This is a genomic window from Paenibacillus sp. XP01, from assembly GCF_057364885.1.
On the sequence record NZ_CP139481.1, the window covers coordinates 202672 to 318014 of the forward strand.

General features: G+C 51.9%; 93 protein-coding genes, 1 other RNA gene, 1 pseudogene and 1 riboswitch (1 of these 96 running past the window's edge). Of the genes and pseudogenes, 76 read left to right on the top strand and 19 right to left on the bottom strand.

Annotation, left to right across the window (positions count from 1 at the left end):
- The first annotated feature begins 12 nt into the window (after positions 1 to 12).
- The 16 genes and pseudogenes from SNR34_RS00965 (at position 13) to SNR34_RS01040 (ending at position 13943) form a co-directional block, all read left to right on the top strand.
- Positions 13 to 963: a DUF3800 domain-containing protein gene (locus SNR34_RS00965; protein ID WP_486180952.1), complete on the top strand. Its 951-nt coding sequence runs from the start codon at positions 13 to 15 to the stop codon at positions 961 to 963.
- A gap of 637 nt (positions 964 to 1600) precedes the next feature.
- Positions 1601 to 2206 (top strand): annotated as a pseudogene (locus SNR34_RS00970) (RelA/SpoT domain-containing protein); the annotation flags it as partial.
- A 372-nt stretch (positions 2207 to 2578) separates the two neighbouring features.
- Positions 2579 to 2874, top strand: a transfer-messenger RNA (tmRNA) gene (gene ssrA, locus SNR34_RS00975).
- Positions 2875 to 3161: 287 nt separating this feature from the next.
- Positions 3162 to 4067, top strand: coding sequence for an ABC transporter ATP-binding protein (locus SNR34_RS00980; RefSeq protein WP_486180953.1), 906 nt, complete (start codon positions 3162 to 3164; stop codon positions 4065 to 4067).
- A 26-nt stretch (positions 4068 to 4093) separates the two neighbouring features.
- Positions 4094 to 4837: an ABC transporter permease gene (locus SNR34_RS00985; RefSeq protein ID WP_236420368.1), complete on the top strand. Its 744-nt coding sequence runs from the start codon at positions 4094 to 4096 to the stop codon at positions 4835 to 4837.
- Positions 4838 to 6010 (top strand): sensor histidine kinase, encoded by a 1173-nt coding sequence (locus SNR34_RS00990; protein WP_339275544.1) that lies wholly within the window; start codon positions 4838 to 4840, stop codon positions 6008 to 6010.
- Entirely contained in the window at positions 6011 to 6616 is a 606-nt protein-coding gene (locus tag SNR34_RS00995; protein WP_343262107.1) for a response regulator transcription factor, read from the top strand.
- A 400-nt stretch (positions 6617 to 7016) separates the two neighbouring features.
- Positions 7017 to 7217, top strand: a complete 201-nt coding sequence (locus SNR34_RS01000) for a cold-shock protein (protein WP_236420365.1) — start codon at positions 7017 to 7019, stop codon at positions 7215 to 7217.
- A gap of 79 nt (positions 7218 to 7296) precedes the next feature.
- A complete protein-coding gene (locus SNR34_RS01005; RefSeq protein WP_236420364.1) occupies positions 7297 to 7509 on the top strand; it encodes a cold-shock protein in 213 nt (70 codons plus the stop codon).
- A 192-nt stretch (positions 7510 to 7701) separates the two neighbouring features.
- Positions 7702 to 7899, top strand: a complete 198-nt coding sequence (locus tag SNR34_RS01010; RefSeq protein WP_236420363.1) for an MDR/zinc-dependent alcohol dehydrogenase-like family protein — start codon at positions 7702 to 7704, stop codon at positions 7897 to 7899.
- Positions 7892 to 8467, top strand: a complete 576-nt coding sequence (locus tag SNR34_RS01015) for an ATPase (RefSeq protein ID WP_486180954.1) — start codon at positions 7892 to 7894, stop codon at positions 8465 to 8467. The genes SNR34_RS01010 and SNR34_RS01015 overlap by 8 nt, the downstream gene beginning before the upstream one ends.
- Positions 8468 to 9249: 782 nt before the next feature.
- A complete protein-coding gene (locus SNR34_RS01020; protein ID WP_486180955.1) occupies positions 9250 to 9978 on the top strand; it encodes a YheC/YheD family protein in 729 nt (242 codons plus the stop codon).
- A gap of 42 nt (positions 9979 to 10020) precedes the next feature.
- On the top strand, positions 10021 to 10920 hold the full coding sequence (aepX, locus tag SNR34_RS01025; RefSeq protein ID WP_236420360.1) for a phosphoenolpyruvate mutase: 900 nt from the start codon (positions 10021 to 10023) through the stop codon (positions 10918 to 10920).
- The gene (aepY, locus tag SNR34_RS01030; RefSeq protein ID WP_486180956.1) at positions 10917 to 12080 is read left to right on the top strand and encodes a phosphonopyruvate decarboxylase; all 1164 of its coding nucleotides are present in this window, start codon (positions 10917 to 10919) and stop codon (positions 12078 to 12080) included. Before aepX ends, aepY begins: the two co-directional genes overlap by 4 nt.
- Positions 12077 to 13177, top strand: coding sequence for a 2-aminoethylphosphonate aminotransferase (locus SNR34_RS01035; RefSeq protein WP_486180957.1), 1101 nt, complete (start codon positions 12077 to 12079; stop codon positions 13175 to 13177). The genes aepY and SNR34_RS01035 overlap by 4 nt, the downstream gene beginning before the upstream one ends.
- A gap of 25 nt (positions 13178 to 13202) precedes the next feature.
- Complete coding sequence (locus tag SNR34_RS01040; RefSeq protein ID WP_236420357.1) at positions 13203 to 13943, top strand: YheC/YheD family protein; 741 nt, start codon at positions 13203 to 13205, stop codon at positions 13941 to 13943.
- A 320-nt stretch (positions 13944 to 14263) separates the two neighbouring features.
- Here SNR34_RS01040 and SNR34_RS01045 read toward each other — a convergent pair whose 3' ends face one another.
- The 3 genes from SNR34_RS01045 to SNR34_RS01055 form a co-directional block, all read right to left on the bottom strand.
- Complete coding sequence (locus SNR34_RS01045; protein WP_486180958.1) at positions 14264 to 14830, bottom strand: hypothetical protein; 567 nt, start codon at positions 14828 to 14830, stop codon at positions 14264 to 14266.
- 423 nt (positions 14831 to 15253) lie between these two features.
- Positions 15254 to 15436 (bottom strand): IS3 family transposase, encoded by a 183-nt coding sequence (locus SNR34_RS01050; RefSeq protein ID WP_486180959.1) that lies wholly within the window; start codon positions 15434 to 15436, stop codon positions 15254 to 15256.
- 231 nt (positions 15437 to 15667) lie between these two features.
- Complete coding sequence (locus SNR34_RS01055) at positions 15668 to 16438, bottom strand: hypothetical protein (RefSeq protein ID WP_486180960.1); 771 nt, start codon at positions 16436 to 16438, stop codon at positions 15668 to 15670.
- A 203-nt stretch (positions 16439 to 16641) separates the two neighbouring features.
- On the opposite strand from SNR34_RS01055, the gene SNR34_RS01060 reads away from it, so the two are divergent.
- From SNR34_RS01060 to SNR34_RS01075, 4 genes are all read left to right on the top strand, one after another.
- A complete protein-coding gene (locus SNR34_RS01060; RefSeq protein ID WP_486180961.1) occupies positions 16642 to 16869 on the top strand; it encodes a hypothetical protein in 228 nt (75 codons plus the stop codon).
- 119 nt (positions 16870 to 16988) lie between these two features.
- The gene (locus SNR34_RS01065; RefSeq protein WP_486180962.1) at positions 16989 to 17615 is read left to right on the top strand and encodes a polysaccharide deacetylase family protein; all 627 of its coding nucleotides are present in this window, start codon (positions 16989 to 16991) and stop codon (positions 17613 to 17615) included.
- A 139-nt stretch (positions 17616 to 17754) separates the two neighbouring features.
- Positions 17755 to 19011 carry a mechanosensitive ion channel family protein gene (locus tag SNR34_RS01070; RefSeq protein WP_486180963.1) on the top strand — a complete coding sequence of 419 codons (1257 nt, stop codon included), beginning with the start codon at positions 17755 to 17757 and terminating at the stop codon, positions 19009 to 19011.
- Positions 19012 to 19224: 213 nt separating this feature from the next.
- Positions 19225 to 20079 (top strand): aldo/keto reductase, encoded by an 855-nt coding sequence (locus SNR34_RS01075; RefSeq protein WP_486180964.1) that lies wholly within the window; start codon positions 19225 to 19227, stop codon positions 20077 to 20079.
- Between the two features lie 124 nt (positions 20080 to 20203).
- Here the strand turns inward: SNR34_RS01075 and pdxA are convergent, their stop codons facing one another.
- From pdxA to SNR34_RS01095, 4 genes are all read right to left on the bottom strand, one after another.
- A complete protein-coding gene (pdxA, locus tag SNR34_RS01080) occupies positions 20204 to 21205 on the bottom strand; it encodes a 4-hydroxythreonine-4-phosphate dehydrogenase PdxA (protein ID WP_339275562.1) in 1002 nt (333 codons plus the stop codon).
- Complete coding sequence (locus tag SNR34_RS01085; protein WP_486180965.1) at positions 21202 to 22497, bottom strand: four-carbon acid sugar kinase family protein; 1296 nt, start codon at positions 22495 to 22497, stop codon at positions 21202 to 21204. Before SNR34_RS01085 ends, pdxA begins: the two co-directional genes overlap by 4 nt.
- Positions 22498 to 22560: 63 nt before the next feature.
- Positions 22561 to 23550 carry a 2-keto-3-deoxygluconate permease gene (locus SNR34_RS01090; RefSeq protein WP_236420349.1) on the bottom strand — a complete coding sequence of 330 codons (990 nt, stop codon included), beginning with the start codon at positions 23548 to 23550 and terminating at the stop codon, positions 22561 to 22563.
- A 163-nt stretch (positions 23551 to 23713) separates the two neighbouring features.
- Positions 23714 to 25396: a PrpR N-terminal domain-containing protein gene (locus tag SNR34_RS01095; protein ID WP_339275566.1), complete on the bottom strand. Its 1683-nt coding sequence runs from the start codon at positions 25394 to 25396 to the stop codon at positions 23714 to 23716.
- 515 nt (positions 25397 to 25911) lie between these two features.
- On the opposite strand from SNR34_RS01095, the gene SNR34_RS01100 reads away from it, so the two are divergent.
- Together SNR34_RS01100 and SNR34_RS01105 are read left to right on the top strand one after the other, a co-directional pair.
- Complete coding sequence (locus SNR34_RS01100) at positions 25912 to 28020, top strand: RICIN domain-containing protein (protein WP_486180966.1); 2109 nt, start codon at positions 25912 to 25914, stop codon at positions 28018 to 28020.
- A 136-nt stretch (positions 28021 to 28156) separates the two neighbouring features.
- Entirely contained in the window at positions 28157 to 28375 is a 219-nt protein-coding gene (locus SNR34_RS01105) for a hypothetical protein (protein ID WP_236420346.1), read from the top strand.
- 152 nt (positions 28376 to 28527) lie between these two features.
- On the opposite strand, the gene SNR34_RS01110 is transcribed toward SNR34_RS01105, so the two are convergent.
- On the bottom strand, positions 28528 to 30288 hold the full coding sequence (locus SNR34_RS01110; protein ID WP_236420345.1) for a methyl-accepting chemotaxis protein: 1761 nt from the start codon (positions 30286 to 30288) through the stop codon (positions 28528 to 28530).
- A gap of 274 nt (positions 30289 to 30562) precedes the next feature.
- Between SNR34_RS01110 and SNR34_RS01115 the strand changes: the two genes are divergently transcribed.
- From SNR34_RS01115 to SNR34_RS01145, 7 genes are all read left to right on the top strand, one after another.
- The gene (locus SNR34_RS01115; RefSeq protein ID WP_236420344.1) at positions 30563 to 31261 is read left to right on the top strand and encodes a PspA/IM30 family protein; all 699 of its coding nucleotides are present in this window, start codon (positions 30563 to 30565) and stop codon (positions 31259 to 31261) included.
- 72 nt (positions 31262 to 31333) lie between these two features.
- Positions 31334 to 32365: a TFIIB-type zinc ribbon-containing protein gene (locus tag SNR34_RS01120; protein ID WP_486182377.1), complete on the top strand. Its 1032-nt coding sequence runs from the start codon at positions 31334 to 31336 to the stop codon at positions 32363 to 32365.
- Positions 32362 to 33249: a TPM domain-containing protein gene (locus SNR34_RS01125; protein ID WP_486180967.1), complete on the top strand. Its 888-nt coding sequence runs from the start codon at positions 32362 to 32364 to the stop codon at positions 33247 to 33249. The genes SNR34_RS01120 and SNR34_RS01125 overlap by 4 nt, the downstream gene beginning before the upstream one ends.
- Positions 33250 to 33291: 42 nt before the next feature.
- Positions 33292 to 34302 carry an SPFH domain-containing protein gene (locus tag SNR34_RS01130; RefSeq protein WP_486180968.1) on the top strand — a complete coding sequence of 337 codons (1011 nt, stop codon included), beginning with the start codon at positions 33292 to 33294 and terminating at the stop codon, positions 34300 to 34302.
- Between the two features lie 234 nt (positions 34303 to 34536).
- On the top strand, positions 34537 to 34773 hold the full coding sequence (locus SNR34_RS01135) for a DUF896 domain-containing protein (RefSeq protein ID WP_438286885.1): 237 nt from the start codon (positions 34537 to 34539) through the stop codon (positions 34771 to 34773).
- Between the two features lie 94 nt (positions 34774 to 34867).
- The gene (locus SNR34_RS01140; RefSeq protein ID WP_236420341.1) at positions 34868 to 35833 is read left to right on the top strand and encodes a ring-cleaving dioxygenase; all 966 of its coding nucleotides are present in this window, start codon (positions 34868 to 34870) and stop codon (positions 35831 to 35833) included.
- Positions 35834 to 35868: 35 nt separating this feature from the next.
- The gene (locus SNR34_RS01145) at positions 35869 to 36957 is read left to right on the top strand and encodes a low temperature requirement protein A (RefSeq protein WP_339275574.1); all 1089 of its coding nucleotides are present in this window, start codon (positions 35869 to 35871) and stop codon (positions 36955 to 36957) included.
- Positions 36958 to 37144: 187 nt separating this feature from the next.
- Here SNR34_RS01145 and SNR34_RS01150 read toward each other — a convergent pair whose 3' ends face one another.
- Positions 37145 to 37819 (bottom strand): class D sortase, encoded by a 675-nt coding sequence (locus SNR34_RS01150; protein WP_236420339.1) that lies wholly within the window; start codon positions 37817 to 37819, stop codon positions 37145 to 37147.
- Between the two features lie 86 nt (positions 37820 to 37905).
- The gene (locus SNR34_RS01155) at positions 37906 to 39087 is read right to left on the bottom strand and encodes a response regulator (protein WP_236420338.1); all 1182 of its coding nucleotides are present in this window, start codon (positions 39085 to 39087) and stop codon (positions 37906 to 37908) included.
- Between the two features lie 529 nt (positions 39088 to 39616).
- Between SNR34_RS01155 and SNR34_RS01160 the strand changes: the two genes are divergently transcribed.
- Together SNR34_RS01160 and SNR34_RS01165 are read left to right on the top strand one after the other, a co-directional pair.
- On the top strand, positions 39617 to 42403 hold the full coding sequence (locus SNR34_RS01160; protein ID WP_486180969.1) for a glycoside hydrolase family 3 C-terminal domain-containing protein: 2787 nt from the start codon (positions 39617 to 39619) through the stop codon (positions 42401 to 42403).
- A 106-nt stretch (positions 42404 to 42509) separates the two neighbouring features.
- Positions 42510 to 42701, top strand: a complete 192-nt coding sequence (locus SNR34_RS01165) for a hypothetical protein (RefSeq protein ID WP_236420336.1) — start codon at positions 42510 to 42512, stop codon at positions 42699 to 42701.
- A gap of 163 nt (positions 42702 to 42864) precedes the next feature.
- Here the strand turns inward: SNR34_RS01165 and SNR34_RS01170 are convergent, their stop codons facing one another.
- The gene (locus SNR34_RS01170; protein ID WP_236420335.1) at positions 42865 to 43770 is read right to left on the bottom strand and encodes an AraC family transcriptional regulator; all 906 of its coding nucleotides are present in this window, start codon (positions 43768 to 43770) and stop codon (positions 42865 to 42867) included.
- A gap of 231 nt (positions 43771 to 44001) precedes the next feature.
- Between SNR34_RS01170 and SNR34_RS01175 the strand changes: the two genes are divergently transcribed.
- From SNR34_RS01175 to SNR34_RS01250, 16 genes are all read left to right on the top strand, one after another.
- A complete protein-coding gene (locus SNR34_RS01175) occupies positions 44002 to 45468 on the top strand; it encodes an alpha-L-fucosidase (RefSeq protein ID WP_486180970.1) in 1467 nt (488 codons plus the stop codon).
- Positions 45465 to 47228 (top strand): beta-galactosidase, encoded by a 1764-nt coding sequence (locus tag SNR34_RS01180; protein ID WP_486180971.1) that lies wholly within the window; start codon positions 45465 to 45467, stop codon positions 47226 to 47228. Before SNR34_RS01175 ends, SNR34_RS01180 begins: the two co-directional genes overlap by 4 nt.
- Positions 47229 to 47340: 112 nt before the next feature.
- The gene (locus SNR34_RS01185; RefSeq protein WP_486182378.1) at positions 47341 to 48207 is read left to right on the top strand and encodes a sugar phosphate isomerase/epimerase family protein; all 867 of its coding nucleotides are present in this window, start codon (positions 47341 to 47343) and stop codon (positions 48205 to 48207) included.
- Between the two features lie 478 nt (positions 48208 to 48685).
- Positions 48686 to 49744: a Gfo/Idh/MocA family protein gene (locus SNR34_RS01190; protein ID WP_486180972.1), complete on the top strand. Its 1059-nt coding sequence runs from the start codon at positions 48686 to 48688 to the stop codon at positions 49742 to 49744.
- Positions 49745 to 49961: 217 nt separating this feature from the next.
- Positions 49962 to 51377 carry an alpha-L-fucosidase gene (locus SNR34_RS01195; protein ID WP_236420331.1) on the top strand — a complete coding sequence of 472 codons (1416 nt, stop codon included), beginning with the start codon at positions 49962 to 49964 and terminating at the stop codon, positions 51375 to 51377.
- Positions 51378 to 51736: 359 nt separating this feature from the next.
- On the top strand, positions 51737 to 52717 hold the full coding sequence (locus tag SNR34_RS01200; RefSeq protein ID WP_339275589.1) for an ABC transporter permease: 981 nt from the start codon (positions 51737 to 51739) through the stop codon (positions 52715 to 52717).
- 15 nt (positions 52718 to 52732) lie between these two features.
- Positions 52733 to 53641, top strand: a complete 909-nt coding sequence (locus SNR34_RS01205) for a carbohydrate ABC transporter permease (RefSeq protein WP_236420328.1) — start codon at positions 52733 to 52735, stop codon at positions 53639 to 53641.
- Between the two features lie 171 nt (positions 53642 to 53812).
- Positions 53813 to 55450 (top strand): type 2 periplasmic-binding domain-containing protein, encoded by a 1638-nt coding sequence (locus SNR34_RS01210; protein WP_486180973.1) that lies wholly within the window; start codon positions 53813 to 53815, stop codon positions 55448 to 55450.
- A gap of 196 nt (positions 55451 to 55646) precedes the next feature.
- A complete protein-coding gene (locus SNR34_RS01215) occupies positions 55647 to 57866 on the top strand; it encodes a helix-turn-helix domain-containing protein (protein WP_339275594.1) in 2220 nt (739 codons plus the stop codon).
- Between the two features lie 325 nt (positions 57867 to 58191).
- Positions 58192 to 60513: a glycoside hydrolase family 3 N-terminal domain-containing protein gene (locus SNR34_RS01220; RefSeq protein WP_339275595.1), complete on the top strand. Its 2322-nt coding sequence runs from the start codon at positions 58192 to 58194 to the stop codon at positions 60511 to 60513.
- Positions 60510 to 63710, top strand: a complete 3201-nt coding sequence (locus tag SNR34_RS01225; RefSeq protein ID WP_486180974.1) for an alpha-mannosidase — start codon at positions 60510 to 60512, stop codon at positions 63708 to 63710. The genes SNR34_RS01220 and SNR34_RS01225 overlap by 4 nt, the downstream gene beginning before the upstream one ends.
- 222 nt (positions 63711 to 63932) lie before the next feature.
- Positions 63933 to 64817, top strand: a complete 885-nt coding sequence (locus tag SNR34_RS01230; protein ID WP_339275598.1) for a sugar phosphate isomerase/epimerase family protein — start codon at positions 63933 to 63935, stop codon at positions 64815 to 64817.
- A gap of 4 nt (positions 64818 to 64821) precedes the next feature.
- Positions 64822 to 65694 (top strand): sugar phosphate isomerase/epimerase family protein, encoded by an 873-nt coding sequence (locus tag SNR34_RS01235; protein ID WP_236420322.1) that lies wholly within the window; start codon positions 64822 to 64824, stop codon positions 65692 to 65694.
- A gap of 253 nt (positions 65695 to 65947) precedes the next feature.
- Complete coding sequence (locus tag SNR34_RS01240) at positions 65948 to 66721, top strand: HipA domain-containing protein (protein ID WP_343262082.1); 774 nt, start codon at positions 65948 to 65950, stop codon at positions 66719 to 66721.
- Positions 66722 to 66732: 11 nt separating this feature from the next.
- Positions 66733 to 67209: a hypothetical protein gene (locus tag SNR34_RS01245; protein WP_486180975.1), complete on the top strand. Its 477-nt coding sequence runs from the start codon at positions 66733 to 66735 to the stop codon at positions 67207 to 67209.
- A 334-nt stretch (positions 67210 to 67543) separates the two neighbouring features.
- Positions 67544 to 67972: a VOC family protein gene (locus tag SNR34_RS01250; RefSeq protein WP_236420321.1), complete on the top strand. Its 429-nt coding sequence runs from the start codon at positions 67544 to 67546 to the stop codon at positions 67970 to 67972.
- 162 nt (positions 67973 to 68134) lie between these two features.
- Here SNR34_RS01250 and SNR34_RS01255 read toward each other — a convergent pair whose 3' ends face one another.
- A complete protein-coding gene (locus tag SNR34_RS01255; protein WP_486180976.1) occupies positions 68135 to 69007 on the bottom strand; it encodes a hypothetical protein in 873 nt (290 codons plus the stop codon).
- Between the two features lie 209 nt (positions 69008 to 69216).
- On the opposite strand from SNR34_RS01255, the gene ytxJ reads away from it, so the two are divergent.
- The 9 genes from ytxJ (at position 69217) to SNR34_RS01300 (ending at position 79478) form a co-directional block, all read left to right on the top strand.
- The gene (gene ytxJ, locus SNR34_RS01260) at positions 69217 to 69753 is read left to right on the top strand and encodes a bacillithiol system redox-active protein YtxJ (protein WP_236420319.1); all 537 of its coding nucleotides are present in this window, start codon (positions 69217 to 69219) and stop codon (positions 69751 to 69753) included.
- Positions 69750 to 70025: a hypothetical protein gene (locus tag SNR34_RS01265; protein ID WP_343262078.1), complete on the top strand. Its 276-nt coding sequence runs from the start codon at positions 69750 to 69752 to the stop codon at positions 70023 to 70025. The genes ytxJ and SNR34_RS01265 overlap by 4 nt, the downstream gene beginning before the upstream one ends.
- Positions 70026 to 70048: 23 nt before the next feature.
- Positions 70049 to 70126, top strand: coding sequence for a potassium-transporting ATPase subunit F (locus SNR34_RS01270; protein WP_356724286.1), 78 nt, complete (start codon positions 70049 to 70051; stop codon positions 70124 to 70126).
- A gap of 40 nt (positions 70127 to 70166) precedes the next feature.
- Entirely contained in the window at positions 70167 to 71849 is a 1683-nt protein-coding gene (gene kdpA, locus SNR34_RS01275) for a potassium-transporting ATPase subunit KdpA (protein ID WP_486180977.1), read from the top strand.
- Positions 71850 to 72048: 199 nt separating this feature from the next.
- A complete protein-coding gene (gene kdpB, locus SNR34_RS01280; RefSeq protein ID WP_486182379.1) occupies positions 72049 to 74070 on the top strand; it encodes a potassium-transporting ATPase subunit KdpB in 2022 nt (673 codons plus the stop codon).
- A gap of 42 nt (positions 74071 to 74112) precedes the next feature.
- Positions 74113 to 74673 carry a potassium-transporting ATPase subunit KdpC gene (gene kdpC, locus SNR34_RS01285; protein WP_339275604.1) on the top strand — a complete coding sequence of 187 codons (561 nt, stop codon included), beginning with the start codon at positions 74113 to 74115 and terminating at the stop codon, positions 74671 to 74673.
- Positions 74674 to 74864: 191 nt separating this feature from the next.
- A complete protein-coding gene (locus tag SNR34_RS01290; RefSeq protein WP_486180978.1) occupies positions 74865 to 77177 on the top strand; it encodes a histidine kinase in 2313 nt (770 codons plus the stop codon).
- Positions 77164 to 78783 (top strand): ATP-binding protein, encoded by a 1620-nt coding sequence (locus SNR34_RS01295; protein WP_486180979.1) that lies wholly within the window; start codon positions 77164 to 77166, stop codon positions 78781 to 78783. The genes SNR34_RS01290 and SNR34_RS01295 overlap by 14 nt, the downstream gene beginning before the upstream one ends.
- On the top strand, positions 78780 to 79478 hold the full coding sequence (locus SNR34_RS01300; RefSeq protein ID WP_486180980.1) for a response regulator: 699 nt from the start codon (positions 78780 to 78782) through the stop codon (positions 79476 to 79478). Before SNR34_RS01295 ends, SNR34_RS01300 begins: the two co-directional genes overlap by 4 nt.
- 81 nt (positions 79479 to 79559) lie before the next feature.
- On the opposite strand, the gene melA is transcribed toward SNR34_RS01300, so the two are convergent.
- A complete protein-coding gene (gene melA, locus SNR34_RS01305; protein WP_236420312.1) occupies positions 79560 to 80861 on the bottom strand; it encodes an alpha-glucosidase/alpha-galactosidase in 1302 nt (433 codons plus the stop codon).
- Between the two features lie 222 nt (positions 80862 to 81083).
- On the opposite strand from melA, the gene SNR34_RS01310 reads away from it, so the two are divergent.
- The 6 genes from SNR34_RS01310 (at position 81084) to SNR34_RS01335 (ending at position 87345) form a co-directional block, all read left to right on the top strand.
- Complete coding sequence (locus SNR34_RS01310; RefSeq protein WP_486180981.1) at positions 81084 to 81932, top strand: AraC family ligand binding domain-containing protein; 849 nt, start codon at positions 81084 to 81086, stop codon at positions 81930 to 81932.
- Positions 81933 to 82003: 71 nt separating this feature from the next.
- Positions 82004 to 82194, top strand: a riboswitch (cobalamin riboswitch).
- 135 nt (positions 82195 to 82329) lie between these two features.
- Positions 82330 to 83298 carry a nickel ABC transporter permease gene (gene nikB, locus SNR34_RS01315; RefSeq protein ID WP_486180982.1) on the top strand — a complete coding sequence of 323 codons (969 nt, stop codon included), beginning with the start codon at positions 82330 to 82332 and terminating at the stop codon, positions 83296 to 83298.
- Positions 83295 to 84131, top strand: a complete 837-nt coding sequence (nikC, locus tag SNR34_RS01320) for a nickel transporter permease (protein ID WP_236420309.1) — start codon at positions 83295 to 83297, stop codon at positions 84129 to 84131. Before nikB ends, nikC begins: the two co-directional genes overlap by 4 nt.
- A gap of 15 nt (positions 84132 to 84146) precedes the next feature.
- Complete coding sequence (locus SNR34_RS01325; protein ID WP_486180983.1) at positions 84147 to 85739, top strand: ABC transporter substrate-binding protein; 1593 nt, start codon at positions 84147 to 84149, stop codon at positions 85737 to 85739.
- Positions 85736 to 86527, top strand: a complete 792-nt coding sequence (locus SNR34_RS01330; protein WP_486180984.1) for an ABC transporter ATP-binding protein — start codon at positions 85736 to 85738, stop codon at positions 86525 to 86527. Before SNR34_RS01325 ends, SNR34_RS01330 begins: the two co-directional genes overlap by 4 nt.
- Positions 86524 to 87345, top strand: a complete 822-nt coding sequence (locus SNR34_RS01335) for an ABC transporter ATP-binding protein (RefSeq protein WP_343262070.1) — start codon at positions 86524 to 86526, stop codon at positions 87343 to 87345. The genes SNR34_RS01330 and SNR34_RS01335 overlap by 4 nt, the downstream gene beginning before the upstream one ends.
- A gap of 122 nt (positions 87346 to 87467) precedes the next feature.
- On the opposite strand, the gene SNR34_RS01340 is transcribed toward SNR34_RS01335, so the two are convergent.
- The 3 genes from SNR34_RS01340 to udk all read right to left on the bottom strand — a co-directional run bounded on the left by SNR34_RS01340 (position 87468) and on the right by udk (position 90285).
- Positions 87468 to 88616, bottom strand: a complete 1149-nt coding sequence (locus SNR34_RS01340; protein WP_486180985.1) for a DUF4179 domain-containing protein — start codon at positions 88614 to 88616, stop codon at positions 87468 to 87470.
- A complete protein-coding gene (locus SNR34_RS01345; RefSeq protein WP_486182380.1) occupies positions 88600 to 89184 on the bottom strand; it encodes a sigma-70 family RNA polymerase sigma factor in 585 nt (194 codons plus the stop codon). Before SNR34_RS01345 ends, SNR34_RS01340 begins: the two co-directional genes overlap by 17 nt.
- 468 nt (positions 89185 to 89652) lie before the next feature.
- Positions 89653 to 90285: a uridine kinase gene (gene udk, locus SNR34_RS01350; RefSeq protein WP_236420303.1), complete on the bottom strand. Its 633-nt coding sequence runs from the start codon at positions 90283 to 90285 to the stop codon at positions 89653 to 89655.
- A 361-nt stretch (positions 90286 to 90646) separates the two neighbouring features.
- On the opposite strand from udk, the gene SNR34_RS01355 reads away from it, so the two are divergent.
- From SNR34_RS01355 to SNR34_RS01375, 5 genes are all read left to right on the top strand, one after another.
- Positions 90647 to 91495 carry a PRD domain-containing protein gene (locus SNR34_RS01355; RefSeq protein WP_339275621.1) on the top strand — a complete coding sequence of 283 codons (849 nt, stop codon included), beginning with the start codon at positions 90647 to 90649 and terminating at the stop codon, positions 91493 to 91495.
- Between the two features lie 119 nt (positions 91496 to 91614).
- Positions 91615 to 93537 (top strand): beta-glucoside-specific PTS transporter subunit IIABC, encoded by a 1923-nt coding sequence (locus SNR34_RS01360; RefSeq protein WP_486180986.1) that lies wholly within the window; start codon positions 91615 to 91617, stop codon positions 93535 to 93537.
- A gap of 93 nt (positions 93538 to 93630) precedes the next feature.
- Positions 93631 to 95088: a glycoside hydrolase family 1 protein gene (locus SNR34_RS01365; RefSeq protein ID WP_486180987.1), complete on the top strand. Its 1458-nt coding sequence runs from the start codon at positions 93631 to 93633 to the stop codon at positions 95086 to 95088.
- 5 nt (positions 95089 to 95093) lie between these two features.
- Complete coding sequence (locus SNR34_RS01370) at positions 95094 to 96044, top strand: 2-keto-3-deoxygluconate permease (protein ID WP_486180988.1); 951 nt, start codon at positions 95094 to 95096, stop codon at positions 96042 to 96044.
- A gap of 243 nt (positions 96045 to 96287) precedes the next feature.
- Positions 96288 to 96758 (top strand): hypothetical protein, encoded by a 471-nt coding sequence (locus SNR34_RS01375; protein ID WP_236420298.1) that lies wholly within the window; start codon positions 96288 to 96290, stop codon positions 96756 to 96758.
- Between the two features lie 69 nt (positions 96759 to 96827).
- On the opposite strand, the gene SNR34_RS01380 is transcribed toward SNR34_RS01375, so the two are convergent.
- Together SNR34_RS01380 and SNR34_RS01385 are read right to left on the bottom strand one after the other, a co-directional pair.
- The gene (locus SNR34_RS01380; protein WP_486182381.1) at positions 96828 to 99839 is read right to left on the bottom strand and encodes a DEAD/DEAH box helicase; all 3012 of its coding nucleotides are present in this window, start codon (positions 99837 to 99839) and stop codon (positions 96828 to 96830) included.
- 5 nt (positions 99840 to 99844) lie between these two features.
- The gene (locus tag SNR34_RS01385) at positions 99845 to 101608 is read right to left on the bottom strand and encodes an SWIM zinc finger family protein (protein ID WP_486180989.1); all 1764 of its coding nucleotides are present in this window, start codon (positions 101606 to 101608) and stop codon (positions 99845 to 99847) included.
- Between the two features lie 140 nt (positions 101609 to 101748).
- Here SNR34_RS01385 and SNR34_RS01390 point away from each other — a divergent pair, with 140 nt between their 5' ends.
- Positions 101749 to 102567, top strand: coding sequence for an endonuclease/exonuclease/phosphatase family protein (locus tag SNR34_RS01390; protein WP_343262062.1), 819 nt, complete (start codon positions 101749 to 101751; stop codon positions 102565 to 102567).
- A 137-nt stretch (positions 102568 to 102704) separates the two neighbouring features.
- Here SNR34_RS01390 and SNR34_RS01395 read toward each other — a convergent pair whose 3' ends face one another.
- Complete coding sequence (locus SNR34_RS01395; RefSeq protein ID WP_236420295.1) at positions 102705 to 103532, bottom strand: methyl-accepting chemotaxis protein; 828 nt, start codon at positions 103530 to 103532, stop codon at positions 102705 to 102707.
- A gap of 478 nt (positions 103533 to 104010) precedes the next feature.
- On the opposite strand from SNR34_RS01395, the gene SNR34_RS01400 reads away from it, so the two are divergent.
- The 8 genes from SNR34_RS01400 to iolD all read left to right on the top strand — a co-directional run.
- Positions 104011 to 106305 (top strand): glycoside hydrolase family 88/105 protein, encoded by a 2295-nt coding sequence (locus SNR34_RS01400; RefSeq protein WP_486180990.1) that lies wholly within the window; start codon positions 104011 to 104013, stop codon positions 106303 to 106305.
- 219 nt (positions 106306 to 106524) lie between these two features.
- A complete protein-coding gene (locus tag SNR34_RS01405; protein ID WP_486180991.1) occupies positions 106525 to 107859 on the top strand; it encodes an ABC transporter substrate-binding protein in 1335 nt (444 codons plus the stop codon).
- A 43-nt stretch (positions 107860 to 107902) separates the two neighbouring features.
- Complete coding sequence (locus SNR34_RS01410; protein ID WP_236420292.1) at positions 107903 to 108853, top strand: carbohydrate ABC transporter permease; 951 nt, start codon at positions 107903 to 107905, stop codon at positions 108851 to 108853.
- Positions 108850 to 109698: a carbohydrate ABC transporter permease gene (locus SNR34_RS01415; RefSeq protein WP_236420291.1), complete on the top strand. Its 849-nt coding sequence runs from the start codon at positions 108850 to 108852 to the stop codon at positions 109696 to 109698. The genes SNR34_RS01410 and SNR34_RS01415 overlap by 4 nt, the downstream gene beginning before the upstream one ends.
- Before the next feature lie 27 nt (positions 109699 to 109725).
- A complete protein-coding gene (locus tag SNR34_RS01420) occupies positions 109726 to 111582 on the top strand; it encodes a sensor histidine kinase (protein WP_486180992.1) in 1857 nt (618 codons plus the stop codon).
- A complete protein-coding gene (locus tag SNR34_RS01425) occupies positions 111579 to 113186 on the top strand; it encodes a response regulator (protein WP_236420289.1) in 1608 nt (535 codons plus the stop codon). Before SNR34_RS01420 ends, SNR34_RS01425 begins: the two co-directional genes overlap by 4 nt.
- A gap of 57 nt (positions 113187 to 113243) precedes the next feature.
- Entirely contained in the window at positions 113244 to 113792 is a 549-nt protein-coding gene (locus SNR34_RS01430) for a GNAT family N-acetyltransferase (RefSeq protein WP_486180993.1), read from the top strand.
- A gap of 188 nt (positions 113793 to 113980) precedes the next feature.
- Positions 113981 to 115343 carry the 5' portion of a 3D-(3,5/4)-trihydroxycyclohexane-1,2-dione acylhydrolase (decyclizing) gene (gene iolD / locus SNR34_RS01435; RefSeq protein ID WP_486180994.1) on the top strand. It continues 503 nt past the right edge of the window, so 1363 of the gene's 1866 nt are visible here — the first part of the coding sequence; it begins with the start codon at positions 113981 to 113983; its stop codon lies beyond the right edge, outside the window.

Genomic DNA, 115343 nt, shown 5'->3' on the forward strand with positions numbered 1-115343 from the left:
AGGATGTGTGCGATGATCTATAATATCTACTTCGATGAAGCGAATAAAATTGATCAGCCCGGAAAAGAAAATTCATATTACGGTGCTTATGGTGGCAGCGAGCAGACAATGACGGACATAACGCAGACGATACAACGTATGTTTGAGGAAATGGAAACCAAGAGCGAATTGCATTTTAGGGAGTATAATCATGATCAATATTTGAGGAAATACTTTAAAGTTCTTCACTACATCATCAATCAGGATGTGAATATCAATATTTTAATTGTCGATAATACAGAAGCTTGTAGCATTGCTCAACAACTAAACCTTACGATGATGGAGCTTCGAAATCTTTTCTATATTAAAATTCCTGAGAGATTGTTCTATGGAGTGACACGTCACTTGAACGGTCAGGTAGACGTGAAAATTAAAATCGACCGAAACGATGAGTACGATTCATTACGACTTCATTCCAAAATTAAAGAGCAGATGAACGCTCACTCCGTATATCGGAGCAAAAGGTATAAGATTGCATCTGTTGAATCGGAGGAGTCTCATGAATCTATTCCCCTACAAATTATTGATACGTTTATGGGGATTGTAGTTTTTCTGATGGAAGAAAGCTACATAGGAGATTCAAATACAACGCTAATCAAGAGTGATCTGATATATCGCTTCTTGTCTGAGGGCAGTAATGTAGAGCGGTTTATAAAACAGATCAAATTGTATTCATGGAACGGTAATGAGCATCTGTCAGAACTGTCTATGGGAGATTACGTATCTCAATTTATGGTGTACAAGGCTCGCTACGATGTTTCAGAAATAGCCAAGCTTCAGGCGATCATGTTGAAGAATCCTGATCTACCAGCAAAGGAGTATCGTAAGCTAATGGAGTATCCTAATACATTGGTACGCATGTTTTTGGGATACAAGGACGAAGTTGAGGGAAGAGGTAGGAATTTTTCGCTCATCGATAGATAACAGGTCTGGGTTAACTTGGTGTTATTTCCGTCGATATTAATTCATTATACCTGAGTACCTGATGGAAATATTGTAAAAAGGGTGATTTCAGCGATCTTTTAGTGTTGTGTTGCGATAGTAAACATCAGCTTCTAAGGGTTCTATTCTATATATTCTGAAAGTAGTAATTTTGTAACGGAAGAAAATTATTAATATTCGGATACCCGACCCTGCGGCAAAGATGTTAAAAAATAGCGAAAAGGACGCCCGCATCCCTCTACAAATTCAGCCTAAATCAACATATCTGAACCATTCCGCCAGCTTATATTTTATGTAATCATCGGGATGTGGCTCATATTTTGGTGTTCTGTCGGTGGATGTTCCGACTTCTTTAAGCGAAAAACTGTAGCATCAAATTAGTACCTCTCTCCCTCAGTTTTGTATGAGAAGCACATCGTAACTGAATTGTAGTTTATATTGAATAGGAAGTAGCCTGCAATTCTTTTGACAGTGCGTTCACGTTATGGGAATATAGGTTTATCATATTCCAGTATCATGAAGAAGTTGTTAGGTTGTCGGCTGAACTTCGTATCAGTATTCGAGATGAAATCGCTCATGATGGTCAATTGGTTTGTTTACAGTAGAGAGGGGAAGAATTGTGGAAAGTACAATTAATGATAAGTCAGCATTTTTAATTAAATACAATATTAGTGAAAGTAAATTTGAGGAAAGTGGTATTAGTTGGGCAGAATTACAAGCGATATATTCAGACTACTTAAATTTTATTCCCGAGTTAGAGCCGGTTGCAGAGTACGTTGCATCAATTCTCAGAAAAGAAGAACATGTACACTCAGTAAGGCAAAGAATTAAAGATCCAGAACATTTGATCGCGAAGATTATAAGGAAAAAACTGAGCAATCCAGAATTGGAGTATACGACTTTAGATTATAAGAATAAAATCACTGATTTAATTGGTATAAGAGCACTACATTTATTTAAAGGACATTGGAAATTCATTGATGATTTCGTAAACGATAAGTGGGAGCTTCATGAAACTCCAAAAGCAAATGTTAGAGATGGCGACGATCCAGAATTACTGGAACAGTTTAAAGAAAAATCTTATCAAATCGTTAACCACAAATATGGTTATAGATCTTTGCATTATATTTTAAAAACCAGACCAAACAAAACAGAAGTGATGGTTGAATTACAAGTAAGGACAATATTTGAAGAAGGTTGGAGCGAGATTGACCATTTAATAAGATATCCTCATAACATGGATGATGAAATTTTAAGTTATTATTTAGTAATGTTTAATCGACTTGCAGGGAATGCTGATGAAATGGGTTCATTTGTACTTTATCTAAAAAACGCTCTGCAAAAAATGGAAGAAATACATGCAAAAGAACTTGCGGATAAAGACGAGGCTATAAATAAATTAGAAAAAAAGATAGGCTCATTAAAGATCGATCAAAAAGAAAAAGATGCTTTGAAAGAAACTATAGAGAATTTAAAGAAACAAATACATCAAGATAAGCCTACAAGTACTTTTTTTAGAATTGAAGGAGGTATGAGTCGGTGGCTTGAAAACAAAGATAAATGGGCACCTAGCATAGGTGTAGCGGTTGATCCCTTTCGTTTGAATGATTCTCTTCCACAATATACAGGTGTGCTTAGTAAATTTCTCGAGCATAATAATCAAAAGGGAAGCTGATAACCTGTATCGCCCATGTACCGGGATGAGGGCTCAACTTTAGTGGGATACGCTGTCACATCTCCGCCTGGGGTGTGCTGAAGAAGACAATCAGGCTGACCTTTGACGAAGCCGGTTACGGGGCGTCGGCTTAGGTGACATCAAAACTGTGACTACACCCGTAGAAGCTTATGTGGCGTTATCTTCGGACAGGGGTTCGACTCCCCTCGCCTCCATACAAAAAAACCACAATCGCATGCGATTGTGGTTTTTTGCTGTGTTCGATTAAAAGTGTAAAATCCTTAGCTATAAGTTTGCAAAGCAAGACACTTCGCTCAAAGAGTGTCAAATGCACGTTTTGCTGAAGAAGGACCTTTAGAGGTCCTTCTTTTTTGCTATCGCTCTTTATTTTCTGACATTTGTCATAACCGGCTTGTGACAACCCACACTAATTGAATCTCGCGCTTTTTCAATATAATGAGGACATCAGGTAACGAAAGAAAAAATTAGCGGAGGTCAGGACAAAATGACAAAAGCCATTGAATGTATAAATCTAGTAAAGAAATTCGGCGATTACTGCGCTGTTGATCATATGAATCTGTCGTTTGAGAAAGGTCAAATAACAGCATTGCTCGGACCGAATGGGGCGGGTAAGACAACAACCATTTCTATGATCCTCGGAATGATCAAGCCAACATCAGGAGAAGTCAGGGTCTTGGGGGTTCCGTCTGGAGCAAAGGAATTACGGCAGCGCGTCGGAGCGCTTATGCAGGATGTTAAAGCAGCAGATGGACTTACGGTGAAAGAAGTGCTTCAATTGTTCCGCAGTTATTATCGTAATCCGATGTCGCTCGAGCGATTGTTAGATATTTCGGGTCTCCACGCGGATCAGAAACGACGCGCATCCTCGCTGTCTGGAGGACAACGCCGTAGATTAGCTTTCGCCCAAAGCTTGGCGGGAAATCCAGAGCTTCTCCTGCTTGATGAACCAACCGTCGGAATGGATATCGAGGCTCGTGGCCGCTTTTGGGACACTATCCAAGCGCTGGCAAGTGACGGACGTACGGTGCTCTTAACTACACATCATTTAGATGAAGCGGATGCTGTCGCAGATCACATCGCAGTCATCGCCAGTGGACAGGTTGTTGCGGAAGGGACTCCAGCACGTTTAAAGGCTCAAACAGCACTTAGAACCGTTTCATTTCGAGCGGCGAACGCGCCAGCTGAGCAGGAATGGCTCACATTACCTGGTGTAGAAAAGGCAGAATGCAACGGCGAGCGAATTCGTCTGTATGCTCAAGAGACCGATGTATTGTTACTTAAACTGATGCAGTCTGAATGGGGAATTTCCGATATTGATATACAATCGGCCAGCTTAGAAGATACATTCCGAAGTCTTACAGGCTCAAATAAACAAGCGATTATACGATAAAAAAACATTTTTAGGAGGAGACAGCTATGTTACATATGTTTGTTGCCCAGACCAAAGCAGAAAGTTTGCGAATTATCCGCAGTCCATTTTTCTTACTTTTCTCCATTGCGATGCCGCTTGCTTTCTACTTTTTATTTGCGAGTATGAATGGGGTAGATAAATCGATTCAATCGACAACTTGGGGCGTCTTTTCATTAATGTCAATGACTGCATTCAGTTTGATTGGTACAGCCGTATCTCAATTCGGTATCCGTCTATCGTTCGAGCATCAAGACGGGTGGGTACGCCTGTTGAAGCTGACTCCACTATCTCCTGCAGTCTGGATTGGGAGCAAAATTGTATCGCAAATGGCAGTTCACTTGATCGTTATTGTGGTTATATTTTTATCTGCTGGCCTTGTTCATGATATACAATTGACAGCCGGGCAATGGATTTTATGCGGATTATGGTTATGGATTGGAAGCATATCTTTTCTGGCGCTTGGTGCATTGTTAGGAACGCTTAAAAATGCGAATACCTCCGTTGCCATCGGAAATGTATTACAGATGGGACTTGCCATTGTGGGAGGGCTTTGGATGCCGCTTAGTACTTTGCCAAGTTGGATGGGCTCGGTCGGGGAATGGCTTCCATCTCACCGTTACGCCAATGGGGCATGGAATATGATCGCCGGGAAAAATCCAGCAAGTATTGATTTCATAATCTTGACAGGATGCGGTCTCTTCTTTATGCTACTATCAATCTATATATATAATCGACGGGATGCGGTCTAATTGAATAGAGAAAAGTGGCGTCTCTTTCCAAAATCGGAAGGGGTCGCTCCTTATATTTTGTTAACAAATTTAATGATACCCATGTACTTTTTACTTTATGAGCCATCAAGTATACAGTGGCTTGGCTTTGTTCTGTTAGGCATATTCGTTCTATCGTTTCGACAATCCTACTTTTATACAAAGTGGGCCACGCCAATATTGATCGTTCAGGTAGGAATACTTCTAATTTTAGCAGGTGTATTTCACCCTATGTATACGTTTATAGGTTTTATGATAGCTGCTCCGCTGAGCAAACAAAAGCTGCCGATATTACTCTCCATAACGATCATTTTCACTGTGGCTATGGGATTTATCGCTGTTCCTTACTTGGAACGGATGGGCAGCCTAGTATGGATAGGGCTGGTGCCTATGTTTGGCATCTGTATTCTGCCGTATATTATTCGAACTTCGACTCGCTTTCAACAGAAGTCTGCGCGGCTGCGGGCAGAAACGGCTGAACGAATGGCACAGCAGGAGGAGCGCCAGCGGATCGCGCGTGAATTACATGATACGTTGGGACATACGCTGTCATTAATTGCACTAAAAGGGGAGGTCGTTGAGAAATTGGTCAATCGTAACCCCGAGAGAGCGATCGAAGAGGCTCGTGAAATACGAGAAACGGCACGCGCAGCCTTGAAACAAATGCGTGAATTGGTTACGGAGATGAAAGTTACTTACTTCGCTGATGAATATAAGCATGCTGTATCGTTATGTTCAGCTGCAGGCATACCGCTTTTATTTCAATATCAATCGATTTCAGATCCCAGACCTTCTAATGTAGGGACGGAGGACGCTTTAGTAAACAGTCAGCTTCCTTTAACACCCTTGCAGGAGACGATTTTGGCGATGTGTTTTCGCGAGACGATTACAAATGTGGTTCGACATAGCCGAGCAACAAGTTGCAACGTTCTTCTCGACATTCAGGAAGGGGAGGTTCGTGTATCTGTACGTGATGACGGTATTGGGGCAGATACGGAACAATTCTATACTAGCAGTAATGGCCTCGCCGGATTACGGCAACGGTTGGTTATGATCGACGGACGTATGTCGCTGTCTTCGTCCCCAGGCAAGGGGACGGAAGTCACCTTACATATACCTAGGGTAATACGAAATGAAAAGGTAGGTAGAGCTTAGATGATTCGTATTGTTTTGGCAGAAGATCAAAAGTTATTAAGGGGAGCGCTGGCAACGTTACTCTCGTTAGAAGATGATATTGAAGTAGTCGGTCAAGCTGAAAATGGGGAAGAAGTGATGTCCATGATCCAGCAATATGAACCAGATGTAGCTGTTCTGGATATTGAGATGCCACTGAAAACCGGGTTAGATATTGCGGAATTGATTCAAAAAAATAAGTCCGCTTGTCGTGTCATCATCTTGACGACATTCGCGCGTCCCGGATATTTCCAGCGGGCGATGCAGGCAGGAGTTTATGGATATCTACTTAAAGATACGGGCAGCGATGAACTGGCTGATGCGATTCGTCGGGTCCATGATGGGAAACGTGTCATCAATTCGGAATTATCCCTCGCGGTATGGGATGATCCATGTCCATTATCACCCAGGGAGCGTGAAGTCATGAAGTTGGCAGCCCAAGGCTTAGTTCTTCAAGATATTGGAGCACAGCTGTTTCTATCCTATGGAACGGTACGGAACTACATGTCCGACGCGATTGGGAAGCTCGGGGCAAATACACGGATCGAGGCAATAGATATCGCGCGCAGCAAGGGATGGCTGGATTGAGGAGAACTCCGAGGTATGGAGGTAAGCGGATCGCCCCACTCAAGGGATGATGTTGCCAGCCCATAGAGAGCTTTAGAAGCTCTCCTTTTTTAGGACCGCAACTTAGCATACCGTAACCTAATCCATACACTCCGGCGAATTGTGGTTTTACATAGCCGCGGTTCGCCTCCATATGTAGTCAGTGTCGTACTGCAAGATAGGTGAGGAGCAATTAAACGAAAGCAAAGACAAAACAAACTTGTAAATCAGCTCCAGTTGTGTTAGAGTTAGTTCATTGGAATTTCGACCTAAGATCACATATTGTAGAGGGTTAGATTTTGATTATGTAGCCTTGTACAATATGTGATTTTTTTTTGAATTCGAAGATCATGTAAAAATAAAAATATGGAGGTAATGGATCATGGCACAAGGAACAGTAAAGTGGTTTAATGCAGACAAAGGCTTTGGTTTTATCGAGGTTGAAGGCGGAGACGACGTATTTGTACACTTCAGTGCAATTGTTAGTGACGGCTTCAAATCTTTGGATGAAGGTCAAAGAGTTGAATTTAGTGTAGTACAAGGCAATCGAGGCCCACAGGCCGAGAATGTTGTTAAACTGTAAAGCTGTAGTAGAAGGTCCCGGCACTTAGTGTTGGGACTTTTTTTTCGCCATTATTCCAGAAGAGAAAGAGGGATGCTGTTTGTACTATTCAAGGAAAAGACTGATGATTGATCTTCCAGAGGAAATGACAACGATATGGTCATGCACCAATGAAAAGTGCAACGGATGGATGAGGGATAACTTTGTCTTTTCGATTCAACCCGTTTGTGGCCAGTGTAATTCCTTCATGGAGAAGAGTGAGAAAATGCTGTCTATTTTAGCTAATACAAGTCCTAATCAGACGAAGCACTAATAGTGAGGACCAGTGACATCAAAAATGTCACACTACTACACACACGTAGAAGCCTATGTTGCGTTATCTTCGGACAGGGGTTCGACTCCCCTCGCTTCCATATGTAGTAAGTCAAAGAGCCATCGACCAGTCATCTGGTTGGTGGCTCTTTATGATATAATAAGCGTAATTATAAAGATGGAGGGATTCAAGATGCTTTCAAATCGAGAACAGCTCCAAGAAATTCTTAAAAAAGCTAACCAACATGCACGCAAGCAAGCCAAAGAATCAGGTGCATCAATATATTATATAAAAAATAATAAACGTATACGAGAAGATGCAGAAGGTAATAAATTCGAGATCGTTTTTGATGCAACCGGCAACCGGCGGGAGTTAGAGTATAATGAATGATACCCGACCCATTATGACGGTTTTTGCAGGTACCAATGGGGCTGGCAAAAGCACAATTAGCTTGCAGATGAGAGAATGGCTAGGTGAGCTAGTTGACCCAGACCAGATTGCACGAGAATTAAACCCTGATGATCCAAGAGGTGCCGATTTGTCAGCAGGACGGGAAGCAGTAAAAAGAATTCGTTCCCTTATCAAGGGAAGACACCCCTTTGCTATTGAAACGACATTATCAGGTAAATTTGTTTTGAAGCATATGCAAATTGCCAAAGATGCCGGATATAAGATTGTCATGTATTATATCGGCCTCCAAGATGTCCAAATGCATATAGATCGTGTGGCTTCTCGTGTCGAGCAAGGTGGACATTGGATTGCTGAAGAGGATATTCGTTTTCGATATGGTCAGTCGTTACAAAATCTTAAACCTGCTTTAGCCATCGCAGAACAGGTTACCATCATCGATAATACATACGAGCCTTCGATTGTTGCTGAAATCATAAATGGTAATTTGCTTTATTGTGTGGAGTCAATACCTGATTGGTCCAGAACTGTGCTTGTAAGGTACAGATGATTAATTAGTTGCCAGTAAAACTGTGACTACACGTAGAACCGTTCGCAGTGGATAAGTAACCCTTCAAAAACATCGCCATCTACTGTTTCCACTCGAACAAGTGCATTAGCATGGCTTTTACATATGTTTGCTATATGATCGTGAAAGGATTTTAAGTTATGCATAGTAGTTGGATCCATTCGAAACAGTGTTTGTTCTTGTTGTCCCTGCAGTTGTAAGCTCATGGTTTTGATCTCCAGCTTAGATTCATTCATTTCTCCATTGTATGCAGAAGCCTATAGGGAGTGACGAATCTGTGTATGAGATTTTCTGGGGAAAAATGCAGGAGATCATGGAGAATGCACATCCAGCGTATTGTCGATCAGCCAAACACAATAACTCGCAGTTCGTTGCAGGCACCTAAACGGTGGACCTGCTCTTTTTATGCCCAAAATCGCAAAAAGGAGCGAGGAATTCCATGAAATCAACTATTTATGTACATGTATCTTCAGATCGGTAAGCATAGAAAGAACGGTCCTTCCCAACTTGGAAGCTTCCTGGCATCTGTCGAAGTAAGACTGTATGGTCGCTTGAACGCTTTGCTGAACGATTCGGAAGTTTCGTAACCTGATTCGAGCAAATTTGTATGTATGGAAAATTCATACGGAATGGAGTTCCGGTGATAGCGATCACCTCTGCGAACACCCATTTAATTTTTTCCCCCACTGGTATTCGTCTATACAGCAGTGAAGTTTGATGAATATGCTCTTGTATCTGAAACCCAAGGGAAGAGGTGAATATCAATGGCAATTGGGAAAATGAAGAAGTACAGGGAAATGTTAAGGAATCCTGTCTTGCGTCCACATTTGCCTGAAACTCATCGGATGACGAAATCAAGGACCTTAAGGATGCTGAAAACCCATTCATCCCTCTTTATAAAACCTAATCACGGGAGCGGCGGTAGCGGAATCATCCGAGTCAAGAGACTAAGAAGGGGATTTGAGGTACGGTGCGGCTCAAGTCGGAAAATGGTTCGACGTTCCTCAGTCCTCAAAGCGATTCATTCTTACCGGAAATCAAAGCATCGGTATTTGGTGCAGAAAGGCCTGCGATTAGCGAAGTATCATGGGGTGATCTTTGATATCCGTGTATACCTGCAGAAGCCGAAGAATCATTGGATGATTGCGGGTATGGCCGCCCGTGTTGCCGCACCTCATAAGTTTGTGACCAATTATCAAAAAGGGGGGCATGCCAAATCTCTGCGAAGGGTCCTCTTTAGTATTTTCAAGCATAACCATGCCAAAGTGAATGCCTATGAGCGCAAAATAAAAAAACTATCCATTTCCATCGCCAGAACAGTGAATAAGTGGCATTCCATTCATGAACTAGGGGTTGATCTTGCCATAGACAAGAAAGGCCGGATTTGGATCATTGAAGCTAATTCGCATCCGGGTCATATGCTGTTTACTCAGCTCTCCGATCGCACAATGATCAGGACGATTATGGCAAACAAACGATCCATCGGAATATAAGCTCCATATTGATGATTGCAATGGGAAGGGGAAAAGTTTCAAATGAAAAAAACAAAGGAGCTTAGAAACCTGATCAACTCCGATAAGCTGGGGTTTATTATGGAGGCTCATAATGGCCTGTCTGCCAAAATTGTTGAGGAGGCAGGTTTTAAAGGGATTTGGGCCAGCGGTTTATCGATCTCTGCGGCGATGGGAGTAAGGGATAATAACGAAGCCTCCTGGACTCAGGTGCTGGATGTTCTGGAATTCATGAGCGACGCAACGTCCATTCCGATTCTAATGGATGGGGATACAGGATACGGCAACTTCAATAATGCAAGACGCCTGGTCAAAAAGCTGGAGCAGCGGGATATTGCAGGGGTATGTATTGAAGATAAGCAATTTCCGAAAATGAACTCTTTCATAAACGGCCAATTGCAGCCAATGGCCGATATCGATGAATTTTGCGGCAAAATCAAGGCGATGAAAGATACGCAAATGGACGATGATTTTTTGGTTGTAGCCAGAGTAGAGGCATTTATTACGGGCAGAGGGCTTGACGAGGCGCTGCGGCGGGCTGAAGCATACCGGAAGGCAGGTGCCGATGCGGTGCTCATCCACAGCAAACGGCCGGATATTATGGAGATTGAGGCGTTCATGAAGGAATGGGCGGGAAGATTACCCGTAGTCATCGTGCCTACGAAGTATTACTTGACTCCAACCGACAAGTTTCGGGAACTGGGGATTAGCCTTGTCATTTGGGCCAACCATAATTTGAGATCATCCATCAAAGTCATGAAACAAGTATCCCGCAAAATTTATCAGGAAGAGAGCCTTGCCCATATCGAAAAAGATGTTGCAACACTGGACGAAGTATTCGGGCTTCAAGGGGCAGAGGAACTGCAAGCCGCGGAACAAAAATATCTCCCGGCGCCGAACTCCGGCTCGAATGAGGGAATATGATGGACACGAGAATTTTTGGAGAAGAGCTCCGTAATTTAGGATTTACCTTTTTCAGCGGTGTACCCTGCTCCTACCTGAAAAATTTAATCAATTATGCCATCAACGAAACCGATTACGTTGCAGCGGCCAATGAAGGGGATGCGGTTGCCATCGCATCCGCTGCTTCTTTAGGAGGGCAGAAATCCGTTGTACTTATGCAAAACTCAGGGTTAACCAACGCTGTTTCGCCGCTATCTTCCCTGATCCACCCCTTTCGAATTCCACTGCTTGGGTTTGTCAGCCTTCGCGGAGAGCCGGGTGTTCCCGACGAGCCTCAACATGAACTTATGGGCAGGATCACGACACAGCTGCTGGAATTGATGGAGGTGGAGTGGCAGTATCTCTCCAAAGATTTGGAGGAGGCCCGGAAGCAGCTGATTCACGCCAATGAGCAAATTGCCCGGAATCGACCGTTCTTCTTTGTAGTCAAGAAAGGGACCTTTGACGCTGAGCCTTTGAAAAAGCTACAAAACGCCACTCATTCCAACCAGATCATACGTCATGCCCATAAAGACAATCAGATGCCGGCACGATATGAGGCATTAGCCGTAATCAATGCGGTGAAAGACAGGGACACGGTACAGCTTGCTACCACAGGCAAGACAGGACGGGAATTATATGAAATTGAAGATGCAGGCAACAATCTGTATATGGTGGGCTCTATGGGGTGTATCGGTTCTTTTGGACTTGGGCTCGCCCTGAGTCAGCCTGGCAAAAATATCGTCGTGATTGACGGAGACGGTTCTTTATTGATGCGTATGGGAAGCTTGGCGACAAATGGGTACTACAACCCGAGCAATATGATTCATATTCTTCTCGATAATAACGCTCACGAATCGACAGGCGGACAGAGCACGGTATCCCATAATGTTGATTTCGTAAACATTGCTGCTTCCTGCGGTTATACGAAGTCGATCCATGTCCACAACCTCGAAGAACTGAAAGCTTGTTTGCAACAATGGAAAGAGTCTAAAGGACTTACTTTCCTGTATTTAAAAATATCCAAGCAGTCCAAGGCGCAGCTCGCTCGCCCGAGCATAAAGCCTCACGAAGTAAGAGAACGCCTACAGCGATTTATCCAGAACGATTCCGTAAAGATCAAGGAAGTGGATGGCTCATGAGTTCTGCCGTAAAGAGAAACATTTTGCTGACCCCCGGTCCGGCAACGACTACAGAAAGTGTGAAATGGTCACAGGTCGTTCCGGACATATGCCCTCGCGAGGCTGAATTTGGCGAGGTGATGGAGCATATTTCCACAGAGCTCACCCGCTTGGTTGCGGATCCGGACCATTATCAAACCGTATTGTTTGGCGGGTCGGGCACGGCAGCCGTTGAATCCATGATCAGCTCCGTCCCGGATAACGAAGCCATGATCATTGTCAATAATGGCGCTTATGGGAAACGGATGTGCGAGATCGCCAAGGTCTATGGAATCGATTATTTAGAATTCAGGAGTTCCTTTGATGATGCTATTAATATAGATGCATTAGAGGAGTGCATCCGCTCCTCCGACCGCATGATTTCTCATCTCGCTGTAGTCCATCATGAGACCACAACCGGCCTTCTGAACAAGGTGAAGGATATTGGCTTGTTATGCCAAAAGTATCATATCAACATGATGGTGGACGCGATGAGCTCATTTGCTGCGATCCCGATTCAAATGAAAGAAATGAACATTTCGTTTCTCGCATCAAGTTCCAATAAGAATTTGCAGGGAATGCCCGGCGTTTCGTTCGTGATTGCAGAAAAAAGCAAATTGGATCATTTGAAAGGCAGGAAACCACGAAATTATTATTTGAATTTGTACGCCCAATATCAATATTTCGCTGAAAATGCGCAAATGCGGTTTACACCGCCGGTACAGACTTTGTACGCGCTCAGGCAAGCCATTCAGGAATTAAAGCAGGAAGGCGTGGCACAGCGTTACGATCGATACAAGGAATCCTGGAAAACCTTAATCACTGGTCTGACCAGGCTGGGATTAACCTATCTCGTTCCAGAAGAGCATCATTCCAAGATCATAACCTCCATTCATGAACCTTATGCAGGTTATGATTTTCAATCCATGCATGATTGTTTCTACAGCAAAGGCATTATGATTTATCCCGGCAAACTAGATGAACTGAAGACGTTCCGGATTGCCAATATTGGGGATATTACGTCCAAGGATATCGAGGTGTTTTTGGAATTGCTTGAAAATTATTTAGGCAGCATTTAAGTGAACATGAGAAAGGCGGAGTCCCATGGGATCGGTGACAAAAAATAAATGGTTGAAATATTTGCTTTTGAAGAAGTATGGCCCCCTTGCTCCTTACGTACCCACAACGAAAAGGATGAGCCGACATTCCTTCTGGGCTCTTCTGCGAAAATACCGGCATGTCATTGTTAAACCGGTATGGGGGAGTCGCGGTCGGGGAGTCATTCAAGTCTCGTATTTGGGTAATGACAAGTTTGCCATACACTACGAGAACGTGAGAAAAGTGATTCGAGGAAAAAAGAATATCTATCGTTATATCCGAAAAAAAATAGGGTCTGCCGATTACATGGTTCAACGTAGAATTACTCGCCCGACCATCAACAAACGTCCCTTTGATATGAGAGTCATCGTTCAACGGAAACACCACTCATCCCGATGGGTAGTTACGGGAAAGGTGATCAAGGTTGCGGGCAAAGGTTATATTGTGTCCAATAATACCCGGAGTAAGGGGAAATTGCTTAGGTTTAGGTCGGGTATTCGGAGGTCATCCATTAGGCGTTTGTCTGTCTCCGGTTTGGAATCCAAAATCGATGGAGTTTCAATTCTTTCCGCTAGGAGATTAGGAGCCTTTTTTCCCGGGCACCGTATTTATGGCCTCGACATTGCAACAGATCAGCGAGGGCATGTATCCATTATTGAAGCCAACCTTTATCCGGCCATGTCACATTTCCGTAAGCTAAAGGATAGAAGGGTGTATCGGCGAATACTCTCATATAAGAGAGGTTGATATACAGCCAATGCGTTAGGATTGGAAGTCGCAGAAGGTACTGAGCTAAGCCGAGAATTTGTATGTTAAAGCAAAGAAAAAGGAGAACTGTCATTGCAGTCCTCCTTTTTTACGATTCATTTCTTTTTGGTAGGCATTTTTATTACAAAGAATAAGAGCGATAAGAAGAAAAGGGCTTGTGAAACGTTGACAAATATTCTAATTCCTTCGCCGATTTCTTTTATTCCGAATAATATATCAACTATGGATACCAAACCTGTAGTGATAAGTATGATCAGTGCGAGTATATACACGTTTAGTCCCCCTTGAAGATCAATGTTTTACAGCAGGAAGAATACAATAGCTCTTGCTGCTGCATCACTTAACCATGCCGGAAGTCCAACGGATTGTAAAGCATTGGAGAGGCCATCTTCCGCAGTTCCTGTGAAATCTACCATAATATCTAAAGCTTGCATAAGTACCTGGTAGCTTAGATAATATTTCAACGTTGTTTTCGCGCCGTCTGTTAGCAAAGGAATTTTATCTACGTACTCTTTTATTTGTGCATCCCATGCACGAGAACCAACATTTTTCAGCTTTTTGATCAGTTCCTGTGCAACTTCTTTGGCCAGCTTGGTTTTCCACCCTTGGGTAGTAACATCGCCTGCAGTTGATTTTATGCCAAGCTCAGCTCCAATCGTTCTAAAAAGAGCATCATAATCTACTTGTCTCAGTTCAAGTTCAATTCTTACATCTTGGTTGATTGGACCAGATGGCAATTCGATTTGTGTTTCCGAATTAATAGAATTACCATTCGCAACATGAGCGCTAGCAAAAGCCGGTAGAGAGAATGAGGACAACAAGAGTGCAGATAATGATACGATTCCCAGTTGCTTAACCTTTTTCATAGAATAAGACCTCTTTTCATTATAATTTGGTTGTTACAGGAATATAATAACATTTGGAGTTTTATTTGTATATATATGTAAAAAACGCACTGTAATTAGTGTAATAGTAACATTCGATTGTTGAGCGATTTATGAACGGATGTTGATGGGTTCGTTGGACTTTCTATTTGTATTGTGGAAATCGAGCAAAGGGGAACTCCTGATAGCTACGCTCCTCGGTTGTTTTGCTGTTTTGAAAATCAATCAAATGGAGGAATCAACATGCAAAGGCCATCAATAGGCCGTATTGTCCACTATACCAACACCGAAGGTACAATCTTCACGGCAGTCGTTGTTCATGTTAATCCAGACACTGGTGGATAGTTAACCTGGCTGTGTGGAATGAATTCGACAAACAGTGAAGCGACCACAAACCTGTATTCCTCAGGCGACCGGTCTTCTAATTCGTTTGTTGTTGTAGTAACGAATGTGTTCATCGATCATGGATTCAGCCGCTTCTAGTGTCTGAGGCTTCTCCCAATAGACCTTCTCCGTTTTAGGATGCGAGAAGAAACCCCGTACCTTGAAAAAAGTACAGGGTTTCTCGACAATCCGACCACCCGTCACCCGTTAGACCGGTGACGGGTGGTCGGATTGTTAAAGAATATAAGCTTCCAAAAGATTCTAAATTGCAACTTTCGATGTATAAAATAGGTTTTATTTACATAATTTATCTTTTTAGGGATGTAGTGATACTATAATTAGCGGATTACATATTTACAATTTTTGTATTGCTGGCCAGCATACACGCATGACAAAAAACAAACGAAGAGACCTTAGCGATCTCTCCGCTCTTGTTTAATCGTATAATTCACCGAAACCAGCATATGTAACTACTTTATCATCAACTTCGTTTACAGTGAATCTCATAAAGGCATCTTTTTTTGTCTTACCATGTATGGTAAGCTGCTTTCCTTTATCTTTATTTTGCCCCCATGCATCTGTGTAGCCCCATTGCCATGTATTGTTTCTGATTTCGTGTCTTACCGTGTTATCAATTCCTAAACCATTATCATTCCATTGCCGATAGTTTATTACAGCTTCACTATCTGTTGTGTTAATATCAAATGAACATATTGAATCAAAACTTCTTCCATCTACACGACCTGAAAAATTCCAAGTACATCTTGTGGCTTGAATAGTAATAGTATCAGAATTATTTGGTGGCACTATTGAATTCTCTAAAAACTCGTCATTATCTGGAGCCTTCTGAATTTCTAAAATATCATCATTGATGGTGTGAGGGCTTTCTATTACTCCCCTCATTTCCCCTTCGATATTATCGACCACAAACGGAGCTTCTGATATTGCCCCATTCTTAAAATATATTTTAACTGAGAATTTAGTTGCCTCATTCTTTATTTTTTCACTGTCCGTTATCTCATAATCAGTAATCCCCTCCCTATCAGAGGATAAAGATCTTTGATACAACTCCTTTTTATCATCCAAATTAGAAAATCTATAATCATGAGTAAGTTCCATCATTCTATCTAAATTCTTGTCTTTAACGGCATTTAAATAATCCTCTAAGTAATATTTTTGATCTGAATGAGTATTTTGTGTCTGCATATAATTTTAAGTACAAAATGGAGGGCGATGCCTCTTGCCCCCATTGGTAGTATCGGTGACGGACACCATGCGTTTAAATACAAAAAAACCAACTCTGCTAACGAAGCGGAGAAGACTACACTCATCGGTATTATTCTTATATAATCATGATATTATGTATATGGATGGAAGTCAGTGGCACGTTATCATTTTGGTTATTTGGAATGCGTACAATGAGCTATAATATTTACTTCGATGAAGCGAATAAAATTGATCAGCCGGAAAAAAAGAATTCATATTACGGTGCGTATGGGGGCATCGAACAGGCAATGACAGACCTAACGCAGACGGTTCAACGCTTATATGAAGAGCTGAATACCAAGAGCGGGCTGCATTTCAGGGAATACAATCATGACCAGCACTTGAAGAAATACTTCAAGGTTTCTCTTTAGCGTAATAGCGTGTCTGGAACTTTGCTTGTAGTTGTTTGCCTAGTACAATCCTTTATTATTCTCCACATGGAAAAGCGAAAGAGCGTTAGCAGGACGTATAAGAGAGGAGACACTCATAAATGGGGAAATTATCGTTGGTAGAACGGGTTAATGTGCAGGAAAAGGTAGTCGCCTTTACATTTGACGATGGACCGCACCCGGTATATACGCATCAGTTGCTTGAGATCTTCCGCGGTGCGGACGGACGGGCGACCTTTTTTATGATCGGTCAGGAAATGGAAGCGCATCCAGGGGTTGCGGCGGCTGTGCACCGTGAAGGGCACGAGATCGCCAACCACACCTATTCGCATCCCGATCTGACCAAACTGACGCTGGAGACAGCCAGAGAGGAGCTATTGCGGACAGAGGAGCTCATCCGAGAGGTCACGGGGGAAACGGCACGGATCTTCAGGCCGCCTTATTTCGGGGTGAATGATGACATTCTGTCCCTGGCTGCGGAGCGCGGATACCAGACGATCGGCGCGGTCAATGGCGGGGCAAAGGATTGGGAGAATCCTGGCGTCGATTATATTGTCGAGCACACAAGGCCAACCGTCAGGCCGGGCAGCATCTTGATCTTCCATGACGGATACGGGGAGCGCACCCAGACGGTGGAGGCTGTGCGTGTGCTGGTCGAGGAACTGGCCGCAGAGGGGTATCGCTTGGTCACGGTCAGCGAACTGCTGGATATAGCGGATTGTACGTAAAGCGTCTAACAAGCGAATGGACACCATCTTAGGTGTCCGTTTTTGTATTTGCGAATATCGTCCATGGCATTTACTCGCAAACTTTGCCCGGCACCGCTCTCAGATGATAAGCTGATACAAACTGCATTAGGAGGAGACAATGGACTTTATCAGAAATCAACTAGACGGATTTGGCATCAGCGAACCTGCCATTGGATATCTCTCGAATATGATCATGGTCGTTTTTATCGCCGTGGTCTCGGTATTGGCTAATTTTATCGCAAAAAGAATCGTGCTGCGGACAATCCTTCATATCGTCAATAACCATCGATTCAAATGGGGCCATATCATTGTGGAGAAAAAGCTGTTCCACAAGCTGTCGCATCTCGTACCGGCCATTATTATTTATTATTCTGCTTATGTCTTTCCATCCTATCAGGTCCTGATTGAAAAGGCTGCAATGACGTACATGATTGTGGTGACGATCACTGTATTTAATGCGCTGCTCAATGTGTTTGATGACATATATCGTTCCTATGAAGTATCCAAGATCAGGCCGATCAAAGGATATATCCAGGTTGCCAAGATTATTCTTTTCATCATCGGAGGCATTATCGTCATTTCGAGCCTGATCGGTCAGAATCCATTAATCATTCTCAGCGGGCTTGGCGCGTTATCGGCCGTATTGATGCTGGTCTTTAAAGACTCCATCCTAGGCCTTGTGGCTGGCGTTCAGCTATCGTCGAATGATATGGTGCGTGTGGGCGACTGGATTGAGATGCCGAAATATAATGCGGACGGCGACGTAATCGATATTACCCTAAACACGGTAAAGGTGATGAATTTCGATAAAACGATTACGATGATTCCGAGCTACGCTTTGATTTCGGATTCGTTCAGGAATTGGAGAGGCATGCAGGTATCCGGCGGACGAAGGATTAAGCGAAGCTTTTATATCGATATCAGCAGCATCCGTTTTTGCACCGAGGAAATGATCAGCGAATTTCAGAAGATCCACTACCTTACGGATTATATAACGACAAAATTAAATGAGATCCAAGCGTACAACCTTGAACATGAAATCAATACGGAAAGCAATGTGAACGGCAGGCAACTTACGAATGTGGGCGTATTCAGAGAGTACATCCATCAGTATCTTCGGAATCATCCCAAAATCAATCAGAACATGACGATGATCGTCAGACAGTTGGCGCCGGGAGACACGGGACTGCCGCTTGAAGTATACGCATTTAGCAATGATACCAACTGGGGAGTATATGAATCGATTCAAGCCGATATCTTTGACCATATTTTCGCCGTTGCGCCGACGTTCGGGCTGCGTGCGTTCCAAAACCCAACGGGGCACGATATTGCGCAGCTTAAGGACAGCAGGGAATTTTCACGAGGGTACTCATAAATTCATTCAATTCATACATCGCATATGGCGTGGACTGTTGAACGAAGCGATAAGCCGTTGACCAACTTTTGGTTGATGGCTTTTTTTCGATAAAAGTACTCCGGAATCGCTTCTGTCCCATGCCGAATTGATTCACTCCCGCGTACAGGGGTAGAATAGACAAGTAGGCAAGTAAATTTTTCCATTATCCCCCCAGCAAAGGAGAGATTTCAGATGAACCATCGCATTCCGGAGCATACGTTGAATGATGGCTTAAAGGTGCCCGCAATCGGGCTTGGTACCTACAGCCTGAAAGGGGAAGCCGGCGTCAAATCAATCGCGGGCGCAATAGATGCGGGTTATCGCCTGATCGATACGGCGTATAACTACGAGAATGAGGGAACGGTCGGCAAGGCCATCCGGCAGAGTTCCGTATCCAGGGAAGAGCTCATCATTTGCTCCAAGCTGCCAGGACGTTACCATAGCCATGATAAAGCCATCATGGCTGTAGAGGAATCGCTGTATCGAGCAGGGCTCGATTACTACGATCTGTATTTGATCCACTGGCCGAATCCCAAACAAGATCTGTACGTGGAGGCATGGCAGGCCCTGATTGAGGCCAAAAACCGTGGTTATATCCGCTCGATCGGGGTTAGCAATTTCCTGCCTGAGCATAATGATCGCCTGGTGAAGGAAACCGGCGTGGCACCGAGCTTGAACCAAATCGAGCTCCATCCGTTCTTTAACCAGGGCGATCAGCGGCAAAAGGATGCCGAGTACGGCATCATTGCGGAATCCTGGAGCCCGCTCGGACGCGGCAACGATATCGTACAGGACATTGTGAACGATGAAAAGATCCTCCAGATTGCAGAAACGTATGGCAAAACGGGGACGCAGGTCATTTTGCGCTGGCATACCCAGCTCGGTGCCATTCCGATTCCGAAAGCAAGTTCTCTCCAGCATCAGAAAGAGAACATCGATATTTTCGATTTTGAGCTGACCGCGGAAGAGATGGGAGTCATCTCTTCGTTCAGCCGTGAGGACGGACGGTTGTGGGGACAAGACCCGAGCGAATACGAAGAGTTTTAAATGACATATGGTCGTGAGGATCACCGAGAACGAGGCGGCAAAATACGAGCATGAACCAAAAGCAGCGATTCTCCATCCCAAAGAGAATCGCTGCTTTATTTATGCTTCTAGCAACAAAAGCTTATTAAGCCTGCGTTTTCGGTGCCAGCTCAATCGCCGAACGGATGGCGGCCAGCATGCTTTTGTCGTCGGCAATGTTTTTGCCGGCGATGTCGAAGGCCGTGCCGTGGTCAACCGATGTGCGGATGATGCCGCCTTTGAGGCCAACCGTGATGTTCACGCCTTCCTCGATGCCCATGACTTTGATCGGAGCGTGTCCCTGGTCATGGTAGCAGGCAACGACGATGTCGAAATCGCCGCGGCCCGCACGGAAAAAGAGCGTATCGGCAGGCAGAGGGCCGACGACGTTGATGCCTTCTTGCTGCGCGCGCTCGATGCCTGGCTGCAGCTTCTCTTCTTCTTCGCCGTTGCCGAACAGGCCGTTTTCGCCTGCATGCGGATTAATGCCGCATACCGCAACGCGGGGGTTGTCGAAGCCGGCTTTTTTCAGTGTATCGTGAGCCAGTTTGACGACAGTGTATGTTCTTTCCGGATTGATGCTTTGGATCGCTTCAATCAGTCCCATGTGGGTGGTCAGGTGAATGACGCGTAGATTAGGCGTCGTCAGCATCATGGAGAAATCCTTCGTATCGGTCAGGTCGGCCAAAATTTCAGTGTGCCCCGGGTAGAGATGGCCGCCTTTGTGCAGAGCGGCTTTGTTTAATGGCGCTGTGCAAATGGAGTTAATCTGCTGTTTTTTGGCCAGGTCAACGGCTTTGGCCAGGAACTGGAAGGCGGCATCTCCGGCAATGCCAGATTCTTTTCCGTACTCGAGATCGGCAGGAACGAGGTCGAGGTCGATAACGTCCACGGTGCCGAATTCGTATTTGGCGTCAGCCGGGTCTTGAATCGCATGGATATTCAGGTTCGAGCCGATAATAGGCAGCACGCGTGCCAAAATTTTGGCGTCACCGATAACAAGCGGTTTGCAATTGTCGTAAATCTCCTGATGGCCCAGTGCTTTCATAATGATCTCGGGTCCGATGCCGGCGGCATCGCCCATAGTTATTCCAATAATCGGTTTCATGCTGGAACGCCTCCTTTTAATTTTTGAATGGCATGAATGAACACGTCCGGTTTGCCGAATCCACCTGCTTTGGTGATCACATGCAGGTTGTCGATGCCGATGAATTTGGAGATCGGCACGCCGATTTCGAGCTCGTCCAACAATTCGAATCCGCTAATGTTCCATTTGATGCAAATCTGCTTAGCCGTATCTCCGCCGGTCATCGATACCCCTTTGAACCAGCCCTCTTCCAGCAGCTTGGCGCACACTTCGCCAATGGCCCGCACGATTTCGTTGCTGACCTCCGTGTGGTCGAGACCATTTGCTTCTCCAGTGGCGCGAGCCAATTCGATATCTACCGGCTCTGCGGTAGAGTAGATCACGACGTCTTTGCCTTCCAGCGCTTTCGCTTTGACTTCCTCGTACACGCGGTCAATTTCCACCGTCCGATCTTCGGCTCCCCCCACTGCTTTGAAAGAATGGAACGGGATCGATGTGACGTCCGTTTGTTCCAGCAGCAGCTTGAGTTGTGCGCGTGAGTTTTTGTTCACGCTGCCGACGACGGTAAGAATCGGTCCGCCATTTTCCGGGATGGTCAGCTCGGAGGAGTTGGCCCCCAGATCGTAATGATCGGGAAGGTAATTGGCAATCCCTGCCGATCCTGCCCAAGCAAACGTGTAGTCCAGCTCGCTGGTAATGCTCAGAATTTGTTCCAAATGGTTCTCTTCCGTCGAATCTACGAGCACATAAGGAATGCCCTGCTCCTTGAAGCCTCGCAATTGCTCCTGAATGCGATCTTTTCCTGCCGCAAGGTCGTTGATCGTAATTTCACCGATCTCATACTTCGTTTGCTGTTTCAGCAGATCCGGAAGATAGGAGAGGGTCACCGGCGTTTTCGGATCGTTCGCAATTTCGGTTTCCGCCAGCGGAATACCGTTCAAATAATGTGTGCCGTTCAGGATCGTGCGGTTGTTTTTGGGATAACCCGGAGCGATCATCATGAAATCAGGTTTCACGACGTCGTAGACGGCATCGATCTCGATGCCGATATTTCCGCGCATGGTCGAGTCCATTTTTTTGAAAATGGACTCATATCCGCTTCGCTTCAGCAGCTGGGCTGCGCCAGCGACGCGTTCATAAGCTTTCTCCGCCGCGATGGAACGACTGTCGGTATCAAAGACGACGGCATCGTACTTGGTGATGTGATCCTCGTCCATGTCAAATAATACGCTTGTTTTCAAACCATGACGGGCCAGCTGTACACCGCTGTCATTGGCACCGGTCAAATCGTCAGCAATAATGGCTAATTTCATGCGGCTATCGCCTCCCTGTAAGCTAAATGAATACGAAGTTGCATCAAAATGATGAAGCTCGGTTTATGAAGTCGTTTTCGGTTGATTGTATTTCGCCACGCCGCCTGATTTCTCCAGCCGTTTGGACAGGAAGCCGATGAAGATCGGCAGCAGGATGGCCGTGGTCACTACGCTTGCGGCAATCTGTACAGTAGCGATTTCGGCGATTGGAGCAAAGGATGCGTTTGCAGCTACGATCGCGGCAGGCGTACCTACTGCGTTACCGGCAGTGGAACCTTCCGAAGCGCCAACGATCGGGTTCCATCCAATCGCTTTGAAGAGCAGAAATCCAATCCCGCCCGTAAGCAATACGGTCAGCACGCCAAGCAGAATACCGCTCAGTCCGCCTTGAATGATGGCCGAGAAGTTGATGCCCATACCGAGCGAAAAGGCAAAGAACGGAACCAGCTTGTCGCTGCCTTTATGCAGCCATTCCGCCAGATTGCGGTCCAGGTTGCCAAGAATGACACCTACGATCAACGGCAAAAGTACCGCCACGAAAGACATCGGGGAGAACATGCCGTTGGCAAAGCCCATGGCACCGAAGATGGAGAGTGCAACCATCGTCAGGAACGGGCCGTCGCTCAATGCAAGAAAAGGATAAGCGGCTTTGTCGTCTTCCTTGCCGTACTGGCCGGCCAAGGCAATGTACAGACCGCCGTTGGAGTTCGTCATTGCAGCAATGATGGCAAGTGGCGCAAGGCCAAGAAACAATCCGTTCGAATCAGCGAAGAAAATGGCGATCAAACCTATTATCGCACCAATCCCCCACTTGAACGCAAGCAGCGTGAGACCTTTACCTACAGAAGAACCTGCCGTTTTGAACGTGATTTGCGTTCCGGCGATCAACAGGAACAATGCGATCAGCGTGCTTGAACTATTCACGAACAGCGCTTCGGTGAATCCGCCGATGCGGAGTGCGTTTGGAGCAAACGTATTGATGCATGCGCCGATGAGCAAGGGAACAACCATCATGCCGCCAGGGATACGATCTAATGTCGCTTTGATTTTCATAAGTGATAGCTCCTTAGTAATCGTTTTATAAAAGCGTTTGCAGGGACTATCTTATCTCATGGTGTTTATTTTGGCAACACATAATTACTGTAAATTTAAATACTTCATCGATAATGTTTAAAAATGCAACACTATAGCGTAAAAAAAGGGCGAAAACTTAAAGTCACTCTTTAAGTTTTCGCCATAAGGTGGCTCGGTTGATACCCAAGCGTTCGGCTGCTTTGGATTGATTGTTGTTTTCCTCGCGCAGCACATATTCGATGATTTCTTTTTCGATTTCTTTCAGCGTGCCATCCAATCGGATCGTATTCGAGACCGGACGTTGACGAAGCAGCCGGGATAATGTTTCGGTCGAAATGACGAAATCCCGTTCGTTCAGCGCCGCCTGTTTGACGAGATGTTTCAATTCGCTCACCGTCATTTGTGCCGATTGTTCCCGAATGAAGCGCAGCGCGTCTTCTTTGATTTTTACGGCATTCGTTCCATATTGCTGATGATAACGGCTCAAGAACTGCTGGATTAGAGCCGGCAAGTCCTCCTGCCTGTCGGCCAGGCTTGGCATGATAATCGTATTCAGTTTCATATGGAGGGGCCAGTGATCGTCCAGCGCTTGCTCGCTCAGAATAAACACGCCGATTTTCATGTCCAGGCAGGTCTCGACAAAAGAGAGCAATTCCTGATCCTGAATTCGGTGTTCCACATGGTTAATTTCAACGTTGCGCACTTTCGCTAGCGGAATATTGTGCAAATGGCCGGGAGGAAGCTGCGACATGTCTATCTGCAGGAGCAATCCGCCGTCCGAGTACATTTGATGGAGATGTTTGATCAGGAATGACTTGCCGGAATCCGGCTCGCCAAGCAGATGTATCGCTTCATGCTTTTCATGGAGCGCCTTGGTGTTCTTCAGGACGGCCTGCATGGCCGGCGATTCGGCCACGATCGGTTCGATCGAAGCCTCGGTATATGACTTGATACCGAATTGTGCAAATGAATAAGGATTTCCTTTTTCCATGTAATATATCTTATAGTTTTGGTTATCCAGGGTCGTTTCATGCGCCGTGACTGTCAGTTGGTAGTCGTCCACCATAAAAACGTTTTGTACTTTCGATTGGTGGAACTCCAGGTTGGTGTTAATGATATGAATCTGGTTTTCGGTGAGCGGATTGCGCTCAAAGTCGGCAAGACTCTCGAAGATCACCTTATTATGATCGTTCAAAATGAGCAGGTTCGGATGTTCCTGTGTTGCCAAATTGTTCAGGATCACGGAAGCCGTTTGATTTTGGCTCAGATAACGGTATACGAGCTGTGCGTCTTCCAACGCCCGCATAATCGATTCTTTGCCGGACTGGATCAGGAAACCTTCCAATCCATAGGTCTTTGCCGTATTGACGGTGATGACGTCGCCGACAATCTGTCGGTAACCGGATGCCTTCAGCTCCAGCAGCAGCGGAGCCACTTCCTCGGAGCTGTTGATCGTATACACTTTCAAAGGCAGGTCCATCAGATCAATGATTGCCTGCGCGCCGGACGTGATGTTGGAAAAACCGACAATGGCGGTAAGGCCGTTGAATTGGCTGGCCAATGTCAAGGAACGAATCATGTCGTATCCCGACAGCTGCACGTCAATGACGGGGATGGACACGGCATGTTTGATCAATTTGGCCGTTCCTCCGCGGCTGATGATGATCTGCGCTCCGTTTTTTTCCGCTTCGACGGCGTGTTCCACGCCTTTGGCCAAGTCGCCCACGTTCAGCTTGACGGCCAATTGGGGGAATTGGGGAATGCAATCTTGTATGATAGGAATCATCGCTTCGTAAGGAGCGACAATGTGAACTCGTGTACGCATAGTGATCCTGCCTTTTAATCAATATCGCCATTCATCAAGAGGATCGGTGATCCCAATGAATGAGCGCTTCCCTTATTATAGCCAACTTACAAGAGGAAGGCACCTATGTGTATATTGACGATGAGCTGGCTCGTGTGAACGCGACGGAGATTTGAACGGAGAAATAGAAAGAGGGAACACAATTAATTCACATTTTCACTAATCTATTAATAAATATATATATTTTGCAATGTGACAAAAAATGCCTTACTTCGACAAGGAGGACCCTTTAATATGAGGTTTAGTGTAGGGTTTGGAGCACCAAGTCGCTATACTTAATTCCAGAGAAGGGGGATGTTAATGTATATATTCACAAATTAGTGAAAACGCATTCTTTTTGAAGTGAATGGAATTGGGGCATTCGGAATGATTGGCTTTTTTTATTTTGTAAGCGCTTCACATAAGAGTGACTCGTTAAATTACGGAGATATCGATTCGTAATATATCATCCAAAATGAAGGGAGATTGGCCCGATCATGCAGCATATTCATAAACGATGGAACAAGCTGGGTTCGATGTTGTTGGTTTTCGTGCTATTGGCCGTTACTTTGGGAAGCGGGAACGCGTTGGGCGCCGCAAGCTCGTCGACCACTTCGAACACAACCCGGGTTTCCGTGCACGACCCGTCGATCTATTACGATTCAGCTACGAACAAATACTATATTTACGGTTCGCATCTGGCTCAGGCCAGCAGCACGGATCTTAGGAACTGGTCGTATGAAGGAACACAGGGATACGCCAACAGCACCCTGTACGCACCGTCCACGTTTGAAGGGTATTACTACCTCAAAAATAAAAACAGCGGCTTGTACCTGGACGTGGCCGACGGCTCGGCCGCGGACGGAACAAGCCTTCGTCAATGGTCCTATAACGGTTCCGATGCGCAGAAATTCAGAATCATGCATTACGGGAACGGGGACTACTACCTGCTTACGGCCAATTCGGCCTACAAAAGCGCTATTGACGTCAATGGCGGATCGGCTACGGATGGTGCTCCGATTGAGCAGTGGGCATATTGGGGCGGTGCGATGCAGCTGTTCCGGATTCAGCAAAATGCGGACGGCACGGTCGCATTCCTGACCAAGGCATCCGGGTATACCGGGGCGTTGGATGTGGCTGGCGGCAGCACGACTGCCGGAGCAAGCATACAGCAATGGAACTACTGGGGAGGAGATATGCAGAAATGGGAGCTGGTCAAAGCAGGCGGCACCGGCAATGCGTCCCGCAGCGCCGGGGCGGCGCTGACGTCCGCTCTGGCGGTATCGTATGCTTGGGCCGGATATAACGATCAGGACAGCTCCGGCGGCCATGCGGTATGGGCACCGGCTTCGCCGATCTACAATGCTTCCTATACGTGGGCAGACGGTTCCAAGGGCGCCTACATGTTGTATTACTCCACGTCTTCGACCTATATTCGCTCAGCCATCGGTTTTGGCGTATCCAAGTCCGTAAAGGGGCCATACGAGTACATTGATACCATCATTTACTCGGGCTTCACCAGCGGAAGCAATCCAATAACGACCACGTCATCCCTCGGCTCCAAAACGGTAAACACGTGGTACCAGAATACCAACATTCCCGAGCTGATCGACAAAGGCACGCTTTCCGGCACGCGGAGCGGCTGGTTCCTGGGCAATGGCGGTTACAACAATACGTTATTCCCGAATGCCATCGATCCTACATTGACTTACGATAGTTCCGGAAAACTGTGGATGAGTTATGGATCTTGGTCAGGGGGAATTTACATTCTTCAGATCAATCCGGATACAGGGCAGCCGATCTATCCGGGATCGGATAGCGGCAATACGGACCGTTATTTCGGGAAACGCATTGCGGGCGGTTACGGCAAAACCGGAGAAGCGCCGTACATCATTTATGACAAGGATGCAGGCTACTACTACCTTTATGTGACGTACGGCGGTTTGGCCAATGAAGGCGGGTATCATATTCGCGTGTATCGTTCCACAACGATCGACGGAACATATACCGATGCTGCCGGCAATCAGGCAGTCTATGCATCCGCTTCCGTCGATCAGTCGACCCGGGGAGTGAAGCTCTTCGGCAACTATGCGTTGGCCGGCATACCGCTCGGGTACAAATCGGGCGGGCATAATTCCGCATTCGTCGATACGGATGGTGCGAGGTACTTGATTTACCATACCCGCTTCAATAATGGGACCGAGTACCATGAGGTTCGGGCGCATCAGCAATTTTTGAACGCCGACAAATGGCCGGTGACGGCCGTATACGAATTTTTGGGCAGCAGCATCTCTTCCACCGGATATAGCGCGAGCGACATGACGGGAACGTACCAATTCGTCAATATGGGGCTGGATGCTTCCATTAGCGGCGTGGGCATGCTTCCGACCCGAAGCGTGACGCTGAACGCCAACGGGACGATTACCGGCGACGTGACAGGCACATGGTCGAACACCGCCGGTACGTATTACTGCACCATGGTCATTAACGGGGTGACGTATAAAGGCGTATTCTTCAAACAAAAAAATGAGCTGTCCAGCCATAACGAAGTGATGACATTCTCACTGATCGGTTCCAACAACCAATCCATCTTTGGTTCCAAATAGGATCATCTGCGATCGGCGATGCCAGTTCCCTTTGGATTAGGCGTGTGATATTGATCACGGAAACAGTGCCTGCCGTTTTCCAAAATAACCATAGTGAAGTGATGCTGTGTTTAGGGAAAAGGAGGCACGATCATAGATGGCAGGAAGCCGCGAAATGGTTCAACCTGATTACATTATCGAACAAGTCGTCGACCGGTTCCCGTGCAGGGCACTGTGGAGCGAAGGCCGCCCTTGTCTGGAGTATCAACGGGAAGGCGATCTGGTGCAGATTGCGGAATATGTTCGAGAGCACTTTGGAGTCGAGCTGCTGGACGTCTTTTTCACCGCCGTGGAGAGTCTTCCGCTTGAACCGTGATGAACTGATGACTACATGCAACAGGAGCCCAAATAATCAACACAAACGCAATAGAAAAACTCACGAGACAGATGGCCGCAAGGCCTGGCATCTCGTGAGTTTTTTAATCCTGCCTTCATGCGCAGGTGATGCGGTCGGGAAGACAGGATGTCCTATGCCTGCAATTTGAAGCGGCTGATCAGCTCGCCCATCCGGATGACGCTGGCCTTGACCTGTTCGGACTGGTCGGATACGTCGCCGGATTGTTCTGTTGCCGATACCATCTGTTCGGCAATATGCTGCGTGGACACGGCCGATTGTTCGCTGGCTGCGGCAATTTCCTGAATGGAGCGAACCATCGTTTCAATGGATTCATTCGTCTCCTGTATGATGTGGAACAAACTTGCCGATGCATTTTTGTTCTGGTTTGCATGCTGTGCGTACTGTTCTGCCGTTTCTTGAAGCAGCATCGCATTTTCATTGACTTGTTCGGACACCCAGGCGAGCAGTTCCCGAACATGGGAGGACAAGTTGGTAACGGAATCGACGACCTCAACGGTCACCTGCTGGATTTGATCGGCAGCCTGGCGGGAGCCGTCCGCAAGCTTGCGGATCTCATCGGCCACGACCGCAAAACCTCTGCCGGCGTCTCCGGCTCGTGCGGCTTCAATCGAAGCGTTGAGGGCCAGCAAATTGGTTTGTGCCGAGATGTTCAGGATGGACTGGGAGAGCAGGCTGATTTGATCCACCGCCTGCGCACGCACTAAAGCATTGCTCAACCGGGTCTCGGTTTGTTGATACACTTGTTCCGCGGCCTTGCCGGATTCCTCTGCACGGGCTACCAACTGATGAGCTTGTTCAATGCTTTCTTCGGCTTGGACCACGCTCTCCTGGGCTTTGCTGCCGATAAAATGGGCCGATTCACGGATGTTATCCGCCGATGAGTTCATCGTTTCCGTATACGCGGACGTCTCCTGCATCGTGGCTGACAGCTGCTCTACGGTAGCGGAGACGTCCAGCACGCTTTTGTTCAGCTCCTGCATGCTGGCATTGGTGTTTTCGCTCATCGCATGAATGGAGCGGGATTCTTCCGCTACGCCCGTAATGATATTCACCGTGCTTGCCGTCATTTGGTCAATGGAGCGGGCGATGACGCTGATCTCGTTTTTCCCCTGTAATAGCTCGGGATTCAATGTCGCATACATGCGCCCTGCCGTGATTTCCTGGCAATACTGGGTGATGCCTTTCATTCGGCGGTGAAGGTTGCGAACGGTGATCCAGGTCGCGCCGACCATAAGAACCAGAAGAATGACTTGAAGGAAGCCGAGTATGCTGGCATGGTTTTGTATGTTGGTTTCGGTTTGTTCGAACAGGGCGGCCGATTGTGCTTCATTGTACTCGGCCAGAGCGGTTAACGATTCAACGATCGCGGTGCTGTTCGAGTTGATGCGATTGCGTTCCTCCTGGTCGTAGGTGCCGGTATTTTTCTTGGCCTCCATAATCTTTTCGATATCTGCATAGTATGTATCCAGCTTTTGCTTCAAGTCGCCGTACATGCCCTGTTCTTGCTCGTTAAGATGTTGTGAGGAATAGCTGTTCAAGCCTTCGGACACGAGCCCTTTTCCTTTTTGAACCTGTTGATATTGCTTGTCCGTGTATTCCGATTTATCAAGCACCTTGGTATAGTTGGCACGCATGTTGTAGAAGTCGGCTTTGATGCCGAGAATGATGGCTTGATGCTGGAACCGGTCCTTGTATAACGTTTCCTGACCGTCCTGCGCGTCTTTCATGCCGTCCATGCCGACGAGAAATACGACGAACAAGGCGATCACGTTGAAACTGACCATCAAAATGAAGGTTGTCGTCAGCTTCAGGCGGTTTAGCCAAGCGAACCTGCCTGAAGAAGATGGTTCCGAATCGGATTTGCGAAACATATAGAATCCCCCTTGTTGTATCGATCCGTGCCGTGATTGGGCCGGATGTAATGCTATCCTGCTCAAGCATCGTGCACTTGCCACGAATCGTGATATCTATATGGATATATCGGAATATGGGACATTATGGAACAGGTAGAAAGTGGATGATTTTTAAATAAATGATTTAATATTGAAAGTTGTTATATGTTTGAATCGTCATAGAAAAATGAAACCTCTGATGTAAATTCATGTATTATAGTAAAAATGGTTACTTACTGTAGGAGGTACGGACATGGGCGTGTGGACGAGATTCAGGGATGTCATGAAGGCAAATGTAAACCATCTGCTGGAACGGGCGGATGATCCGGAGAAGGTTGTGGATGCATGCATGCGAAGCATGAACAGCGATCTGGGCCAGGTTAAGGCAGAAACTGCAGGCGTATTGGCTGAAGAGAGCCGGGCGAAGCGGGCGGTGGATGAGTGCGCAGCAGAAATCCGGAAACTCCAGCGGTATGCCGAAAAATCGGTTCAGGACGGCGATGAGGACAGGGCAAGAGGATTTCTGGAGAAGAAAGTAAAGCTGGCGGGTAAAATGAGCGAGCTTCAGGCGGCCCATGAACGGGCGTCGGCCAAAGCGAAAATGATGAAACACATGCAGGATAAGCTGGTATCCGATCTGAATCGGCTTGAATCCAGGCATGCGGAGCTCAAGGGAAAAATGGCCGATGCTCGGGCGCAGCAGCAGGCAAATGAACGGAATGCCGCGCTGCGGAGTGCGGATGCTGCCTTTAAAGCGATGGAGGAAAAGGCAAATCAGGCGCTAAATGAAGCAACGGCGCTTGCCGAGTTGCGTGCAGAAGCACAAGGCGACGATTTGGATGAATTGATTGCGCAGCTGGAGCGCGAGATGAATGCTGAGCCACGCGGTGGAAACGAGGCACTCACAACCGAGGAGGAGCTCCGGGCCCTGCAAGAACAGCAAAGGAAGTAATCGGCAGCTTTGCGTAACTTGACTTGTATGGAAGGAGCAAACGACCGATATTACAGACATGGGGGTGGGCAAATGCCTGTCATTGAATATAAATGCCCCAATTGCGGCAGCGGCATGATGTTTGACAGCGTTACAGGAGCATTGTCCTGTCCGAGCTGCGGACGGAAGGACGACATTGAGCAGCTTCCAGACCCTTTGAAGCGGCAGGTCTTCGAGGCAGGAGAGGTGAAGGAGTACCATTGCACCAGCTGTGGAGCCGTTATCGTAACCGAACCGGAGACAAGCGCCACGACATGCAGCTTCTGCGGATCGGCGGTGGTGCTGGCGGACCGATTGAGCGGGGAGTTGGCGCCTGCCAAGGTCATTCCGTTTTCGATTGGAAAGGAAGAGGCGAAGCGAGCGTTTAAAAAATGGTGCAAAAACGGCCTGTTGACACCAAGCGGTTTCATGACGGCGAATCGGGTAAAAGAAATGAGCGGAATCTATGTGCCGTTCTGGATGTACGAACTCAACAATGTTGCTGACGTAAGTGGTCACGCCACCAAAGTAAGGATGTATACCCAGGGACAATATCGATACACGGAAACGGATCACTACGAGATCTATCGGAAGGTGCGTGCCAATTTCGTCAATCTGCCGGTGGATGCTTCGGCGAAGATGGACGATGCGTTGATGGATAAGCTGGAGCCGTTTCCCTATAAGGAGCTGAAGGCTTTCAAGACGGCATATCTCGCCGGTTATACCGCCGAGAAGTACAGCTACGATGATGAAGAGCTGCTTCCGCGAGCCAAATCCAAGGTACGTCCATACATTGAATCTTATATATCTTCAACCATTACGGGGTATACGACGAGGACGCTGGGCAGCATGTCCGTGCAGACGAAGGTGGAGCATTCGGATTACATATTGTTGCCGGTATGGATGGTTTCCTATGACTATAACCATAAGGAATACAAGTTTGCCATGAACGGTCATACGGGCAAAGTCGTTGGCAAGCCGCCCATCAGTAAATGGAAGGTGACAGGCTGGTTTGCGGGGATCACGGGCATTTCTTTCCTTGCATTGAAAGCGGCGATTTGGTTGCTGGGAGGAGGTTTGTCATGAAAGCGGGGGCAGGGCTGATTTTATTAGTGTTTCTTTCCGTCATTGGCTTCGGATCGCTTGTATTGATTCCGGTATCGGCAGCTGCGGTCACGGGTGGGAAAACCTTGATTTACGATGAAGCTTCGTTGCTAAGCTCAAGGGAGCGAGAGGAACTGAACGAACTAGCAAACGAGCTTGGGACAGAAAGGCAAACCGATATTATCGTTTATACTACACTCAATGAAAGCAATGAAGATGTTCAGCAAATCACAGAGGATTTTTACGATGAGCAGGCTCCCGGATACAGCAAAAAGCACGGGAATGCCGTCATTATGACGCTGGATATGTTGAATCGCGACATTTATATTGCCGGATTTTACAAAGCGGAGACTTATCTGAACGACTCCAGGCTGGATCGGATTCGCGACCAGATTACGCCATCCTTGTCCAGCGGGGACTACAAAACAGCTTTTGAAACATATATCAGGTCATCCTACGATTACTTGGGGGTGGCTCCTGAGACGGATTCGGGTACATCCGGGTCTTCAGGTTACAACGGAGCAGGTTCCTCGAACAATCATTATAGCTATGGGGGGGCAAGTGGTTCGTCAAAAGTGGACCATCTGCTGGCCAACACCTGGGTGCAGCTAGGTATTGCGGCGCTGATCGGTGCAGTTTCTGTTGGCGTTATGGCATATCGTTCCGGTGGACGGGTCACGGTGAATGCGCATACGTACCAGGATTTTAATTCCTCGGCCTTGCTGGACCGGGAGGACCGGTACATTCGGACCAGCGTTACCAAGGAACGCATACCGGACAACAACAATAACAACAATTCTGGCGGAGGCGGCGGGGGTACGACCAGTGGCGGGCACTCTCACAGCGGCAGCCGGGGATCTTTTTAGGATGATGGCGGCTTATTGATTTCAGGAAAGGAAGGGATAAGGATGGGTTTTTTCAGGAACCAATTTGCAAACGTGGTGGAATGGGAAGAATTCAGGGATGACATGATTTTTTGGAAATGGAGCAACCGGGAAATCAAAAAAGGCAGCAAGCTGGTGATCCGTTCGGGGCAGGATGCCATTTTCCTCAACAACGGCAAAATCGAAGGCATATTCGAGGATGAAGGTTCGTTCAGTATCGAATCGGACATCATTCCGTTTCTGTCTACATTAAAAGGATTCAAATTCGGCTTCAACAGCGGCATGCGGGTTGAGGTGCTGTTCGTCAACACCAAAGAGTTCACCGTACGGTGGGGCACGCAGAGCCCGATTCTGATCCCGACGCCGCAGCTTCCCGGTGGCATGCCGATCCGAGCGAACGGCACGTTTAATTTCAAAGCGAGCGACTATGTCACACTGATCGATAAAATTGCGGGCATTAAACAGAGCTATCTCGTCGAGGACGTCAAAATCCGCATGACCGCCGTATTGGATCAATTGCTTATGAAGTGGATCAGCCGGGAAGGCAAGGACATGTTCAACCTGCAGGCCAATGCCGCCGAAATTGCGCGTGGAATCCGCGAGGATCTGGACATGGAAATGATGGACATCGGCATTGGCATTACCGGTTTCCAAGTTATGAGCTTTAATTATCCGCAAGAAATCCAGGACATGATTACGAAAACGGCCTCCCACGAAATGATCGGTAACCTCCAGAAGTACCAGCAGGTCAGCATGACGGACGGCATCGCTTCGGGCAAGGTGAAGGGTGGGGGAGCAGCTTCGGACATGGCAAGCATGATGATGGGCATGAACATGGCGAACGAAATGCTCAAGAACATGAATCAGGGCAATGCAGGTCAACATCAGAACCCGAACCAGCAGCAAGAAGCCGGTCAGTCCAATGCGCAGGGAGGAAGCGCCCCTTCTTCCAATGCACCGAATTTTTGTCCGAATTGCGGAACCAAAAACGAAGGCTCCAAATTTTGTCCGAACTGTGGTCATAAACTGGGGTAACACGAATGTCTCCCGCCGGGGAGGCGGTATAAGCTGGCGGACGGGTGAACTTGCACCCGGTGGCCGGCTTTTTTTGTCCCCCTGTAGTTGTACGGCAAGGCATTACCCGCCGGGTGGAAAACAATGATTTATTTTTAGTTGAAAAGTGTTGACAAAGTGAACGAGATATATTATCTTTAAATCAAGATATTTAATATAAAATAAAACAAACACCACAATAAAGGAGAGATCAAGATGATTATTCCAATGCTGGACAGAATCAACGAGTTGTCGAGACAGGCGAAAGAGAATGGTTTGACGGAAATGGAGAAAATGGAGCAGGCCCGCCTGCGCCGGGAATATCTTCAGGTCTTCCGCGGCTCGGTCAACGACATTCTGCTGAACGCAACCATCTATGATCCGAATGGCGATGACGTCACTCCTGACAAACTGAAAGCGAGACAGGAAGAAATCGCGAAAGACAAAGAATAAATTTTTTTACTCATATATCTTAAAATAAAGATTATATAATTCAAAATAAATAAACAAAACAAATAAAAATGGTATACACTTAGGAGGAATTACAATGACTATTCAAACGACAGGCATCCACCACATTACCGCATTCGCTGGAGACCCACAGGCTAACGTTGACTTCTATGCCGGGGTTCTCGGACTGAGACTGGTGAAAAGAACCGTTAACTTTGACGCACCAGACGTGTACCATCTGTATTTCGGGGATGAACACGGCAGTCCAGGCACCATCATCACGTTCTTCCCGTCAGCTGGTGCACGTCGCGGCCAGATTGGCGGCGGCCAAGTCGGCGTAACGACGTATGCCATTCCGGTCGGTGCGCTCGATTTCTGGCAAGAGCGTTTGGAGGGTTTCGGTCTTAACGTGACGAGAACAACCCGCTTCTCCGAAACATTCCTACAATTCGAGGACACCGAGGGGCTGCGTTTGGAACTCGTTGAACGTGAGGAAGGAGCAAACAGCACTTGGACGCAAGGAAGCATCCCGGCTGATAAAGCGATCAAAGGATTCGGCGGCGCCGTGTTGTTCAGCGTCAATCCGTTGAGAACGATGGATGCGCTGGTACGCATTCTGGGCTTCGTCAAAGTGGATGAGAACGCAGAGTATGCCCGCTTCCGCTCCATCGGTGACCTGGGCAACGTGATCGATGTGCCTGTAGAGCGTATTCCGCTTGGAACGGGCGGGGCAGGTACGGTGCACCACATTGCATGGCGTGCCAAAGATTTCGAGGAGCATGATCAATGGAGGGATGCCGTGTATCAATACGGATACCAGCCTACACCGATCCGGGATCGTCAATACTTCAATGCCATCTACTTCCGTGAAGCGGGCGGAATCTTGTTCGAAATCGCGACGGATCCTCCGGGCTTTGCAAGAGACGAACCCGCCGAGACCATGGGAGAAAAATTGATGCTGCCGGATTGGTTCGAACCGCACCGCGATCAGATCGAGGCGAATCTGCAGCCGATTGAAGTACGGGTATTGGAACCTGCGGGCACGACTTTGGAGCAAGGCTAATTAACATTTATTTTGCTTAAGAGAAAGGGAAGAGGATGATGGAAAAAAAGGTAACCTGGCTGGAGCTGTTCTATGATCTGCTCTTTGTCGCAGCCGTGTCCAAGGCAGGCCATGTCCTGCTCCACGCCGAGCATGGCATTATCCCCTATGATTATCTGCTGAAATTTGTGTTGATTTTCATTCCTGTCTGGTGGGCCTGGGTCGGCCAGACGATGTTTATCAACCGCTATGGACAGGATATTCTCGCACATCGCGTGTTCCTTATCCTGCAGCTCCTGTCCGTGTTGGTCATGACGGCGAGCCTATCGGTTGATTTTGACCAGTATTATCTTCCCTTTTTCATCGGCTACATCGGTTCAAGAGCCTTCACGGCGATCCAGTATTTCTTGCTCCATGGGTCCAAAAGCGACCATCACCTCAATGCGGCGCGTTTCTTGGGCCTAAGCTTCCTGATCGGCATTGCGATCTCGTCGTTCTCCCTGTTCTTCGATTCTTGGGTTCGATACCTCATCCTGTACGCCGGCATTGCGGTCGATATCATTCTTCCGCTGATCGGCCGCAGACGCTTGGTGAAAGTGCCGATCCATACGCACCATTTGATGGAACGCTTTGCCTTGTTCACCATCATCTTGCTTGGGGAATCCGTCGTTAGCATGATTGCAGTGCTGCAGCTGGACCGCTGGAACCTGGAGTCGATCCTGTTCATTGCCTTTACGGCAGTATTCGTGATCGCGATGTGGTGGCAGTACTTCGATAATGTGGAGAAAAACGTGAGCAAAGAAATTCGCACCTCCGGGCAGGCGATGATTTACGGCCACCTGTTCATCTATATCTCGATGAGCATGATCGCAGCCTCGATCCAGCTGCTGTACTTGAACAAACTGAACTACGGCTTCATGCTTGCCTTTGCATTCGGTTCGTTGCTGCTGTACTTCGCTTCCACCGCGCTGGTGTTCCACCAGTACAAACACGCACATCTGCGCATGCGCCCACTGCAATTGGCGATACTGCTTGCAATCGTGGGAGTCAGCATCGTCGTGGATCTTGTCTACCATGTGCCTAATTATGTCGTGATGGGGGAGAATATGATTTTCTTCCTGGCTTATGCGAAGCTGACGACTTGATTTGAAGTAATCTAGAGTTTTGAGAAAAGCTGCGAACATTGTTCGCGGCTTTTCTTTAATTTTTTCGCAGCATCGTTGGGATTTTCCATTGTAAACGGGTGATTGAATAGCGCCAAAAAACTCCCGCCGGAACGGGAGCCTCTTTTTCAGCAAGAACATATGGAAACCAACGGATAAGAATCGATATCTACGTATGGGAAGCGGAAGATGGAGTTGCAACCGCTCTGACAATCAGACGGTGAGTCGGGTTAATGAGCGGATCACAAGTGATCAATGTAAGCACTTGGCCCAGTTTGGGATCTTCCAACACCGATAAATCGGTAGGCTCAACGACGGTGATTCGGTCAACCTTGTAGTTGATCGTTGTTCCGCCAGCCAGGGTGACCTGAATATCGTCGCCGATCTCAAGCTCTCCGAGCCGATTGAACAGACGGCCTTTTTTGTGCGCGCGATGGGCTGCGATGGCAGCGTTCCCTTCAGACCCAATCGGGGAGGTCTCTACCAGATGAGTCGCCGCGACCTTCATGTTTTGCACGGTGGCATCCTCCAGGATCGGCAGGCGGACGTCGATTTTGTCGATGGAAATCAGACCGATTGCGTCTTGGGTCGAGTCCAATAGCTGATTCGCTTCCGACCCCGAGAGATTTGCTTCCTCTGCCCCTTCAGTAAAGGAGGAGTTCAGTTTGGACAGCCCGCTTTGCAGGTTTTGCGGAGAAGCGGCAGTCTTTTTAGGGGCTGCGAGCTCCTGTTCCAGCCGACTCATGACCCTTGCCTGCTGCCAGTCGTTCCATTTTTCCTGCAAATATGGAAAGCTAATCACCAATGCTCCAACCAATATGAACAGCATGGAGAGTTTTTTCATGGAATTGCAATGCTCCTTTGATTCAAGAATGACGATTCATTCTTTAGTGTAAGGAATGAACATCTACAAAAACTCAACAATGCAATTTATGCCTGCTTTAGAGAGCGCTTCTGGGGTTCGATGCCGGCCTGCTCGACAGACCATTCCTCAAAAGTAGCGGGCAGCGTAATGCCAAGTTCTTCCCAGTACAAGTCTTTCATTTCCTGATAATGAGCCGTCGCTGCATCATGCTCGCCCAGATCCACATAGAGTCCGATGAGTCCCAGATGCGTTTTTTCACTATAAGGGTGAACGCCGAGGATTCGTTTATACTCATTGATCGCCTCGTGAACCTTGCCTGCCTGGATGTAGAACTGGACGAGATTCATGGAGTGATGGAGCCAGAGCAGCCGCAGCCGCTGACGTTCTCCTTCTGCCCAGTGGTAATCATGGTCTGCCAGATAGTCGTTGACATACAGCTGGTTCAGCTGGTAGTGCTCTTCGTAGTTTTCTTCCGTGATTTCGCCCAAATTGCGGATTCCCTGTTCGAATCGATCCACGTCAATGATTACTTGCAGCGTATGAAGCGTATACCCTTCGCCGCCGCTTGCATTTACAATTTCCACAGGCATGCCCGCTTGTTCAAGACATTTGCGGATATGGTATATGGTAGTGTACAGATAAGTCGATGCTTTTTTGAAATCCTGGTCGGGCCAAAACTCCTGAATGAGCAGGTCCTTGCTGACAAACTGGTTGCGATTATGCAGCAAGTAGGCGAACAGCTCCTGAGCTTTGGTTGTGCGCCAGCGAAATTGGGCCTGACCCGCTTCGCGGTTCGGTCCGTTTGGGACGTAGGCTGGACGCAGCGTCTTGAAACAGCAGATCATCTGGCCTGCAGGCTCATTGGGCAGCGATTTCGTCAGCGTCATACGTTCCATCACACGTTTCATCGATTTGGCCAGGCGCTCGGCTTGAACCGGTTTGAGCACGTAATCGAGGGCATTCATTTCAAAAGCATCAATCGCATAACGGTCATAGCCGGTTACGAAAACAATATCGGATTGCGGGCTCGCCGCTTGCATCATCTCCGCTGCTTGCATCCCGTTCACCTCCGGCATGACGATATCCAGGAAAATCACGTCAGGTTTGTGTATTTTCGCCTGTTCGATGGCTTGTAGCGGATTGGTGCAGCTGTCCACGATTTCGACATCGGGCAAAATGTTTAAAAGTTGTTTGGTCAGAACTAAAATAGCAAGTTTCTCGTCGTCCACCAACAATGCTCTGATCATGAGATATACAACCTTCTTCCCCAACATTATAAAAATAAGTATATATACGTTCCAGTGAAGCCGTAAAATTCCCGTAATGAGAGGAAAAGCCCATTTTAACAAGGACCATTTCCCTTGAACGCGCATCGAATGATGCCTTTTTTATGTATGGGCCGCGGCCCCCATAAATAATGACTCGCTTTCGTGCTAGGTGTGATGCTGCACCAAACAAAGAAATCATGCAAATCAAAACAGACTACTAAACCTAACCATCATATCAAACATTGAAACATCTCCATAGTAAATCGGTTTTTTTCTCAAGTTTCTTAATATAATCTCGTGTTTTGAATAGCCATGCAAGTCCTAATTGTCAGCCGGAGAACGTCCGATTTATGAACAATATTAATGAAGTTTCTAAGAAAAACGTTTTCGTATTTATTTTCCGCCATGGAATCTGGTAATATGAGACTAGATACAGGTGAATTACTCGGCTTCAGTCAACGAGATCGAGATTCATGGGTATGGAGATGATAATCAGGAGGGGAAACGGGTGAGCACAAATCAGATTGGTGTTCCTTTGGAAGGGTTTGCAGAATTTAGCCGGACGGTTGCTGCCGAAGGGGCCGTTTTGCTTAGAAATAACGGAGATTCACTTCCTATTCGAAAATCCGAAAACGTTTCAGTTTTTGGCCGAATTCAAGTGAATTATTATCGCAGCGGAACAGGTTCCGGCGGTAGTGTGCATGTCGCCTATACGACCAACTTGTTGGATGGGCTGCGCAGCAAAAAACAGATCAGCGTCAATGAGGAACTCGCGGCCGTTTACGAAAAATGGATTGAGCAGAATCCGTTCGATGATGGTGGCAAAGTCTGGGCGGCAGAGCCGTGGAACCAGAAGGAAATGCCGCTGACGGATGAATTGGTGGCTCAGGCAAGAGCGAAGTCGGATAAAGCAATCATCGTCATCGGCCGTACGGCGGGAGAAGACCAGGATAACGCTGACGCGCCGGGAAGCTATCAATTGACGGAAGACGAGAAATCGATGCTGAAGCTGGTTACCAACCACTTTGAACAAACGATCGTAGTCCTGAACGTATCCAATATCATCGACATGAGCTGGCTGGATGACAAGAGTTACGTCAACCCGATTCAAAGCGTGATTTACTCGTGGCACGGTGGCATGGAAGGCGGAAACGCGATTGCGGACGTTCTGGTCGGCGAAGTGACGCCAAGCGGTAAACTGACGGATACGATTGCTTATTCGATCCATGACTACCCTTCGACCAGCAATTACGGAAATGAATTCAAGAACTTGTACCAGGAAGATATTTATGTAGGGTACCGATATTTCGAAACGTTTCGACCGGAAAAGGTCCAGTTTGAATTCGGGTACGGCCTCTCTTACACCACATTTGCAGTAGAGACCGAAGAAGCCCAAGTCGTAGCCAAGAACGACAAAACTTGCATTGAGATCAAAGCTGCGGTAACCAACACGGGCTCTGTCCATGCTGGCAAAGAAGTTGTACAGGTGTACTACGAAGCTCCTCAGGGCAAATTGGGACAGCCTGTCAAAGCGTTGGTTGCCTTTGGCAAAACAAGCTTGCTGCAGCCGGGAGAATCGCAGACGCTGACGATCAGCTTCCCGGTAGATTCCATGGCTTCTTACGATGACGCCGGGGTGACCGGACATGCCTCCGCTTATGTAATGGAAGAAGGAACATACCGTTTGCATGTCGGAACCAGCGTCAAACAAACGGAACATGTGAAGGTCGATGGGCAGGAAGGCTACGTCGTGGAGTCCGTACGGGTTGTCGAGCAGCTTGAAGAAGCGATGGCACCCGTCGAGTCGTTCACACGCATGAAACCGGGAGCGCGCAAGGAAGACGGGTCATATGAGCTGACCTATGTGGAGGCTCCGAAACGCAAGGTAGACATGGCTCAGCGGATCGAACAGCGTCTGCCGGCGACATTGGAGCAGACCGGGGACCAAGGGTACAAGCTTCAGGATGTGAAGGATGGCAAAGTGAGCCTGGAAACCTTCGTCGCCCAATTGAGCGATCAGGATCTTGCAACCTTGATCCGCGGTGAAGGCATGAGTAGTCCGCTCGTTACGTCGGGAACGGCCTCGGCATTCGGCGGCGTGAGCGATAGCTTGTTCAAGCTTGGGATCCCGGTGGCTTGTACAGCCGACGGCCCGTCCGGCATCCGCATGGACAGCGGCGAGAAGGCCACGCAGGTGTCCATCGGAACACTGCTGGCAGCCACATGGAATACACAGCTGGTGGAAGAATTGTACGTGATGGAAGGTCAGGAGCTGCTCCGAAACCAGATCGACACGCTGCTCGGCCCTGGCCTCAACATTCGCCGCAGCCCGCTGAACGGCCGCAACTTCGAATATTTCTCGGAAGATCCGCTCATTTCGGGACAATTCGCGGCGGCTTGTACGCGTGGCATTATGAAGGGCGGATCGAACGCCACGCTGAAACACTTTGCCTGCAACAACCAGGAGAAACACCGCAGCAAAGTGGATGCCGTCGTATCCGAGCGTGCGCTCCGCGAGATTTACTTGAAAGGCTTCGAAATTGCCGTCAAGGAAGGCGGAGCCAACTCCGTGATGACGTCTTACAATCCGGTTAACGGACACTGGGCAGCTTCGAACTACGATCTGAACACAACCATTTTGCGTGGAGAATGGGGCTTTGAGGGTATTGTCATGACCGACTGGTGGGCGATCATGAATGATGTCGTTCAAGGCGGAGCAGCCGACCGTAAATACACCAACTGGATGATCCGCGCCCAGAACGATCTGTACATGGTTGTGCCGAACTATGGCGCGGAGATCAACGGATGGGACGACAACACGCTGGAGTCGTTGGAGAACGGCACGTTGACGCGTGGTGAGCTTCAGCGCTCGGCCAAAAACATTTTGACGTTTATTCTGAACGCCCCGGTCATCTCCAGAAAACTGGAATTGAACGAGACGGTTGCCGCGTTCAAAGCTGATTCAGCCCTGTCTGCGGAAGGTGCGCAGGCATTGGCGAACGATCCTCAAGTGAAGCCGGCAGTAGGCGAGCCTGTGCGCATGCACGTGAACCAGGCCGGCGAATACCGGATCATCGTGCAAATCATGTCACCGGAACCGGAGCTGGCCCAAAGCGCCTGCAACGTGCTGCTGGGCGGCCAATTGATGACGACCATCCAGACGAACGGAACGGAAGGCAAATGGATCCGGCAGCGCCTGGTGAAAGTGCAGCTGGAGGAAGGCGTGTACGAATTGACGCTGGACTTCACCAAGCCAGGTTTGCAGATCGATTGGATTGAATTTAAACTGGTTTAAAGCAGCTTGTCGCCTGTGACGCGAAACATGATCATATAAATGCTGCTATGGAGGAATCCGTGAGAGGGCTGAACGCTGAACAAACTGTTCCGGGAGGTCGCGAAACGTGAGAAGGTACAATTTCTGGAGTCCGATCCTGTTGATTGCGGTGGCGCTGATTACGAGAAGCCTGGTGACCAACTTGGCCCTGCTCTTTGGCCTGTCGCATGAGGCAGCCAGCAATCTCGCCATGATTGCCATGATCATCGCTGCACTTATTATGTATACCCGCATGACGAAGGCACGGCGCAAAAAATAATAAAACAGTTCACACAAAGGCCCCTGCATTTTAGCAAAGGCCTGCCATTCAGACACCCTTGAGGTGTCTTTTTTTCGTTATTTCTAGGAGGGGGCATCCCCGTCGACGCCTCCTGCGGCGAATGCAGGGAGAGACTTTCATTCCTTTCTTCCGTACAATTTCCTCAGGCCCGAGGCCGCGGGCGAAACTGGTTGGGCGATAATCCCGTGCCCCGCCTGAACTGCCTGGAGAAATGACTGACGGAATGATAGCCGAGCTCATCGGCGATGTCCTCGACCGTTTTGCTTGTGCTTACCAGCATTTGCTTGGCTCGGTTGAGTTTGGTTTCAGTGAGGTACTGGCGTGGTGATATGCCGTATATTTCTTTGAACACTTTGGTGAATTGGCTGCGGCTCAGATTCAGTTCGTCCGCTGCCTGGCTTATGGAGCCGTCGCCCGAGATGAGGTGCTGCAGCTTCTCTTCAATGAGATGGGCCGTGTCGGCTTTATGAATGGTCGAATGCAGCGGTTCGGCGGCCATCGACTCCTCTTCTACCTTCACGGCCAGTCGGAGAATTTCCTGAATAATGAGCAGAATGTAGGCCTGGAGCGCGATTTTCTGGACAGGGTTCAGCGTCAGGCGTCGTTCCGTCTCCGCGGCGGGCATCTCGCCTGCAGACGCCAAACTGGGCTGCATCTCCCGTTCGATGTGTGCGACGTATTCCGTCAACCCAGCCATTTCCGCCATGGAGGCGGGAAGAAGATGGTATTCGCGTTGGCTCAGCGTCTTGCGTATGGAGTAATCGTCCATATCGAAGTGTATGTCGAAGAAACGAAAGCAATCCTCGCTTTCGGCCATATTCTCCATTTCGTGCCGGGTACCCGAACGAATGAACAGCCAATCTCCGGGCCGAAGCCGGATCTCGAGATGCTGCAGCTTCAGCCTAGCTGTTCCGGCCTGGCAATACATGATTTCATACAAATGATGGTGATGTCTGGGATATCGCCAACCGGGCGGTTTGGCGCCGAAATGGCAGCCCGTAATGTGCAGCGTGTTGGTCATATTCGGAAAAATCACGTCAGTGTACATTTCGTCGCCCCCAACGGTCATGTTGCCAAGATTATATCACTCGGATGTAGGCTGTAAAAGATGAACTTGACGCTTGGCGCATGTCGCAGAAAAGGTAGTCCGCTGAGGATGAAATGGCACAAAAGGTCAAAAAGCCGGACGTTTTGTGAATGGTGGTTGGCAATCTCGGCTTTTATGATAGATACAAGGGGTTAGCCCACCATTGCGGTACGGAAAAGGAGGAGGGCATGCATGGTACATTCGGGAACACCTGCGAGCGATTGGATCAAAGCGGCGGCACGGATCGTTCCATCCGAACGGCAGCTGGCTTGGCAGGAGATGGAATTCTACGCGTTCATACATTTTACGGTAAACACGTTCACGGATCGCGAATGGGGAACGGGAGACGAGGATCCGGCGTTATTTGCTCCCACGGAACTGGATGCGCGCCAGTGGGTGCGAGCGTGCAAGTCGGCCGGCATGACCGGGCTGATCCTGACCTGCAAGCACCATGACGGATTCTGCTTATGGCCAAGCAAGCACACGGATCATACCGTGTCCGCGAGCCCGTGGCGCGAAGGGAGAGGCGACCTCGTTCGCGAGGTCGCGGAGGCGTGCCGCGAAGGCGGGCTGCGTTTCGGCATATACCTTTCCCCATGGGATCGGCATGAGCCTTCATACGGTGATTCGGCGCGTTACAACGCGTTTTTCCTGAACCAGCTGCGTGAACTGTTGACCGGTTACGGCGAGCTGTTCTGCGTATGGTTTGACGGTGCTTGCGGGGAAGGACCAAACGGCAAACGGCAGGAATACGACTGGCCAGCGTACTACGCGCTTATTCGCGAGCTTCAACCGGGGGCGGTCATTTCGGTTTGCGGTCCGGACGTGCGCTGGTGCGGCAATGAAGCCGGATATGTGCGTTCTTCGGAATGGAGCGTCGTCCCTGCACATATGCAGGATAATGAGAAGATTCAGGCGGAATCGCAGCAGGTGGATGACGGACAATTCGCCAGCCGCATCGGCACGCAGGATGACGATCTTGGCAGCCGGGAGGTGATCCGGCGTCATTCGCGGTTAATCTGGTATCCGGCCGAAGTGAACACGTCGATCCGTCCCGGCTGGTTCTATCATGCCAGCGAGGATGACCAGGTCAAGTCGCTGGAGGAATTGCTTGCCGTCTATTATGGGGCGGTTGGCGGCAATGCCACCTTTTTGCTGAACCTGCCGCCTGACAAGCGGGGGTTGATCCATGAACGCGATCTGGAGCGGTTGAACGAGCTGGGCAATCATCTGAGGGAGACGTTCAGGGACAATCTGGCGTTACAAGCACGTGCCGAAGCATCGGAAGCCCGGGGTGAGAAGCATACACCCGCCATGGTGCTGGACGGCGACAAGCAGACATACTGGTCCCCTCGCGAGGGCACGGAGCAGGCATGGTTGCAGCTGGAACTGCCGGGAAGGGCGATCTTTGACCGAATCGTGCTGATGGAACATATCCGATCCGGCCAGCGGATCGAACGATTCAGACTGGACGCGCGTACTTGCGATGGATCATGGCAGGAGATCTACTGCGGAACCGTGGTGGGTTACAAACGAATTTGCTGTTTTGATCCAGTTGAGGCTGACGCTGTTCGTCTGACTATAGAGCAATCCCGGTGGTGCCCGACATTATCCGGGTTTGGCATATATAGAAGCACCGCGAAGGAGGCGAGGGCATGACGGTCCTGCAGATTGAAAACGGGCAATTCCTCTGGGAGGATCGCCCCTTCCGGATCATTTCCGGCGCGATCCATTATTTCCGGGTGGTCCCCGAATATTGGGAGGATCGCCTGCTGAAGCTGAAGGCTTGCGGTTTCAACACGGTCGAAACGTATGTGCCGTGGAACCTGCATGAGCCGGAACCTGGCAAGTTTCGTTTCGATGGGCTGGCCGATGTCGAGCGCTTTGTCCGGTTGGCCGGCAGCATGGGGCTGCACGTCATCGTTCGGCCCAGCCCGTATATTTGTGCGGAATGGGAATTCGGCGGTTTGCCCGCCTGGCTGCTCGCGGAAGAGGGCATGCCGCTGCGATGCGCGGACAGCCGGTTCCTAGAGAGAGTGGACCGGTATTATGATATGCTGCTGCCCAAGTTGAAGCCGCTGCTCAGCACGCAAGGCGGACCAATCATTGCGCTGCAGATCGAGAACGAATACGGCAGCTACGGGAACGATGCCCGCTATTTGTCCCATTTGCGGGACAGCATGCTGAGGCATGGGATGGACGTGCCGCTGTTCACCTCGGACGGACCGACGGATGCCATGCTGCAGGCAGGTTCGGTACCGGGCCAACTGGCAACGGTTAATTTCGGTTCGGGCAGCGAAGGCGCATTCTCCAAGCTGCGTGTATATCAGCCGGACCAACCGCTGATGTGTATGGAATTTTGGAACGGCTGGTTCGATCATTGGGGTGAGCGGCACCATGTCAGGGATGCGGCGGATGTGGCGCAGGTTCTGGATGCCATGCTGTCTGCCGGAGCTTCGGTGAATGTCTACATGTTCCATGGCGGCACGAATTTTGGGTTTTATAATGGAGCCAACTGCCAGGAGAAAGAACGGTACGAACCGACCGTCACCAGCTACGATTACGATTCGCCGCTGAGCGAATCGGGGGAACCGACCGCCAAATTCTATGCGGTAAGAGAGGTCATCGGGCGGCATATCGAGCTCGGAGAGCTGGAGCTTCCCGAACCGGTCGGCACGATGGCGTACGGGAAGGTGGAACTGCCGGAACAGGCGCCGCTGTTTACGCAGCTGGATGCGCTTTCGTCAGCGGTGCGGCGCAATTGCCCGGAGCCGATGGAGAAGCTGGGCCAGGATGTTGGCTTTATTTTGTACCGTACACGGATCACTGGCCCAAGGGAGGAGCAGGAGCTGTTGGTGCAGGAGGTGCGGGACAGGGCGCTCATTTTTGTGAACGGGACATACCGGGGAGTATTGGAACGGGGCAATGCCGAATTGTCGGTTTCCTTTGCCGTGCCGGAGGAAGGTGCCGACATCGCCATTCTGGTGGAAAACATGGGACGCATCAATTACGGGCCGTATCTGAAGGACCCTAAAGGCATCACGGAAGGCGTGCGGCATGGGTTTCAATTTTTGTACGATTGGACGATCCATTGCCTGCCGTTGTCCGAACTGTCCGGATTGCAATTCGAACGGGTTGAGAGCGCCGAGGGACCGTGTTTTTATCGGGGGCAGTTTGACGTGAATGAAGCCAAGGATACGTTTTTGCGGCTGGATGGTTGGACGAAGGGGGCTGCGTTTATCAACGGATTTAATCTGGGGCGTTACTGGAACAAAGGGCCGCAGCAGACGTTGTACGTGCCAGCTCCCTTGCTTCGTCCGGGTGGGAACGAACTGATCGTGTTTGAGCTTCACGCTCCGGCGGAGAGGGCCGTCACCTTTGTGGATCGGGCGGTGCTGGACGTGGAAAATGGAAAATAGAATACCGCGCGATTATCGGCAATTGTGCGATGGAATGAAACACGGTATACGTTGGATATAAGCAAATAAGTGAGTGGTTCAACTACACGAAACGGGAGAGAGGATGGGAAGAATGAAAGTTGGCCTTAGCACCTATAGTTTGCAGCAAGCGTTAAATCGCGGGGACATGACGGTTCTGGATGCCATTCGTTTCATCGCCGAGCAAGGGGGCGAGCATGTGGAGATCGTTCCGATGGGTTACAGCCTCGTGGGTCAGCCGGAATTGATTGGCCAGATTCGAGATACGGCCGCCGAAGTCGGGGTCGACATTTCCAACTATGCCATCGGGGCGAATTTCGTTGCTTTGGAGAGCGAAGAGGCATTGGAGCAGGAAATTCGGAATGTGATGAATCATGTGGACATTGCCGCCGCGCTCGGCGTGACGCGAATGCGCCATGACGTGGCTTTCCGCCCTGCGCATGAAGGAACGGTGGCGCAATTCGAGACCGATCTTCCGATCATTGTGCAGGCGTGCCGGCGTATTGCGGATTATGCGGCAGAGCGCGGCATTACGACGAGCCTGGAGAACCACGGCTATTACGTGCAATCGAGCGAACGCGTTCGCCGGGTGCTGCATGAAACGGCGCGGGACAACTTTAAGACAACGCTCGACGTTGGCAACTTCCTGTGCGTGGATGAAGATCCGATCAGTGCGGTGAAAAACAACATCCCGTATGCTTCGATGGTTCACGCGAAGGATTTTTACTTGAGGCCGGAATCCCGGAATCCGGGGGAAGGCTGGTTTCAAACCGCCCATGGCAATTATTTGCGCGGTGCGATCGTAGGTCATGGCGACATCGATATGTACGGTGTGTTCCGCGTATTGAAACAGTCCGGGTATGACGGATATATCTCGGTCGAGTTTGAAGGCATGGAGGATTGCCGCACCGCCTCGCGCATTGCCATGGATAACGTGCGCAGGCTGTGGGAGGAAGCTTAGGGGCCTGATGGAGGTTAGACGGCCGGAAGAGCTTTAGTGTAACTCGGTAGGGAAAGCAGCCACAGATGCATGGGCAAAGCTTAGTGTCTGGGCAAATGCCCAGATAATGACCGGAAGGAATAGTTCAAGAATGATGCTCTGTGTAAGGCGCTCCGAGGAAAAGTAGTTGAAGAGGCCGGCACCTGAAGAGTTCTAACGAACATTAAACACCTTATACTGTCTGATTAGCTTCCTTTTAAATTCTAACGAACCTCAGCAGCGCTATTTGGATGTAAACACAAGTAATATGCCCGAATCTGGTGGAATAACGTGCCTGAGGTTCGTTACGAGCACCGACAACCTGGATTTCCGATAAATAAGGTGTCTGAGGTTCGTCAGCGGGTAGCCGTGCGTTGCCATTATGCACTTCATCCCAAATGAAAAATCGAAAGCGATACCAACACCAACACCAATACCACAATCATGGAGGGGAAAACCCATGTCCAAACTGAAAGTTGCCGTCATCGGCGCAGGTTCAATCTCCGACTGCCATTTGCAGGCATATGCCGACAATCCTGACGTTGAAATCTATGCCATATGCGATCTTAACGAAGAGCGTGCCCGAGAGATGGCGAAAAAATACGACGCTTCCCGCGTGTTTACCGATTATCGCGACCTGCTCGCTATGCCGGAAATCGATTCCGTGAGCATCTGTACCTGGAACAACTCGCATGCCGAGATCAGCATCGCCGCGCTGGATGCGGGCAAAAACGTGCTGTGCGAAAAGCCGCTCTGCCAGAGCGTGGAAGAGGCACTCGCGGTCGAGCAGGCCGTCAAACGCAGCGGCAAGCTGCTGCAGGTCGGCTTTGTCCGCCGCTATAGCGACAACGCCCAGATTTTGAAGCAGTTCATCGAAGCGGGCGAGCTTGGCGACATTTATTATGCCAAGGCTTCCTGCCTGCGGCGGCTGGGCAATCCGGGCGGATGGTTTTCCGACCGGGAACGCTCGGGCGGGGGTCCGCTGATCGATATCGGGGTACATATCATCGACATCTGTTGGTACCTGATGGGCAAGCCGAAGGTGAAGTCCGTTTCTGCCAACGTTTCGAACATTTTGGGCAATCGGGCGCATATTCGCAACCTGTCGTTCTACAAGGCGGCTGATTACGATGCCTCCAAAAATAACGTGGAGGACATGGCCAATGCGATGATTCGCTTTGAGAACGGGGCAAGCCTGCTGATTGACGTCAGCTTCACCCTGCATGCCAAATCGGACGAAATGTCGATCAAGCTCTACGGCGACAAGGGCGGAGCCGAGCTGGAGCCGGAGATTATGGTCATTGGCGAGAAGTTCAACACCATTTTGAACATGACGCCCCAGGTCGATTCCAAGTCCTTTGATTTCATGGGTTCCTTCCGCAACGAAATCAATCATTTCATCGATAGCACGCGAGGCCGCAAGGAAACGCTCAGTCCGGTCGAGGACGGCGTCGAGATCATGAAGATTTTGTGCGGCATTTATGAGTCGGCGCGCCAGGGGCGCGAGATCGAATTGTAAAAGAAGGCCGAGTCACGCGCATATAGCCATGCTATCGAGTAAGGTAACACGGTAAAACAAGATTACGCGAGCTTGATTGAACCATCGTTGACCGACATACCGCCGCTCCATCATCGAGCGACGAATATAATACGGGGATCCAACCGAACTATCGCACGCCACCATTGCTGCGCTATAGTTGGACCCTCGGATCATGCCGAACGAGGAGATGAACGCCATGAGCGAAACGCAGGATACCGTATTGGAGCAGGAAGAACAGGTGGTCGAGGCGGGAGTGCACAATTTCAGCAAGGAGGACGAGTGGGTCAAGCCTGAAGACCCGCTGCTCTTGGAGCGCTTGGAGTGGTTCAAAGACCAGAAGCTGGGATTCATGATGCACTGGGGCCCTTACTCGCAGCTTGGATTGGTCGAATCGTGGGCGCTGAGCGATGAGGATGGCGACTGGTCGCGCAACGACGTGGACTGGACGGACGACATGGAGCAGTTCAAGCGGGAGTATTTCGATCTGAACAAAACGTTCAACCCCATTCGTTTTCAGCCCGATGAATGGGCGCAATTGGCGGCAGACAACGGCTTCAAATACCTGCTGTTCACCACCAAGCACCATGACGGCTTCTGCATGTGGGACACGCATACGACCGATTACCGCATTACCGGCCCGGATACGCCGTTCCATCGTCATAAATACGCGGACATCTGCCGCGTGCTGTTTGATGCGTTTCGTGCCCGCGGGCTCGGCATTTCGGCGTACTTCTCCAAAGCGGACTGGCATACCCCTTATTACTGGGCACCGGGAATGGAACGGGGGCGCCATATGTGGCGCGGCCCTTCCTACGATCCGAAGCAGTACCCGTGGCTATGGGAAAAGTTCGTGGAATTCACGCATGAGCAGATCATGGAGCTGCTGACCAAGTATGGACGGATTGAATGCTTGTGGCTGGATGCCGGTTGGGTCCGTCCCGGACGGCACGGTCAGGATATACGCCTGGGCGAAGTGGTCGAGCGGGCCAGACGGAGCACGCAGCCATGGCTGCTGGCAGCGGATCGTACCGTGGGGGGGCCTTACGAAAACATCGTGACGCCGGAGCAGACGATCCCCGACCGACCCATGAACATTCCGTGGGAAAGCTGCATTACGGTGGGGCATTCGTTCGCCTTTGGCTTCGATGACCAGTACAAGTCGCCAAGGCAATTGGTTCACCTTTTGCTTGAAGTGGTGTCCAAAGGAGGCAATCTGGCGCTCAACATCGGTCCGCAGCCGGATGGGCGACTGCCCAAAGGCGCTGTGAGAAGCATTCAGGGCCTTGGCGAATGGCTTGGCGTTCACGGCGAAGGCGTATACGGCACCCGAATCTGCGAGCCTTTTTATACGGGAGAGTGGGCGTTTACCCGCAAGGAGAACGTGGCGTATGCTTTCCGTTTATACCAAAAAGACGAAGTCCCGGAGCAACCAGGCGGTCGGCTAATCATCCCTTACCAAGGCGAGGTCAAGCAGATCGAAATGATTGGCATCGACGGAGCACTGGCATATCAGCGTACGCATGATGGATTTGCCGTGGAGCTTCCACGAACGGAAAGCACAGATGAAGGAGTGCCGATTACCTATACCTTCCGTTTGATCGGAGCGGAGTAATTTTAACGAGTTGCCCGATGACTAACTTTTACTATTTCACCCGAAAAATCCCTGAAGACCACGACGGTTTTTGGGGATTTTTTGGTGCATGCTTTTTTTCGCAGATTCACGGAACGTGGAGGAAAAAGTGCCGTTTTTCCTTGATGGTACAAGGGGTTTTCGAATTTGGAGAGGTGGGAGAAAAGTGTGAATTGATCGTTGAGGGTGCAACAGAGTACGATCAAATTCAAGAAAGCGCTACCTGACATGATTGTTCACATCATTAATGTCCAGACAAGAGATGTCGCAAAATTAGAGGCTGTTTGAGGGATGTAAATGTAATGTATCATTACAATTGAAGTATAGAAGGAGTGACGCGAATGAGTCGAGCTACGGAAACCCTACCCACCAAGCTGGAACTACAGCAACGCAGAAACGACGCTGAGCCGAAACGGCAGCATCCGTTTATCAAAAGCCTCAAAAAGCATTGGGAGCTCTACCTGCTGGTGCTGCCTCCGGTACTGTACCTGCTGATCTTCAAATACATTCCCATGGTGGGCGTGCAGATCGCTTTCAAGGATTTTAGCGTGGTCAAGGGCATTTGGGACAGTCCATGGGTTGGGCTGAAACACTTTGAGGCGTTCTTCGAGTCCCCCAACTTCTGGCTGCTTATTAAAAATACGATCGGCATCAGCTTCTACTCTCTCCTTGCCGGTTTCCCGATTCCGATCTTGCTGGCGCTGGCGCTAAACGAAATCCGGACGGGCTTCTTCAAAAAGTCGGTACAAATGGTAACCTATGCTCCGCATTTCATCTCGACCGTTGTCATGGTATCGATCATCATTCTGATGCTCTCGCCGCATGTGGGCGTGGTGGACCGACTATTCTCATTCCTCGGTTTTCCGATGACCAACTTCATGGGCATCCCTGAATATTTCAAATCAATCTATGTCTGGTCCGGCGTGTGGCAGGGCATGGGGTACTCCTCCATCATCTACATCGCGGCGCTGGCGTCAGTCGATCCTTCGCTGTATGAAGCGGCCCGAATGGACGGGGCGTCGAGACTGCGAAAAATATGGCATATCGACATTCCCGCATTGGTGCCGGTCACGGTCATCATGCTGATTCTGAGCCTGGGCAGCATTATGGGCGTAGGCTTCGAAAAAATATTTCTGATGCAGAATCCGCTCAATACGAGCGCTTCGGAGGTCATTTCGACTTACGTGTACAAGGTGGGGCTCATCGGAGCCAACTTCAGCTTTTCCTCGGCAGTGGGATTGTTCAACTCGATCATCAACCTGATCCTGCTGGTCGTCGTCAACGCGATCTCGCGCAAAGTATCCCAAAACAGCCTATGGTAAAGGAGGACGGTGCATATGCTCAACCTGTTTAATCGCAACCGGATCAAGGACCCGCTCGGAGACCGTGTGTTCATGTTTTTCAACTACCTGTTCCTGACGCTGGTGCTGCTCATCGTGTTCTACCCGCTGCTTTACATTATCAGCTCCTCCTTCAGTTCCTCCCGGGCCGTGACGTCAGGCCAGGTGTGGCTGTTCCCGGTCGATTTCAACATCAAAGCATACATTTCGATCTTCAAAAGCCAGCAGCTGATGCTCGGCTTCTGGAACACGATCATCTATACCGTGGTCGGTACGCTGATCAACGTCACGCTTACCGTCATGCTGGCCTATCCGTTATCGCGCAAATCGTTCTATGGCCGCGGCATTCTCATCATTTTCATGATGATCACGATGTTTTTTGATGGGGGACTCATTCCGACGTATCTGTTGATGAAAGATCTCCATCTGCTGGATACGCGCTGGGCGATGTGGCTGCCGGGAGCGCTCGCGGTGTTCCAGGTCATCGTGGCACGGACGTTCTTCCAGTCTTCGATTCCGGAGGAATTGGCCGAAGCGGCAGAAATGGACGGCTGCCGGGACATCCGCTATCTCATCAGCGTGGTGCTTCCTTTATCAAAGCCGATTCTGGCCGTCATGACCCTGATGTACGCGGTCGGGCACTGGAACGCTTACTTCGATGCATTGATCTACCTGCGCTCGGAAAATCTGTTCCCGCTGCAATACGTGCTGCGCAATTTGCTGATTCTGAACGCCGCCGATCCTGCCATGCTTGCCGGAACAAGCCAGCAATTGCGCGATCAGGGCTTTGAGCAGGTGCTGAAATACGCGCTGATCGTTGTCGCGAGCGTGCCGATCCTCATCATGTACCCGTTCGTGCAGAAGCATTTCGTCAAAGGGGTCATGATCGGGTCCCTGAAAGGATAACGGACGAAGCGATTCTTTCGTTCGCGCATCTTGAAGGGAGGTGAGGGAGCGCTCCGGCATCCGGATTCGCGTTTAGAGAAGCGAGCAGCCGAATGGAACCCGGAAACCCAAATGAACATGGAAGACGTGAAGGGGCATAACTATCGTTCTCATTCAAAAGGAGGAGTCAGGTTGAAAAAATCATGGTTGTCGATGTTGTTTCTGATCATAGCTTCGGTGACGCTGCTGTCGGCGTGCGGTTCATCGGACGGGGCGGACACGGGGAGCGGGGATAGCGGCGAGAGCGGCGGGCCCGTGACGATGACGTTCTTCGCTCCGCAGGGCAAAGCGCCAATGGAGGAGAACGAGTTCACCCGGTTTATCGAGAACAAGTTCAACGTGAAGCTGAAATGGGACCTGGCACCGACGGACGCGCTTCAAGACCGCAGGCAGCTGCTTCTGGCAAGCGGAGACTATCCCGAAGTTTTCCTGCACGGCAAGTTCACGACGTCCGACCTTCAGAACTACGGCAAGCAAGGGGTATTCATTCCGCTGAACGACCTCATTCAGCAATACGGACCGAACTTGACCAAAATCATGGAAGAGAAGCCGTATTTCAAGGAAGCCATCACGGCACCGGACGGCAATATCTATGCACTGCCCATTTTCAATGAATGCTACCACTGTACGTATGCGCAAAAGTATTGGATCAATACCGAATGGCTGGATAACCTCGGACTGGAGATGCCAACCACGACGGATGAATTGTACACCGTGCTGAAGGCGTTCAAGGAGAAGGACCCGAACGGCAACGGCAAAGCGGATGAGATTCCGCTGACAGGTGCCCCAAACAAATATGTATGGAACGGCAATATCGATGCCTACTTGATGAACAGTTTCATATATAACGACAATGATAAGTATTTGATTCTGGAAAATGGAAAAGTCGACTTTGCCGCCAACAAAGAAGGCTGGAAAAAGGGACTGGAGTACATGAACAAGCTGTATTCCGAAGGTTTGATCGATCCGGCGGCGTTCACGCAGAACGATCAGGCAATCGGACAGCTCGGCAATAAGGAAGGCGATGAAACGGTCGGCTCGGTCACGACGGCGCTGCTCAGTTACCTGGTGAATACGTACGACAAAACGATTACGCGCCATCAGCACTGGGATATCGTGCCTCCGCTGAAAGGGCCGGATGGCGTGCAGACGACTGGAGCAACGCAGAGCGTAGGCGAATTCGAATTCGCCATCACGAACAAAGCGACGGAAGCCCAACAGATTGCGGCCATTCAGATCGTCGATTACATGTTCAGCGAAGAGGGTGCTCTCTATGCAGAGTACGGTCCAACGGAAGGAAAGGGATGGAAGAAGGCCGAGGCGGACGAAAAAAACATCAATGGCGAACCTGCCAAGTATAGTTACTACAACCTGCCTGAACGCGATCCGAATATCGTCGTGAACGAGAGCTGGTCGCAAATCGGTGCTCACGATTTGTCCAATACGTTCCGCAACCTGTTCGCTGAAGGGCAGAACCCGCTTGAAGCCGAAGGTTACGGCACGCGCCTTGCCCAGGCTACCAATGTGTATGCGCCGTACGCCCCGAAAGAGGTCTATCCTGCCAATGTCTTCATCCGTCCCGAGGATACGGAAACGGCCGCTCAGCTGACCACAGCCATCAAGGATTACGTGCAAACCAACATGGCCCAGTTCATTATCGGCAGCAAGAGCATCGACAAGGAGTGGGACGCGTACGTGAAAGGATTTGACGGGCTGGGTCTGAGTCAGTACCTGGAGATCTACCAGCGCGCGATCGAGAAAAACCAATAATCCAGACGGATCTATAAAAGAGGCTGTCCCGGTCCGATGAATCGCGACCGGGACGGTCTTCTCCTATACTCCTTGCATTGGGGCTCATGTGAGTTGAATTTGAATGAAGGTTTCATAAGCGGAGGGGATATTTGCCGCTCCAGGCAAGGGCGGGTGATGTATTTCATTCATATATCAGTGGCGGGGGGTTCCGGAGATGAGGAGCAATTGGTTCAGACGTTTGCTGTTGTCGTATTTGCCCGTGTTTTTTATCGTGACCACCATTTTGTTTTTTATCTTTTTCCAGGTGTTCAATGAACAGAATCGGAGGGAAGCCCTCAAAGCCAATGAATTTCTGGCCTCGCAGGTGACCCAATACCTGGACAATTCGCTGCGGTCGATCGATTTCAAGGTATTGCGCGAAATGTTGACCAACAGCACCCTCAAAAATTATTACGCCGGCTACGGCGGCGGGGATGTCTATGCGGACATTCAGGCGATGGAGGCCATTGACGAGCTGAAAATCGAATACCCGCTAATCGATTCCATCTATCTCGTTCGAAATACGGACGATACGGTGTTTAGCAATGGAAAGCGGGTTGCGGTCGCCGATTTTCCCGATGCCGGTTTTATCCGGGACAGCCGCGAAGCGGACATTCAAAAATGGGTCGGTGCCAGAGCGTTCAAGGCGTTTCCGTCCCAGGCGGCCAAACAGGTCGTCACCTTGATCCGGGGAGCCAGCAATGGTGCCGGACTCATCGTGGTCAATGTGGACTTGGCCACCCTGCGCAAATCGATCATGCAGATGTATGATCCGGAGTTCACGTTCGTTCATATCTATAACAACCAGGGAGGCAATCTGTGGGATGGAGCAATGGGTGAGCGATCTGCCGTCAAAGCAGCATCCGGCGAAGTATTCTCGGAGTTTACGTCCAGCTACAGCGGATGGAAGGTCCAAACCGGGCTGAATAACGGCAAAATCGTCAAATTTGCCCTGAAGTTTTACGATATCTGGTTTGTGTTTGCGCTGGCCGTGGTGTTGACCGGCGTGATCTGGGTGATTTACGTCACCCGTAGAAATTACAAGCCGCTTCAGCAGATCGTTACGCTGATCGAGACGGTGGCCTCGCAGAAGCAGCCTGCGCCGGGGGTCAACCAGGCGAAGGAAAACGAATTCCGTTTCATCCATGCCACGCTGGAGCGCATGATCGAGCAATCCAGGCATTATCAGGAGGAACATGAGGAGAACCTCATTTTGCATAAAAAGTACCTGTTCCAGGAGCTGCTCGAAGGCACTTCCGAATTTTCCGCAGAGGAATTGGCCGCAGGCATGCGCAGGTTCAACCTGCCCGAGCCGGGAACGCGGTGGTCCGTCATGGCGGTGGAGATTGACCGCTATGCCCGCTTTACTGCCGAGTACCATCTTCAGGATCAGTCGCTCCTGAAGTTCGTCCTGTCGAGCATGCTGCAGGAGAACGCCCGCAAGGAAGGCATGGAAGTATGGGCAGAGTGGATTGCGGGGCATAGGCTGTACGCCATTGCATGGCTGCCGGAAGGGGTGCTGCTGGAGGATGCGGAACAGCGGCTTCTCTCAGGGTACATGGAGCAGGTGGGCCAATATCTGAACTTTACGGTCACGATCGGCGTCGGGCGGGTGGCTGTTGATCTGCGCGGCTTGCGCGCCTCCTTCAAGGAGGCGGTCCGTACACTCGATTACAAAGCTGTGCTTGGTCTTAACCGGATTATCCCTTGTTCGGACGTTCCGGACTCGACCAACGACGTCTACGAGTTCCTGAAAACCATCTCTTCGCTGGTGCAGGCCATGCGGCTGTCCGATGGCGATTGGGAGAAGCATTTCGATCGGTTGTTCGAGCAGATCCGCGCTTCGGTTCTGTCCAGGCAGGAGATCATGAACACGGTCCAGCTGCTGTTCCAGCACTACAACCGGGAATTCGCTGAGCTTCCCCGCGAGTACCATGAGCTTTGGGCCGAAGTGTTCGGAGGTCTGCTGCCGCGGCTGGAGGAATGGGAGACGGAGGAGGATTTGCGCCTGCTGTGCCTGGAAGGATTCCGGGAGCTTGCACGGCGGATGAACGAGCTGCGCTGTTCCAAGAAACACGGGACGAACATTTTGGAGATTCGAAAGTATATCGAGGAGAATTATAGCAATCCGGACCTTTCTCTGAATTATTTGAGCGATCTGTTCGATATCAATCCGAAGTACCTGAGCAAGCTTTTCAAAGACGAAATCGGGGAGAAGTTCGTCGACCTGCTGATCAGCCAGCGGATCGAGAAGGCCAAACAGCTGATGCAGGAAACCGACAAAGCTATTCAGGAAATCAGCGAGGAAGTAGGGTATACCAACTACAACTCCTTTAACCGGGCATTCAAAAACGTGGTCGGCATGGCGCCGAGCGATTACCGTAAAGCTATTTGATAAGACGGTGCATCTCGTGAACAGTTTAACGAATCTCAGACACCTTATATCGTCGAAATCGGCCGATCTGTCGCTCTAACGAACATGAGACACGTTAATTTCGCCTTAAATGCTGCATCGACCCTCGATTTTCAGCAAATAACGCTGCTGAGATTCGTTAGAGCTGAGAAGGCTGCTGTTTATTAGAAGTAACGTGTATACGATTCGTTAGAAACTGAGGAACCCTTTTGAATTGTTCATTTGACGTTTGGCAGGGAATGAAAAGTTGGCGCCGATGCGCTCGTACTTCTCGCATACTATTTTGATGTACAAAAGGAGAACGCACATGGACTACAGAGATGCTTCACGTCCGGTACCCGAGCGGGTGCAGGATCTGCTCGGGCGCATGACGACCGAGGAGAAGATTGGGCAGTTGATCCAGCCGATGGGCTGGAAAGCGTACGCCAAAGAGGCGGACGGCACCGTGCAGGTGACGGAAGCATTCAAGCAGGACGTGGCGGATGGAGGAGTCGGGTCGCTCTATGGCGCGCTTCGTGCCGATCCGTGGACCGAGGTGACGCTGGAGACCGGACTTTCGCCGCGCCAGGGTGCGGAGGCGATGAACGAGATTCAGCGATACGCGATTGAGCATTCCCGGCTCGGCATTCCCGTTCTCTTCGGCGAAGAATGCTCGCATGGTCACATGGCGATCTGCGCAACCGTGTTTCCCGTACCCTTGCTGGTCGGGAGTACATGGAATCCTGCGCTGTATCGGCAAATGAGCGAAGCCATCGCACTGGAGACGCGCAGCCAGGGAGGGGCGGTGACTTATTCGCCGGTGCTTGACGTGGTACGTGATCCACGCTGGGGCCGTACCGAGGAGTGCTTTGCCGAGGATCCTTACCTTATTGGGGAGCTGGCTGTGGCTGCCGTCGAAGGTTTGCAGGGCGAGCGTTTGGATTCTCCGCATACCATTGCGGCGACGCTGAAGCATTTCGCGGCCTACGGCAGTTCGGAAGGCGGGCGCAACGCGGCACCCGTACATATGGGCATGCGGGAGCTGCATGAGATCGACCTGCTTCCGTTCAAAAAAGCGGTGGAAGCAGGCGCCTGCTCCGTCATGACGGCGTACAACGAAATCGACGGCGTGCCTTGCACATCAAGCACATATCTGCTGAATGACGTTTTGCGCGAGCAATGGGGATTCGAGGGTGTGGTTATCACGGACTTTGGCGCGATCCAGATGCTGGTGCACGGCCACAACACGGCGGAGAATGGCGAACAGGCCGCAGCTCAGGCGCTGAGGGCGGGTGTGGACATGGAAATGTCGGGATATATGTTCCGTAAGCATCTGAAACAAGCGTTGGAGCAGGGATTTATGGCTGAGCACGATCTGGATCAGGCGGTGAGCCGCGTGCTGGAGCTGAAGTTCAGATTGGGACTGTTCGAGCAGCCGTTCGTCGATCCCGCCTTTGCGGAACGGGTCATCGGCTGCGAAGCGCACAAGGAGCTGGCTCGGCAGGTGGCCCGGGAAGGCATAGTATTGCTGAAAAACGAAAACGGCACGCTTCCCCTCGCTAAAAAAGGGTATACACTTGCCGTCATCGGTCCGAATGCCAACCACGTTTATAATCAACTCGGCGATTACACCTCGCCTCAGCCGAAGGGAAAGGTCGTTACCGTACTGGAGGGCATTCGCGCCAACCTGGCGTCGCTCGGGGAAGATGCGGCCGAGGTGCTTTACGCGCCGGGCTGCCGCATCAAGGGCGAATCGCGCGAAGGGTTCGCTCAAGCGCTTGACGCTGCGGAGCAGGCCGATGCCATCGTGATGGTCATGGGCGGCTCCAGCGCCCGGGACTTCGGCGAAGGCACGATTGATTTGAGAACGGGGGCCTCTGTCGTTACAGACGACCCTTGGAACGACATGGAGTGCGGCGAGGGCATCGACCGCTCTTCGCTCAGTCTGACGGGCGTTCAGCTGGAGCTGGTGCAAGAGGTACATAAGCTCGGCAAACCCGTCATTGTGGTGTACATCAACGGTCGGCCGATCGCAGAGCCGTGGATCGACGAGCACGCGCATGCGATTCTGGAAGCATGGTATCCCGGACAGGAGGGCGGAAATGCCATCGCGGACATTTTATTCGGGGATGCCAACCCCTCCGGCAGGCTCAGCGTGTCCGTTCCGAAGCATGTCGGCCAGCTTCCGGTGGTGTACCATGCCAGACGAACCCGTGGCAAACGGTACTTGGAGATGGAACTTGCACCGCAATATCCGTTCGGTTTCGGGCTCAGCTACACCACGTTTGACTACGCTAATATCCGGGTGACGCCCGAAGTGATCGGACCGGACGAGGAAGCAGAGCTTCATGTAGACGTGACGAACAGCGGCACCGTTGCCGGAATGGAGGTCGTTCAGCTCTATGTCACGGACGTTACCGCCTCCGTTACGCGACCTGAACTGGCGCTGGGGGGATTCACCAAGATTGAGCTTGAACCTGGACAGACACGGACTGTTACACTCAAGGTCGGCTTTGAGCAGCTCTCGCTCGTGGACTCGCAGCTGCGCCGCATCGTGGAACCGGGTGAGTTCAGGTTGAAGGCAGGCCGTCATTCGCAGGATGGAATCGAGTGCACGCTGCGTGTACGGAACAAGGGGGGAGAAGCATGATCCGCATTCATCGTTTCATTCAGGATATGGAGCAGAGCCGCTGGCTTGATTGCATTGAGCTGCCACAGTGGCAGGTGCAGAGGACCAAATACGTTGTTCCAGCCGAATATGAAGACGAGCAAGAGGCGGCTGCCTTGGAGGACATTACGGCGCTGCAAGGCGTTCATGGCACGACGTATCGACTGGGCACTACATTGGATATTCCGCCGGAGTGGGAGGATGGCGCGATTGGCTTAGTTTTTGAAACCCGAGGCGAAGGATTGCTGCGAGTGAACGGCCAGCCGTATCACGGCTTGGACCGGAACCATGGCTTTGTGCCATTGCCAAGAAGCCGGACCGGCATGAATCCGCTGCTTGAGGTGGAGCTTTACGATCCGATTCCGGAGCCCCACGATCCCTTAAACCGGCAAGCCACGATCAACCCGCCGATCCGCGGCATCCGCGCAGCGCTCGTACACGTCAATCGCCCGCTGCAGAGCTTGATGTACAGCGTAAAAGTGCTCGCCGAATCGCTGCGCGAATTGCCGGAAGCCGACCTGAAGAGGGGCCGCTTGATCCAGGCCGTGCATCGGATTATGGATGAGATGTACGACAATCCGGAACGCTGGAGCGACGCAGGCTGGGTCGGCGAGTTCGAGCATACGCTCGCTCTTGCCGTACAGGAGGTGGACCCGGAGCCAGCCCGTTCCGGATTCATGCATCTGATCGGGCAATCGCATATCGACGTCGCTTGGCTGTGGCCGGTACGCGAAACGGTGCGCAAAACCAGCCGCACCTTCTCGACGATGTGCGCCCTGATGGACGAGTATCCGGACTTCGTCTACTCCCAGAGCCAGCCGCAGCTCTATGCCTTTGCGAAAGAGCATTATCCTGAGCTGTACGAACGCGTCAAGGCCCGGATTGCCGAGGGGCGATGGGAGCTTGTCGGCGGCATGTGGGTCGAGCCGGACCTGAACATTCCGAGCGGTGAATCGCTGGTGCGCCAGATGTTGTACGGACAGCGATTCTACGAGGCCGAGTTCGGCAAGCGGTCGAAGATCGAGTGGCTGCCCGATACGTTCGGATATTGTGCGTCCCTGCCGCAGCTGCTGAAGCAGGCAGGCATTTCCTACTTCATGACGACCAAGCTGAATTGGAATGACACGAATGTTTTTCCGCATGACTTGTTCGAGTGGGTAGGGATTGACGGTACGTCTGTGCTCTCCTACTTGAACCACGGCGTGAATGAGCATACGCGCCCGAAAGATGTGGCGGAGCATTGGCAGTCCTACAGGCAGAAGGGAGTTCATCCCGAGCAGTTGCTCCTATACGGGCATGGCGACGGCGGCGGCGGGGTCACGAGCGAAATGGTGGAGATGGCTGAAAAAGCCGCCTTTATGGTGGGTCAACCTGTCAGCAGGTTCAGCACGGCCGCTTCATTCTTCGAAGGCATAACAGAGCGGCAGCCGGAATTGCCGCAGTGGCATGGCGATCTTTATTTGGAGCTGCACCGCGGAACGTACACGACGCATGCACGGAACAAACGCAGCAACCGCAAAGCGGAGGTGTTGTACCGGGAAGCGGAAGTGTGGGGCCAACTCGCGGGTCTCTCGAGCGCTGCCACATCAATGGCCATCCCAAAAGAGCGCGTCTCGAGCGCTGCCGTTCACGGAGCAGACCCGGCACAGTTGAAAAGCAAGCTGGATGAAGGATGGAAGCTGATCATGCTGAACCAGTTCCATGACATTATTCCGGGAACATCGATTCCCGAGGTTTATGTGACATCGGCGCAAGAATACGCTCAGGTCTTTGAACTGGGAACGTCGGCCTTGACGGGCGCACTGGATAATATTGCAGGGCAAATCGCCACCGATGGTGCAGAGGGACAGCCGTATATTATTTTCAACAGCATGGGCTGGGAACGAAATGAAGTGATTGAAATCACGCTGGATTCATCGATTCCGGAAATGGCTGCCTATGATCAGGAGGGGCATCGTCTTGAAGGCGAGCTTGTTCGGAGCGAAGGCGTGCATAAGCTGATGATTCACGTGACTGGCATCCCGGCATTTGGATATACAACGTTGTGGCTGCGCCAAGCCGACCGATCTGTAGCATCCGGTGAATCGGACCGTGTGGTCGGTTCGGATCATGCCGGCGATACCGGCAATTCCGTCCCTTCGCGTTGGGAAACGGACGAATATGTGCTCGAATTCAACGAGGCGGGCGAGATTACCCGCTGGTATGATAAATCGCTGCAGCGCGAGTGGCTGAAGCCCGGTGAGTTGGCGAACGAGCTGCAGCTGTTCCATGACAGGCCCACGTATTGGGATGCATGGGACATCGATCCCCGGTTCGAGTCGCAGCGCGCCGATCGGGCACGTTTGATCTCCAGCGAGGTCGTTCGACAGGGCGGCGTGCAGGATGTGCTGCGCTTCCGATGGGAGCTGGGCGCATCCAAGATCGAGCAGGATATCGTGCTGTGCCGCCATCAGCGCCGCGTCGATTTCAGGACGCGTGTGCAGTGGGCGGAGAGTCATAAGCTGCTGAAGGTAGCTTTTCCCGTAGATTTGGTAGCGACCCGGGCGACCTACGAAATTCCGTTTGGCGCGTTGGAGCGGTCAAGTCATGCCAATACAAGCTGGGAACAGGCGCAATTCGAGGTATGCGGCCATCGCTGGGCAGACCTTTCCGAAGGCAATGGCGGGGTCAGCCTGCTGAATGATTGCAAATACGGCTATGACATTAAAAAGCAGACGCTCCGGTTGTCGCTGCTGCGGGCTCCGAAATGGCCTGACGAACATGCCGATCAAGGGGAGCATGAGTTCACCTACTCCTTGCTGCCACATGCGGGAGATTGGCGTGAGGCGGGCGTGGTGCGCCGCGCCATGGAACTGAACCATCCGGTGCACGTGGTCGCTGCGGAGCAGCATGCAGGTATAATGCCCGGCGTATACGCGTATTTCCGCTTTGACAGCAAACACGTCATTCTGGATACGGTCAAAGCGGCCGAGGACGGCTTGGGAACGATTTTGCGTTTCTATGAATCTTCCGGTGGCAGGGAAACCGTGGAGCTGCGCTTGCCCCAAACATCGATAAGAGCGTGTACAGTCAATCTGCTGGAGGATGAGGGCGAAGAACTCTTTTGTCAGGACGGAGTGCTTCGACTGGCATTCAAGCCGTATGAGGTGAGGTCAGTGAAACTGATGCCAATGCACTAAGCGAAGGGAGCGTTTTTTGGCCGAACATGACATATTCTTTTCGTGAAGGCAGCAGGTAAGCAGCCGGAAAACGACGGGAAAAGTTTATGATGGAAAGCGGGCGTATCGGCAGGAAAAACAGGCAGCTATGGCAAAAGGTAAGCTTGTAAGCCGCACAGCAGCAACACGTCATGAAGAGGGCAGTACCAATCTGGGAAGCGAACATAACAGGGAGGGTAACGCATGAAATTAACCAACAACATCGGCGTCATCGTGGATAGCTTTGGCGTAGGCGTACGCGAGGGACTGGTCAAAGCCAAGTCGGCCGGAGCGGAGGGCGTGCAGATTTATGCGGTCAAAGGCGAGATGGACCCGGCGAACCTCACGCCGGCAGCCCGCAAGGAACTGAAGGATTACATCGCATCCCTCGGGCTGGAGATTTCGGCATTGGTCGGCGATTTGGGCGGGCACGGTTTTCAGGTGAAGGAAGACAATGCATGGAAAGTCGAAAAATCGAAGCGCATCGTCGATCTGGCCCTGGATCTGGGGACCAACATCGTGACCACGCACATCGGCATCGTTCCCCATGATCCGGCATCGGAAGTCTATCATACGCTTCACGCCGCTTGCGAAGAATTGGGGCAATATGCCAAAAGCGTAGGGGCCTATTTCGCCATCGAGACCGGGCCGGAGACGGCAGCCGATTTGAAGGGATTTCTGGACACCCTCTCGACCAACGGCGTATCCGTCAATTTCGACCCGGCCAACATGGTCATGGTCACAGGAGATGATCCGGTCCAAGGAGTGCATCTGTTGAAGGATTACATTGTGCATACGCATGTAAAGGATGGCGTTCGCCTGAAGGAAGTTGATCCGAGGGATGTTTACGGAGCCGTTGGTTATGCGCCGATGGACCATGACAAAATCGCGGAAATGGTATCATCGGGCGTCTTTTTCCGCGAGGTTCCGCTAGGTGAGGGAAGCGTTGATTTTACCGCTTATTTTGCAGCCCTTCAGGACATCGGGTACACCGGTTACCTGACCATCGAGCGCGAGGTCGGCGACCAGCCGGAGCAGGATATTCGCAAAGCGGTGGAGTTTATCCGAAAATACAGAGGAGAGGCGTAAGCATATGAAAATCGGCCTGAGTACCTACAGCCTGCTGAACGAGTTGAACGCAGGGAGCATGACGGTGCTGGACGTGATCGACTGGATTGCCGCAAATGGCGGCGAACACATGGAGATGGTTCCATACGGTTATACCGTGGAGGACAATCCGGAACTGGCTGACGCTATTCGGGAGCGTGCGGCTGCCGCAGGCATTGAGCTGTCCAATTATTCGATGCCCGCCAATTTCGTGCAGGAGACGGAGGAAGCCTTCGAGGAAGAGGTTGCCCGGGTGAAGCGTCACGTCGACGTGGTTCATCGGATGGGCGTGAAGCATATGCGGCACGACGTCACAGCGTTCAAGCTGCCGAAAGAGCACATGACGATTGCCTGGTTCGACCAGCATTTGCCGCTCATGGTGAAGGGCAGCCAGTTGATTGCCGATTATGCTGCAGGCTTCGGCATTACAACGACGATCGAAAACCATGGTTTCAGCGTGCAGGCGAGCGACCGGGTGCAGCGGGTGCTGCATGCCGTGGATCGGCCCAATTTCAAAACGACGCTGGACGTCGGCAACTTCCTGTGCGTGGACGAGGACCCGATTGTTGGAGTCATGAATAATCTTCCGTATGCTTCCCTCGTTCATTTCAAAGATTTCTATGTGCGTCCGTTCGACGAAAATCCGGGCGAAGGCGAATGGTTCACCACATCCCATGGCAATTACATGCGCGGGGCGATCGTGGGACAAGGCGATCTTCCCATCCGCAAAATCGTCAAACTGATCAAGGACTCCGGCTATGACGGAGCCGTTACCGTGGAATTCGAAGGCATGGAGGAGTGCAAAGCCGCGTCCAAAATCGCCATGGACAATTTGCGCCGGTTCTGGAACGAGGCGTGATATACAAATAATATGTATTAAATTGCAATATCGGTGAATTATACAAAAGGACTGCGGTTGCGCAGTTCCTTTTTGTTATTCTGATTGTATAATCAAAATTTCAAATAATGTTTGGTTATCGTCCGAATTAATCAATAATGTAATATAATAAAATGAAGCAAAGGTAGCATTTGTTCATAAATTCACACTAATTAACAATGAATTTTTCGCACCCGATTTCATATTTGCCTGTAACAGGAGGCGGTGTACCATTTTGGATTTTTCCAATTGGCAAGAAACAGGGGAAGCCGTAACAGGCGTAACCAAAAAGCTCTGGCTTACGGATGGTTCTCAAAAAGGTTTATTTAAATTTGGTGAAGAGTGGACTGAAGTAATCGCCAAGGATATCGCGCAATTGCTTGGCATACCTTGTATGGATTGTGAGTATGGGACCTACCATGGCGCTAAGGGAGTTATGTGCTATGATTTGGGCGGTATCGTCGAGTTTGGAGACACGATGACTGTTATGACCAATGCTCTATTTGATACAACGTATTCCATAGATAGCATAGAACAACGTATTAATAGTGGTTTTATATTAGGCAATGCTCGGTTTGATATCATAAAAATGTTTATATTTGATTATGTCATCGGTAATCGTGACAGACATTTCGGTAATTTCGCAATTCACACTTCAACGGGAGAACTCTCTCCTCTCTATGATAATGCTGCATCATTGTGTTACGGAATAAGCGCTGCTCGAGCAAAGGCTTTTTTGACTGATTTGAACAGTCTGCATAATTACGCTTTCGATTTAATGTCTCAAGCCCGAATACCAGTAGAACGCGCTAAGTTATTGGAATTGGTATATTATCTAAAGGATCGTTATCCATTGGTATGGGAAAATGTGATACCTGTATTCCTGTCATTACAGATGAGCGATGTGGAAAAAGTGGTAAATCGTTTTAAAGGCATCGTTGATGATGATATATTAAGATGTATTATTTACTGTGTTGGTTGGAGACTTGAAATGCTGAAAATGGTTTAGGAGGTTGTGAAATGACTCAAAAGTTCTACGTAGTCAAGATGGAACAAAATCCTGTTCTATTATCAACGATCTCTTATGATGGAGAGACCTACCACTATAAGCCATACAACTTATCTACTTGTAAGTATCCACGCCTTACAAAAGAGGTTAAATCTAAGACCCCACCTCATTTGTTAGAACGAAGAACATATTCAAGTGGTAGACCGGATATCAAAGAATTATTGAATAAAATGGGTTTGGATAAGTATGATTTATGGAAAATGGTAGAGATTAGTGAAGGCAGAGTGGCTACAGATAATGTGCTGTTTCTCACAGAAAAAGGTCTTGGAAAGTATAAGATCAACCGTAACTCACGTGGTTTTCCTTTTTCTGAAATTAAAATAAAGAAGCCGAAAATGGTGAGAACAAGTCTTGATAAGAACTATAAGCGTTATCGATCTCAGAATGCTCGCATTGTAAAACGAGCTGCCCTGTCGAAGGAAGGATAACAAGCTGGAACTGGAGAGTGCAAAGCCGCGTCCAAAATCGCCATGGACAATTTGCGCCGGTTCTGGAACGAGGCTTAGAATACCGTTGTAACAGGTTATGATCCTATACAATGCATGCACTTAGCCGTGCATCCTTTATCAGAACTGCTTCGCTTAACCGCGCGGGCAGTTCTTTTCGTTTTTGACGCGGAGCATAAACGTTAGGAATTTGGAACATCCTACCTTGTGGCCGACTCGAATTTCACTGCTTGTCAGGTGGACAAGCCTTGGTATATACTCTTGACGCAAGTGAATTGAGCCATATAATCCGTGAGTTTAAAGGAGCTGGAAACGAATGTCGATCAGTCTGAATGTGTACCTTGTAACCAATGGAACCGGACGCGAAGCAGTGGAACTGTATAAAGAAGCATTTGGTGCCGAAGTGCTGGATTTGAAAACATTTGGCGATATGCCGCCAAATCCCGAGCATCCGATTCCCGATGAGGCGAAGGACTGGGTCATGCATGCATCCTTGCAGATCGGCAGCTCCCTGCTCATGATTTCTGATACCCTTCCTGGCATGGAGCATACCGTGGGCAACCACATCACGGTCACCGTAAATACGGATACGGCCGAGGAAGCCCGCCGCATTTTCGACAAACTGAAAGAAGGCGGAACGGTCACCATGCCGGTACAGGAAACGTTCTGGAGCCCGGCCTACGGCCAGGTTACGGACAAGTTCGGCGTGGGATTCCAGATCAGCGCAAAGCCTGTCCAAGCTTAATTCGGTCTTTAATGTCCCCGCTGCTGCTGGGCAGGGAAACAGTGAGGAAACAAACAAGCCTCCAAAGCAGCGCCCTGATAGGCGCTGTTTTCGGAGGCTTGTTTGTCTTGTATGAATGTACGTCGATAGACGTATTATTTCCCATGTTGGCTGCTTTCGACCCTACTGTTTCTGAATTTTGGACGGATTGTTGATCTTGTAGGGCACGGGGTGTTTAGCCAGTTTCTTTTTGATGATTTTGGCGTCAAACGTCAGCGTATCACCGACTTCAAGGTCCAGCTTTTTGATCGTGGCGCTGTGGCTGGACCAGGCCTCGCCCACTTCGAGCATATCCGGTTCCAGAATCGCGACGGCTTCATAGATGATGACTTCGTCGTCATTGTCGGCAAAATGGTTCGGCACCGTCGTAAATTCCTTCACGACCGCGGTCATTTTGACCTTGCCTTCCGGCAAATCGAGTTTGGCTGCCTTGGCTTTGCTCGCGGTTTTGGCCTTAGGTTTGTCCTCCGATGCGGATGCCGATTGGGGAGACACGTATTCTTCGACCAGCCCGTCCGGATCGCCTGGCAGACTGGCCGTGGATGCGATGGCTCTGTCAGTGGCGGAGGGCTGTTCTTCCGTGGCGGAAGAATTGTTGTCTGCCAAATCAGACGATTCTGCGTCCGAAACAAGTCCGTCATCGGATGAGGATTCGACGGAGCTTGTCTCGCTGCCGTCCATCACGCCTGGCGTGCCCGCTTTTTTGTCCGGCGCTGCAGCGAGCGTGCCTTTAAAGCCCGAGGCCTGCATTTCCTTGAGATAAGCGGGATGAATGCAGTGTTTCTGGTCGTTGTCCAGCTGAATGACTGCGGCCATGTGATCCACGAAACCAACGATGGTGCAAGGGACGTTCAGACCATTCCCTTTATAATAAAATGTTTTGAGCTTAGTCGCCTTGTCCGACAGCAGCCCCCATTCTTGGCACTTTTCGATGCGTTCTTCATCCGTGTGCAGCGGGGTATAAAAATCCGGCTCAATCATGAATGCATATGTCATCAAGAAAATCTCCTTTTCCCGTTCATTTCTATCCCTTTTCAGCGTATCCAAATTACAAATAGTGTAACACAAAAACAGGGGGTGAGATGAGTAATTACCCCCGTTTTTCATAGGCCTATGATATAATTTCTGGAAAGAGGACGAATGAATGCGGAGGATGCCTTCTAAGAGATCGGCGCTCCGATAACGTTGGGGGAAGGATGATCTTTGTGGATAAACAGGTGAACCATCAGGCGTTATGGCTCAGCATAGGTGTTGCCATCGGGGCCTGTATTGGCGTCGTCACAGATCAGATCGCGCTCGGCGTCGCCTTTGGGGCAGCGCTCGGCATATTCGTTGGTTCAATCGTGAGCAAGCGTGCTCTTGCCGATTCGGAGCGTCTGCTCAGCGGGCAGATTGCGGAGATATATAAAACAGACGATTGGGAGGAGGCACTCCGCCGTTCAGATGACCACCCTGTGCTCATCCTTAAGCATAGTACAACTTGTCCCGTCAGCGCGCGTGCATATCGGGAATTTGCCGCTTTTGTCAGCGCGAATGCCGCCAATCCGGTACAGAATATGGAGTATCGGATGGTGGATGTGATCGAAAGTCGTCCTTTGTCCCGCCGGATCGCTGAAGAAACGGAGATTCGCCATGAATCGCCGCAGGTATTGCTGCTCAGCGAGGGCAAGGTTCTCCATCACGCTTCCCATTCGAAGATCACCAAGAAGAAGCTGTTGCAGTGGGCGCAAGAACCGTTTTGAGCAACGAAAAATCGACCTTAAACATGAACCTGTTCGTTATTCAGCTGGGTTGCAGCTGGAGTGAAGGGTTCTTTTTTTGCATTTTTACGCTTTTTTTACGCGCTGCCGGTCCAATCTTTACCCCATTTTTACACGGTTCCGTATTAAAATTTCAATGCGAGCAGGAGAAAAAGGAGGAAATCCGGATGGTGAACGACGTCACGATGATTGCGTTGACGGTGCTGATGTTTGCACTGTTTTGGGGATTTATGAATTTTTGTGAGAAGGCATAGGGGAAGAAAGGGAGGGACCGGATATGGTCGTTGTAGGTTCGATCGCGCTGGCACTGATGGTGTATCTGGGCTATGTGCTGGCGAAGCCGGAGAAGTTCTGATGGCAGGTGTTGCAAGTGCGAATTGGGGAGGACATATGGAATGAGTACAGGTTGGTTGCAAGTGGCAGTCACGCTGCTGATCATCATCCTGCTGGTGAAACCAATGGGGAGTTACCTGGTAAAGGTGTTTGGCGGGCAAAGGACATGGCTTGACCGGATCTTTGGCGGTCCGGAGCGTTTGTTATACAAGGCGATGGGGGTACGGGAAGATGAAACGATGGGGTGGAAAAAATACCTGTCGGCAGTGCTCCTTTCCAATATGGTTATGCTGATCCTGATGTTTCTGGTGTTGCGGCTGCAAAAGTGGCTGCCGCTCAATCCGGACGGGATCGACAACATGCCTGCGGCACAGGCGTTTAACACGGCAGTTTCTTTTATGACCAACACCAACTGGCAGTCGTATACGGGCGAAAATGCTCTATCGTATCTGTCGCAAATGTTGGCCGTGACGTTTCCGATGTTCACGTCAGCTGCAACCGGCTTTGCCGTGGCGATTGCGTTCATACGCGGCTTGGTAGGCCGCAAGAATGAACTGGGAAACTTTTATGTGGACATGGTGCGTGCCATTACGAGAGTGTTTTTGCCGCTGAGCGTGCTCGTTGCGCTGTTTCTCGTATTTCAGGGTGTACCGCAGACGTTGGCCGGAGCTGTCCGTGCAGCGACGCTGGACGGGGGCGAACAGACGATTACGCGGGGACTGGTGGCTTCACTGGAATCCATCAAACACCTGGGTACGAACGGGGGAGGATGGTTCGGAACCAATGCGGCTCACCCGTTCGAGACGCCGACAGCTTTGGCCAATCTGGTGCACATCGTCTGTATGATGCTGCTGCCAACGGCACTGGTGTACGCTTTCGGCATCATGGCCAACAACAAGAAGCAAGGATGGGCTTTATTCGCCGCGATGAGCGCACTGTTTCTTGTTATGCTGACGACGGTATTCGTATCCGAATATCGCGGCGTGCCTGCACTTGAGGCAGCGGGCATCCAAGGAAACATGGAGGGCAAGGAAGTGCGGCTCGGCATTTCCGAATCGGCGCTGTTCACCGCAGTTACGACGGCGGCGACGACGGGCTCAGTCAACAATATGCACGAATCGTTGACACCGCTTGGAGGCATGGTCCCCATGGCCCAGATGATGCTGAACAACGTGTTCGGCGGCAAAGGCGTAGGGCTTCTAAACGGTCTGCTGTATGTGATCTTGGCCGTGTTCATCTGCGGTTTGATGGTTGGCCGGACGCCCGAATTTCTCGGCAAAAAGATTGAAGCGAAGGAAATCAAGCTGGCATCCATTGCATTGCTGATTCATCCGCTGATCATTCTGGCTCCTACGGCGCTGGCTTTCCTGAGCCCTGACGCCATGGCGTCCATTTCCAACGGTGGGATGCATGGAATCAGCGAGGTGTTGTACGCATTTGCTTCGGGAGCGGCCAATAACGGTTCCGCGTTTGCCGGGCTGAATGCGAATACGGACTTTTATAATATCGGCATCGGCGTAGTGATGCTGCTGGGAAGATACGTTTCCATGATTGCGCTGCTTGCCATTGCCGGATCGCTTGCCACCAAACGGATTGTTCCGATAACAACGGGTACACTGCGCACAAATACACCGATGTTTGCCGGCGTTCTGGTGGTCGTCATTGTGGTCATTGGAGCCTTGACGTTTTTCCCGGCATTGGCGCTGGGGCCGATCGCAGAGCATTTGGCTATGTCGGTCGGATAGCGTTCGCCTGTTTTAATAACATGACGTTGCGCGAGGGACAACGAAATGAAATAGGAAGTTATAACCTGCGAAGATAGTGAATCCATGAAAGAGGGAGCGCACAATGGAAGGAATGAACAACGAGCTGCTTGCGGCAGGTGCCGTGAGAGGAGAGAACGGCCATCTTCAGCCCGGGAACACCGGGAAGCCGGGACGGTTAATGAACAAGGAAATTATGCTACGGGCAATGATTGATGCATTCCGGAAACTGAATCCGGTGGCGATGATCAAAAACCCGGTCATGTTCATCGTCGAAGTAGGCACCTTGATTACGTTGCTATTATGCATCAAGCCCGATTTGTTTGCTGCAGCGGCCGAGGGAGGGCGGGCGTACAACATGGCGGTATTTCTGATCCTGCTGTTTACGCTGTTGTTCGCCAACTTCGCCGAAGCTCTCGCCGAGGGCAGGGGCAAGGCGCAGGCAGATACGCTGCGCAAAACGAAGTCCGATACAACGGCCAGACTGGTGCAGAAAGACGGCACGACGCTTCAGGTTTCCTCGACCCAGTTGAAAAAAGGCGATGTCGTCCGCGTAGAAACAGGCGAAATGATTCCGACCGACGGCGAGATTATTGAAGGGCTCGCGTCGATCGACGAATCGGCGATCACGGGGGAATCCGCACCTGTTATTAAGGAAGCAGGCGGTGATTTCTCTTCGGTCACGGGCGGCACGAGAGTAGCCTCGGACTACATCGTTATGCGGGTGCAGACCGATCCAGGCGAGTCTTTCCTCGACCGCATGATCTCGCTGGTGGAAGGTGCGCAGCGCCAGAAGACGCCGAATGAGATCGCGTTGACTACCCTGCTTGCGGTGCTGACGATGATTTTCCTGATCGTCATTATGACGATGTTTCCGATGGCCGATTATCTGGGCATCCATCTTGACGTAGCGACGCTGATCGCACTGCTGGTCTGCTTGATTCCAACGACGATTGGCGGGCTGCTCTCGGCCATCGGCATTGCGGGTATGGACCGCGTCACCCAGTACAACGTGCTTGCCATGTCAGGGAAAGCGGTGGAAGCCGCAGGAGACATCGATACGCTGATTCTGGACAAAACGGGAACGATCACCTATGGCAACCGGATGGCATCCGAATTCGTGCCCGTACAGGGCGTAACCGTGCAAGAGATGACCCGAGCGGCGCTGCGGGCTTCCGTGCGGGACGAGACACCGGAGGGGCGCTCTGTGGTTGAGTTGGCGGGCCGCCAGGGCGAACAGTGGAACGAGGCCGAGTATGCTGCGGCCGAAAGCGTAGAGTTCACCGCAGAGACGCGTATGTCGGGGCTCAACATGGCTAATGGACAGCAAATTCGCAAAGGAGCAGTCGATGCTATTAAACGCCATGTCGCGGCTCACGGCGGACGGGTGCCTGGCGATCTGGACGATATCGCAAGCCGGATTGCCAAAGCAGGCGGCACGCCGCTTGCCGTGGCCATCAATGACCGGATTTACGGTGTCATCTATTTGAAAGATACAGTGAAGCCGGGACTTAAGGAGAAGTTCGAGGAAATGCGCTCCATGGGCATCAAAACGATCATGTGCACGGGGGATAACCCGCTGACGGCTGCTACGATTGCGCTGGAAGCCGGTGTTGACGATTTTATCGCCGAAGCGAAACCGGAGGACAAAATCCGTGCCATTCAAAAGGAGCAGCAGGAAGGCAAGCTCGTCGCCATGACAGGAGACGGAACCAACGACGCCCCTGCTCTCGCTCAAGCGGATGTGGGCCTGGCGATGAATTCGGGGACGATGGCGGCGAAGGAAGCTGCCAACATGATCGACCTCGACTCCGATCCGACAAAGCTGTTGTCCGTCGTATCCATCGGGAAGCAGCTGCTGATCACCCGGGGGGCGCTGACCACGTTCTCGATTTCGAATGATATTGCCAAGTATTTCGCCATCATTCCGGCGATGTTCATTGCCGCTATGCCTCAGTTGCAGGCGCTGAACATTATGAACCTGGCTTCGCCGCAGTCGGCAATCCTGTCGGCGCTCATATTTAACGCCGTCATTATTCCGCTGCTCATTCCAATCGCCATGCGCGGCGTGAAATATCGCGCCATGTCGGCCGACCGGCTGCTTGGCCGCAACCTTTTGCTCTATGGCATCGGTGGCGTCATCGTACCGTTCATCGGCATCAAGCTGATCGACCTGGTGTTGTCGGGACTGAATTTTGTATAAGAGTAGAGCTGGAACCATTACACGTTTGGGATGTGAAACACGATGAAAATGACAGTGATCGCCCTTCGACTGTCTTTAGTTTTAATGTTGTTATGCGGTGTCATTTACCCACTTGCAACAACAGCCGTTGCACAGCTGCTATTTCCGGCTCAGGCGAACGGCAGCCTGATTACGCAGCAGGGTAAGGTGATCGGTTCCTCGTTGCTGGCACAGAAAGTGGCCTCGCCGGGTTTGTTCCAGCCAAGGGCATCCGGTGCCGGATACGACGCTGCCGCTTCAGCTGGCTCCAACCGGGCTGTTGCATCAGAGGAGTATGCGGACGAGATGATGACCAAGATTGCGGAGATCAAGCAAGAAAATCCGGCACTCCAAACGGTTCCCGCCGATCTGGTGACCGGTTCAGGTTCAGGACTTGACCCCGATCTTTCTCCGGAAGCGGCCAAAGCCCAAATCCCCCGGATCAGCCAAGCTACCGGACTGGACGAACAGCGGCTGAATCAACTGGTGAACGCGCAAATTCGAGGACGGCAGTGGGGTCTGTTCGGTGAGCCGAGGGTCAACGTGACCGAATTGAACCTGGCCCTCTTGGCGGAGATGAAATAATCTGGAATTGAAACGGATTGGAATAGAGCCGCCACAGTCTCTGAACGGGCTGGATATACATGCCTTCTCCTGGCGCGAGCCGGTGGGAGGCTTCTCCGTTTTTTGGCCAAATTGCGTCACAGACTTGAAGGGTGGGGGTGAGCCTATTGGACGAAAGCTTCAAGCGCCGATCTCCGGAGGATATTCTAAGGATGATCCACAAGTTACAGCAGGGCACGTTGAAAATTTACATCGGTCCGGTGAGCGGCTCGGGGAAGACGTATCATATGCTCAGGGAAGGCAACATGCTTCGCGAACAGGGAGTGGATGTCGTCATTTGTGCCGTTTCGACGATGCAGCGCCCAGAGACGGAGGAGCAGCTGGGGGCGCTGGAACGCATCCCGAGCATTCACTGGCTGCGTGAACGGGACGGTGCAGTGATGAAAGATCTCCATTTGGAAGCTTTGCTGGAGCGCAATCCTGAAGTGGTGCTCGTGGACGGACTCGCTCATCGCAATCGGCGCGGTGCTCGCCACGCCACGCGGCTGGAGGACATCCGCTGGCTGCTGCAGCATAACATCAGCGTGATTACGACAGTCAATGTATATGAGCTGGAGGGATATACCAAGCTCGCCCGCCAATTGACGGGGGTGTCCGTGGAACATACGGTGCCAGACGACACGCTGGAACTGGCCGATGAGGTGAAGCTGATCGACGTGACGCCAGAGGCGATATTAAACAGGCTTGCCGAAGGGCATCTGAGGGGCCATGAGAACCATGCTGTATTTCACCACGGCAACTTGGGCATTTTGCGTGAATTAGCGCTGCGTCTTATGGCCGAAGAGGTGAACGAATCGCTGCGCGAACATCAGGAGGAGACGGGTACCCCTGTCATGACAGGCAGCATGGAGCGCATTTTGGTATCCAGCCAGTATCACTGGAACGGTTCCATCTATATCCGACGGGGGCAGCAGATTGCCAAGCGGTTGAACGGAGAGTTGTACGCCGTCACATTTCGCATGGGGAAGCAGCCGCTCACCAAGGAGGCCGCGGCCTTTCGGCGGAACATGGTCAAGCTGGTGGAAAAGTTCGGAGGCCGGTTCGAGGAACTGCGCGCTCTGCATCGGAGGCATATTCCGTCCGTGCTGGCGCGTTATGCGACAGGGCATCGCATCACCCGGATCGTGATGGGTCACTCGCGCCAGAGCCGCATGCAGGAGCTCTGGCAGGGATCGTTCGTGAACTCATTGCTGCGCAAGGTGCAAGGCGTCGATCTGTTCCTTCTGGCCGATACTGCCCGAAGGGATGGCGAGCGCGTGCTTCCTGCCCGGCTGGCTGATGCGGATGCCCGAACGTATCGCAGATTGACCGATACGGAAATGAAGGCACAGATCGGGCAAATCCGTCGCGGCAAGTTTAAGGTGTATATCGGGGCCGCTCCCGGCGTAGGCAAAACCTACATGATGCTGCGGGAAGGCAATGACCTGCTGCGCAAAGGCATCGACGTACGCATCGGTCTGCTGGAGACGCATGGCCGGGCGGAGACGTTGGGGCAGATCGGCCAGCTTCCGCTCATACCACGTTTAAAGCTCAAATATCAAGGTGCCGAGCTGGAAGAAATGGACACGGCCGCAATCCTCCGCCTGTGCCCGGAAGTGGTGCTCGTGGATGAACTGGCGCATACCAACGTGCCTGGCAGCCGGAACAAAAAGCGGTACGAGGACGTGATCCGGCTATTAAACGCAGGTATCTCTGTCATTACGACCGTCAACGTGCAGCATCTGGAAAGCCTGAACGATGCGGTGGAGCATATCACAGGCATCCGGGTGCGGGAGACGGTGCCTGATCGGATCATGCAAATGGCCGATGAGGTACAGCTGATCGACGTTGCGCCCGAGGCCTTGCGGCAGCGCATGCGGGAAGGTAAAATCTATGCAGCAGCCAAGGTGGAACAGGCGCTGAATCATTTTTTTCGCGTGGGCAACCTGATTGCCCTGCGGGAATTGGCTTTGCGCGAGCTGGCCGACGACGTAGACGAACGGCTGGAGTCGGCAGGACGGGGAAATGCCCTGCGGGGCCCTTGGCGGCGGCAGGAAGTCGTTTTTGTATGCGTTAGCGTCGGCGCGCATGCCGAATTGCTGATTCGGCGCGGATTTCGTACGGCATATCGGTTAAAGGCCGCCTGGCACGTACATCATGTACAGGTAGGCCGTACGGCGAAAGAACAGGCGGGCCGGCTTGAAGCGTTGGAGCAGCTGACAGTCAGGCTGGGAGGCCGGTTTCATGTGCATTCGGCAGACCGTCTGCGGGATGTGCCGATGATATTGGCGAACAAGGCTGCCGAGGCCAAGGCGACGCAGCTGGTCGTTGGGCAGGCCCGGCTCGGTTGGCATTTCAACCGGTATCAGGGGACCGGATCGCTGGTTAGCCGGCTTATCCGGTTGTCCAGACACATGGATGTGCTCATTGTGGCCGATTACGATCATGAAGCGGGTGAGGTGTCGGCGAATCGTGCAGGAACATAATAGGGATCACCAGCATGAAGCACGGCTGGAAAAACAAAAGCTGCCCCATATATGGGGCAGCGTGTCGGCATATGCGTGGGTAACGATCGCCATCGCGTTGCTGACCGCGTTGATCGACTGGATCGGGTTAAGCCGGGATATGGTCAACGCCGCGCTAGTCTACCTGTTTCCCGTATTGGTCAGCGCGGTCTATTGGGGACTTGGACCGGCAATATATGCGGCCAGCCTGGGCGCGGCTGCATTCGACCTGTTTTTTATCCCGCCTTATTTCAGCTTCAAGGTGGATGATTTAAGATACATTCTTTCCTTTGCCGTATATTTGGCGGTTGCCATACTTACGGCTACCCTGTCGGGCAAGCTCCGGCAGCAGTTGGAGACCGTAAGACAGCGTGAAGCGACCACCAGTCTTCTCTATGGCTTGAGCCGTCAGATTACTGCCATATCGGATATGGAAACATTGCTATCTAGCATCGCTCGGCAGGTGTCGCAGATGCTGAACGCCCCGGCGGCACTCTATCTTCCTGATGCGGAAGGGGAATTGCAGGCGTCGTCTTCGCCTGCAAGACCTGGAGAACCTGAATGGGGAACCAGTGAATCGGAGCTGGCCATCGCCAGATGGGTGCATGTTCACGGGCAGATGGCTGGCAGGGGATCTTCGAGCTTGCGGGAAGCCTCCGGAACCTATGTGCCGCTGCGCACGGAAGAACAGGTACATGGCGTGCTTGCGGTGAACATGGAACTGCCCGATCCCGGCAGTTTGCCGGAAAGACGCCGTTTGCTGGAAGCCTGTGCTGATCTGGCAGCAAGCGCGATTGCCCGAGTGAAGCTGGCGGAGGAAGCGCGTTTGGCCCAGATGACGGCCGAGTCGGAGCGCATTCGCACCGCCCTGCTCGATTCGGTGTCGCATGAGCTGCGTACGCCGCTCGCGGCCATTATGGGATCATCCACTGGCCTGCTGGAAAATGAGGAGCTTTTTACTGCCGAAGATCGGCGCGAACTGACGGCCAACATTCGGGATGCGGCGATGCGCATGAACCGGCTGGTGACGAACCTGCTCGAGATGGTCAAGCTGGAAAGCGGCATGCTTCAGCTCAGGCGTAACATGTGCGACGTGGGCGATATGTTAAGCGTAGTGTTGGCGCAGGTGCAGCAGTATAAGCAGCAGCGGATAATCCGATTGGAGCTGCCCGATCAGCCGCCATTCGTTTCCGGCGATGAAGTTTTGCTGGAACAGATGCTGGTCAACGTACTCAGCAATGCGATCAAATACTCGCCGAATCCCAGCGAGATCGTCATCTCGGTCGCGATGGATGCCGGGGAGGGTTGCCTGGTCATTACCGTGGCCGATCAAGGTCCAGGCATTCCGAAAGCGGAACGCGAGCGGGTGTTCGAGAAATTTTACCGTTCGGATTCCACGAAGCACGTCACCGGAAGCGGGCTAGGGCTGGCTATTTGCAGAGGCATCGTCGAGGTGCATGGCGGCACGATTGCGGCGGAAGCCAATCCGGACGGCGGCACGCGCATGGTCATCCGTTTGCCGCTGGATGAGGCAGACACGGGATTTCTCGGGACGGGAAAAGAAGAGGGACAGGAGGAATGCACATGACGGCATCGCAAGGTGCACGCATCTTGGTCGTGGATGACGAACCGCAAATTCGTAAACTGTTAAAGGTGACGCTTCAAGCGCATCAATTCGAAATCCATGAATGCATGGATGGGGAAGAAGCCGTCGCTCAAGCCGGAATCATGCATCCCGACTTGGTTGTGCTTGATCTAGGCTTGCCTGGCATGTCTGGAATGGATGTGCTGAAGCGGATTCGTGAGTGGTCGCAGGTTCCGATCATCGTGCTGACGGCCAAGGACCGGGAGGAAGATAAAATCGCCGCATTGGATGGCGGTGCCGACGATTACGTGACAAAACCCTTCGGCATGGGCGAACTGGTCGCCCGCATCCGGGTTGGGCTTCGCCATGCAGCCAAATCGGCCGACGAACCCGTATTGCGCTGCGGCGCTTTGACCATTGACCTTGCCCAAAGGCAGGTGGAGTTGGAGGGCATGCCCATCAAGCTGACCCCGACCGAGTACGACATGCTGAAGGTGCTTGCCTCCAATGCAGGCAAAATCGTGACCCAGCGCCAATTGCTGCAGCAGGTGTGGGGCAGTCATCACAACGAATCGGACAGCCATTATTTACGGGTATATATAGGACATTTGCGCAAAAAATTAAACGAAGATCCTGCTCAGCCGCGATTCATCCAGACTGAACCAGGCATCGGATATCGATTTTTAATGCAAGACTAATGCCACTGGCAATAAAAAAGAACAAACGCCATTCCCGTACGATCCGAGAATGGCGTTTATCGCGTTACCACTATTGTAATGTTAAGACGTAAATTTCGGCAGCCAATCGCCATGGGCTTCGATCAGCTCGTCGCACAGGGAAACGATGTCGTCGATGGAAAGCTCGGCCGACGTATGCGGATCAAGCATCGCTGCATGGTAGATGTGATCCTTTTTGCCTGTGATGGCAGCTTCGATGGTGAGCAGTTGGGTGTTGATGTTGGTGCGGTTCAGCGCAGCCAGCTGCGGTGGCAGGTCGCCGATGTACGTCGGAGTGATGCCCGATCCGTCGACTAGACACGGTACCTCGACACAGGCTTCGCGCGGCAGGTTGGTGATGAGTCCGGTGTTCATGACATTGCCGCCGATTTTATAAGGACGGTTCGTCTCCATGGCCTCCATGATATGGGAGGCGTACTCCCGGCTGCGGGTATGCTCGATGTTTTCGCTGGCGAACAGCTTCTCGCGCATTTCTTTCCAGCCTTCGATCTGATTGACGCAGCGGCGCGGATATTCGTCCAGCGGAATGTTGAAGCGCTCGATCAGTTCGGGGTAATTCTTTTTGATGAAATACGGATGATACTCGGCATTGTGTTCGGAAGATTCAGTCACATAATAGCCGAAGCGATGCATCAACTCGAAGCGCACCATGTCGTCGTGCTTCTCCTGTTGTTTGATGCGGGCAAGGCGTTTGATTTCCGGATACAGATCCTGTCCGTCCCGCGTGACTTCAAGCAGCCAGGCCATATGGTTGATGCCCGCAATTTTGGCGACAACACCGGTCTGATCGATCCCGAGGGCGTCGAAGAGATGCGGTACGCACACTTGCACGCTGTGGCAGAGGCCGACCGTTTTCACGCCGCCATGCACGCTCATGACGTTGGTCAGCACCGCCATCGGATTCGTGTAGTTCAGGAACCAGGCATCCGGGCAGACTTCCTGGATATCCCGGGCGAAATCCAGCATGACCGGAATGGTCCGCAAGTTGCGGAAAATGCCGCCGATGCCGAGCGTATCCGCAATCGTCTGGCGCAGGCCGTATTTTTTCGGAATTTCGAAGTCGGTGATCGTGCACGGATCGTATCCGCCCACCTGGATGGCATTAATGACGTATTTGGCTCCGCGCAGCGCTTCCTTGCGATCGGAATAGGTTTGCACCTTGCAGCCGCTGCCAAGCGAACGTGCCATGCTGACCAGCAGCCGTTCGGAATCGCGCAGCCGCTCGGCATCGATATCGAACAGTGCCAGTTCAAAATCTTGCAGCGCTTCGGTCATCATGACGTCGCCGAGGACGTTTTTTACAAACACGGTGCTTCCCGCACCGAGAAACGTAATTTTGTTCATTTCAGGCTCAGCCTCCCTGGTGGATTGGTGTACCTCCACTATAGGGCGATTTGGCACGTTTCACTATGGCGCAACCTCACGTAAACATGGCATAATCCCATTTTTGCATTCGTTTACATTGCGATATGGCCCGGTTTGCCTGTTATAATTTTGATAAAACTTGAAGAAGTGAGTCGTGGGTGCAAACGTTGGCGGCTCTCCAAACAGAAGGAAGGGACAGACGTGAGCAGAATCGAAATGAATGTGGTGCCGATGGATTGGACGCAGATGGAATTGGTCATGCTTTTTTTCGGGTGGGAGGACTGTGAGCCTCTGCATTACTGGGGGCCGGGTGTGCGTGACAGCTACATTATTCATTACGTTCACAAGGGACGCGGCAAGGTGCTGATGAACGATCGGCAGCATATGTTAACCAAGGGACAAGGTTTTCTCATTCTCCCCGACACGATCGTGCATTATGAAGCCGACGAGGCGGACCCATGGACGTATTCGTGGTTTGGCTTCAAAGGCGTGCAGGCCAAAGCGTTCATGCAGCGCGCGCAGTTGAATTCCGATCATCCGGTGTTTCGGGCAAGGAACGAGGCGGCGCTGGACGGATTGTATCAGGAAATGGTTCAGGTGTCCGGCCGCTCGGGCGCGGACGTGTTTACTCAAAGCTTGTTGTATCGCCTCATAGCCGAGCTGATTGCTTCTTCACCGGAAGAGGAGGGCAAGCGGCAGCCTTCTTCTACCAAAGAAGAGTACATACGGCAGGCGGTGAGATACATGGAGAACCGATATAGCCAAAAAACGAGCGTTCTCGACATCGCGCAAGCCGTAGGACTGGATCGCACGTACCTGTCGGGGCTGTTTAAGGAAAAGTACGGCAAGCCGCTGCAATCTTTTTTTCTGGAATACCGGATGAATCGCGCCGCCGAGCTGCTGCAGAGTCCGATGCTGTCCATTAGCGAGGTGGCACATTCGGTGGGATATACGGACCCGCTATTGTTCTCCAAAATGTTCAAAAAGGTCACCGGCATGTCTCCGAAGGGAGCCAGAACCAAGTCCACTGAAACGAGTGATACACGATAGAATAAGTCCCTTAAATTTGAAGAAAAAGCTATGATCTTGCCTACCTGCCAGTTATACTGGAACACATACCAATCGAATAGATGGAACTGGGTGCTGTACCCGATCGGGTACAAGCTTAATAGGGAAGCCGGTGAAATGCCGGCGCGGTCCCGCCACTGTAACAGGGGAATCAGGCAGCGATAAGCCACTGGCCATAGCCGGGAAGGCGCTGCAACGATGTTGATCCTGAAGCCAGGAGACCTGCCCGGTTTGACAACACAGCAACAGCCTACGGGAGATAGGAAGGTGTTTTGAATTAGCGCGATTTTTGTATGGGAATCGGTTTATTTGAGGCGTCCTTATCCGGGAATATACGGGAGAGGGATGCCTTTTTTGCATGGCAGAGATCGGGTTTGCTGTGAATCGAAGCAGAGAGGACGGCTGGCTTTTGGGCAAATACATCGGTAAAAGAATACTTCAGCTGGCAGCCGTTCTGTTCGGCATCACCTTCCTGACCTTTCTCCTGACCTACCTGTCGCCGGGAGACCCGGCCAGGCTGATGCTCATGGCTACGGGCGTGACGCCATCCGAGGAGCTGGTTGAGCAGGTGCGGGCAGAATTGGGACTGGACAAGCCCTTTTGGGTGAGGTACGGCCTATGGCTTGGACAAGTCGGGACAGGAGATTTCGGTACGTCGTACAAATACGGCCGGCCCGTGTTCGACGTGCTGATGTCACGTTTGCCGGCCACGCTGCGTTTGACAGGCGGTGCCATGCTTCTTGTGGTCGTTGTTTCGTTTCCGCTCGGCATCCTGTCGGCCATCCATAGAAATAAAGTGCTGGATCTCATCATTCGCCTGTTCTCCTTCGCAGGGTTGTCCATGCCAAGCTTCTGGCTGGGCATGCTGCTTATGCTCTGGTTCGGCGTGCATCTGAAGCTGTTTCCCGTCACGGGCAGCTCGGGTCTGCATAGTCTCGTATTGCCTGCATTAACGCTGGCACTGCCTTTGATCGCTCAGTACAGCAGGCAAATCCGCGCCGTCATTCTGGAGGAACATTCCCAGAACTACGTAGACGGAGCCAGAGCCAGAGGCATGAAGGAAGGAACAATCATGATCCGGCATATTCTTCCGAACGCGATGCTTCCAGTCATCACGCTAATGGGCATGTCTACCGGGGCTCTGCTCGGCGGGGCCGCAATCATAGAGAGCTTGTTCGTGTGGCCGGGCGTGGGCCAGATGGCGGTGGAAGCGATCTTTTCACGGGATTATCCGCTCATTCAGGGTTATGTGATCTGGATGGCTACGATGTATGTCGTGTTGAATCTGTTGGTCGATGTATGGACCCATCTGCGAGACCCGCGGATCCGATTGGATGTGGATGTATGATGAGGACATTCCGGCTTACGTTGTCGCAGCATCGTTGGTTCGCCGTGGTGCTCGCGTTGACGGCGTGTTGGATCGTGCTCGCCATGATCGCCCCCCTGTTTGCGCCGCATGATCCGCTGGCCACCAACTTTGGCATGGTGCTGCAACCCGCCAGCCCCGAGTATCCGCTCGGGACCGACCAATTGGGACGATGCATTCTGTCCCGTATCCTGTATGGGGCACGCACGTCGCTGCTGCTGACCTTCATGATGATCGGCATCGTGTTCGGGATCGGCGTAGGCATCGGCATCATTGCCGGTTATGCGCGCGGCATCGTGGATTCGCTGTTGATGCGGCTGGCCGATACGATGATGGCTTTTCCCGGAATCATTTTCGCCATCGCCGTCGTCGGCATGTTGGGTCCGGGTCTGCTTCATACGGTCATCGCGCTGTCGGTGGTCTGGTGGGCCAAATATGCGCGCATGGCGAGAAGTTTGGTCATATCGCTGCGACAAAAGGAATATGTCGCCGCCGCCGCTTTCAGCGGGGCGCGTCGTACCCGAATCGTTTGGGGCACCGTTCTGCCGAACATGCTGTCACCGTTAATCGTGATGGCCATGATGGATGTGGGCGGCATGATGCTCTCCATATCCGGCTTGTCCTTCCTGGGGCTTGGAGCGCAGCCGCCGGAACCGGAGTGGGGAGCCATGCTGAACGAAGGCCGGAGATACCTGCAGACGGCCCCATGGCTATTGCTGTATCCGGGCCTGGCGATATTTTGTACGGTCATGATTTTTAATTTGTTGGGCGACAGCCTCAGGGATGTGCTGGACCCTCGAAAAAACGCAGCTTGACTGGAGGATATAGAAGTGAAAACAACCCGTTTAAAAGCAGTACTGCTTACGTTCGCGTCATTTTTTATTGTATTTGCCCTCACGGCATGCGGAAGTACCAATTCATCCAGCAGGACTGGTACCGGTGGGAAAGAAACAAGCTCGGCAACGAGTGCATCCGCTGTGCCGTCGCATTTGAACGTGGCTCTGTTCTGGCTCGGCACCAATCTGGACCCGGCGGTGGAATGGAACGGCTGGACGCTGACACGTGCGGCGATCGGCGAGACGTTGGTCCAGTTTGACGAGAACATGCAGCTTGTGCCCAAAATCGCCGAATCGTGGGAACAAGTCGATGACACCACATGGAAGTTTCAGATTCGCGATGGCGTTACGTTCCATAATGGCAACAAAGTCACGGCAGATGCTGTGAAAAAATCGATTGAGCGTGCCTTGGAGCTGAACGAAAGAGGGCTGTCCACACTGCCGATCGAATCCATGAAGGCGGAAGGGCAAGATTTGACGATCCAAACGACGGAACCTTACGCTTCCCTGCTCGGAAACATTGCGGAACCGCTGTTTGTCATCGTGGACACCAGCGCAGATACATCAAGATTCGAGAGCCAGCCGGTTGCAACGGGTCCGTTCATGGTAACCTCGTATACCCCGGATCAAGAAATTCAGGTGAAAAAGTATGACGGGTATTGGGACGGTGCTCCCGAAACGGATACGATCACGTTCAAATACATTAAGGATGACAGCACGCGAGCACTGGCCTTGCAGTCGGGCGAAATCGACGTGGCGAGCAACGTTGGGCGCAGCAGCCTTCCTTTGTTCCAGGACAAGGGCCAGTATGCCATCGACGAAATTCCAAGCTTGCGCACGCAGTTTGTCTGGTTCAATACAACGCATAAGCTGCTTGAGAATGCCAACGTTCGCCGTGCCATCTCGTATGGCATCGACCGCGAAATGTATGCCGGTACGCTGATCGGCGGCCAGGCGGCAAAAGGACCGTTTACTTCCGCGCTCCCGTTCGGATACGACAAACTCAAAGGGTACGACTATGAACCGGAACAGGCCAAGCAGCTGCTGGACGAAGCGGGATTCAAGGACACGGATGGCGACGGCATTCGGGAGAAAGACGGCCATAAGCTGACGCTTCAGATGATCCTCAACTCTGCGTACGAGTCGGATGCGACCGTTGCGGCTGCGATGCAGTCCCAGCTCAAGGAGATCGGAGTAAACCTGGAGCTGGCCTCTTACGAGGATTTGACCGACCATCAGAGGAGCGGTAACTATGACCTGGCGCTGACCAGCATTAATACGGGCATTACGGGCGACCCTCAGTACATCCTCGATTTCTATTTCAAAACGGGGGCGGAATGGAACGTTGGCGGATACAGCAATCCGAAGCTGGACGAAATCATCGACCGCCTGCATTCCGAGTTCGACGTCGAAAAAAGATATGAACTGGCCGCAGAGGCGCAGCAAATCATTCTGGACGATGCCGCTTATATGTTCATTACGTATACGCCGATCAACATTGTCAGCAAAAATACCGTTCAGGGTGCAACCATGTATCCGATCGACTTTTATTTGCTGGATCGCAACATCAAGGTTGATCAGCAATGACTCCTTTGCTGCGGGTAAGTGATTTGTCTGTGGCTTACGGGAAGGAACAAGCTGCGTTGAAGCACCTTTCATTCGAAATGCATGCCGGCGAAGTGCTGGGCATCGTCGGCGAGAGCGGCAGCGGGAAATCGACGCTGCTGCGGGCTCTGCTCGGCATGCTGCCCAGCAGAGGGACATATGCGGGAGGCGACATCTTGTTTCAGGGCCAATCCGTGATGGGCCTTGCCCCAAAAGACTGGAGCAGGATTCGCGGCAAAAGGATCGCCATGGTATTTCAGGACAGCGGGTCCCACCTGAATCCGATCCGCAAAATTGGCAGCCAATACGAGGAAGCGATCCGCACGCATATAAAAGTAACGCGCAAATCGGCCCAGCGTATGGCCGTGGATACGTTGTCCGGCATGGGACTGGCTGACCCTGAGCGCGTCATGAAGTCTTATCCAAACCAACTTAGCGGGGGCATGAAGCAACGGGTGGCCATTGCCATGGCCTTGACGATGGAGCCGGAGCTGCTGCTTGCGGACGAACCGACCAGCGCGCTCGACGTATCGACTCAAGCCGAGGTGATGAAGCGGCTGCGCGAACTCAGCGACCATAGAGGAACCGGTGTCATCCTGGTTACCCATAACATTGCCGTTGCAGCGCACATGGCCGACCGAATCGGTGTCATGCAGAGCGGAGAGATGGTTGAATACGGGCGGACCGCCGACATCATCACGTCGCCGCAGGCTCCGTACACCCGCAAACTGCTGAACGCCGTGCCCGAATTGGAGGAACATAGAGGATGAGTGGTCATGAAGCGCCTATTTTGGAACTTACGGAACTGAACAAATGCTACGCAGCGCCTGGACATGGTTCCGTGCAGGCACTATGCAACGTTAATCTGCAATTATATCCGGGCGAATGTCTGGGGATCGTAGGCGAAAGCGGCAGCGGAAAAAGCACGTTGGCCAGGTGTATCACACATTTGGAGAAAGTGACGTCCGGACAAATGTTTTATCGGGGGAAGGATATAACGCAGCTCAAAGGAGAACCATTGCGACAGCTGTATAAACAGGTTCAGATGGTCTTTCAGGAACCTTCGTCCATCTTCAATCCGCGGACGAGCATCGGCAAATTCGTGCGGGAGCCTCTCCTGAATTACAAAATGATGCGCCGTTCCGAGGCGGAAACGGCCGTGCTGCGCCTGCTTGAGCGCGTCGGTTTGCCCGCTGAAGCAGCGGATAAGTATCCGCATGAGCTAAGCGGGGGCGAGCAGCAGCGGGCGGTCATAGCCCGGGCGATCGGCGTGCAGCCGGACATCATTCTGTTCGATGAAGCTACTTCCGCTTTGGACGCCCCGATCCAGCAGCAAATGTTGGACCTGCTCGTCCAGCTCCGCCGGGAAACCGGCGTATCCTGCATGTTCATTTCGCATGACCTTGCCGTAGTGCAGAAAGTAAGCGACAGGGTTGCGGTAATGAACAAGGGCGAGATCGTGGAAGTGTTGGAGAGCGCTAAGTTAACCACGGCTGCACGGCATCCGTATACCCGTAGTCTGATGGCATCCGTTTTGTCCGTCAGGAAAATCAGGAATGAAATAAGGGGAAACAAAGAAGTCATATAAAAAACCAAGACTTCCCGAGTGATGTTCTGCCCGGGGAGTCTTGGTTTTTGTTTTGCCGGTTATAACCCGTTTCATCTGTTTCAGGAGGTTAATCTGCAGGCGATGGCTGCTTTGAGGCCAAATTAGTGCTGGCTCGCAGGTGTGGGGAGCTGGATGGTCATCTCCATGCCCTCGATGAATTGGCGTTCTTTCACTTTTTCGTTGAAGTCATCTTCAATGATGAACGGCCGTACGACGAGGTAACGGGTACCCCCGGGAGTTGTGCCATACAAGCGATCGCTGTCCAGCCGGTTATCGGTATACAACCCTTCGCCGCTCAAGGCGGGAAGCTGTCGCCCCTGATCGTCAAATAGGGCAATGCCTACCTTCCTGAGTTTTTCCTCTTCCTTAAGAGTCAAGCTCTTCTTGCCATTCACCAGAATGGACGTGGAGATACGGGTCGTAATCGGCGTGATGTGGATGTTCGATACGGAAGCGGTAAACTGATCGTTGGAGGCGTGGGCCGCATCCGGCTTGAAATCGACAATGTCTTCCGTTGACTTGGTGAAAGGAACGTCCAGTTTGAATTCATGGTCGATACCCTCCAAGGAAATCGAGACTTCTGCGTTAAAGTGGTCGGGCAGAGAGGCACCCTGGCCTGCTTTTTCGAACACATTTTCGAAGACGAGTACGTCAGGCTCAGTCTCTCCTGCAGAGGAGTAGAACAAACCGCCTGTTTGTTGGTAGCCATCGACTTCAAAAAAGACATTGCTGATCCCGCTGTTTAAAGGAATGATATCTTCGCCGGTATCGTACTTCCCATCCTTGAGATTGGGAGCGTTGACCCGTACCAAAAAGGCTGCGCGCGTTCCGTCATACACCGTTTCGAAGACATCCAGCTTGACATCCTGATAAGAAACGGTGCTGTTTGTTTGGGATACCAGCCCGTCTTTTCCAGCTTGTTGCAGTCCGATATCTGCCTGAATGGTGCTGAACAGGCTGCCGACCAAAGGGATTTTTTTGATCGAGTCGGCCATGGCCGGCGATACAAAACCTGAAGCAAATACGGTAACGGCAGCTAAACTGCTGGCCATGGCAATGAACCCTGCGCGGCGCAGCCGGGGGCGTTTCCGGGCACGCGGCTGCGTCTCAATCTCCGGTTGAGTATGTGCATGCGCTGCCGGCAATGAAGCAAGGGTCTCATCGATGCGGCTGCGGACGAGCTCCGATATTTCCGGTTTATTCTCGCCTGTCTCACGCAGTAATTGTTCAATATTAGATGGTTTCAACATTTAATTTTCCCTCCCGAAACAATTTGAATTTACGGTACAACTCATTTCTGGCACGCTGCAGGCGCATTTTAACCGCGCTTTCGGAAATGTTCAGCGTATCCGCGATCTGCTTGGTGGTAAGGTCTTCAAAGTAATGAAGCACAACGACGATCCGCTTTTGTTCATCGAGCCGGTCAACGGCTTCTCTCAAATCGACATGATCGTAATCATGGCCGTGATCGGGATTCTCGGGAACTTCTGCATACGATATGGATCGTGATCGACGGGACAATAGGGTGTTGCATTCGTTGATGAGGATGCGGAAGATCCATGTTTTGAAATATTTCGGCTCCCGAAGCGTATGCATGGCCTTGTAAGCCTTCAGTATCGTTTCCTGGACCGCGTCGGCGACATCCTCTTCTTGGCGAAGCATGCTTTTGGCGGTGTTGTACAATGAATGTTCCATATGTCTGATAAGGCTGACGAACGCCTCTCGATTTCCTTGGATGGCTTGTGGAACAAGTTGGGCCCAATCCACAGCGATCACTCCTTTCTTGATGAGCGTGCTATATAAACCGCACGAATCCATCACACAAGGCCACTGCGAGTGCAGTACCATCTTCCGATCGCTGTTATCCCCGGATTTTTTGACTCCCCTTTTTCAAAGGGAAAATTCGGTGAACAGCCTATGCTTCCGAAGCAGCTTTCTTTCAGAAAGCTCTTAGACCGCTCCGCTTCTTCAGATTGGTTCTGCCTCTCCGTTAACGTGTGTATGTTTTTTTGCGATTTATATATTTTTTTATCGTTGATACATTAGTTAGACCTGCGTGAGGCATGACACGGTCACAATTATTTTGGTGTACATGAAATATGGACGCTAATTCAGGGGCGAAACCCTGATGGGAACACAGATTGGAGAGTGGCATGGAGGTAAGGAAAGACACCGCTAGAGCAGCGTGAAGGAGAGGTATACACAAAAAAACGGATACGCAAAGTGCGTACCCGGTAAATCTTTGGACAAGTATAGTTGGATGGATCCATTCGATCCGGCCAGTCCTTATGCCATATTCCAATTTTCGCCGTTCAGGTATTTCTCGGTGAGAATGGACAGCATCTGAATGCCGACTTCGTTGTGCCCGCCTTCGGGAATGATGATGTCCGCATACTTTTTGGATGGCTCGATAAATGCGTCATGCATCGGTTTGACCGTTTCGAGGTACTGTTTGTACACCGATTGGATCGTGCGCCCGCGTTCCTCGATGTCTCGGAGCACTCTGCGCAAAATCCGCACATCGGAATCGGTATCGACGAATACTTTGATATCCATCAGGCTGCGAAGCTGCTCGTCGATCAACACATGCAGACCTTCCACGATGACGATGTGGTTGGGCTCCAGCTCTACCGTTTCATCGGCGGAGCGATTGTCCAAGGTGAAGTCGTACACCGGCGCGTAAGCCGTCTGTCCGTTTTTCAAAAGGGTAAGATGTTCGATCAACAGATCATTGTCAAAAGCGAAGGGATGATCGTAATTGGTCAATCTGCGCTGCTCGGGCGTGAGGTGGGACTGGTCTTTGTAATAATTGTCCTGGGAGATAAACGTAACTTTGCCTGACCCCAGACGTTGAATGACGGAGCGGGCCACCGTCGTTTTGCCGGAACCGGTCCCTCCGGCGATACCTATAATAAGCATGGTCGTTCCATTAACCTCCTAAAAGTGGCTGCTTTGTCGTTTTGTATATGGAATTGAAGGCCGACTGATTCATAGCCTCTCAGTGAATGCACAATTCTTTTATTGTATCACAATGCAGTGCATTTTTCATCTGAACGGAGGGCGCCAGATTTGGGGAATTGCTCGCCCGAGAGTAAACCGACTAGTGCCGGGGCACCATATTCCTGATAATGGATGGTTGACAATTCGGCGCTTCGGACTATAATAAGGGTATATTCCTAACACGGACTGTTACTGGGCGAACCAGGCATGACCGAATTCGATTGCATAATCTGTAATCGCTTTCGGTCATTTTTTATTTTTTGCAGGGGGGTGAGCGTGCATGAAGGTGATCAAGAAAGTGAACAACAACGTGGCGATTGCCATTAATGACAAAAACGAAGAAGTGTTTGTGGTTGGCAAGGGAGTAGGTTTTCTGAAGACGCCATATGAGTTGACCGAAACAGATATGGTAGAGAAAATTTTCGTAGCTCCCAAAAACATCCGCATGTACGATTTGTTGAACAGCATTCCGATCGAGGATATTTACCTCGCGGAGGAAGTCATTAAGCTGGGCAGCGACATTTTGGGCAAAACGTTCAATCCCAATCTGCTGCTCACCCTGTCTGACCATATCAGTTTCGCCCTGGTTCGTACCCGTGAAGGCGTCTCCATCAAAAATCCGCTGGAATGGGAAGTGCGCACCCTGTACCCGGATGAGACCCGTGTAGGAGAAGCAGCAGTCCGATTGATTGAAGAAAAATCGGGGGTCAAGCTCCCGGCAGCCGAAACCACCTTGATCGCTTTGCATTTCGTGAATGCCCAGGTAGGTTCGGGCGAAATGAGCGATACGACCAAAATCATGACCGTGACCGGCGAGATTTTGTCCATCATCAAATACGCACTGAAAATCGACTTTCAGGAGGAGTCCATTCATTTCATGCGTTTTGCCACCCATATTCGCTACTTCATCATGCGGCAGATGAGCGGCAAGTCGCTGAAAGATGAGAATGAATCCTTGTACGAGATGGTGAAGGAGAAATTTCCGCGTGAACTGCAGTGCGTGGAGAAGATTGCGGCGTTTCTGCACAACAATTACGGCTGGACCTGTACCAATGACGAGAAATTGTATCTCATTCTTCATATCCAAAGGCTGATCTCCAATGACCAGCCCAATCCATTCGACAACTGAATGTAACCATATGGACTGTTACTGATTCGATCAGGCATGACCAAGCATAGGGGAATGACGATTCCCTGGCTTGGTCATTTTTTTTGAAATCTTCTACTACTTTGTTAAGGAGAATGGTCATGAACAACAAGGAATTGGCCCAAAACGTGCTGGAACTCGTCGGCGGCGAGCGTAACATTTCCTCTTTGACGCATTGCGCCACGCGGCTCAGATTTGTATTGAAAGAAGACGGAAAGGCAGACCTGAAGGCGCTGGACAGCCTGGAAGGCGTACTGAAAGCGCAAAATGCCGGAGGGCAGGTTCAGGTGGTCGTGGGGAACAAGGTTGACGCCGTTTACGGCGAGATTCGCAATCTTACCTCCGGCAACCTGCAAACGGAAGAAGGAGAAGCGGCACCGAAAAAGAAACAAAATCCGATCAATGCGGTGCTCGAAACGATCGCGGGCATTTTTACGCCCGTGCTTCCGGCCTTGGTCGGCTGCGGTATGATCAAGTGCGTGGCCACCGTTATGGCGGCCCTTGGATGGTTGGAGGGCTCCGGCTTCCTGTCGATCATCAACATGATCGGCGATTTGATCTTCTATTTCCTGCCTTTCTTCCTGGCCGTAAGTGCGGCCCACAAATTCAAAACCAATCCGTATCTGGCCGTGGCGCTTGCCGCAGGCCTGATGCACCCGGTCATTCTTGATGCGGCGGCCAAAATTGCCGATACCGGTGTGAAAACCATTGATTTTCTCGGTATGCCGATCCTGCTCATGAAATACTCTTCGTCTGTCATTCCCATTATTCTAGGCGTATGGATCATGAGTTACGTGTACCCGGTCGTCGACAAGGTCATTCCGAAGTTTTTGCGCGTTCTGCTGACGCCGATGATTGTGTTGTTCATCATGATTCCACTCGAATTGATCGTGCTTGGGCCGATCGGTTCTTATATCGGTACCTGGTTGACGGATGGCATCAACTATTTGTACGCAACGGCTGGCGTGCTCGCTGGCGCGATTCTCGGGTTCTTTAAACCAATCATGGTTATGTTCGGCATGCATTATGCGATTATGCCGATTCAGATTCAACAGGTGGCAAGCGTGGGTTCTACCGTTTTGCTGCCGGCAGCGCTCGCAGGGAATCTTGCCCAAGCGGGTGCCGCATTCGCCGTGTTTGTGCTTACGAAAAACAAAACGATGAAATCAGCATCGGGCTCTGCCGGGTTTACCGCCTTGTTCGGCATTACCGAACCGGCGATCTACGGGGTCAATCTCCGTTATAAACGACCGTTCTTTGCAGGTTGCGCTGCAGCGGGAATCGTGAGCGGTTTCTACAGTATTGTGCATGCCAGTGCTAACGCGATTGCCCTGCCAGGTGTGCTGGCATTGGGGACGTACACGGCCGACAGTTACGTTTATGTCGTCATCGGCTCTATTGCGGCCGTTGTTCTTGGTTTCGTGTTTACGCTGCTGGCAGGCATCAAGGAAGATGCAGACGGGAAGACCGCTGCACGCAAAGAAAAAAATGCAGCTTCCGCGACAACGAGCGCGGTGGCGAACGAATCGCTTGCGGATTCTTCCGTCTCCGCAGCTTCGGCTGCATCCGACATGCTGATCGTGAGCCCGATGACGGGCGAGGTCAAGCCGTTGTCCGAGGTCGAGGACCAGGCATTTGCACAGGAGTTAATGGGCAAAGGCATCGCCATCGTGCCGACCGAAGGCAAAGTATATGCTCCGTTTGACGGGGTTGTTGAAGCGTTGTACAGAACCAAACATGCCATCGGGCTCAAAGCAGCGAACGGCGTAGAAATTTTGATTCATATCGGCGTGGATACGGTGAGCCTGAAAGGCAAACATTTCACATCCCATGTGGAGCAAGGGCAATCCATGCAGGCGGGCGACCTGCTGGTGGAATTCGACCCGGAAGGCATCAAAGCCGATGGATACAATACGATTACGTCCATCGTCGTGACCAACATGCAGCAATTCGGCGACGTGCTCACGGCGTCGGACAGCGGTTCGATCAAGGAAAGCGAAGCGCTGCTCAAATTGATTCCGTAATCGTAATCCAACCACAATCGTGGCGGATGCGTTGGGCCAATGGGAGCGCGGCTCCTTTTTGCCCCTTTTATCACACTCAAGGAGGAAAACAACATGACACAATCTTTATTCCCGGAAGGATTTTTATGGGGAGGCGCGCTTTCGGCTTGTCAGGCGGAAGGGGCATACAATATCGATGGCAGAACGCTGACAATTCCCGACGTGATGAAATTTAACGCCAAGAATGATCGCAAAGTAACCAAACAGATGAAAATTAACCGCGAGATGATCGAAGAGGCCAAAAACGATCCGGATACCGTTAAATATCCGAAACGCCGCGGCATCGACTTTTACCATACATTCCGCGAGGATATTGCCCTTTTTGCCGAAATGGGCTTCAAAGTGTTCCGTTATTCCATTGCATGGGCGCGTGTATTCCCTGGCGGAGATGATGCAGCACCAAACGAAAAGGCTTTGCAATTCTATGATCAAGTCATCGACGAGTGCCTGAAACATGGCATGGAACCGCTGATTACGATCAGCCATTTCGACATGCCGATCGTGCTGATCGACAAATTCGGCGGCTGGTATAACCGCAAGCTGGTGGACTTGTACCTCAACTACTGCGAAGTGTTGTTCAATCGTTACAAGGGGAAAGTGAAGTACTGGGTAACGTTCAACGAAATCAACATGAGCGTGAAGGCCGGCGCCAAAACGCTCGGCATTATCGAATACGACAAACCGAATTACGAGGAAATGCTGTTCCAAGGGCTGCACCATCAGTTCGTGGCGGCGTCCAGAGCAACCAAACGGGCACACGAGATCGACCCGAATAACAAAATCGGCAGTATGGTGGCTTATTTCACGACCTACCCTTACACGTGCAAACCGGAGGACGCGCTCCAGATGCAAAAGGATGACCAAATGAAAAACCAGTTCTTCCTTGACGTGCTGAACCTGGGCGAATACCCGTATTTCGCCAAGACGTACTTCAAGGAAAAAGGAATCGAGCTGCAGATGGAGGATGGCGATCTGGATAGCATCCGCGCGTATACGGCCGATTTCGTGGGCATGTCCTACTACAACTCCATGATTTCCAGCAGCGACACGGAACAGTTGGAATTGACGGCAGGCAACGTGCACAGCGTGTACAAAAACCCGCATTTGCCCGAAAACGAGTGGGGCTGGCAGATCGACCCTGTGGGTCTCCGTTACACGTTGAACCTGGTATATGACCGCTACCACAAACCGGTATTCATTTTGGAGAACAGCTCCGGTTTCTACGACAAAGTGAATGAAGACGGCACAGTAAACGACCCTTACCGCATTGATTTCTTAAGCAAACATATCGAACAGATGGGCCTGGCCATTCAGGACGGCGTGGAAGTGATCGGGTATACGATGTGGGGACCGATCGACATGATCAGTTCTTCGACGTCGGAGATGAGCAAACGTTACGGTTTCATCTATGTCGATCAGGATGACTATGGCAACGGTACGATGAAGAGAACCCGCAAAGACTCCTTCTATTGGTATCAGAACGTGATCCGGACGAACGGAGCCGAGCTATAGACGCAATGAACATTCTGGGATCGGTTAAAAAAATTCCCGGCGGCCTGCTCATCGTGCCCATGATGCTGGCAGCCGTCGTCAACACGGTGTTTCCGCAGTTCTTTCAGATGGGTGACCCGACAACGGCGCTATTCACCTCGAAAGGAACGATGGTGCTCATCGGCATGATTCTGCTCGTATCGGGCACGCAATTGAACTTGCGGAAGCTCCCTGTCACGCTGAAGCGGGCAGGGGTGCACTGTCTGGCCAGAGTGCTGATCGCCTGGCTGTTCGGCTGGACATTCGTGCAATGGTTCGGCGTGGAGGGCTTTGCCGGCATTTCCGCCGTTGCGTTCATCGCCGTGTTGACCAGCTGCAATCCGGGCCTTTACCTGGCCTTGATGAATTCCTATGGAGACGATGTGGACCAGGCAGCATTCGGCATTTTGAACCTGATCGCCGTTCCGGTCATTCCGGTCATGATCCTGAATTCGGCCAGCGGCGTGGGGATCGATTACCTGAGCGTGCTGGCCACGCTGGTTCCTTTCCTGATCGGCATCCTGCTGGGCAATCTTGATGGCAATATCCAGAAGATGTTTGCTCCGGGAACGGTCATTTTGCTGCCGTTCTTGGGGACAAGCTTCGGGTCGAACATCGACCTGGGCGTTGCTTTCCGTTCGAGTATGTCCGGGCTGCTGGTAACGCTGCTGTTTTTCATCCTTTGTTTACTGCCGCTGATCATGATTGACCGTGCTTTGTTAAAGCGCCCGGGGTATGCGGCAGCAGCCACCTGCTCGGTCGCCGGATTGTCCATGGTGGTGCCTGCCATGGCCGCCGGATTTAATCCGGCTTATGCTCCGTATGTTGAATCGGCTATTGCGCAGATCGCTTTTGCGGTTATCCTGACATCCATCACCGTACCTTATATCGTGAAACGGCTGGCCGGAAAGGGAGCATCGACGGAAACGGCACATTAACCCAATAAACATGAGCATCCATTGCGGTCCATTGCCTTGCCCAGATGTGGGAGAGGAACGGACCGCTTTTGGTTTGGTTGGACAGGGTGAGTGAGGGTAAACTGCCGCATTTAGAGCCTGGAGTATCAAATGTGTCTCATTTTTGCGATTATGGGTTGAAGGTTGTAGGACCTTTGATATAATGGCGTCGAAAGATGTCTCTTTTTGTATAGTCGTCTTTCGAAATTGGGGGAGGTGTTTTCGGTGAAAAAAACGGGCAAGTTCATTACGTCCACCGTGATCGCCACGGTAGCAGCCGTATCCATCGGTTCTGCCGTGTCGGCGCAAAGCAGTACATATGTGGGATCGTCCATCCCATCCGTGACTGGCATCGATTTGCAAAGCATGGATTTGGAGACGGCGCTGATGATGGTCCAAACCCAGCGCGCCGCATTGCTGGAACAACAGCTTAAATCGCAATTGGACGCGGTGCAGCAGCGCAACCAGCAGATTGCGCAATTAAATGAACAATTGCAGCAAGCTCAACTGCGCGGGGACCAAGCGGCGGTCCAAGCGATCAAGAGCCAGATCGATGCACTGGGCAGCTCGCAGCAAATGGATATGCTTCGCCTGCAGTCGTTGAGCAACAAGCGCAATGAGGCATTTGACGTCATGACCAATTTCATCAAAAAAATGCAGGATTCCAGATCATCCATTATCGGCAACATGCGATAAGACAGGGAAGAGCGGGTAAGCAAAGAGCGAAGGCGGAGTTTTTGACTCCAGCCTTCGCTCTTTTTTAGGTCAAGACCAATCCCGCCGACGGGTGAACAAGTCCTGCAATTCATCGGTCGACAGCTCGGTAATCCAGTTTTCGGAGCTTGTAATGATGTTGTCGCTAAGCTGCTGTTTGCTTTCCAGCATTTCGTCGATGCGCTCCTCGAGCGTGCCAAGCGAGATGAACTTGTGTACCTGAACGTCCTTGGTCTGGCCCATGCGATAGGCGCGGTCGGTGGCCTGGTTCTCGACGGCCGGGTTCCACCAGCGGTCGAAATGGAACACATGGTTGGCCGCCGTCAGGTTAAGGCCGACTCCGCCTGCCTTGATCGACAGGATGAAAACGGAAGGCTGCTGGTCCGCCGGCAGCGTCCGGGATTGGAATTGTTCGATCATGCGATCGCGCGCTTTTTTGGACGTGCCGCCGTGCAGGTAGAGCACGGGTTCCTGCAGTTCTTGCCGCAACACCCTCTGGAGCATTTCGCCCATGCCGATATATTGCGTGAAAATCAGGCAGCGCTCGCCTTCCTCCCGCAGCTCCCGCACAAGCTCCATCAGCCGTTCCAGCTTGGCCGACCGGCTGATCAGCATAGCCATGTCCTGCGGGCTGTACGTGTCGTACTCCGAGTCGGCTTCGCCTGCGGACAGCGCCTCGGGAGGCGGTTCTTTCGTAACCAGCAGCGGATGGTCGCAGAGCTGCTTGAGCTGGGTCAGGGCGGACAGGATCGCGCCTTTGCGCTTGATGCCCTCCAGCTCTTTCATTTTGTCCATCAATTCCTTGACGGATTGGTCATAGAGGGCGCTTTGTTCGCCGGTAAGATGGATATAGGTTTTCATTTCGTTTTTGTCAGGCAGATCGAGCTGGATGTTCGGGTCCTTTTTTTTGCGGCGCAGCATGAACGGTTTCACCAGCTGCTGCAGGTCCTGCATGCGGTCCTCGTCTTTATCCTTCTCGATCGCGCTGATAAAGCGGTTCTGGAACGCTCTGGCGCTGCCCAAATACCCGGGGTTGATGAAATCGTAGATCGACCACAGCTCGGCGAGCCTGTTCTCGATCGGCGTACCTGTCAGCGCAATGCGATGTTTGGCGGGAAAGCTGCGTACGGCGAGAGACTGTTTCGTCTGCGCGTTTTTGATATTCTGCGCTTCGTCCAGGCAAATGGAAGCCCAGGTATAGGACTGCAGCATTTCCTGATCCAGCGTTGCGGTAGCATAGGACGTGATGACGATATCCACTTGCTCCATCTGGGCCCGGAATTCGTCTCCGCTGCTTCTGCGCGCCCCATAATGAAGCAGGACGTTCACGGACGGGGCAAAACGGCTGATCTCCTTCTGCCAGTTGCCCAGCACGGAGGTGGGACAGACGAGCAGGGCAGGCGCCTGTCCTGCGGAACGTGGTTCGTTTTCCTTCAGATGCAGAAGGTACGTAATGAACTGAATCGTCTTCCCAAGCCCCATGTCGTCGGCGAGACAGGCGCCAAGCCCGAATCGGCGCAGGAAGCCCAGCCAAGAGAAGCCTTCCTTCTGGTAGGAACGAAGCTCGGCGTGCAATCCGGCCGGCACCGGCAGCGAAGGAGCGCCACCCTGACCGCCGCCAAGCTGGGCAATGATGCGGTTCAAATGTTCGTTCAGTTCCACTTCCAGATGGACGCGGTCCGGCGATTCTTCAGGTTCTTCTTCCTGCTGTCCTTCACGCTGCTTGAGCTTGCGATATTCGCGCTGCTCGTTATGCAGCAGATGCAGATGCAGGATGTCCTGGAACGACAACCCCTGCTTCCGGTCCACGCCTTCCATCGCCCGCCGGATCTGTTCCAGGAGGGCGGGATCGAGCGGTACCCATTCACCGCGGAAGCGGACAAGCCGCTCGTTGCGCGCGACCAGGTCGGCGAATTCCTCTTCGCTCAGGTCCGTATCGCCGATCGCAATGCGCCAGTCGAAATGAATGATGGAGTCCAGTCCAAAAAAAGACTGCCCGCGTTCTTTGCCTTCTTCTTCCTTGACTTTGGCGCGAAGACGCGGCTTTTTCTTGCGGGCGGCTTCCCACCACCCAGGCAGCAGCACCTGCCAGCCCGCTTCGAGCAATCGGCCGCTCTCCACCGTCAGGAACTGCCAAGCCTCCTGGTCGCTCAGCGGTTCACTCAACACGTCGCGGCTGCCACGTTCCGAGCGGTGGACGCGCGTTAATTGGCCGCGCAGCTGATCCAGCCAACCGGCGGAACGATCCAGGATGAAGGCCTCCCATAGCTGCGGCCATTCTCCTTCGGCGCGGCCTTGTGAGTCCAGCCTGATCGGCAGCAGCACGGAGGCGTCCAGCTTGTCCTGCAATACGAGCCGCAGCCGCCAGGCGGGGGAGTCGTCATCCGGCTCCAGCAATTGCAGCAGCGGACGGAATGGTGCCGCGTCCGCTTTCCAGCCGATGGAGACAAGCCATGCCTGTGCATCCAGGCCAGGCGCAACCTTCGGCAAGGCGCCGCCTTGAGGGAAGAGCTGCGGAAATTCGCGCCGCAGGTCGGTCGCGGTTTCTTCCGTGCCGTAGCAGTGCTGGAAAACGGAGGCGGAATATGCGGCGGCAAGGCCTTCGCCGAAGCTTTCGTCCGTTTCCTCCAGCGCTTTGGCGAGAGCGGAGCGATCCTGCGCTTTGAGGCCGGCACCGTCCCAAGCCCATTGCAGCCGCCCCGAGCGAAAAGCGTCGAAGCTGGGCACGAATTTGCGGTCTTCGATGGCTGCTGCCAGAACCGGGGCCAGCCTGATGAGGTGAGCGGCCTGTTCGTCCCACTGCCATTCGATGTGCAGCAGGGTGTGCATGTCGGCAAAGAACGGAATGACTTCTTCGGCGGGAAGCACGACCAGCTCAATCTCTTCGATCTGCCGGGTTTCGAGTTCGGTACCGTAGAACGAAGGGGCGTGCCAGGCAAATAAACGCTGTTTGAGCGTTTGTCCGGGCACGAATTGGTAGGTGTTCGACGCCCCGTAGAACAGGGCGTCCCCGTAACCTGTCAGAGCAACATGGACAACGATGGTTTCGGTATATGGATGAATGGCGCTCATGAGATCAATTTCCCTTTCCGAAGCTCTTCCTGCAAGGCCCGCAGCCGGCTGTTGCGAACAGCGAGTGAAGTAATGAACGCTTCCCAGCGTTCTTCCTGCTTCAATTTTTTATACAATTTGGCCAGCCGCTTCAGCAGTTTGACCGCTGCTTTGTATCCGTCCCGGTTGCGCTGCTCGATATGGCGCTCGGCAGCCTGGTGGTAGAAGGGCAGCAGCAGCTCCGGCGCCTCCTTCTCGATCGGTTCCAGCATAGCGACCCGGAAATCGAGCGGCTCAGCGCCTGTGCTTAATTGAAAGTCGATCCATCTGCGCCATTGCCCGCGAAGGCGCATGGCTTCTTCATAGGCGGCACGGGAATGGGGAAGCATACCGACCAAGGTATCCCACATCCGGTTTTCCTCTTCCGGCAGATGGCGAAGCGTGTCGTCCCATAGCTGCATGTATGCCTGCAGCGAATCGTTGCGGCGGCCGACCAGAAGCGGCCCGAGCTCGCCGAGCCATGCGGCTAGACGTTCCCAGCGGGAATCATTTGCGAGTACATGCAGGAAATGCATCAAATGCTCCGGCGGCATACCGAATGCGGAGTGTCCGCGACCCAGCAGCTGCCAAGCCCGTTCATCCCGTTCCAGGTGAAACAGGATCCATCCCTGCGCCAGAGCAAGAGGGAGGGATCCTGCAGCGCCTGGCTTAACACCTTGTTCGGACCCAGAGCCATTTGCAGCTCCATCCCGGCTTCCGCCTGTCGGCATTGAAGCACGTTGAATTTCCTGCTCTACCGCCACAAGGGTACGCAATTCGGATTCAAGCATGGGTACCCGCTTGTCCGACAGGGGAACGATCCAGTTCAACCAGAGCTGCCGATAGATCGGTGTGAAAAACAATAGGGTTTGCGTTTCGGACAACATCTGGCTGCGCAGGTATTGAACCGTCTCTTCCACCCGGCCCCAGATTCGTTCCCGCTCCGCTTTGCTTTGATTGGATAGCTCAAGCGGTCGGTTCAACTCGTTTTCCGCGTTCTGCAGCAGGGCATCGGCAGCCATTTGTGCGGCAACATTCAAATAGATGGGCATACTTGGAATTGAACCGCGTTCCGGCACGCAAAAACGCAGCAGATGCAAGTATGCGTGCAGTGCGAACAACTGGTCCATTCCGGGGGATAACTTGGGCTTGATCGCGTAAAGCTCGTCTTGGGCTTCCTGCACGTAGGATATGCTGGGCGTTCCCGTACCAAGCCGGACCAAACATTTGGCGAACAGGTCATGCCATGTATCGATGTCCAGCTCCGCCAGCGATGCGGCTTCTTCCTTCAGTTTCATATAGCCGTAATCGGGAGGCGTCTCCGTCCGGGGAATCACCGTGTGTCCGGCTCTTCCGCTGCTTGCCTTGCCAACCGGTTTGGAGGAATTGCGTTTCAAAACCGTGCTTGTATGCGCATTGGCTATGGCCTGAACGGGGCGGCCAAGCTGTTCGGCCCAACTCATCATGATTGCAGCGATGTGCCTGCAGCCCGAAGCTGCCGGACAGGTACATTGACTTTCCGATAACGCGTAGGGGTTCAGCGTGGCTTCTTCGTGTTCGTCCGAACCTTGAACGGTGGCCGAGACGTTGCCTTGTTCGCTATAATGCAACGCAGCGACGCGTTTTTGTTTATAATATTGGAAGCCGCGCATGAGGGTCAGGCTGTCATACTGGTCGGCCACCTGGGCGATCAGCTGCTGCCACTGCGCGTCAGTCATGTTCATGTCATTCGATATGTTCATCATTCCATCTCCTGGCTACGTCATGCTCTATAACCATCATATCAGTTATGGACTGCCTCGTGCATGAATTCTGCGAATAGTTTCCGTTTCGATGCAGCGCCGACGACATGCAGCCAGAATATAACTACGGGAGCGAGCTTATGAAACTGTTAACGTTAAACGCCCACGCATGGGTAGAAGAAGACCAGATGAACAAAATCGGCGGACTGGCCCGGTTCATTAACGAAAACCGGTTCGATATCGTCGCCTTGCAGGAGGTTAACCAAACCGCGCAGGAGCAGCCGCTATCAGCAGAGGAGCTGGACCGCTATGTTGTTGCCGAACCCGGTACGGTCATTAAAAAGGATAATTACGCCCACGTCCTGCTTGGGCAGCTGGATACGCCCTACTATTGGACATGGATTCCGACCCATGCCAGCTTCGGCAAATTTGATGAAGGACTGGCCATTTTGAGCCGGACGCCGATCAAGGCGGCGTTTGGAGAGTATGCTTCGCATCTTCAGGATTACTACAATTACCGGACTCGCAAAATCGTTGGGGTGCAAACGGTCGTTGAAGGACAGGCAACCTGGTTTGTGAACGGTCACTTCAATTGGTGGAACGACGAGCTGGAGCCGTTTAAAGAGCAGTGGGATCTCACCGAGGAAAAGCTGGCCCCTTACAAAGAACAGCCGTTATACATTATGGGCGATTTCAACAATGTGGCGGAGGTTCGTGGCCAGGGTTACGATTACATGGTGGAAAAGGGCTGGAATGACCTGTACGCGACAGCCCTCAGCAAAGATGAGGGAGCAACAGTAGTCAAAGCCATTGCCGGGTGGTCAGACAACAGCCATCCTCTGCGCATTGATTACATTTGGTCCGCGCATCCGGTTCAGGCCCAATCTTCAACGGTTGTGCTGAACGGAACGAACGGTCCGGTTGTATCGGATCATTATGGCGTGGCGGTGGAGATTTAGAATCGCTCAAAGGTTCGTGTGGATAGGCCCAACAAAGGCCGCCCGTCGTAGTTTTCTTCGAAATCTACGGCAGGGCGGCCTTTTGCATCATTTTGTCCTGTCTATGTATCGATCTTAAGGGTGACTTAGCGTTCTTTCTATTCCAAGGCCAGCATCTGGTGCACGAATTTTTTCAGATCGGCGCTCGTCTGGCTGAGCTGTTCGATGCTTACCATGAACTCCGCGACCAATTGGGCTTGATCCACCGTGGCAGTCGTAATCTGGCTGATTTCCTGCTCCATATGTTTCATGGACTCGCGAACGTTGCCCAAAGAGGATTCAATGTCTGCAGCAGCTTGCTTCGTGTGATCCGACAGCTTGCGAACTTCGCTGGCCACCACGCCGAACCCGCTTCCCAAATCGCCTACCCGTGCCGCCTCAATCATGGCGTTAAGTCCCAGCAGGTTCGTTTGTTCCGATACTTCGCGAATCACCGAAGTGACTTTGGTCACGCTTACCGAGTTTTCCACCGCCTGTTTCGAGTTGCGCAAAATCTCCTCCGATGTGGCAGACAGCTCCTCGGAATGCGCAGCAACCTGCTGAATGCCGCCGAGCAGCGCGTTGATCGTGGATTCGTTCTCGTTGATCAGGTTTTCCAAGGTAAGATGATTGTCCAGAGAATAGTTCACGCCCAGAATGCCGACAACCTCGCCGTTTTCCTTGATCGGAATCAGAATGGAGTCGAAGGGTCTTCCCTGCAGGTCGCCAGGCATGCGAACAATGGTACGAGAGTCTTTGTTGGCAAGCATCTTGAAGTTTTTGTAATCGTCATGAAGCTCGTCCCCGACTTTTACACCGATCTCCAGGCTTTTGGCTTCGGAGAAATAGAGCACTTTCTCATGGTCATTAATGGATATCGATACGTCGTCGCGAAACATTTGCTGCACAAAAGGCATGGCATTCACCAAAGATTCTAGCGTATTCATGGTTCATCTTTCCTTTCCAATGCAAATGGCTTGAATTAAAATGGGGGGATTCCCCAGTTAAATCGTGGAAATTTCCACCTACTATCTATATCGGCAGTTGTTGTCGGAAACTAAACCGTTGTTTGAAGGTTTTGCGGACATCCCCTTCTGCGGTTGAACTAGACGAAACGTTGAATCGGGAAGCAGGGAACGGATGGCTTTACGGCAGGTGGTTTCATCAACCAACCATGCCTCGATGGACGATCTTTCCTGTCCGACCGGGAATGTAAACGCAACCAAAAAACTTGTGGCGTCCCATGAGGCCGTCGGGTATACTGTGGCTATGATCTGTCGTTCATCAGAAAAAGGGAAAGGCGGGTCCTGCATTGAGAAATGGTATTTCTTATGGAGGTTAAGCGCTAAACCTAGCTTTATATGAAGTTCATTATGGCTTTTGCTGCATGTTGGCATGATTTCAGCGAGAGAGGAATGTATATCTATGACGATCTATTTCAATGAACCGCAGGGCATGTACCACCGATTCGGGGATGACCCCGAACACGTACTGAAGGTGCTGGCCGAGCGTTACATCGGGGCTAATCCGCAAGCGGATTTCGTGTATCGAAAGTTTCAGAAATCCGGTATTTTGCAGAATGATCAGGGGCTCTATGATCTGAATCTGGGGGAACGCTTCCCCGATGCGAAGCAAGGACAGGTTTCTTATGCCGCTGCGCTGGTCTGGGGGGATGAGGATCGGAATTTGGACGTGCTCGTGAGCTGTTACGGTCCGGTTCGTTTCTGGTTCAATGGTCTATTAACCTATCGTTCCACGGTCATCGATGAAATCAAGCCTGATGCAACCGTGAAGCTATCCTTGGATATCAAGCCAGGCTGGAACACGCTGCTGCTGGAACTGAAAAATACGGCTGCCGGATTCGGCTGCCGATTCGGCTCCGACGAAGGCAAGGTCCGCATCCTGAACGTGCTGGCTCCGTTTCGGGGGAGAAAAGGTAGCGCGGGCTGGGTATATTCCGAACCGATCTGCCCGGATCACGTTCCCGCAGGCATTGGCGACCTCCTCGGCGAGGAGGGTCCGGACTTGCTTGGCGACGAGGCGGCCTGCGGTCTGAATTGGCTGCCAGAAACGCGGTGGTCCTCCGAGCGGCAGAACCTGCCTGTGCCGGAGCGTTTATTCGGGCGGCTCCCGGGCCGGCGGGTGTACGGCTGGACCCGAATTCAGGCGGGCAGCCCCGCGGGGATTCCCGTTCGCCTGTCAGGCCATGCGTCGGGACCGCTCCGTATTTGGCTGGAGGGCAAACTAGCGGCAGCACTGCCTGAGGCGGGTTCGTTCGACGTGGAGATCGAAGCGGGACCCGGAACGGGCGATTTGCTGGTTTGCAGCGAATGCCCCGCGGCCGGTGAGCCATGGCAGTTTCATGTGGGCGCAGCCATCGGCGCGGAGCCGGTTGCCCACGAGCTCCCATGGCGGGTTCATGGCGCGGAAGGCGAAACATGGCTGTATGCAGGTCCTTTTGAAGCCGAGGCGGAACCTGATGCGATGGAAATGTGCCGTATGGATCGGATTTTTGCGGTGCAGGGCAATGGCGCAGATCACGAACCGGAGCATACGTATTGGCGGCTGGATGGACCCGAGGCATGGGTGCGTCCTTATTACGAGAATGCGATGCTGAGCAACAAGTGGACCGTCGGTTCCGTTACCAATTACGGACGCTGGGATTATCCGCTCGGCGTAACCGTATATGGTTTGCTGCAGACGGGACGTTACCTGGACAGGCCGGATATGATCCGTTACGCAGCCGAGCATGTGCAGGCGTGTACGACCATGTACGAGTACTCGCTGTGGGACCGGAAGCAGTATGGCTTTCCGGCCATCAACCAACAGCTCGTCATGATGAAAATGCTGGATAATTGCGGTTCGTTCGGTTCTGCCATGCTGGAAGCGTACGGCGATTGCCGGGAGCAGACCTTTTTGCCCATCGCGGACAAGATCGCGGACTTTATGCTCAACAAGCTGGAACGGCGCGAAGATGGAGCCTTTTACCGGAAATGCCCGGGCGAATATTCGGAAAATACGATGTGGGCGGATGACCTGTACATGAGCACGCCGTTCCTTGTCCGTTATGCACGCCTGAAAGGCGACCCGGCTGCGCTCGACGAAGCGGCGAAACAATTTTTGCTTTTCCGCAAATATCTGTTTATGGCCGATCAGAAGATCATGTCGCACGTTTATGACTTCAAGTATGGACAGGCCACGCGCATTCCGTGGGGACGCGGCAACGGCTGGACGCTGTTCTCGCTGTCCGAGGTGCTTGCCGCGCTGCCGGAGCAGCATGCGGACAGACCGGCATTGATCGCGTTTTTCAACGAATTATGCGAAGGATATGCTGCCCTTCAGGCGGAGAGCGGATTATGGCACCAGGTGCTGAACGACCCGGATACCTACGAAGAGGCCTCGTGCACGGCGATGTTTGCATACGGGTTCGCCCGGGGAGTGCGCTTTGGCTGGCTTAAGGAGCCGGAAGTGTATGCCGAAGCTTCGCGAAAGGCATGGCAGGGATTGACCCGTGTGGCCATCGACCGTCAAGGAAACGTGCATGGCGTATGCAGCGGATCGAGATATGCGTTTACCTCGGAATACTATGACAAGGACTTGTTGACGGTGACCAATGATAACCATGGCATTGGCATCATGATGCTGGCAGGCACCGAGGTAGCGCGTATGCAGCAGCATTTGGAACAACGCCAATCGCCAGCAGCTGTCCGGTCATCCTGAATACCGCAAAAGGCAAAGGCCGAGAAGGCGACATGTGCGTAAAACGCCGCCGGGAGTGCATGCTCCCGGCGGATTTTTAGATCAGGAAGATCGATCCTCCTCCCAACCCCTTACTTTTTTGACAGGATGGCTTACTTTTGTTTATGTTCCGCCTGAAGAACTCCCGGTACAATATATTTGTAAGCGATTACATGTTAAAAAAGGGGAGGAAATTCATCAATGCTGCATATGAAAAAGTGGGTAAACTTGTGCTGCCTGACCCTGTTATTATTCGCTACAGCCTGTTCGGGAGGAACCTCCAGTCCTGCGGCGTCGTCCGATGGCGGGAACCAGGGGGAGTCTTCCGGCAATATCGAGCTTCGCATGACGTGGTGGGGGTCGCAGACGCGGCATGATCTGACCACCAAAGTCATCAAGCTGTTTGAAGAAAAGCATCCCGGCATCACGATCAAGCCGGAGTACTCCGGCTGGGACGGATATATGGATAAGCTGACCACTCAGGTCGCCGGCTCCAACGCGCCGGACATCGTGCAGATGGACTACGCGTTCCTGACCGATTTTGCCCGGCGAGGGGCCTTGCTGGACTTGACTCCGTATGCAGACAGCAAGGAGCTTCGCACGGAAGACCATGACGAGAGCATGATCAAGGCCGGAACGATTGACGATAAATTGTACGCCATCACGCTCGGCGTGAATGCGCCTGGCGTCATCTATGATGCAACGCTGTTCAAGGAGCTGGGCATCGAGGAACCGCAGGAAAGCTGGACATGGTCCGACTTCAGCAAAATTGCCGCCAGCATCGCCGCGGCCAAGGGCGAAGGCTTCTACGGTTCGGCGGATATTTCGGGCGCGACGAACATGTTTGAAGTGTTCATTCGCCAGACGGGCAAAGGGCTGTTCGACGGGGGCACGCTGACGGCAACCAGCGAAGAGCTGCAGCAGTGGTTCGACATGTGGGGAGCGCTCCGTGCCAATGGCGGCGCAACGCCGGCCGAGGTGACGGCATCCACGACCAACGCCACGGAGACGCGTCCGATCTCGCTCGGAACGGCCGCCATGGACTTTGCCTGGTCCAATCAATTGTTGACATTCCAGCAGGTGAACAAAAACCAGGATCATACGCTGGGAATCCAGGTCATTCCGCATTCCGAAGGCGAGAAACAGATCGGCGAATACCTGAAACCGGGTCAGTTCATATCCGGGTATGCCAAAACGAAGCATCCCAAAGAGGTGGCGATGTTCATCGACTTCATGGTGAACGATCCGGAGGCGACCGCCATCCTGGGATCGGAGCGAGGCGTGCCGGTGAACTCCAGCATTCGCGAGCAGTTGAAGCCCAATCTTTCCGAAGGGGAGCAGACCATTTTCCAATTCATCGACGTTGTATCTCAGCATTCCAGCGAGATTGACCCGCCGTATCCGCAAGGGTTCTCCGAAGTGGATGCCAGCTTCAAAACGGCGAGCGAACAGATCGCATTCGACCAGGGAAGCATGCCGGACGTCATTGCGCAATTCATCGAAGGCGCCAAGGCTGCGCTGGGTTCAAGCCAATAACCGCCTGCACGTATCCGGAATCCAATGAGCGGGAGGAAATGACATGAGTACAACGCAGGTCAGCCATGCGACAACCGAACGCGTGGCTGCCCGGGCCGCGAAACGGAGATATGCCCATAACCGGGCAGCTCTCCTGTTCCTCGCCCCGTGGCTGGTAGGTTTGCTGCTGCTGACGCTTGGACCGATGATTGCTTCGTTATATATTTCGTTTACCGACTACAGCATCCTGACCTCGCCTGTATGGGTCGGCCTGGAGAACTACGTTACGATGTTTACGTCGGATAAGTTGTTTGGTCAATCGCTGAAAGTCACCTTTACCTATGTGGCCGTCTCTGTGCCGATCAAACTGATTTTTGCGCTGATGGTGGCGCTCCTGCTGAACAAGGGCATTCGTGGGCTGGGCCTCTATCGAACCGTTTATTACATTCCGACCTTGCTTGGCGGCAGCGTGGCGATTGCCATGCTGTGGCGCAAAATGCTGGGCGGCGACGGCCTGCTGAACGGGCTGCTCGCCATGATCGGCATCAAGGCCCCCGATTGGGTGGCGAACCCGAAGTATGCCCTGTATTCCATCGTGCTGCTGTCCGTGTGGCAGTTCGGCTCGTCGATGATCATTTTTCTGGCTGGACTGAAACAAATCCCGCCCGAGTACGAGGAAGCATCGGCGGTGGACGGCGCAGGCCCTGTACGCCGGTTTTTCAACATCACCTTGCCGATTTTGTCCCCGGTCATTTTTTTCAATCTGGTCATGCAGCTGATCACCTCCTTTCAGTCGTTCACGCAGGCTTTTGTCATCAGTAACGGAAGCGGAGGACCGGTCAATTCCACGCTGATGTATTCCCTGTATTTGTACAAGAAGGGTTTTTCGTTCTTCCAAATGGGTTACGCCTCTGCCATGGCGTGGATTCTCGTTATTCTGATCGGCGTGTTTACTTTGCTCGTGTTCCGCAGCAGCCGCCTGTGGGTGCACTATGAGGATGGTGGAAAATCATGATTGGACAACGCAGCTCTACCGCATGGGTCGTTGCAAAGCACGTAATGATCTCGGCGATCGCCTTTGTCATGCTGTACCCGGTGCTCTGGATGTTAGGCAGTTCGTTTAAACCAGGGCACATGATATTCACGGAAACGTGGTTCTGGCCGAAGGAATGGAACTTTAGCAATTACGTGAGCGGCTGGACGGGGATTCAAGGCAATCCGTTTTCCCGCTTCCTGACCAACTCCGTCGTATTGTCGCTGGGCGCCGTGCTGGGCAACGTGATCTCCTGCTCGATGGCTGCTTATGCCTTTGCCAGACTGGATTTCCGCTTCAAGGCGGTGTGCTTCGGGCTGATGCTGATGACGATCATGCTGCCGCATCACGTGACGCTGATCCCGCAGTATATCTTGTTCAACCATCTGGAATGGATCAATACGTACCTGCCGCTCGTCGTACCGAAATGGCTTGCCACGGACGCGTTCTTTATTTTCCTGATGGTGCAGTTTTTCCGCGGGCTGCCCAAGGAGCTTGACGAAGCGGCCACGATCGACGGCTGCGGTCCGGTTCGCATCTATACCAAGGTGATTCTGCCGCTTGCGTTCCCGGCGCTCGTCACCACGATGATCTTTACCTTTTTGTGGACATGGGACGATTTCTTCAGCCAGCTGATCTATTTAAGCGACGTCAGCAAATACACGGTGCCGCTCGGTCTGCGCCTGTTCTTGGATTCCAGCTCCCAATCGGATTGGGGACCGATGTTTGCGATGTCCGTGCTGTCTCTGCTGCCATGCTTTATCGTCTTCATCGTCTGCCAGAAATACTTCGTGGAAGGCATCGCGACCTCCGGGCTCAAAGGGTAATTCCAAGACGAAGGTAGGGACTTTAGCATGAGGAAACGAAGCGTATCCTTGTTTATCCGCCATAGGCTGCAGCAAAGCAAGCTCACCACTTTGATGGTGACTTGCTTTATTGCATTTAATCTGCTGCTTGTATCGGTGATCGTATGGCTGTCCTATCAGTCGTTCTCCAAAGTGACGTTCACCGAGATCAGCAATGCGCGCCTGGCGCTCCTCAACGAAAGCACGCGCCGAGGCTTCGATTTCATCACGAACGTAACGGGCACCGCGTATTCCCTGGCAAGCAACCGGGAGCTGTCCAGCCTTTTGGAAACGGCAGGCACGGGCAGGCTGACGCAGATTCATCAAAGGCGCGAGGTCGCCAAAATACTGGAGCACACCGTAGTCGTGAGCGAGGGGATCACCTCGGTGGAGCTGTATACCGATGCGTTCAACGGCGTAGCCGTGACGATGGCCGATCGCATTTACCCCGTCGATACGGTAGCGGCCGATTCGTGGTACGGCGCGCTGGAAAACGCGGATGCCGCCTGGGTCCCGCTCAGGGAGAACGGATCGGGGCATTCGCTCGTCGGATACGCCCAGCGCATATTCGACAGTCATGGCGGCACGGTAGCTTATGTACTGATCCGGTTAAGCCGGGAGGACATCGTTCGGCGTTTTGCCGATCTGCCGCTCGTATTGGACGGACAGGTCCTGCTCGTGGATACGTCGGGGAGCGTCATCATGCAAATGGGCGAAAACGGAGCGGATGGCACGGCCTTCGGCAATGGCGACTCGCCAAGCGCGGAAACAGCGACGGTGGGGGATGCTGCGCCTTGGGTTGATCAAGCCTGGCTTGAGGAACATGCAGCGCATGCAGGGGACGGCTTTGAGGTGGCGTCTGCCCCGGGCGGCTCGCAGCTCGTGCTCTATTCCCGGCCTGCCATGCTGCAGTGGCGCTTGGTGCAGATCATTCCCGTGCACATGTTATTAACCCCTGTCCGTGCGGCGGGTTGGCAGGTGCTGGGGGTAGCCGTCATAGGGTTACTGTGTTCGGCCGTGTTGGCCTGGTTGTTCGTTCGCGGCATCGTGCGGCCTCTGCGGCAGTTGATTAAACGCATGCGGCAGCTGGAGCGCGGGAACTTCGACACGCGCGTCGAACTTTCCTTTACCGAGGAGTACGCCCATCTGGCCTACGGCTTCAACCACATGGCCTCCCGGTTGACGGATCTGATGGACCAGGTCCGCGAAGAGAGCCGAGCGAAGCGGGAGGCCCAAACGAGCCTGCTGGAGGCGCAGATCAAACCGCATTTTCTCTACAACACGCTCGACATGATCCACTGGCGCGCCATGGACTATCAGGCACGCGACATCAGTCGCATGATCGTGCAATTAAGCAAACTGCTGCGCATCGGACTGAGCGGAGGCAAACTGTTTATTCGCGTGCGGGACGAGTTGGAGCACGCCCGCTGTTACGTGAGCATTCAAGCGGAACGACTGCCGTTTGCCATCGACTACGAAGAGCGGGTCGACCCGCTCGTGCGCGGGTGTTACATTCCGAAGATTATCCTGCAGCCTTTTATCGAAAATGCGGTCATGCATGGCCATCCTGTGGACGGGGCGCTTCAAATTCGGGTGGACATCCAGGCGGAAACAAGTAATTCAGAGGATCGGCTTGTTATTCGCATTACGGATAACGGGCAGGGACTGCCGGACGGTTGGGCGCTGGGGGAAACCACCGGCATCGGCGTGCGCAACGTACATCAACGCATCCAATTGTACTGCGGAACAGGGTATGGCGTGCAGCTTGGTACGGCCGAGTCGGGCGGCGTACGGGTGACGCTTACGCTGCCGCGGATCGAGAGCGAGGAACAATTGAATCTGTGGGTAGGCGGTGAGAGCGCATGAAAACGATCCTGCTGGTGGATGACGATCCGCATATGATCCGGGCGCTGACCCATCATGTCGATTGGCCATCCCTTGGCCTGACCATTGCAGGGACTGCCGCGAACGGCGCGGATGCATTGGAGCTGTTTCGCGGCGTGAAGCCGGACCTGGTTATGACGGATATCTACATGCCGGGAATGACGGGACTTGAGATGACGCAGGCGCTGAGGAGCGAGCATCCCGACGTTCCTATCATTATTCTGAGCGGGTACGACGAATTCGAGAATGCACGGGCGGCGATGCGGTGGGGCGTGAACCACTTTTTGCTGAAACCGGCGGAGGTGGAGGAAATCGAGGCCGTGCTGCGCGAGGTCATGCTGGAACAGGATGTGAGAGAGCGGCGAGAGCGGCTGGAGCGCGTTTATAAACAGGAGATCGGACGTGTGCTTCCCTATCTGAGAAAACAGTTCCTGCATGAGCTTCTCACCACGCGCTACCGTCCGGAAGAAATGTCGCGGGACCGAATGGAATATGTCGGATTGAGCGATGCCGGACGCGTTCGGGCCATCAGTCTGCAGCTGGGTCGCCCCGAATTCCTGACGCGCATGAAAGAACGCGACTGGCAATTGCTCAGGTATGGCGCGGCGGACATCATCAGGGAAACCGTGCAAACCCATGCTTCAATGATGGCAGAGAGGCAGCATATCGAAGTGATCGACTACTCGGATCGAGTGTTCGTGCTCGTCATGCTGGAAGGCGATTCTTCGGCAGAGTCGATTCAGCGGCTGCTGCAGCGCATGATCGACCAGGTGTTCACGTATCTCAAAATGGAGATGAACGCAGGCGTCGGCGGGTGCAAGGGCCATTTATGCGAGTTGATGGACTCCTATCTGGAGAGCCGGGAGGCGCTGGAAACGGCAGAATTCCAGGGGGGCAGCCGGGTGTATTGTTATGAAACGGACGGGTGGCAGGAAGCTCCTGCTCCCGACTACTCCATACAGCTTCGGCAATGGAGCGAAGCGTGGACCGACATGCGGCCGGACTTGGCGGAAGAGGTATGGCGCCACATTCGCTGTTTGTTGGAGAAAGGGAGCGGAACGAGCATGCAAGAGGTACAAGTGGTGGCCGTGAGCCTGTTCGATACGCTGACGCAAAGTTGGAGCAGCCGATATCCCAGGCTTGACCCTCCGCTGGCAATGAGCGACTTTTTGCGCGAAATTCAGCTTAAATATACGCTGCAGGATCTGATATGCTGGATGGACGGCGTGATCCGGAATTGGCTTGAGCAGGCAAGGAAAGAAACGGCCGAGAAGAAAACCAACAAGCTGGTGATCCAGGTCAAGCGATACGTGGAGGAGCACTATGCGGAAGAGATCAGCTTTGAGGCCATTGCGCGGGGGTTGTACGTTCATCCCAAATATTTGAGCCAACTGTTCAAGCGGGTGACGGGGGAAAACTTCGTCAGCTACCTTAACGGATATCGGGTTCGGAAGGCCATGGAGCTGCTCAAGACGGGAAGATACATGGTGTACGAGGTGAGCGAGATGACGGGATTCCGCAATGCGACCTATTTCAGCCAGGTGTTCAAAATGCTGACGGGAAAAAGCCCGTCCGAAGTAGACTAACCGCGGATCATGAACAGATGACATGCTGAATAGAATACGAAATGGAGTTATGAGGAAATGGTAATTGAAGAACAGCGGTTCCAGTCAAAGGGCAAGACATTTGCGATCAGGTCGGCGCAGGAAGGAGACGGAGAAGCGTTGTCGGCACTGCGCTTGCGGATTGACGGGGAGACCGAACATATGGATCGCGAGCCGGGTGAAGCGTTTATCGATGCCATCGGTTTTGAAGATCTGATTGCCCGGGATACGATCAAGCCGCGAAATCTGTTTTTGGTGGCTGTGGCGGATGGGAAGATCGTGGGATATTCGAGATGCGAAGGGAGCGAATTGAAGCGGTTTGCGCATAAGGTGGAATTCGGCGTAGGCGTTGCGCAGCATTATTGGGGGTACGGGATTGGTACGCGGCTGCTGGAATGTTCACTTGGTTGGGCGGATGCACAAGAGGCGATTAAAAAAGTGACGCTGACCGTGCTGGCTGCCAATGCGAAGGCGCGAGCCCTGTACGAGAAGGTGGGGTTTGAGGTGGAAGGCGTGCTGCATAACGACAGGCGGCATGCGGACGGAATGTACCATGATACGATCGTGATGGGAAGATTCAGGCCGTAATTTGGCGAGTCTGCGAAAGAGGAGAAGCGTGTTATGGGTTCTATAATAAAACGCTTACAAAAAATACTTGCCTAAATGATACGGCTGTAATATCATGTGAATTAAGCGCTTAACCTTCAGGGGTAAGGCGCTTAACTTTAACGTAGATTAAGCGCTTAACCCATGAAGGGAAAGGAGACGATTCATCCATGACAACGATTCGGCTGACGATGGCTCAGGCATTGCTCCGCTATCTCGACCAGCAATACATTTCCGTGGACGGCGAGGAAACGAAGTTCGTAAAAGGCGTCATCGGCATTTTCGGGCACGGCAACGTGACCGGCATCGGGGAAGCGTTGGAACGCAGCCCCGGCAGCCTGACGTATTTGCAGGGCAAAAACGAGCAGGGCATGGTGCATACCGCAGCAGCCTACGCCAAACAGAAGAACCGCAGGCAAATCTATGCCTGCACCACGTCCATTGGACCGGGTGCCTTGAACATGATCACCGCTGCAGCGACGGCCACGGTCAACCGGATCCCTGTGCTGCTGCTCCCGGGAGACAATTTCGCTACGCGGGAGCCTGACCCGGTGCTGCAGCAGCTTGAAGTTGGAAGCGATTACACCATTTCCGCTACCGATCCGTTCAAAGCCGTAAGCAAGTACTGGGACCGCATCGTACGGCCGGAGCAATTGATGACGGCGTTGTCGAACGCGATGCGGGTGCTGACCGACCCGGCCGAGACGGGCGCGGTGACGCTGGCGCTGCCGCAGGACGTGCAGGCCGAGGCATATGATTATCCCGCGGCATTTTTCGAGCGGCGGGTGCACTACCTGGACCGGCGTCCCCCGGTCCGGGCCGCCCTCGAGCGGGCGGCTGAGCAGATCGCCCGCGCACGCAGGCCGCTGCTGATCGCAGGCGGCGGCGTACTGTACGCCGAGGCGTCCGCGCAGCTTGCGGCCTTCGCCGAAGCCTTCGGCATCCCGGTCGCCGAGACGCAAGCCGGCAAAAGCGCCCTGGCATGGGACCATCCGCTCAATGTGGGAGCGGTTGGCGTAACCGGTTCGCTGGCGGCCAACCGGCTGGCGCGGGAAGCGGACGTTGTCATCGGCGTCGGCACGAGGTTTTCGGACTTCACGACGGCGTCGAGGTCTGCTTTCCAGCATCCCGACGTATCCTTCGTCAATATCAACTTGAACGGCATGGATGCCGCGAAGCTCGGCGGCGAAGCGGTGCTGGCCGATGCGCGGGAGGGTCTTCAGGCTTTGCAGGAGGCGCTTCAACTGCGGAAATATCGCAGCGGATACGAGTCATCCGAGGTGGCGGATCTCCGTCGACAGTGGGATGCCGAGGTCGATCGGCTGTATGCGCTCAAGCATGAGGCGGGATTGGCGCAGACGCACGCGCTCGGCATCATCAACGACGCCATTCCATCCTCATCCGTAATCGTCTGCGCCGCGGGGAGCCTGCCCGGTGACCTGCACCGTTTGTGGCGGTCGGCCGAGCCGAAGACGTACCACATGGAGTATGGCTTTTCTTGCATGGGCTACGAAGTGAGCGGTGCGTTTGGGG

Bases quoted from the DNA above. Each gene is read 5' to 3' on its own strand.
- SNR34_RS01355 (WP_339275621.1), top strand. From the start codon at position 90,647: ATGAAGGTGATCAAGAAAGTGAACAACAACGTGGCGATTGCCATTAAT.
- SNR34_RS01230 (WP_339275598.1), top strand. From the start codon at position 63,933: ATGAAATTAACCAACAACATCGGCGTCATCGTGGATAGCTTTGGCGTA.
- SNR34_RS01180 (WP_486180971.1), top strand. From the start codon at position 45,465: ATGACGGTCCTGCAGATTGAAAACGGGCAATTCCTCTGGGAGGATCGC.
- SNR34_RS01155 (WP_236420338.1), bottom strand. From the start codon at position 39,087: ATGATCAGAGCATTGTTGGTGGACGACGAGAAACTTGCTATTTTAGTT.
- SNR34_RS01420 (WP_486180992.1), top strand. From the start codon at position 109,726: ATGAGGAAACGAAGCGTATCCTTGTTTATCCGCCATAGGCTGCAGCAA.
- kdpB (WP_486182379.1), top strand. From the start codon at position 72,049: ATGAACAAGGAAATTATGCTACGGGCAATGATTGATGCATTCCGGAAA.
- kdpC (WP_339275604.1), top strand. From the start codon at position 74,113: ATGAAAATGACAGTGATCGCCCTTCGACTGTCTTTAGTTTTAATGTTG.
- SNR34_RS00965 (WP_486180952.1), top strand. From the start codon at position 13: ATGATCTATAATATCTACTTCGATGAAGCGAATAAAATTGATCAGCCC.
- SNR34_RS00980 (WP_486180953.1), top strand. From the start codon at position 3,162: ATGACAAAAGCCATTGAATGTATAAATCTAGTAAAGAAATTCGGCGAT.
- SNR34_RS01270 (WP_356724286.1), top strand. From the start codon at position 70,049: ATGGTCGTTGTAGGTTCGATCGCGCTGGCACTGATGGTGTATCTGGGC.
- SNR34_RS01175 (WP_486180970.1), top strand. From the start codon at position 44,002: ATGGTACATTCGGGAACACCTGCGAGCGATTGGATCAAAGCGGCGGCA.
- SNR34_RS01195 (WP_236420331.1), top strand. From the start codon at position 49,962: ATGAGCGAAACGCAGGATACCGTATTGGAGCAGGAAGAACAGGTGGTC.
- SNR34_RS00985 (WP_236420368.1), top strand. From the start codon at position 4,094: ATGTTACATATGTTTGTTGCCCAGACCAAAGCAGAAAGTTTGCGAATT.
- SNR34_RS01225 (WP_486180974.1), top strand. From the start codon at position 60,510: ATGATCCGCATTCATCGTTTCATTCAGGATATGGAGCAGAGCCGCTGG.
- SNR34_RS01415 (WP_236420291.1), top strand. From the start codon at position 108,850: ATGATTGGACAACGCAGCTCTACCGCATGGGTCGTTGCAAAGCACGTA.
- SNR34_RS01140 (WP_236420341.1), top strand. From the start codon at position 34,868: ATGACTATTCAAACGACAGGCATCCACCACATTACCGCATTCGCTGGA.
- SNR34_RS01125 (WP_486180967.1), top strand. From the start codon at position 32,362: ATGAAAGCGGGGGCAGGGCTGATTTTATTAGTGTTTCTTTCCGTCATT.
- SNR34_RS01105 (WP_236420346.1), top strand. From the start codon at position 28,157: ATGGCAGGAAGCCGCGAAATGGTTCAACCTGATTACATTATCGAACAA.
- SNR34_RS01385 (WP_486180989.1), bottom strand. From the start codon at position 101,608: ATGAACATATCGAATGACATGAACATGACTGACGCGCAGTGGCAGCAG.
- SNR34_RS01250 (WP_236420321.1), top strand. From the start codon at position 67,544: ATGTCGATCAGTCTGAATGTGTACCTTGTAACCAATGGAACCGGACGC.
- SNR34_RS01145 (WP_339275574.1), top strand. From the start codon at position 35,869: ATGATGGAAAAAAAGGTAACCTGGCTGGAGCTGTTCTATGATCTGCTC.
- kdpA (WP_486180977.1), top strand. From the start codon at position 70,167: ATGAGTACAGGTTGGTTGCAAGTGGCAGTCACGCTGCTGATCATCATC.
- SNR34_RS01135 (WP_438286885.1), top strand. From the start codon at position 34,537: ATGATTATTCCAATGCTGGACAGAATCAACGAGTTGTCGAGACAGGCG.
- SNR34_RS01410 (WP_236420292.1), top strand. From the start codon at position 107,903: ATGAGTACAACGCAGGTCAGCCATGCGACAACCGAACGCGTGGCTGCC.
- SNR34_RS01190 (WP_486180972.1), top strand. From the start codon at position 48,686: ATGTCCAAACTGAAAGTTGCCGTCATCGGCGCAGGTTCAATCTCCGAC.
- SNR34_RS01390 (WP_343262062.1), top strand. From the start codon at position 101,749: ATGAAACTGTTAACGTTAAACGCCCACGCATGGGTAGAAGAAGACCAG.
- nikC (WP_236420309.1), top strand. From the start codon at position 83,295: ATGATGAGGACATTCCGGCTTACGTTGTCGCAGCATCGTTGGTTCGCC.
- SNR34_RS01425 (WP_236420289.1), top strand. From the start codon at position 111,579: ATGAAAACGATCCTGCTGGTGGATGACGATCCGCATATGATCCGGGCG.
- SNR34_RS01340 (WP_486180985.1), bottom strand. From the start codon at position 88,616: ATGTTGAAACCATCTAATATTGAACAATTACTGCGTGAGACAGGCGAG.
- SNR34_RS01365 (WP_486180987.1), top strand. From the start codon at position 93,631: ATGACACAATCTTTATTCCCGGAAGGATTTTTATGGGGAGGCGCGCTT.
- SNR34_RS01220 (WP_339275595.1), top strand. From the start codon at position 58,192: ATGGACTACAGAGATGCTTCACGTCCGGTACCCGAGCGGGTGCAGGAT.
- SNR34_RS01075 (WP_486180964.1), top strand. From the start codon at position 19,225: ATGAACCATCGCATTCCGGAGCATACGTTGAATGATGGCTTAAAGGTG.
- SNR34_RS01185 (WP_486182378.1), top strand. From the start codon at position 47,341: ATGAAAGTTGGCCTTAGCACCTATAGTTTGCAGCAAGCGTTAAATCGC.
- SNR34_RS01400 (WP_486180990.1), top strand. From the start codon at position 104,011: ATGACGATCTATTTCAATGAACCGCAGGGCATGTACCACCGATTCGGG.
- SNR34_RS01245 (WP_486180975.1), top strand. From the start codon at position 66,733: ATGACTCAAAAGTTCTACGTAGTCAAGATGGAACAAAATCCTGTTCTA.
- SNR34_RS01200 (WP_339275589.1), top strand. From the start codon at position 51,737: ATGAGTCGAGCTACGGAAACCCTACCCACCAAGCTGGAACTACAGCAA.
- SNR34_RS01035 (WP_486180957.1), top strand. From the start codon at position 12,077: ATGAGTTCTGCCGTAAAGAGAAACATTTTGCTGACCCCCGGTCCGGCA.
- SNR34_RS01020 (WP_486180955.1), top strand. From the start codon at position 9,250: ATGGCAATTGGGAAAATGAAGAAGTACAGGGAAATGTTAAGGAATCCT.
- SNR34_RS00995 (WP_343262107.1), top strand. From the start codon at position 6,011: ATGATTCGTATTGTTTTGGCAGAAGATCAAAAGTTATTAAGGGGAGCG.
- SNR34_RS01360 (WP_486180986.1), top strand. From the start codon at position 91,615: ATGAACAACAAGGAATTGGCCCAAAACGTGCTGGAACTCGTCGGCGGC.
- SNR34_RS01170 (WP_236420335.1), bottom strand. From the start codon at position 43,770: ATGTACACTGACGTGATTTTTCCGAATATGACCAACACGCTGCACATT.
- SNR34_RS01370 (WP_486180988.1), top strand. From the start codon at position 95,094: ATGAACATTCTGGGATCGGTTAAAAAAATTCCCGGCGGCCTGCTCATC.
- melA (WP_236420312.1), bottom strand. From the start codon at position 80,861: ATGAACAAAATTACGTTTCTCGGTGCGGGAAGCACCGTGTTTGTAAAA.
- SNR34_RS01300 (WP_486180980.1), top strand. From the start codon at position 78,780: ATGACGGCATCGCAAGGTGCACGCATCTTGGTCGTGGATGACGAACCG.
- SNR34_RS01090 (WP_236420349.1), bottom strand. From the start codon at position 23,550: ATGAAAATCAAAGCGACATTAGATCGTATCCCTGGCGGCATGATGGTT.
- SNR34_RS01120 (WP_486182377.1), top strand. From the start codon at position 31,334: ATGCCTGTCATTGAATATAAATGCCCCAATTGCGGCAGCGGCATGATG.
- SNR34_RS01150 (WP_236420339.1), bottom strand. From the start codon at position 37,819: ATGAAAAAACTCTCCATGCTGTTCATATTGGTTGGAGCATTGGTGATT.
- SNR34_RS01345 (WP_486182380.1), bottom strand. From the start codon at position 89,184: ATGGATTCGTGCGGTTTATATAGCACGCTCATCAAGAAAGGAGTGATC.
- SNR34_RS01065 (WP_486180962.1), top strand. From the start codon at position 16,989: ATGGGGAAATTATCGTTGGTAGAACGGGTTAATGTGCAGGAAAAGGTA.
- SNR34_RS01085 (WP_486180965.1), bottom strand. From the start codon at position 22,497: ATGAAATTAGCCATTATTGCTGACGATTTGACCGGTGCCAATGACAGC.
- SNR34_RS01100 (WP_486180966.1), top strand. From the start codon at position 25,912: ATGCAGCATATTCATAAACGATGGAACAAGCTGGGTTCGATGTTGTTG.
- SNR34_RS01290 (WP_486180978.1), top strand. From the start codon at position 74,865: ATGATCCACAAGTTACAGCAGGGCACGTTGAAAATTTACATCGGTCCG.
- SNR34_RS01235 (WP_236420322.1), top strand. From the start codon at position 64,822: ATGAAAATCGGCCTGAGTACCTACAGCCTGCTGAACGAGTTGAACGCA.
- aepY (WP_486180956.1), top strand. From the start codon at position 10,917: ATGATGGACACGAGAATTTTTGGAGAAGAGCTCCGTAATTTAGGATTT.
- SNR34_RS01395 (WP_236420295.1), bottom strand. From the start codon at position 103,532: ATGAATACGCTAGAATCTTTGGTGAATGCCATGCCTTTTGTGCAGCAA.
- SNR34_RS01060 (WP_486180961.1), top strand. From the start codon at position 16,642: ATGCGTACAATGAGCTATAATATTTACTTCGATGAAGCGAATAAAATT.
- SNR34_RS01430 (WP_486180993.1), top strand. From the start codon at position 113,244: ATGGTAATTGAAGAACAGCGGTTCCAGTCAAAGGGCAAGACATTTGCG.
- SNR34_RS01110 (WP_236420345.1), bottom strand. From the start codon at position 30,288: ATGTTTCGCAAATCCGATTCGGAACCATCTTCTTCAGGCAGGTTCGCT.
- SNR34_RS01255 (WP_486180976.1), bottom strand. From the start codon at position 69,007: ATGACATATGCATTCATGATTGAGCCGGATTTTTATACCCCGCTGCAC.
- SNR34_RS01130 (WP_486180968.1), top strand. From the start codon at position 33,292: ATGGGTTTTTTCAGGAACCAATTTGCAAACGTGGTGGAATGGGAAGAA.
- SNR34_RS01010 (WP_236420363.1), top strand. From the start codon at position 7,702: ATGCTTTCAAATCGAGAACAGCTCCAAGAAATTCTTAAAAAAGCTAAC.
- SNR34_RS01000 (WP_236420365.1), top strand. From the start codon at position 7,017: ATGGCACAAGGAACAGTAAAGTGGTTTAATGCAGACAAAGGCTTTGGT.
- SNR34_RS01070 (WP_486180963.1), top strand. From the start codon at position 17,755: ATGGACTTTATCAGAAATCAACTAGACGGATTTGGCATCAGCGAACCT.
- SNR34_RS01335 (WP_343262070.1), top strand. From the start codon at position 86,524: ATGAGTGGTCATGAAGCGCCTATTTTGGAACTTACGGAACTGAACAAA.
- SNR34_RS01045 (WP_486180958.1), bottom strand. From the start codon at position 14,830: ATGAAAAAGGTTAAGCAACTGGGAATCGTATCATTATCTGCACTCTTG.
- SNR34_RS01095 (WP_339275566.1), bottom strand. From the start codon at position 25,396: ATGCGTACACGAGTTCACATTGTCGCTCCTTACGAAGCGATGATTCCT.
- pdxA (WP_339275562.1), bottom strand. From the start codon at position 21,205: ATGAAACCGATTATTGGAATAACTATGGGCGATGCCGCCGGCATCGGA.
- SNR34_RS01405 (WP_486180991.1), top strand. From the start codon at position 106,525: ATGCTGCATATGAAAAAGTGGGTAAACTTGTGCTGCCTGACCCTGTTA.
- SNR34_RS01215 (WP_339275594.1), top strand. From the start codon at position 55,647: ATGAGGAGCAATTGGTTCAGACGTTTGCTGTTGTCGTATTTGCCCGTG.
- SNR34_RS01330 (WP_486180984.1), top strand. From the start codon at position 85,736: ATGACTCCTTTGCTGCGGGTAAGTGATTTGTCTGTGGCTTACGGGAAG.
- aepX (WP_236420360.1), top strand. From the start codon at position 10,021: ATGAAAAAAACAAAGGAGCTTAGAAACCTGATCAACTCCGATAAGCTG.
- SNR34_RS01205 (WP_236420328.1), top strand. From the start codon at position 52,733: ATGCTCAACCTGTTTAATCGCAACCGGATCAAGGACCCGCTCGGAGAC.
- udk (WP_236420303.1), bottom strand. From the start codon at position 90,285: ATGCTTATTATAGGTATCGCCGGAGGGACCGGTTCCGGCAAAACGACG.
- SNR34_RS01115 (WP_236420344.1), top strand. From the start codon at position 30,563: ATGGGCGTGTGGACGAGATTCAGGGATGTCATGAAGGCAAATGTAAAC.
- SNR34_RS01015 (WP_486180954.1), top strand. From the start codon at position 7,892: ATGAATGATACCCGACCCATTATGACGGTTTTTGCAGGTACCAATGGG.
- SNR34_RS01055 (WP_486180960.1), bottom strand. From the start codon at position 16,438: ATGCAGACACAAAATACTCATTCAGATCAAAAATATTACTTAGAGGAT.
- SNR34_RS01040 (WP_236420357.1), top strand. From the start codon at position 13,203: ATGGGATCGGTGACAAAAAATAAATGGTTGAAATATTTGCTTTTGAAG.